The organism is Marinimicrobium sp. C2-29 (assembly GCF_038419845.1).
In the GTDB taxonomy this organism is placed as follows: domain Bacteria; phylum Pseudomonadota; class Gammaproteobacteria; order Pseudomonadales; family Cellvibrionaceae; genus Marinimicrobium.
This window is the reverse complement of sequence record NZ_JBCAQT010000017.1, coordinates 1-106405: the sequence shown is the minus strand read 5'-3', so window position 1 is coordinate 106405 and position 106405 is coordinate 1. Positions and strand designations below refer to the sequence as shown.

78 protein-coding genes and 1 pseudogene are annotated in these 106405 nt (G+C 59.8%); 33 read left to right on the top strand and 46 right to left on the bottom strand.

Annotated features, from left to right (window positions below):
- Positions 1–488: 488 nt before the first annotated feature.
- Genes AAE484_RS15780 through AAE484_RS15750 form a run of 7 tightly spaced genes read right to left on the bottom strand, consistent with a single transcriptional unit; the run spans position 489 to position 6876 of the window.
- Entirely contained in the window at positions 489–1040 is a 552-nt protein-coding gene (locus tag AAE484_RS15780; protein ID WP_341939391.1) for a GNAT family N-acetyltransferase, read from the bottom strand.
- Positions 1041–1080: 40 nt separating this feature from the next.
- On the bottom strand, positions 1081–1434 hold the full coding sequence (locus AAE484_RS15775) for a Na+/H+ antiporter subunit G (protein WP_341939390.1): 354 nt from the start codon (positions 1432–1434) through the stop codon (positions 1081–1083).
- A 9-nt stretch (positions 1435–1443) separates the two neighbouring features.
- On the bottom strand, positions 1444–1713 hold the full coding sequence (locus AAE484_RS15770) for a K+/H+ antiporter subunit F (protein WP_341939389.1): 270 nt from the start codon (positions 1711–1713) through the stop codon (positions 1444–1446).
- The gene (locus tag AAE484_RS15765; protein ID WP_341939388.1) at positions 1713–2225 is read right to left on the bottom strand and encodes a Na+/H+ antiporter subunit E; all 513 of its coding nucleotides are present in this window, start codon (positions 2223–2225) and stop codon (positions 1713–1715) included. Before AAE484_RS15765 ends, AAE484_RS15770 begins: the two co-directional genes overlap by 1 nt.
- A 4-nt stretch (positions 2226–2229) precedes the next feature.
- Complete coding sequence (locus tag AAE484_RS15760; RefSeq protein ID WP_341939387.1) at positions 2230–3744, bottom strand: monovalent cation/H+ antiporter subunit D; 1515 nt, start codon at positions 3742–3744, stop codon at positions 2230–2232.
- Complete coding sequence (locus AAE484_RS15755; RefSeq protein WP_445928864.1) at positions 3741–4079, bottom strand: Na+/H+ antiporter subunit C; 339 nt, start codon at positions 4077–4079, stop codon at positions 3741–3743. The genes AAE484_RS15760 and AAE484_RS15755 overlap by 4 nt, the downstream gene beginning before the upstream one ends.
- A gap of 1 nt (position 4080) precedes the next feature.
- Positions 4081–6876, bottom strand: coding sequence for a monovalent cation/H+ antiporter subunit A (locus tag AAE484_RS15750; RefSeq protein WP_341939385.1), 2796 nt, complete (start codon positions 6874–6876; stop codon positions 4081–4083).
- 188 nt (positions 6877–7064) lie between these two features.
- Between AAE484_RS15750 and AAE484_RS15745 the strand changes: the two genes are divergently transcribed.
- Positions 7065–7844, top strand: coding sequence for a DUF481 domain-containing protein (locus AAE484_RS15745; protein ID WP_341939384.1), 780 nt, complete (start codon positions 7065–7067; stop codon positions 7842–7844).
- 117 nt (positions 7845–7961) lie between these two features.
- Positions 7962–9626, top strand: coding sequence for an energy-dependent translational throttle protein EttA (gene ettA / locus AAE484_RS15740; protein WP_341939383.1), 1665 nt, complete (start codon positions 7962–7964; stop codon positions 9624–9626).
- A gap of 115 nt (positions 9627–9741) precedes the next feature.
- Here the strand turns inward: ettA and AAE484_RS15735 are convergent, their stop codons facing one another.
- Complete coding sequence (locus AAE484_RS15735; RefSeq protein ID WP_341939382.1) at positions 9742–10170, bottom strand: hypothetical protein; 429 nt, start codon at positions 10168–10170, stop codon at positions 9742–9744.
- A 270-nt stretch (positions 10171–10440) separates the two neighbouring features.
- Between AAE484_RS15735 and nhaD the strand changes: the two genes are divergently transcribed.
- Positions 10441–11892 (top strand): sodium:proton antiporter NhaD, encoded by a 1452-nt coding sequence (gene nhaD, locus AAE484_RS15730; protein WP_341939381.1) that lies wholly within the window; start codon positions 10441–10443, stop codon positions 11890–11892.
- 22 nt (positions 11893–11914) lie between these two features.
- On the opposite strand, the gene AAE484_RS15725 is transcribed toward nhaD, so the two are convergent.
- Positions 11915–14452: a glycoside hydrolase family 95 protein gene (locus AAE484_RS15725; protein ID WP_341939380.1), complete on the bottom strand. Its 2538-nt coding sequence runs from the start codon at positions 14450–14452 to the stop codon at positions 11915–11917.
- Positions 14453–14522: 70 nt separating this feature from the next.
- Complete coding sequence (locus AAE484_RS15720) at positions 14523–15434, bottom strand: ROK family protein (protein WP_341939379.1); 912 nt, start codon at positions 15432–15434, stop codon at positions 14523–14525.
- Positions 15435–15725: 291 nt separating this feature from the next.
- Between AAE484_RS15720 and AAE484_RS15715 the strand changes: the two genes are divergently transcribed.
- Positions 15726–16100, top strand: a complete 375-nt coding sequence (locus AAE484_RS15715) for a PilZ domain-containing protein (RefSeq protein WP_341939378.1) — start codon at positions 15726–15728, stop codon at positions 16098–16100.
- A 34-nt stretch (positions 16101–16134) separates the two neighbouring features.
- Positions 16135–16506 (top strand): PilZ domain-containing protein, encoded by a 372-nt coding sequence (locus AAE484_RS15710; RefSeq protein ID WP_341939377.1) that lies wholly within the window; start codon positions 16135–16137, stop codon positions 16504–16506.
- Here the strand turns inward: AAE484_RS15710 and AAE484_RS15705 are convergent.
- From AAE484_RS15705 to radA, 6 genes are all read right to left on the bottom strand, one after another.
- The gene (locus tag AAE484_RS15705) at positions 16451–17368 is read right to left on the bottom strand and encodes a DoxX family membrane protein (RefSeq protein WP_341939376.1); all 918 of its coding nucleotides are present in this window, start codon (positions 17366–17368) and stop codon (positions 16451–16453) included. The genes AAE484_RS15710 and AAE484_RS15705 overlap by 56 nt on opposite strands.
- Positions 17369–17723: 355 nt before the next feature.
- The gene (locus AAE484_RS15700) at positions 17724–18818 is read right to left on the bottom strand and encodes a porin (protein ID WP_341939375.1); all 1095 of its coding nucleotides are present in this window, start codon (positions 18816–18818) and stop codon (positions 17724–17726) included.
- A gap of 204 nt (positions 18819–19022) precedes the next feature.
- Positions 19023–19754, bottom strand: a complete 732-nt coding sequence (locus tag AAE484_RS15695) for a 3'-5' exonuclease (RefSeq protein ID WP_341939374.1) — start codon at positions 19752–19754, stop codon at positions 19023–19025.
- The gene (locus AAE484_RS15690; RefSeq protein ID WP_341939373.1) at positions 19751–21637 is read right to left on the bottom strand and encodes a DUF294 nucleotidyltransferase-like domain-containing protein; all 1887 of its coding nucleotides are present in this window, start codon (positions 21635–21637) and stop codon (positions 19751–19753) included. The genes AAE484_RS15695 and AAE484_RS15690 overlap by 4 nt, the downstream gene beginning before the upstream one ends.
- A 110-nt stretch (positions 21638–21747) precedes the next feature.
- Positions 21748–23361, bottom strand: coding sequence for a BCCT family transporter (locus AAE484_RS15685; protein ID WP_341939372.1), 1614 nt, complete (start codon positions 23359–23361; stop codon positions 21748–21750).
- A 161-nt stretch (positions 23362–23522) separates the two neighbouring features.
- Positions 23523–24899 carry a DNA repair protein RadA gene (gene radA, locus AAE484_RS15680; protein WP_341939371.1) on the bottom strand — a complete coding sequence of 459 codons (1377 nt, stop codon included), beginning with the start codon at positions 24897–24899 and terminating at the stop codon, positions 23523–23525.
- A 199-nt stretch (positions 24900–25098) separates the two neighbouring features.
- Between radA and AAE484_RS15675 the strand changes: the two genes are divergently transcribed.
- Both AAE484_RS15675 and AAE484_RS15670 read left to right on the top strand, forming a co-directional pair.
- The gene (locus tag AAE484_RS15675; protein WP_341939370.1) at positions 25099–26475 is read left to right on the top strand and encodes an MATE family efflux transporter; all 1377 of its coding nucleotides are present in this window, start codon (positions 25099–25101) and stop codon (positions 26473–26475) included.
- A gap of 161 nt (positions 26476–26636) precedes the next feature.
- Positions 26637–28232, top strand: coding sequence for a glycoside hydrolase family 28 protein (locus tag AAE484_RS15670; protein WP_341939369.1), 1596 nt, complete (start codon positions 26637–26639; stop codon positions 28230–28232).
- A gap of 96 nt (positions 28233–28328) precedes the next feature.
- On the opposite strand, the gene AAE484_RS15665 is transcribed toward AAE484_RS15670, so the two are convergent.
- A complete protein-coding gene (locus AAE484_RS15665; RefSeq protein WP_341939368.1) occupies positions 28329–29123 on the bottom strand; it encodes a TatD family hydrolase in 795 nt (264 codons plus the stop codon).
- A gap of 177 nt (positions 29124–29300) precedes the next feature.
- Between AAE484_RS15665 and AAE484_RS15660 the strand changes: the two genes are divergently transcribed.
- The gene (locus tag AAE484_RS15660; RefSeq protein WP_341939367.1) at positions 29301–32279 is read left to right on the top strand and encodes an EAL domain-containing protein; all 2979 of its coding nucleotides are present in this window, start codon (positions 29301–29303) and stop codon (positions 32277–32279) included.
- A gap of 15 nt (positions 32280–32294) precedes the next feature.
- Here AAE484_RS15660 and AAE484_RS15655 read toward each other — a convergent pair whose 3' ends face one another.
- The 3 genes from AAE484_RS15655 to AAE484_RS15645 form a co-directional block, all read right to left on the bottom strand.
- Positions 32295–35948 carry a translocation/assembly module TamB domain-containing protein gene (locus AAE484_RS15655; protein WP_341939366.1) on the bottom strand — a complete coding sequence of 1218 codons (3654 nt, stop codon included), beginning with the start codon at positions 35946–35948 and terminating at the stop codon, positions 32295–32297.
- Entirely contained in the window at positions 35945–37705 is a 1761-nt protein-coding gene (locus AAE484_RS15650) for an autotransporter assembly complex protein TamA (RefSeq protein WP_341939365.1), read from the bottom strand. Before AAE484_RS15650 ends, AAE484_RS15655 begins: the two co-directional genes overlap by 4 nt.
- 187 nt (positions 37706–37892) lie before the next feature.
- Positions 37893–40475, bottom strand: coding sequence for a glycoside hydrolase family 9 protein (locus AAE484_RS15645; RefSeq protein ID WP_341939364.1), 2583 nt, complete (start codon positions 40473–40475; stop codon positions 37893–37895).
- Between the two features lie 466 nt (positions 40476–40941).
- Between AAE484_RS15645 and AAE484_RS15640 the strand changes: the two genes are divergently transcribed.
- A complete protein-coding gene (locus AAE484_RS15640; protein ID WP_341939363.1) occupies positions 40942–42579 on the top strand; it encodes an MFS transporter in 1638 nt (545 codons plus the stop codon).
- A gap of 3 nt (positions 42580–42582) precedes the next feature.
- Here AAE484_RS15640 and AAE484_RS15635 read toward each other — a convergent pair whose 3' ends face one another.
- Genes AAE484_RS15635 through AAE484_RS15625 form a run of 3 tightly spaced genes read right to left on the bottom strand, consistent with a single transcriptional unit; the run spans position 42583 to position 45379 of the window.
- On the bottom strand, positions 42583–44088 hold the full coding sequence (locus tag AAE484_RS15635; RefSeq protein WP_341939362.1) for a tryptophan halogenase family protein: 1506 nt from the start codon (positions 44086–44088) through the stop codon (positions 42583–42585).
- Positions 44089–44117: 29 nt separating this feature from the next.
- Positions 44118–45077, bottom strand: coding sequence for a hydrogen peroxide-inducible genes activator (locus tag AAE484_RS15630; protein ID WP_341939361.1), 960 nt, complete (start codon positions 45075–45077; stop codon positions 44118–44120).
- Positions 45078–45127: 50 nt separating this feature from the next.
- Complete coding sequence (locus tag AAE484_RS15625) at positions 45128–45379, bottom strand: DUF1244 domain-containing protein (protein WP_341939360.1); 252 nt, start codon at positions 45377–45379, stop codon at positions 45128–45130.
- Between the two features lie 79 nt (positions 45380–45458).
- On the opposite strand from AAE484_RS15625, the gene AAE484_RS15620 reads away from it, so the two are divergent.
- The 3 genes from AAE484_RS15620 to AAE484_RS15610 all read left to right on the top strand — a co-directional run bounded on the left by AAE484_RS15620 (position 45459) and on the right by AAE484_RS15610 (position 48935).
- The gene (locus AAE484_RS15620) at positions 45459–46601 is read left to right on the top strand and encodes a hypothetical protein (RefSeq protein WP_341939359.1); all 1143 of its coding nucleotides are present in this window, start codon (positions 45459–45461) and stop codon (positions 46599–46601) included.
- A 340-nt stretch (positions 46602–46941) separates the two neighbouring features.
- A complete protein-coding gene (locus AAE484_RS15615) occupies positions 46942–47817 on the top strand; it encodes a fatty acid desaturase family protein (RefSeq protein WP_341939358.1) in 876 nt (291 codons plus the stop codon).
- Between the two features lie 23 nt (positions 47818–47840).
- On the top strand, positions 47841–48935 hold the full coding sequence (locus AAE484_RS15610; RefSeq protein ID WP_341939357.1) for a YheT family hydrolase: 1095 nt from the start codon (positions 47841–47843) through the stop codon (positions 48933–48935).
- Here AAE484_RS15610 and AAE484_RS15605 read toward each other — a convergent pair.
- Positions 48874–50778 (bottom strand): sigma 54-interacting transcriptional regulator, encoded by a 1905-nt coding sequence (locus AAE484_RS15605; protein ID WP_341939356.1) that lies wholly within the window; start codon positions 50776–50778, stop codon positions 48874–48876. The genes AAE484_RS15610 and AAE484_RS15605 overlap by 62 nt on opposite strands.
- 334 nt (positions 50779–51112) lie before the next feature.
- Here AAE484_RS15605 and cynS point away from each other — a divergent pair, with 334 nt between their 5' ends.
- Both cynS and AAE484_RS15595 read left to right on the top strand, forming a co-directional pair.
- A complete protein-coding gene (gene cynS / locus AAE484_RS15600; protein WP_341939355.1) occupies positions 51113–51553 on the top strand; it encodes a cyanase in 441 nt (146 codons plus the stop codon).
- 86 nt (positions 51554–51639) lie between these two features.
- Entirely contained in the window at positions 51640–52452 is an 813-nt protein-coding gene (locus AAE484_RS15595; RefSeq protein ID WP_341939354.1) for a formate/nitrite transporter family protein, read from the top strand.
- 118 nt (positions 52453–52570) lie between these two features.
- Here AAE484_RS15595 and AAE484_RS15590 read toward each other — a convergent pair whose 3' ends face one another.
- The gene (locus AAE484_RS15590) at positions 52571–54286 is read right to left on the bottom strand and encodes a protein kinase domain-containing protein (protein WP_341939353.1); all 1716 of its coding nucleotides are present in this window, start codon (positions 54284–54286) and stop codon (positions 52571–52573) included.
- 218 nt (positions 54287–54504) lie between these two features.
- Positions 54505–55482, bottom strand: a complete 978-nt coding sequence (locus AAE484_RS15585) for a GIY-YIG nuclease family protein (protein WP_341939352.1) — start codon at positions 55480–55482, stop codon at positions 54505–54507.
- A 517-nt stretch (positions 55483–55999) separates the two neighbouring features.
- Here AAE484_RS15585 and AAE484_RS15580 point away from each other — a divergent pair.
- The 3 genes and pseudogenes from AAE484_RS15580 to AAE484_RS15570 all read left to right on the top strand — a co-directional run.
- Positions 56000–57163 (top strand): annotated as a pseudogene (locus AAE484_RS15580) (glycoside hydrolase family 11 protein); the annotation flags it as partial.
- A 466-nt stretch (positions 57164–57629) separates the two neighbouring features.
- Complete coding sequence (locus tag AAE484_RS15575; RefSeq protein ID WP_341939351.1) at positions 57630–59516, top strand: cellulase family glycosylhydrolase; 1887 nt, start codon at positions 57630–57632, stop codon at positions 59514–59516.
- A 143-nt stretch (positions 59517–59659) separates the two neighbouring features.
- Entirely contained in the window at positions 59660–59860 is a 201-nt protein-coding gene (locus tag AAE484_RS15570; protein ID WP_341939350.1) for a DUF2905 domain-containing protein, read from the top strand.
- Here AAE484_RS15570 and AAE484_RS15565 read toward each other — a convergent pair.
- On the bottom strand, positions 59835–60572 hold the full coding sequence (locus AAE484_RS15565) for a hypothetical protein (protein ID WP_341939349.1): 738 nt from the start codon (positions 60570–60572) through the stop codon (positions 59835–59837). The genes AAE484_RS15570 and AAE484_RS15565 overlap by 26 nt on opposite strands.
- 285 nt (positions 60573–60857) lie before the next feature.
- Here AAE484_RS15565 and AAE484_RS15560 point away from each other — a divergent pair, with 285 nt between their 5' ends.
- Genes AAE484_RS15560 through AAE484_RS15545 form a run of 4 tightly spaced genes read left to right on the top strand, consistent with a single transcriptional unit; the run spans position 60858 to position 65152 of the window.
- The gene (locus tag AAE484_RS15560) at positions 60858–62891 is read left to right on the top strand and encodes a TonB-dependent receptor (protein WP_341939348.1); all 2034 of its coding nucleotides are present in this window, start codon (positions 60858–60860) and stop codon (positions 62889–62891) included.
- 16 nt (positions 62892–62907) lie between these two features.
- Positions 62908–63189 (top strand): DUF3649 domain-containing protein, encoded by a 282-nt coding sequence (locus AAE484_RS15555; RefSeq protein WP_341939347.1) that lies wholly within the window; start codon positions 62908–62910, stop codon positions 63187–63189.
- A complete protein-coding gene (locus tag AAE484_RS15550; protein WP_341939346.1) occupies positions 63186–64844 on the top strand; it encodes a PepSY-associated TM helix domain-containing protein in 1659 nt (552 codons plus the stop codon). Before AAE484_RS15555 ends, AAE484_RS15550 begins: the two co-directional genes overlap by 4 nt.
- On the top strand, positions 64838–65152 hold the full coding sequence (locus AAE484_RS15545; protein WP_341939345.1) for a DUF3325 family protein: 315 nt from the start codon (positions 64838–64840) through the stop codon (positions 65150–65152). The genes AAE484_RS15550 and AAE484_RS15545 overlap by 7 nt, the downstream gene beginning before the upstream one ends.
- Positions 65153–65174: 22 nt before the next feature.
- Here the strand turns inward: AAE484_RS15545 and AAE484_RS15540 are convergent, their stop codons facing one another.
- The 8 genes from AAE484_RS15540 to AAE484_RS15505 form a co-directional block, all read right to left on the bottom strand.
- Positions 65175–66008, bottom strand: coding sequence for a sugar phosphate isomerase/epimerase family protein (locus AAE484_RS15540; RefSeq protein ID WP_341939344.1), 834 nt, complete (start codon positions 66006–66008; stop codon positions 65175–65177).
- Positions 66005–67273, bottom strand: a complete 1269-nt coding sequence (locus tag AAE484_RS15535; protein ID WP_341939343.1) for a DUF6005 family protein — start codon at positions 67271–67273, stop codon at positions 66005–66007. Before AAE484_RS15535 ends, AAE484_RS15540 begins: the two co-directional genes overlap by 4 nt.
- Position 67274: 1 nt before the next feature.
- Entirely contained in the window at positions 67275–68555 is a 1281-nt protein-coding gene (locus AAE484_RS15530) for an AMP-binding protein (protein ID WP_341939342.1), read from the bottom strand.
- 48 nt (positions 68556–68603) lie between these two features.
- A complete protein-coding gene (locus tag AAE484_RS15525) occupies positions 68604–70427 on the bottom strand; it encodes an IucA/IucC family protein (RefSeq protein ID WP_341939341.1) in 1824 nt (607 codons plus the stop codon).
- Entirely contained in the window at positions 70420–72243 is a 1824-nt protein-coding gene (locus AAE484_RS15520; RefSeq protein ID WP_341939340.1) for an IucA/IucC family protein, read from the bottom strand. The genes AAE484_RS15525 and AAE484_RS15520 overlap by 8 nt, the downstream gene beginning before the upstream one ends.
- A gap of 66 nt (positions 72244–72309) precedes the next feature.
- Positions 72310–73752 carry an MATE family efflux transporter gene (locus AAE484_RS15515; protein ID WP_341939339.1) on the bottom strand — a complete coding sequence of 481 codons (1443 nt, stop codon included), beginning with the start codon at positions 73750–73752 and terminating at the stop codon, positions 72310–72312.
- On the bottom strand, positions 73749–74060 hold the full coding sequence (locus AAE484_RS15510) for a DUF2218 domain-containing protein (RefSeq protein ID WP_341939338.1): 312 nt from the start codon (positions 74058–74060) through the stop codon (positions 73749–73751). Before AAE484_RS15510 ends, AAE484_RS15515 begins: the two co-directional genes overlap by 4 nt.
- A 1-nt stretch (position 74061) precedes the next feature.
- The gene (locus tag AAE484_RS15505; protein WP_341939337.1) at positions 74062–74826 is read right to left on the bottom strand and encodes a response regulator transcription factor; all 765 of its coding nucleotides are present in this window, start codon (positions 74824–74826) and stop codon (positions 74062–74064) included.
- A 180-nt stretch (positions 74827–75006) separates the two neighbouring features.
- On the opposite strand from AAE484_RS15505, the gene AAE484_RS15500 reads away from it, so the two are divergent.
- From AAE484_RS15500 to ubiB, 6 genes are all read left to right on the top strand, one after another.
- Positions 75007–76920 carry a RecQ family ATP-dependent DNA helicase gene (locus AAE484_RS15500; RefSeq protein WP_341939336.1) on the top strand — a complete coding sequence of 638 codons (1914 nt, stop codon included), beginning with the start codon at positions 75007–75009 and terminating at the stop codon, positions 76918–76920.
- A 92-nt stretch (positions 76921–77012) separates the two neighbouring features.
- Positions 77013–78311 (top strand): retropepsin-like aspartic protease, encoded by a 1299-nt coding sequence (locus tag AAE484_RS15495; RefSeq protein WP_341939335.1) that lies wholly within the window; start codon positions 77013–77015, stop codon positions 78309–78311.
- 80 nt (positions 78312–78391) lie between these two features.
- The gene (locus AAE484_RS15490) at positions 78392–78673 is read left to right on the top strand and encodes a peptidylprolyl isomerase (protein ID WP_341939334.1); all 282 of its coding nucleotides are present in this window, start codon (positions 78392–78394) and stop codon (positions 78671–78673) included.
- 142 nt (positions 78674–78815) lie between these two features.
- Positions 78816–79565 carry a bifunctional demethylmenaquinone methyltransferase/2-methoxy-6-polyprenyl-1,4-benzoquinol methylase UbiE gene (gene ubiE / locus AAE484_RS15485; protein WP_341939333.1) on the top strand — a complete coding sequence of 250 codons (750 nt, stop codon included), beginning with the start codon at positions 78816–78818 and terminating at the stop codon, positions 79563–79565.
- A 2-nt stretch (positions 79566–79567) separates the two neighbouring features.
- Positions 79568–80182, top strand: a complete 615-nt coding sequence (locus AAE484_RS15480) for a ubiquinone biosynthesis accessory factor UbiJ (protein WP_341939332.1) — start codon at positions 79568–79570, stop codon at positions 80180–80182.
- Entirely contained in the window at positions 80182–81843 is a 1662-nt protein-coding gene (ubiB, locus tag AAE484_RS15475; protein WP_341939392.1) for a ubiquinone biosynthesis regulatory protein kinase UbiB, read from the top strand. Before AAE484_RS15480 ends, ubiB begins: the two co-directional genes overlap by 1 nt.
- Positions 81844–81867: 24 nt before the next feature.
- On the opposite strand, the gene dtd is transcribed toward ubiB, so the two are convergent.
- On the bottom strand, positions 81868–82305 hold the full coding sequence (gene dtd, locus AAE484_RS15470; RefSeq protein ID WP_341939331.1) for a D-aminoacyl-tRNA deacylase: 438 nt from the start codon (positions 82303–82305) through the stop codon (positions 81868–81870).
- Positions 82306–82316: 11 nt separating this feature from the next.
- Positions 82317–83288 carry a prolyl aminopeptidase gene (gene pip / locus AAE484_RS15465; RefSeq protein ID WP_341939330.1) on the bottom strand — a complete coding sequence of 324 codons (972 nt, stop codon included), beginning with the start codon at positions 83286–83288 and terminating at the stop codon, positions 82317–82319.
- Between the two features lie 255 nt (positions 83289–83543).
- On the opposite strand from pip, the gene AAE484_RS15460 reads away from it, so the two are divergent.
- The 3 genes from AAE484_RS15460 (at position 83544) to hemH (ending at position 87250) form a co-directional block, all read left to right on the top strand.
- Positions 83544–84686 (top strand): endo-1,4-beta-xylanase, encoded by a 1143-nt coding sequence (locus AAE484_RS15460; RefSeq protein WP_341939329.1) that lies wholly within the window; start codon positions 83544–83546, stop codon positions 84684–84686.
- A 182-nt stretch (positions 84687–84868) separates the two neighbouring features.
- A complete protein-coding gene (locus AAE484_RS15455) occupies positions 84869–86050 on the top strand; it encodes a PQQ-dependent sugar dehydrogenase (RefSeq protein ID WP_341939328.1) in 1182 nt (393 codons plus the stop codon).
- Between the two features lie 162 nt (positions 86051–86212).
- Positions 86213–87250, top strand: coding sequence for a ferrochelatase (gene hemH, locus AAE484_RS15450; RefSeq protein WP_341939327.1), 1038 nt, complete (start codon positions 86213–86215; stop codon positions 87248–87250).
- Positions 87251–87587: 337 nt separating this feature from the next.
- Here hemH and AAE484_RS15445 read toward each other — a convergent pair whose 3' ends face one another.
- The 7 genes from AAE484_RS15445 to AAE484_RS15415 all read right to left on the bottom strand — a co-directional run bounded on the left by AAE484_RS15445 (position 87588) and on the right by AAE484_RS15415 (position 101859).
- A complete protein-coding gene (locus tag AAE484_RS15445; RefSeq protein ID WP_341939326.1) occupies positions 87588–88562 on the bottom strand; it encodes a SusF/SusE family outer membrane protein in 975 nt (324 codons plus the stop codon).
- Between the two features lie 160 nt (positions 88563–88722).
- Positions 88723–91758, bottom strand: coding sequence for a TonB-dependent receptor (locus AAE484_RS15440; protein WP_341939325.1), 3036 nt, complete (start codon positions 91756–91758; stop codon positions 88723–88725).
- A gap of 177 nt (positions 91759–91935) precedes the next feature.
- Positions 91936–94689: a TonB-dependent receptor gene (locus AAE484_RS15435; RefSeq protein ID WP_341939324.1), complete on the bottom strand. Its 2754-nt coding sequence runs from the start codon at positions 94687–94689 to the stop codon at positions 91936–91938.
- 138 nt (positions 94690–94827) lie between these two features.
- Positions 94828–97416: an MGH1-like glycoside hydrolase domain-containing protein gene (locus AAE484_RS15430; protein WP_341939323.1), complete on the bottom strand. Its 2589-nt coding sequence runs from the start codon at positions 97414–97416 to the stop codon at positions 94828–94830.
- Between the two features lie 80 nt (positions 97417–97496).
- The gene (locus AAE484_RS15425; protein WP_341939322.1) at positions 97497–100007 is read right to left on the bottom strand and encodes a family 49 glycosyl hydrolase; all 2511 of its coding nucleotides are present in this window, start codon (positions 100005–100007) and stop codon (positions 97497–97499) included.
- A 291-nt stretch (positions 100008–100298) separates the two neighbouring features.
- Complete coding sequence (locus tag AAE484_RS15420) at positions 100299–101321, bottom strand: FecR family protein (RefSeq protein ID WP_341939321.1); 1023 nt, start codon at positions 101319–101321, stop codon at positions 100299–100301.
- A 1-nt stretch (position 101322) separates the two neighbouring features.
- Entirely contained in the window at positions 101323–101859 is a 537-nt protein-coding gene (locus AAE484_RS15415; protein ID WP_341939320.1) for an RNA polymerase sigma factor, read from the bottom strand.
- 365 nt (positions 101860–102224) lie between these two features.
- Here AAE484_RS15415 and AAE484_RS15410 point away from each other — a divergent pair, with 365 nt between their 5' ends.
- Genes AAE484_RS15410 through AAE484_RS15400 form a run of 3 tightly spaced genes read left to right on the top strand, consistent with a single transcriptional unit; the run spans position 102225 to position 104291 of the window.
- The gene (locus AAE484_RS15410) at positions 102225–102581 is read left to right on the top strand and encodes a PA2779 family protein (protein ID WP_341939319.1); all 357 of its coding nucleotides are present in this window, start codon (positions 102225–102227) and stop codon (positions 102579–102581) included.
- Positions 102581–103543 (top strand): PA2778 family cysteine peptidase, encoded by a 963-nt coding sequence (locus tag AAE484_RS15405; RefSeq protein WP_341939318.1) that lies wholly within the window; start codon positions 102581–102583, stop codon positions 103541–103543. The genes AAE484_RS15410 and AAE484_RS15405 overlap by 1 nt, the downstream gene beginning before the upstream one ends.
- 55 nt (positions 103544–103598) lie before the next feature.
- Positions 103599–104291, top strand: a complete 693-nt coding sequence (locus AAE484_RS15400) for a TrmH family RNA methyltransferase (RefSeq protein WP_341939317.1) — start codon at positions 103599–103601, stop codon at positions 104289–104291.
- Here AAE484_RS15400 and AAE484_RS15395 read toward each other — a convergent pair.
- Positions 104239–104991: a YciC family protein gene (locus AAE484_RS15395; protein ID WP_341939316.1), complete on the bottom strand. Its 753-nt coding sequence runs from the start codon at positions 104989–104991 to the stop codon at positions 104239–104241. The genes AAE484_RS15400 and AAE484_RS15395 overlap by 53 nt on opposite strands.
- Positions 104992–105006: 15 nt before the next feature.
- Positions 105007–106227: a glycoside hydrolase family 88/105 protein gene (locus AAE484_RS15390; protein ID WP_341939315.1), complete on the bottom strand. Its 1221-nt coding sequence runs from the start codon at positions 106225–106227 to the stop codon at positions 105007–105009.
- Positions 106228–106405 lie beyond the last annotated feature (178 nt).

Genomic DNA, 106405 nt, shown 5'->3' with positions numbered 1-106405 from the left:
ACACCTCTTCTAGGGTGGTAGAATACCACCTTAAATGGTGTCCGGAATCATTAGACCACTTCAAAAGCGACCAACATTAAGAGTAACTGGGTGGGGCTGGAAATCTTTGCCAGATACAGTTTCACGGAGTTTATAACTTCTTCTCTCTAATCGAACTTGTCCCCATAACATGCTTTTTATCTCGCAAGCACAAAGCATTCCTCGGAGACTGACTTAAGAAAAGCAGCTAACTCGATGATTTCTAATGCTTTTATGCCGCACTACTTCATTCATGTTGGATACAGACGCGCTTGCATGTTATCTGAACGAGGGCTGCGCGTGCAATTACTGGAAGTCACCGAAAACACACTACATAACTAGCTCAAAACTTAACCTAGGCAACTATGACCGCTCCTTTCCAACCGGCCCACTGCTTAGTCCCCGCCTTTTATCCCAGAGCACATGAGTAAAAGTCTAGCACGGCTCAATCAGTCATGCACCGGACTACCCTAGAATTCCTTTTCACTCTCCTCGGCCAACATCGAGTAAATCGCGTGATCGACGTAGTGCCCGTAGAGGTACTCGGCCTCAGGGCGTATCCATTCTTCACAGAAGCCGAGGCGCTCGGGGATGGCCCGGCTTTTGTGGTTGTCGACGGCGCAGCGGATTTCGATCTTTTTCAGGTCGAGGTCCTTGAAGCCGATGGCGACCAGTCGCTCCACGGCCCGGGTCATGATGCCCCGGCCGCTGCAGTCTTCGCTGAGCCAGTAGCCCAGAGTTCCTACGGCTTCGAGCCTGTCGATTTTGTGAAAGCCGCAGACGCCGCAGAGTCTGTTCTGGTAGAGCACGCCGTACTGGAGGCCCTCGCCGTTTTCGCGCTGCTCGATGGTGGATTGCAGGAAGGTTTCGATATCGGAGGGGGAGCGGTTGTAGTCCAGCCAGGGTAACCACTTTCTCAGGTAGGTGCGGTTGGCGTCTACCAGGGCGAAGAGTTCATCGCGGTCGGTCAGCTCCAGGTCCTTGAGCGCGATGTCTGGGGCCACTTTAATCGGCACTTTCACTCTCTCACTCCCTCCTTTTCTCTGGCGTGGTTGCCGCCGGTCAGTCCCTTTTTTCTTCTTCGCGCTCAATCGAGGGCTCGCCGCGAGTGCCCGGGGCCTGTTTGACCTTGAGCAGGATCGCGGCCTTGGCCAGCAGGTGGCCGGTGACCGGGGCGGTGATGAACAGGAACATGGAGATGATCAGCTCGTGGGGCGCGAGGGTGCCGCGACTGACACTGAAGTAGATCACCGAGCCGATGATTGTGCCGCCCACGCCCAGGGTGGTCCCCATGGTGGGCGCGTGCACGCGGGTGTAGAAGTCCGGCAGGCGCGCCAGGCCGATGGCACCGAGCAGGGCGAACAGGGCCCCGCCGATGAGGAAGAAGGAAATGGTCAGTTCAACCCAGACATTCATAAACGGCTCCTATTCGATGATGTTGCCGCGCAGCAGGTATTTACACACGGCCACGGTGCCGGCAAACCCCATCATGGCGATGAGCAGGGCCGCTTCAAAAAAGGCTGTGGTATCCAGGTAGACCCCGAAGACCACAATCAGGGCAATGGCGTTGATGTAGAGCGAGTCCAGGGTCAGGATCCGGTCCGGAAAGTCCGGCCCCAGGATCATCCGGTAGAAGGTCAACAGGGCCGAGAGGGCATAGATGCCCAATGACAGCACAATCGCAAAATCCAGCATCAGAAGATATCCTTTAACGGGGCTTCGTAGCGTTGTTTGATGTCGGCAATCGCCGCGTCTACATCCGGCACATGCAGGCCGTGAATCAGGATGTGCGAGCGATCGGCGGCGATATTGGCGCTCACCGTGCCCGGCGTCAGGGTGATGGTATTGGCCAGGACGGTAATGGCAATGGGGTCGGTCAGATCCAGCGGCAGTTCAAAAAAGGCCGGGCGCAGGTTTTTGACCGGACCCAACACCAACCGCGCGGCGGTCAGGTTACAGACGGTGATATTCCACAGCACCAGAAAGGCATAGCGCACCAGAGGCACCCAGCCGCGAATGCGTACGGGATAGACCCAGAACGTCTGGCATACCCAGGGCAGGAGCCAGGCGAGTACCAGCGCCAGCAGGATATGCCCCAGCGAGAGACTGCCGACCAGCAACAGCCACACCGCCGTGATCACCAGACTGAGCAGCGGGTGTGGCAGCCATCGACGTTTTTCGACTGATTTATGGATCGCTTCGCTCATAGTGCTACTCCATACCGCCCGTGTCACCCAGCACGGCCTGGATGTATCCGGCGCTGTTGGTCAACTGCTCGGCCGTCGCCCCGCAATACGCCAGCAGCGGGTCGGCCCATAGGCTCATCACCGGGCTCATGATCAACAGGAACAGGGCCGCCACCAGTTTACTTTTGTCCGCGCCGCGACCCTGGGGTGGCTCGGCGGTGCTGTTCCAGAAGAGGGTGCTGCCCGCCCGGCACATGCTGACCAGGGTCACCAGGCCGGCGAGCAGGATCACCGCCCAGAGCACGGGCGCATAGCCAGCGCCGGCGGAGGCGACAAACATGGCGGCCTTACTGACAAAGCCCGACAGGGGCGGCAGGCCGGTGACGCTGATGGCGCCAATAAAAAACACCGCGCCCAATAGTCGCGGTTGCACCAGTGGGCGTGAGGGCACCAGGTCGTCCGCGGTCTCGCCGCGCTGGGCGCTGATGATATCGGCCAGCAGAAACAGGGCGGCCGTAATGAATGTGGAGTGGATCAGATAATAAAGGCCTCCGGCGAGCAGATCGGCATCGTCGGTGGCGATCACCGCCAGGAGCGTGCCCACCGAGACAATCACCAGATAGGACACCACCCGCTTGAGCGTGCGCGCGCCCAGTACTCCGATGGCACCAAAGACCAGCGTGAGAATGGCCAGGGGCCAGAGCCATCGGTCGACAGCATCCTCCAGAGGGCCGGCCTGTTCACCGAACAGCAGCCCGTGCACCCGCAGAATGGAGTAGACCCCAAGCTTGGTCATGATGGCGAACAGCGAGGCCACCGAGGGGCTGGCGGAACTGTAGGCACTGGGCAGCCAGAAATACAGGGGCAGCATCGCAGCCTTGAGACCGAACACCGCCAGCAGAATCAGCCCGGCCGCGTGCACGATGGGGGCATCGCCCGCCGGCACGGCGGCAATGCGCACCGCCAGGTCGGCCATGTTGAGACTGCCCAGCACGCCGTAGAGGGTACCGACCCCGATCAGGAACAGCGCCGAGCCCACCAGGTTGAGAATCACATAGTGCAGGCTGGCGCGGGTGCGATCGGGCCCGGCGCCGTGCATCAGCAGACCGTAAGAGGCGATCAGGGTGATTTCGAAGAACACGAACAGATTGAACAGATCGCCGGTCAGAAACGCACCCTGCAGGCCCATCAACTGAAAGTGAAACAGGGGGTGGAAGTTGCGCCCGCCTTTGTCGTCGCTGCGAATACCGTAGAGCAGCGCCGGCAGTGCCAGGGTGGCCGAGAGCATCAACAACATCGCGGTCAGCCGATCGAGCACCAGCACGATACCGAAGGGCGGTTGCCAGTTGCCCAGGGCGTACACCTGATAGTCGCCGCCCATGGCCTGGGCCACCAGCACCCCCATGACCGGCAGGGAAACCAGGGTGGAGATAATGCTCACGGCGCGTTTGGCATCGAGCGAGGCGCGGGCCATGAAAATCAGTAGTACCCCGGTGGCGAGCGGGAGTAAAACCGGGAAGGTAATCCAGTGTGCCATCATCGACCGGGCTCCCGATCTTTGGTGCCATCGACGTGGTCATTGCCCAGCTCGCCGCGCGCGCGCAGTGCCAATACCGTGATGAACGAGGTCATGGCAAAACCGATCACAATGGCAGTGAGCACCAGCGCTTGAGGCAAGGGGTCGGTGTAGTCCACCCCTTCTTTGATAATGGCCGGCAGGCCGCTGTGCAGCCGCCCCATGGCCACCAGAAACAGGTTGACGCCGTAGGACAACAACATCAGACCCATTACCACGGGAAAGGTCCGCGCCCGGAGGATCAGATAAATACCGGTGCCGACCAATACGGCCACGGTGACCGAAAACAGTATTTCCACGTTAAGCACCTCCCTCGGTTTGCTCGCCCGTCAGGGGTTTGAGCTTGCCCAGGTTCTGCAGAATCAGAAGCGTTGCGCCCACCACGGTCAGGTAGACCCCCAGATCAAAGGCCATGGCACTGGCCAGCTCGATGTCGCCAATCAGCGGGATATGAAAATGATCGTGCGCACTGGTCAGCAGCGGTTTGCCAAAGAACCAGCTGGCCACGGCGGTGAGTCCGGCGATCAGAACACCGGCGGCCACCAGCGGGTGGAAGTTGTCGCTCAGGCGTTGATTGGTCCACTGCAGACCGTTGGTCAGATACTGCAGAATGAAGGCAATGGCGGTGATCAGGCCGGCGATGAAGCCACCGCCGGGCAGGTTGTGCCCGCGCATGAAGATGTACACCGAGATCAACAGGGCCAGGGGCAGCAGCGGCATGTTCAGGACCGACAAGAGCATGGAGTGTTTTTCCCGGGAGAAATTGCGCAGCAGGCGCCGCTTGGGATCGAACAGGCGCATGCCATCGAGGAGCCCGTAAATGCCGATGGCGGCAATCGCCAGCACCGTGATTTCACCAAAGGTATCGAAGCCCCGGAAGTCCACCAGCACCACGTTCACCACGTTGGTGCCGCCGCCCCCGCTGACGCTGTGCTCCAGAAAAAAGGAGGAGATGCTGTCAAACGGGCGGGTGAGCACGGCAAACGTCAGCAGCCCCAAGCCCACACCTCCGGCAGTTGCCACCGCAACGTGCCGGCCGATCCGAGCATAGCTGGAATCACGCGGGCTGTGCGCCGGGAGCAGGTAGAGAATCAGAATCAACAGAACGATACTGACCACCTCGACCGACAGCTGGGTGAGCACCAGATCGGGCGCGGAGAAGCGGGCGAACGCCAGGGCAACGCCCAGCCCCACCACACTCAAAAACAGGAGCGCGACCAGACGCTTGTGATGCAAGAGCACGGTGGCGAAGGCGGCACCGATAATGGTCAGGGCCACCGCGACGGTGGGAAAGTCCAGCGGCATCAGGGGGCGACTGCCCTGCAGGTTGGCGAGCGGCCAGAGCGCGATGCCGGCAAGCGAGATGGTGAAGACGAACAGCAGCAGCAGATAACTCTGCGGGCGGCCGTTTTCCAGTGTGCGGGTCACCCAGCGCGCCGAGCGGATTAGTTTGTGGTGCAGGGTGTTTTCAAACACTTCGGGCGCGCTCAGGGGCGGCAATTTGTTCCAGAGATCGAACATCACCTGGCGTTTGGCGTAGACGCCAACGCCCAGAATCAGCGCCGTGGCACTCATCAGCAGGGGCCGATTGAACCCGTGCCAGAGCGCGAGGGTGTACTCGGGCAGAGGCGCCAGCGTGGTGCTGGCCGAAGCCGCCGCCAACAGGGGCCCGACCACCAGGGCCGGCAGAACCCCCACGGCCAGACACAGCACCACCAGAATCACCACCGGCGCGCGCATGAAGAAAGGCGGCTCATGGGGCTTTTTAGGTAACTCTCCGGGCCTGGGGCCGAAAAAGACGCTGTGAATAAAACGCAGGGCATAGGCCACCGAAAACACCTTGGCGAACACGGCCACCACCGGAATGAGCCAGCTGGCATTGCCCAGCACATTCTGCTGCAGCGACTCGTTGAGAAACATCTCGGTACTGAGGAAGCCGTTCATCAATGGCACGCCCGCCATGGCCGCGGCGGCAATCAACCCCAGCGCGGCGGTCACCGGCATGTAATGGCGCAACCCCGAGAGCACGCGGATATCGCGCGTGCCGGTCTCGTGATCGACAATCCCCGCGGCCATGAACAGCGAGGCTTTGAAGGTAGCGTGGTTGACGATATGAAACAGCGCCGCTACCACGGCCAGGCGGGTATCCAGGCCGAACAACAGGGTGATCAACCCCAGATGACTGATGGTGGAGTAGGCCAGCAGGCCCTTGAGGTCGTGCTTGAACAGGGCGACCACCGCGCCCAGGGTCATGGTGGACAGGCCCACCACGGACACAATCACAAACCAAAGGTCAGTCCCGGACAGGGCCGGATAGAGCCGGGCCAGCAAAAACACGCCCGCCTTGACCATGGTGGCCGAGTGCAGGTAGGCCGAGACCGGGGTGGGCGCCGACATGGCGTGAGGCAGCCAGAAGTGAAACGGAAACTGGGCCGACTTGGTGAAAATACCGAGCAGCACCAGAACCAGTGCCACCGGGTAGAGTGCGTGGGCGCGAATCTGGTCGCCTGCCGCGAGCACCATGCTCAGATCGAAAGAGCCCACGATGTGCCCCAGAATCATCACGCCGGCCAGCAGCGCCAGGCCGCCCGCGCCGGTGACGGTCAGCGCCATGCGCGCGCCCTGGCGGGCATCGCTCCGGTGGCCCCAGAAGCCGATCAGCAGGAACGAGCTCAGGCTGGTCAACTCCCAGAACACCACCAGCAACAGCAGGTTGTTGGACATCACCACGCCCATCATGGCGCCCATGAAGAGCAACAGGAGGGAGAAGAAGCGCCCGTGCGAGTCTTTTCCCGACAGGTAGTAGCGCCCGTAGAGAATCACCAGCAGGCCGATGGCCAGCACCAGCAACGCAAACATAAAGGACAGGCCGTCGAGCCGGAAACTCAGGCTCAGCCCGAGCAACTCGATCCAGCGCCAGTGCACGGTGAGCAACTCACCGGCCAGAATGGCGGGCCCCTGGGACAAAAGGAGCACAAGGCCGACAGCGGGAGCGACGGCGGTAAGCCAGGTGCACACGGAGCGACTCTGGTGGGCGGACCAAAGCGATAGCAGGCTGCCCAGAAATGGCAGTAAGACTAAAAATAACAACAGCATGAGAGCACAGGTCCCGGAGAGGAGACGTGGAGTGTTTCCGCGCGAATTATAAACCACAGGTTACCGCTCTGCCATTTGATCGACATTTCGATGCCGAGTCACCCCCTGTGGATTCTGCTCCTACCCCTTCGGGAGTAGAAGCGCCCCCGACTTTGTTACAATGCCGGTTTTTCATCCAAGAGGTACCGATGTATAAAGTTCTGACCCTGGCGACTTTGTTGCTCGCCAACACCTCCGTCCATGCCATTTCCAATATCGAAAGTCAGCGCCCCGGACCACCGCCCGAGGGCTGGAGCGGCCACCTGGAGTTCAGCGCCAGCGGCAAGTCCGGTGATGTGGAAGAAGACCACTACGGCATCGGCGGCAAGGTGGTATTCAAAGCGGAAGAAAACACCGCCTTCATGATTCTGGAGAAAGCCCGGGGTGAGACCCAGGACATCAAGACCTCGGATGAGGCCTTCGCCCACCTCCGCGGTATTCACGAGCGCACCGACCGGTTCGCCGTGGAAGCGTTTCTGCAATGGCAGGAAAACGAGTTCTCCAACCTGCTGTCGCGCAATCTGCTCGGCGCCGGCGGGCGCTTCGGCATTCTGGCCGACCCGGATCAATATACCTTTGACCTGGGGCTGGGCGCCTTTCGCGAATGGGAGGAGACCGACCTGGGCACCTACGTGGACAACCAGACCAACTGGCGCATCAACACCTACTGGGCCTACCGCCACCGGCTGAACGAGCAGGTGAACTGGTACAACACCGTTTACTATCAGCCCAAGGCAGATGAATTCGACGACTACCGGATGCTGTTTGATGCCGGCCTGACCGTGCGCCTGACCGACGCGCTGCAACTGCAGATCAGCTACAACCTGCGCTACGACAGCCGCCCGCCACAGAACCTGGAAGTGGACCCGGTAATTGACCGCGCCCGCACCAACACCCAGTACTCCACCAGCTTTCTGTACGAGTTCTGATACCCCGGTCACCGAGGCGGCCCAATTGCACTCACGGGCCGCTTTCGGTACCTTGCACCTTTCTTTATAGTAGTCTTCTTTTCCCATTTTCCAGACTGTAACGAGGTTTCACGCCCCATGGCGCAATACGTCTATAGTATGAACCGGGTCGGCAAGGTGGTGCCGCCCAAAAAGGAAATCCTGAAGGACATCTCTTTGTCATTCTTCCCCGGCGCCAAGATCGGCGTGCTGGGCCTGAACGGCTCCGGTAAATCCACTCTGCTGCGGATCATGGCGGGCGAGGACCAGGATTTTCACGGCGAGGCTCGGCCCATGCCCGACATCTCGGTGGGCTATCTGCCCCAGGAGCCGGAGCTGGACCCGAACAAGGATGTACGCGGCAATGTGGAGGACGGCGTGCGCGCCGCGGTGGATGCCCTGGCCGAGCTGGACCAGCTGTACGCCGCCTACGCCGAGCCGGACGCCGACTTCGACGCCCTGGCCAAGCGCCAGGGCGAGCTGGAGGATGTGATCGAGGCCTGGGATGCGCACACCCTGGACCACCGCCTGGAAGTGGCAGCCAACGCCCTGCGCCTGCCGCCCTGGGATGCCGATGTCACCAAACTCTCGGGCGGTGAGCGCCGCCGGGTGGCGCTGTGCCGGTTGCTGCTGTCGCGCCCCGACATGCTACTTTTAGACGAGCCCACCAACCACCTGGATGCGGAGAGCGTGTTCTGGCTGGAGCAGTTCCTGCAGAACTTCTCCGGCACCGTGGTGGCGGTCACGCACGATCGCTACTTCCTGGACAACGCCGCCGGCTGGATCCTGGAGCTGGACCGGGGCCACGGCATTCCCTACGAGGGCAACTACACCAACTGGCTCGAGGCCAAAGAGAAACGCCTGGACCAGGAGGCCAAATCCGAGGCCGCCCACAAGAAGGCGATCAAATCCGAGCTGGAGTGGGTGCGCCAGAACCCCAAGGGCCGTCAGTCCAAGAACAAGGCGCGCCTTTCGCGCTTTGACGAGCTGCAGTCCCAGGAGTTTCAGGCCCGCAACGAGACCAACGAGATCTACATTCCACCGGGCGAGCGCCTGGGGGACAAGGTGATCGAGCTCGATCACGTGTCCAAGGGCTATGGCAATGAGCTGCTGATCGACGACCTGACCATGAGTGTGCCCAAGGGCGCCGTGGTGGGCGTGGTCGGCGGCAACGGTGCGGGTAAATCCACCCTCTTCCGCATGATCGCCGGCACCGAAGAGCCGGACAGCGGCACTATTACTCTGGGCGATACCGTCAAGATCGCCTATGTGGAGCAGAGCCGCGAAGCCCTGGACGACAACCAGACCGTGTGGGAAGCGATTTCCGACGGCCAGGATATTCTCCAGATCGGCAACTACGAAGTGAATTCCCGTTCCTACGTGGGCCGCTTCAACTTCAAGGGCTCGGATCAGCAAAAGCGCGTGGGCGAGCTGTCCGGTGGTGAGCGCGGCCGGTTGCACCTGGCCGACACCCTGAAGCAGGGCGCCAACGTGCTGCTATTGGACGAACCCTCAAACGACCTGGACATCGAAACCCTGCGCGCGCTGGAAGAGGCGGTGCTGGCCTTCCCCGGCTGCGTGATGGTGATTTCACACGATCGCTGGTTCCTGGACCGGATTGCGACCCATATCCTGGCGTATGAAGGCGATTCGGAAGTGGTGTTCTTTGAGGGTAACTACACGGAATACCACGAAGACTTTGTTCAGCGTAAAGGCGAGGATGCCCAGCCGCGGCGGGTGAAGTACAAGCCGCTGAAGCACTGATCGAGCTGGCTATTACGAGCAGGACATCGATTCATCGGGCCAGGGAGCGGCCCTTTCACCCCCTTCCACCCTACTCCACCCTTCTTATTCCACCCACATCCAATTACTCAGTCGCTCAGTGACGCTGACGACGCTCCTGTGGCACGAAGTGCCATTGCTCCAGGGATACCTGGATTTCCGGCTCGAGCTGTTTCAGCACAAACGCCGCCCATTGCACCCGACCGTTCACCGACAGCGCCATGGCCGCATTCAACAGGACCGTGCGGTGGGTACCCTGCGGACAACGATCAATGCTGACACGGTGCTCGCCCGACTGATCCCGGTATACCAACTCGAGCTGCAGCGGCTGCAGGGCGCCCGCCGGGGTCTTCAGCCAGACCGCCATATCGAACCACCCCATCCAGCTCCCCCGGGACAGGGAGGAGCGGTGACCGATGAACTGGCGCGGCGGAATCTCGGCCACCAGCCAGTCTCGCGCTTCATTGGCCGCATAGGGGGAGGAAGAGTGCGAATAATCGACATTGGACTTGGCGAGCAGTGCCATGGTGGCCTCCGGGTACATCACTGGTTTGAATAGAAAACCAGACTACACCCCTGAATGGCGCATTGCTGTGACCAATCTGGCACTTCAACCCTCGTCCAATTCGCAAAATGACAAGTTGACCCCATCGATCCGCTCAGCGGGCATGAAGCCTGCGCCAGCCCACTCAGGGCTCAAAAAAGGGTCGGCTTTTGCCTCCTCAATGTGGTAGTATCCGCCACGATTTTTCAGCACCCGGTAGCTGCTAGTCCGCCCCCACATACGGAATACTCCATGCAACAGAAACTCGCTCTCCCTTGTGTCGTCACGGGCGTTTTGCTCGCGCTGTTCAGCCCTCTCGCCCTGGCCGCTGTTGGCAGTATTGACCTGACCAACAGTACCGTCGGTTATATTGCCCTTGCCGTCTTTGTAGTGGCCTACCTACTGGTCATGGGTGAAGAAAAGCTGCACCTGCGCAAATCCAAACCGGTCCTGGTGGCGGCCGGCATCATCTGGATGATGATCGGCTGGGTGTACGTGCAGGGAGGCATGTCTTCTGAGTCCGAGTCGGCATTTCGTCATACGCTGCTGGAGTTCGCCGAGTTGATGCTGTTTCTGCTGGTGGCGATGACTTACATCAACGCACTGGAGGAGCGCCGGGTATTTGATGCATTGCGTTCATGGATGGTACAGAAAGGTTTCAACTACAGGACGCTGTTCTGGTTGACCGGCATCCTGTCATTCATGATCTCGCCCATCGCGGACAACCTGACCACCGCCCTGCTGATGTGCGCCGTTGTGATCAAGATGGCACCGGACGACAACCGCTTTATCAACCTGTGCTGTATCAATATCGTGATCGCTGCCAACGCCGGCGGCGCCTTCAGCCCCTTTGGCGACATCACCACGCTGATGGTCTGGCAAGCGGGCATCGTTAAGTTCCAGGAGTTCTTCTCGCTGTTTCTCCCCTCCCTGGTGAACTACGCCATACCGGCACTGGTCATGAGCTTTTTTGTGGAGAACCGCAAACCCTCCGCTGTGTACGAGGAGGTGGAGCTCAAGCGCGGGGCGATCCGCATTCTGTGCCTGTTCCTGTTTACCATCGCCACCGCCGTTGCCTGCCATACGTTCCTGCACTTACCGCCCGTCGCGGGCATGATGATGGGCCTGGGTTACCTGCAGTTTTTTGGTTACTTCCTCCGTCGCACCCTGCCCGGCTCCCTGGCGCGCAAGCGGGCCCTGGCCGAGCAGGCGGGCGACCAGGCCGCGCTTCGGCGCCTCGGCAGCGTCGTGCCCTTCGACGTCTTCAACCGGGTCGCCCGCGCCGAGTGGGATACTCTGCTGTTCTTCTACGGGGTGGTGATGTGTGTGGGCGGTCTGGGTTTTATGGGGTATCTGGCCCTCATGTCGGACATCCTCTACAACGGCTGGGGCCCGACCGTCGCCAATATCACACTGGGCGTGGCCTCTGCGCTAATCGACAACATTCCGGTCATGTTCGCTGTGTTGACGATGGAGCCGGAAATGTCCCACGGGCAGTGGCTGTTGATTACCCTGACCGCCGGCACCGGTGGCAGCATGTTGTCCATCGGCTCGGCCGCCGGCGTGGCGCTGATGGGGCAGGCCCGAGGGGCCTACACCTTTTTTGGCCACCTGAAGTGGGCACCGGTTATCGCCCTCGGCTACGCCGCCAGCATACTGGTCCATCTGTGGCTGAACGTTGAGAGCTTCAACCTGTTTGGCTAGAGAGCGCCTGGTTTGACACCCATTAGCGCCGAAACCGGTAGGTTTCGCCTTTTTCGGTGTCCAGCTGCAACAGCTGACTGGGCTCCAGACGCACAGGCGCCACCTTATCGGGCCGGTGGATGATCGGCGCCTTGATGGTGGGGGTCTGCATCAGTGGATTCCCGTTGTGCTCTCCCTCCGCAACATCCCTCAAAGTGACGCTGTTTACCGGCTCGAGATCGGAGTGTACCCGCAGCCGCAGCGGTCCCCCCAGACGGGAATGCACGCTGAGCTCGCTGGCTTCACCTTCTCTCCAGACCATGTCTATGACAAAGCCGCCCCGGGTGACCAGGCCTTTGACCTCACCGTCTGGCCAGGCATCCGGAAGAGCCGGCAACAGGTGAACGGCGCCGTCATGGCTCTGCACCAGCATTTCCGCGATACCCGCCGTCAGGCCGAAATTACCATCAATCTGGTAAGGCGGGTGGGCCGCAAACATATTGGCGTAGGTGCCGCCCGCCTCGAATTGGGCGTCGTCCTCGGTGACCAGTTTGATCTGGTCGGTGAGCAGCTTGTAGGCGCGGTTGCCATCCTGCAGACGGGCCCAGATACCCACTTTCCAGCCCATGGACCAACCGGTGGATTCGTCACCGCGCATCTCCATGCTGGTGCGCACCGCGCTGAACAGCTCGGGGGTCCGATAGGGAGAGATCTGGTTGCTCGGGTGCAGACCGTACAGGTGAGAAATGTGTCGATGCTTGTCTTCGGGGCTGTCCCAGTCCTGCAGCCACTCCTGCAATTGACCGTGCTGGCCGATCTGCATGGGCGGTAGCTGATCGCGTAAGGTTTCCAGTTCGGCTGCGAACTCCGGGTCACGGCCCAGCACTTCGGACGCTTCCATCACCAGCGAGAAGAGATCAAAGACCAACTGGTTGTCCATGGTGACGCCCGCGTCGACGGCCGCCTGCACGTCGTCATCCCGGTGCAGGTAGTCGTTCTCCGGGGAGTTACTGGGCACCAGCACCCACCAGCCGGTATCCGGGTCTTCCGTCAATCGACTGGCATAGAAGCGCGCGGCATCGCGCAGGATCGGGTAGTGCTCGGCGAGAAAGTCCCGATCGCCCGTATGGTGATAACGGTAGCCGATGTGTTGGCTGAGCCAGGCGGCACCGCCCAGCCACTGCCCCCACATATAGGCCCCATCCACCTGGCCGGTGATGCGCCAGATATCGGTGTTGTGGTGCACCATCCAGCCTTCGGCGTCATAGAGTTCCCGAGCGCTTTCCTGACCAGTAACCGAGAGATCCTTGAGCATGCCGAACAGCGGCTCATGCAGTTCGGACAGATTGGTGGACTCCGCCGGCCAGTAGTTCATTTCGGCGTTGATATTGAGGGTGTACTTGCTATCCCAGGGCGGCGTCAGCTGGTCGTTCCAGATGCCCTGAAGGTTGGCCGGCTGGGTGCCGGGCTGGGAGCTGCTGATCAGCAGGTAGCGACCGAACTGGAAGTAGAGCGCTGCCAGGTGTGAATCATTCTGCTCACGGAAATTCGCCAGGCGTTGATCGGTGGGCTGATCCTCCGCCGGTGCGGGTCCCAGGTCCAGGGAAACGCGATCAAACTGATCCCGATAGGCCGCGATATGGGCGGAGCGAATCTCCTCGTAGGAGCGGCGCAGGCCGTCCGCCAGCTGTTGCTGGGCACGGGCCGCCGGGTCAGCCGACACATCGTCATAGCGCACGAAGTTGCTGGCAATGGCGGTGTAGAGAGTCACGCTGTCGGCGCCGCGAATACGCAGCCCTTTATCGGTGCTCTCCAGCGTGCCGCCTTCCAGAACGGGATTGATCAGCGCGGTAAACCGGACCTGCCCCTCGACGCCCTCGTGGTCAGCCCCCTGCCCTTCCACTCGCAGGCGCTGCTTGTCCACCGAAACGCTGTGATCCATGGGGCTGTTGAAACCCAGATCCAGGTCCAATTGCCCGGCCTCGCTGGCGCTCAGGCGGGTCACGATCACGGGGGCCGACAGGGCGGCAAAGGTCTCCCGCTGGTAGATCACCCCATCGACTTGATAGCGCACCTGCGCGAGCGCCTGACCGATATCCAGTGTGCGACGGTAGTCGTCAGCCTGCGCCGGGTGTTGCGGATCGACCACCAGATTACCCACGGTCTGGTAGGGCATGCCGTCATGGTGGGACTTGATGTGCTCGTCTGCGTACGCCTGAGCCTCCTCATGACGATTGGCGAGCACCAGCTCCGAGATCTTTTCCAGATGGGGCCTGAGCGAGGGTTTGACGTTATTCTGCGGGCCGCCGGCCCAGACGGTGTCCTCATTCAGCTGCAACACCTCCCGATCCACCCCGCCAAAGACCATGGCGCCCAGGCGGCCGTTGCCCAGAGGCAGTGCTTCGGTCCAGACCTCGGCGGGCTGGTCGTACCAGAGCCTCAGTGGCTGAGCGCTCGCCGCCTCCGACTCTGCCGGAGCTGTATCGGTGGGCTGACAGGCCGTCAGTAATGACAAGGAGACGAGCCCCAACCATCGGGCCAGGACTGGATGGCGCAGGGCGGACAACAGACGATTGGACATGGCAAAACGACCCAGAAGTAATTTGTTATTGGTGGTTCGGGAAGACTACCACAACCCGCCATATGTCCCGTCAGTCCAGCGGATTGAGCCAGGCGGCGCCCCGCACCCCGCTGGAATCTCCGTGGCGGGCCTGAACAATGGGCGTGTCACACTCGCCCCCAAACACGAACTGGGGCAGCAGCGTGGGAACCCGCTCGTAGATGGCCGCCAGGTTGGACACGCCGCCACCGAGCACAATCACATCCGGATCCAGCAGATTGATCACCCCGGCGAGCCCCCGGGTGAGCTCCTCCAGATACTGCTCGCGCACCGTCACGGCCGCCCGCTCGCCCTCATCGGCCCGGCGGGCAATTTCCGCGCCCGAGAGCGCCTCCCCGGTCATGCGCTCGTAGGTGAGGCAGAGCCCCGTGCCCGACAGAAAGGTTTCCTGACAGCCCCGACGACCGCAATAGCAGGCACGCGCGTGCAGGTCGGACTCCGAGGTCCAGGGCAAGGGGTTGTGGCCCCACTCGCCGGCCACGCCATTGGGGCCCACCAGCGCCTGCCCGCGCCAGGCGAGGCCGGCGCCGCAGCCGGTCCCAAGAATACCGGCAAACACCAGCTCATAGCCGGCGCCGGCGCCATCAGTGGCCTCGGACACCGCCAGGCAGTTGGCATCGTTGGTCACTTTCACATCGCGATCCAGCCGCTGGCTCAGGTCCGCTTTGAGCGGCCGGTCATTCAGCCAGGTGGAGTTGGCGTTTTTCACCAACCCGGTTTTGCGCGACACCGAGCCGGGGATCCCGACGCCCACCGGCAGTGAGGAGGCATTGCCGGCGCGCTCCGCCTGCCCGACCAGCTCGGCGATGGCCTCCAGTGTGGCGCCATAGTCGTCCCGTACGGTCGGCACCCGTGTACGAAACAGAGTGCGACTTTGGTCGTCCAGCAGAATCACCTCGGTTTTGGTACCCCCGAGGTCCACCCCTATTCGCAATTGCGTCATAGCGTCCAGTTCCTATTGGCGTTTGAAACGATAGCGCCCGATTATAGGTGTCTAGAGGGCTGCGTGGCTAATTCGGTGACGCTCAGCCGTCGCACAAGCGGCGTGGGCGGGGCACAAACCACCGCTTGTGGTCCGGCCAAAAGGGACTAAACTGTTGAGAGGTCTAAAGGTCAGAGCTCAAAGGTCAGAGCTCAAAGGTCAGAGCTCAAAGGTGAGCGTTCAAGGTCAAAGCTCAGAGGCTGCCGTTCCACCAACATCGATTCAGTCCGCCGTTATCCAGAGAGGTCGTTCATGACAGAGTTCCGGGAGAAACGCCCGTTCAGTCGGGTTACATTCGACGCCCCGGCCACCCTCATCCAGGGTGGCAAGCGCTGGCCGTCGGAAGTGTTGGATATCTCTCTCAAAGGGGCGCTGGCCACTCTGCCCGAGCGCACGGAGCTGAACGAACAGCAGCCGGTCAACATTGAAATCCGGATCTCCGACCAGGTTGAAATTGACATGCACTGTCGCGTCGCGCATCGCGAGGCGGGGCACATCGGGCTGAGCTGCCTTACCATTGATCTGGACAGCATCCAGCATCTGCGCCGCCTGATCGAGCTGAACCTGGGCGACAGTGCCGCCATGGAGCGGGAACTGTCTGAATTGGTCGCGCAACGAATGTCCTGAAACACCCACCGGCATGAGCAGAGGATGACTCCCAATGCCTTCAACAGCCGCCCCCGATCGTAGAGAACACCCCCGCCATTTTGTGCGGGCCCGGGCCCGGCTCGCCGACAAGCGACGCGGTTGGGACGTGCGCTTGCTGGATATGTCGCACAACGGCGCATGCCTGGCCATTGAGGCGAGCCACCACAACTTGAGCGAAGGCGATGAAGTGCGCCTGACCGTTGAACTCGATGACGTGCCACTGCGCGACGCCATACCCGCCACCTGCACACCAGGATCCGAGACTCTGCATCTGCGGGGCACGCTGGTATACGCCACCCGGGAACGGCTGGCCGTGGAGTATTATCCGCTCAGCGCAGTCGACCAGGCGCTGCTGACATTGTTGCTCTCCCGCCCCGAGGATTGACCCCGGCACGGCCCAGAGCGACGGTCGGGTGATAGAAAAGCAGTAAAATACCGCAGGCAAAAATGGGCAGATGCCCGATAAACTCCACCAACGCCATCTGATACTCGCCCACCGCCAGAAAATACGCATTGGTGGCGAGCATGAAGGAAAACAGCGTCGCTACCGCGAGACGCGTCACCCAGCCGGTGAGCAACACCAACCCGAGCAGCAATTCCACCACACCCGCCGAATAGACAAACAGTGGATCGCTGTAATTGAACCCCAGAGACGCCATGAAATTGAAGTCGTGCCGCTCCAGCAGGGCCAAAGCCATCGCCGGATTGTTGAGCTTCTCGGTAAAGGCGAGCGTCACCAGCGATACCCCCATCAAGAGGCGTATCAGCCGCAGGGTTGGCACTGTGGGCTTGTCTTTGGCATAGAGTATGATCCAGGCCAGACCGAGCAGCAGCGGGTATTCCAGAATGAACGACGGGTCTGAGGCACTGGCGACGCCGAACAGCAACACAATCAGCGCCGCACAAATCACCCGACAACGATCGAGCAGCAAAAATGTGTAGATCAGCAGCTGCGCTGCCACGCCCCCGTAAAGGAGCGGCTCCGACACCCTGATGTGCGGCGTCAGAAACACACTGGACATGGCGGCGCCGAGAAAATACACCGCAATCAGGTAGTACACCAACCGCAATGGGCGGGTTGAGTGACTGAACAGCCGCTGCGGCGTGAGCGAGAACTGACACACCACCCGATCAACGAGCTTGGCCAACAGCACCCCGACCACCAAAAGCGTTCCCGCCAATGCCAGTGTTTCGACATCAAGCGCCGACAGATCCCGGGCCTGCTCTTTGGGCGCGAACCATTTCACATGCGCCTGCACAGCCCTACTGAACAGCAATAAGGCAAACCCACACAGAGCCGCTCCCGGCCATCGAGCCGGTGATGAAAAAGGGCCCAGAGTGGCCGAAACGAAACGTGCTGATGCCAACCGATGAAACGGTTTTTTGATTATTGTCATGACCGAATACCCACACCTTGCCGAGTGAATGGGTCGAATCATAGCGAGTTGCGTCGGGATGGCGAGTCAGGGGTGGGAATCCATGCCAGCGATGTATCACAGTGTGCAGCAGTTAACACAGGCCGCATAAAAAAAGGTCGGATTGTAGGACAATCCGACCCTTCGTTGCGTCAACCCACTTGACTCAAGCGAGTGTCACGCCCTGTTACAGGTAGAAATCCAGTGTGACATAGAGTGCGTCGAAATCGCCCTCACCCACCTGGCCGTTGGCATCGACAAAGCCATCCTGGGTCAGGTATTCCACATAGAACCAGCCGGGGCCATAGTTGTAGCGCACACCCGGCGCAATGGCATTGACCCGACCGGCGGTGGAGCCGGCGGTATCGGGCTCGGCCGAGGACAGGTCCACATAGTAGGACCAGGGCCCCTGATCATAGCCGAGCTCGAGCGCAAAGCGCTGGTTTTCGATGGTGCCGGGCAGACCGGCATCGTCCCGGTACAGTGAAGGCAGGTCGCGGTCCATGGTGATGTACGACGCTTTCGCGTAGAAATCATCCATGCGGCCCTGATAATGCAATACGGCGGCGCTGTGATCGCCGTCCACCTGATTGTCGCCCAATCCGGTCAGATCCTGCAGTTTACCGGTCTGCAGCGACACACCCAAGGCGTGGTTCTCCGCGACGTCATAGGAAACATTACCCACCCAGGTCTGTACCTTGCGGAAAGTGGTCGAGCTGCCCCAGTGGCCATTATCATCGACCGTGTCGGTGCTGGTGCCGCCCCAGTCGTCAGCCAGATAAAAAGCGGCGTCGTAGTTCCAACGATCCTGCTGACCCGTGAGTTTCACCCCCACGTCCATCTGATCGCCAAAACCGGCCAGCAGAATATCGCCGGGCCAGAAGTTATAGGTTTTCCAACCAAAGGGCACCTGACTCTTGCCGAACTTGACCACGTGGTTGTCGTCCAGCTCCCAACCGACCCAGGCTTTGTGCACCGTGAACTGATCGCCGGTGGAGTTGTTGGCCGGATCGGTAAAACTGCCCGGGCCCATGCGCAACTCGGCGGAGTAGAGCCAGTTGCCCTCACCTTCCGAGGCCGAGCCGTCGGCGTAGAATATGATCGCTTCGTCTTTGATCTGGCCGAAGGTTTCTTCACTGGCGTCATTATCGAACAGGTATTCATACGTGCCCCAGACACCAACGCCCAGGTTGCTGTCAGCGGCCGTAGCGCCGGAAGCCAGAAGCGTTAGGATAGAGGCCGCTGCAATTTTTGAAGTCACACCATGCTTGTAAAGTGCCACTGGAATCTCCTGATAGACAAAGTTTTCAATCAAGCGCCAGTTGCCCATTTAACCCCAAGTAATGACGAATGGTTGTTCGCAGAACACCCATGGCAACCGCGCGGCGGGAACAAAGTAGACGTTCACTCCTTAAAGAGAGCCCATACCTTGTCGCAAATCACGCCCAACTTCAAGTGCCTGAGCCGCTCTGTGACTGATCCCCGATCATTCCCAAAGCGCACTGACCGGGGTGTCGGGGCTGTACTCATAGCTCAATTGCGCCTGCAGCAACTCGGCGGTCGCCTGGGCATCCACCAGCGCGTGGTGGGCCTCGTACTGCGGCAGGTGATAGCGCAGTCGGCAGTCGTTGAGCCGAAGCGACGGGCGGCGCTGGCCCAGCCATTGGCGCCACCGGCGGTAGCGCTCCAGCTTTAAACGACTACGTTCAATGGCCATGGTATCGATCACCGGAAACAGCAATCGGTCACCAAAAACCTGTTTGGCAGCGGCGTTCAGAAAGTGTCGTTCAATCTGTTTGAAATGCACAACCACCAGCCGCCCGGCCAGGCACTGCATCAGCTCTTCAAACATTGCATTCAGCGCTGGCGCGTTGGCCACAACACTGTGAGTAATGCGGTGAAAGGTAATGGATTCGGTGGTCAGGGGTTTGTCCGGCCGCACCACCCAGTAGCGCGCCTTCGGGCTGTGAATTCGACTCAGGGTAAAGGGCACCAGGCCGATACTCACAATCACATCGCGCTGCGAATCTAGGCCCGTGGTCTCCAGATCCAGAGCCACCATGGGCACGTCACTGATGGGAGTATCCGGCTCTGGCCATTTGGCCTGGTAAAACCGTTTCAACCGCGGATCTGTGGACTCGCTGGCCCGCTCTTCAAGATAGGCCGCCCAATCAAAGGGATCGCTCTGAGCGGTTTTATGACTTTTGCGCCAGATCATTTCAGGCCGCCCTGGGTGGGTGTGGCCCGGTAGCGGAATTGCAGGAACCGCTGTGCGTTGCTCAGGGCCTGAAACGCCGCCTTCAAACTGTGCCGCTCATCGGCCGAGACGATGTCCGGACGAATACTGTTGTTGGGCTCCTCGCCCTGATCCAGGTTGTGAACCTGATGGCGGATACGCATCATGGCGATGAACTCGAGCGCATCCTTGAGCCGTTCACTGACACCTTCGGGCAGCAGGCGGGTTTCGCCGATGTCGTTGAGACGCTCGAAGGAGTTCTGCGCGCGCGAGCCCGCCGCCAGGGCGTGCACGCGAATCAGGTCAGTTAGCGGCGCCGTGCCACGCCGCTTGAGGTTGATGGTGTCCCGGTGACGACCATCGGGTTCCATGACGAAGTTGCGGAACAACCCCAGCGGCGGTGTGCGGTTGATGGCATTGCGTGCCAGGGCCGCCAGAAACTTCGGATGATTGGGTGCCATCTCGACCACCAGATCCTTGAGGCTTTCCACAAACTCCTCTTCGCCGTAGACACTGTCCAGATCGAAAAAGATGGACGAGTGCAGCAGTTTCTCCGCGTTGGGATTCATGATCCAGTCGGTAAACACCTCTCGCCAGACGCTCAATGGCTGACGCCACTTGTCATTGGTCGCCATCACATCGCCCGTGCAGTAGGGATAGCCACAGGCGTTCAGGCCATCGCTGACGCGCTTGGCCAGGGTAAGAAAATACTCACGATGTTGTTTGGGGTCATAGTCATCGCTCAACACCATGGCGTTGTCCTGGTCGGTCACAATGGTCTGCTCGTTGCGTGCCATCGACCCCAGCGCCATAAAGCAGTAGGGGACCGGGGGCGGCCCCAGCTCCTCCTCGGCCAACTCCAGCAGCCGGCGGGTAAAACTGCGGCCGATGGTGGACAGGGCGCTCCCCACCATGTCTGAATCCGCTCCCTCTTTCACCATACTGACAAACGTCCGGCGGGCGTCGTCGGCCAGCTGGCTCAAACCGGACAACCGGGTCTGATGATAAATACTGTTCACCAGATAGAGGCTGCTGTTGGTTTCATAACGGATGATATCCGACAGGTGCAGCATGCCCACCACCTCGCGCCGACGCAGCACCGGCAGATGGTGAACATTGTGGCGCAGCATGGTGAGCATGGCCTCGTACACCGACTCATCCGATTGAATGGTCACCGGATTCGGCGTCATCAGCTCACTGACTTGAGTCTCGGGAGTGCAACCTTCACTCAGTCCGCGAGCGACCAGGTCGTGTTCGGTCAACAACCCCTGCAAGCGGCGCAACTGGTCGCCCAGGCCTTGAGAAGCCAGCACCAACAGCGCCGACACATTGTTGTCGCGCATCTGGCGCGCAGCGGTCTGCACCGTCTCACTCATGCCAATGAATTCGGGGGCGTGCGTGAGTAGTTTGCGCACCCGGGTCATCACCAGGGTGTTGTCCCGACGCAGTTGCTCGACGGTGGCCTTGAGGCGTGGCCCCTCGGCCTCGACAAACTCGGCGAATTGCTCATTCTGGGCGCACATCCGCTCGAAGCTGTCGTAGGGCACCAGGTAAATGAGCGAATCTTCCAACGCCCGCGCGGGGAAGCGCACCTTGCGATTGCGCAACAGGCCAAAATGGCCAAAGATATCGCCTTCGCTCAGGCGGTTATAGAGCTCGCCACGCGGACGAAAAACTTCCACCGCGCCGCTGCGAATGTAGTAGAGGTCGGCAATGTCCTGGTGCAGCTCCAGTATCTGGGTGCCGGCGCGAAAATAGGTCACTTCCACCTGGCCCGCCAGTTCATCCAACTCGTCATCGGAGAGCATGTCGAAGGGGGGGTGCTGCCCCATATGATCGCGTATTTCGAGTACTTCGACTTCCACTATGCGCCCCCTGCCAGGAATTTGAACACACTCAGTATAGACCGGAGAGGGGCTGATGCAAAAAAGCCCGGCGGTGCCGGGCTTTGAATCACATCAAACAACCTTGGCCGCTATCGGCTTGGTTCAAGGTTGGCTCTCGCTAGAATCAGTCGTTGTTCGTGGTGCAGGCCTTTGTAAAGACTGATGCACATCAGCAACAGGATGATCGCAAACGGCAGACCGGTGGTCACGGCACCACTTTGCAGCGCCGACAAGGCATCGTCGCCGCCCACAAACAGCAGAACAGCCGCGATCACACCTTCCATGACCGCCCAGAAAATACGCTGGGTCACGGGCGCATCGATCTTACCGCCGGCGGTGATGCTGTCGATGACCAGTGAACCGGAATCCGAAGAGGTCACAAAGAACACCAGCACCAGCAAAATCGCCAGCAAGGAAGTGATTTCGGTCAACGGCAGATTCTGCAGCATCTGGAACAGGGCCAGGTCGGCACTGCTGAGCCCCTCGGCCAGCTCACCCACGCCATTGAGCGCCTGAGTCAAACCATTGCCACCGAAAACACCCATCCAGATGATCGTGATCACCGTGGGCACCAGCAGCACGGCGATCATGAACTCGCGCACGGTACGACCCTTGGAAACCCGGGCAATGAACATGCCGACGAAGGGCGACCAGGAAATCCACCAGGCCCAGTAAAAGACTGTCCAACCGTGGAACCAGGCCTCATCGTCCCGGCCGATCCAGTTACTCAGCGGCACCACGTCGCGCAGGTAGGCGCCGGTTGTAGTGGCAATCCAACCGAGCGAATTGAGAATACCACCGGCAAAGAAGACAAACGCCACCAGTATCAGGGCGATAATCATGTTGATGTTGGATAACAGTTTGACGCCGCCTTCAATCCCGCGAATAACCGAGAACACAGCGACGGCGGTCACGCCGGTGATGATGGCCACCTGGACGTTGATGCCTTTGCCGATATCAAACAGAAAATCCAGACCGGCGGCGGCCTGCTGCGCACCAAAGCCCAGAGACGTGGCCAGACCAAAGATGGTGGCTACCACCGCGACGGTATCGATGACATGACCGATCGGGCCCCAGACCCGATCACCCAGCAGAGGGTAAAAAGCCGAGCGAATAGTCAGGGGCATGCCCTTGTTGTAGGTGAAAAACCCGAGCGACAAGGCCACAATGCCGTAGATGGCCCAGGGGTGAATACCCCAGTGAAACATGGTGGCGCCCATGGCATTGCGGGCCGCCTCTTCCGTACCGGTCTCGCCACCAAAAGGCGCCCCGTACCAGGCGCCGTGAAAGTAGGCGGTGGGCTCGGCCACACTCCAGAACATCAGGCCGATGCCCATACCGGCCGCAAACAACATGGCGAACCATGAGAAGCGGGAAAACTCCGGCTTGGCGTCTTGCCCACCCAGGCGGATTTTGCTCACCGGCATGAAGATCAATGCCACACAGAAAAGGACGAATATGTTGGCACTGCCAATAAACACCCAGTCGAAATTGCCGATGGCCCAGTCGCGGGCACCGGTCAGCGCGGTATTGGCGGGACCGGGAAAGATGAGGGTGCCAATGACGAACACCAGCACCAGCAGAGCACTGACGAAAAACACCCGGTTGTGTAGATCCAGGCCCCATTTTTGAAAGTTATCCTGACCGACCTGGTAATCGGTCTGGTATTCGGCCTCAATTTTGGCCAACTCTTCCGACTTCATACGCTTATTCCTCTTTTTGCGTTAAAAACCCTGCCTCAGCTGGATTTTCCTTCGCGGCGACGACACGGGACGACAGATCAAGACGTTTAAGCCCAAACACTCTACAGGATAGCAGAGGGGGTTGAGAAGGCACCCAACTCCTCACACCTGATACATTCTCTCTATTCAATCGCATCCAGTGCTTCGGAAAGGTTGCGCACAGCGATCACTTCCAGCCCTTCTTTTTTCTCTCGCGGCGCATTCCCTTTGGGGACAATCGCCTTTCTGAAACCGTGCTTGGCCGCCTCGCGCAGACGCTCCTGGCCGCTCGGCACCGGCCGGATTTCGCCCGAGAGCCCCACCTCTCCGAACACCATCAGATCCTCGGGCAGGGGCCGGTCGCGAAAACTGGAGACGATGGCGAGCAGCAGCGCCAGGTCGGCGCTGGTTTCCATCACGCGCACGCCGCCCACCACATTCACGAACACATCCTGGTCCGCCATCATGATGCCGCCGTGGCGATGCAGTACCGCCAGCAACATGGCCAGGCGGTTCTGATCCAGCCCCACCGCCACCCGGCGCGGATTGCCAGTGTGGCTATCGTCCACCAGCGCCTGGATCTCCACCAACAGCGGGCGGGTGCCCTCCCACATGACCATGACCACCGAACCGGAGGAGATTTCGTCGGCCCGCTGCAGAAAAATGGCCGAAGGGTTATTCACCGCCTTCATGCCCTGTTCGGTCATGGCGAACACCCCCAGCTCGTTTACGGCACCAAAACGGTTTTTGGTGCCGCGCAGGGTGCGAAAGCGCGAGTCGTTGTCGCCCTCCAGCAGGATCGAGCAGTCAATCATGTGCTCCAGCACCTTGGGCCCGGCCAGGGAGCCGTCTTTGGTGACGTGCCCCACCAGAATCACCACCGTCCCGGTCTGCTTGGCAAAGCGGGTGAGGTAGGCGGCGCTCTCGCGCACCTGGGATACCGAGCCCGGGGCGGACTGGATATCGGCCATGTGCACCACCTGAATGGAGTCCACCACCATGACCTTGGGCGCGATTTTCTGCGCGGTGGCGCAGATGCTCTCCACATTGGTTTCGCTCAGCATCTGCAGCTTGTCGGTGGCCACGCCCAGACGCTGGGCGCGCATGGCCACCTGCTGCATGGATTCCTCACCAGTGACATAGAGCGCCGACATCTGGCCGGCCAGGTGGCACAGGGTCTGCAACAGGAGGGTACTTTTGCCCGCGCCGGGGTGACCGCCAATCAGCACCACCGAGCCGGCGACAAAGCCCCCGCCCAGCACCCGGTCAAATTCACCCGCGCCCGAACTCAGGCGGGGGACATCCTCCAGGCTGATTTCCGCCAGGGTCTGGACCTCGGCGCTGCGGCCACCGGCATAGCCCTCAAAACGGGCGGAGCGGTTGCTGGGCGTGGGGCCCAGGCGCACTTCCGAGAGGCTGTTCCAGGTGCCGCATTCGCTGCACTGGCCCTGCCATTTGGTGAAGTCAGCGCCGCATTCGTTACAGACGTAGGCGGTTTTGCTTTTGGATTTGGTGGCCAAGTTGGGCTCCGGATTTATGATGAATTTTTTTGGCGGATGCGCCTTAGGCTTATCCGCCCTACGATCGGCCGTGTAGAAAGTTGGGGTATATGGGGCGTTATTGTGGGGCCTTGGCTTTCGAGGTCAAGGGCTTTTCCCAAAGCCGGGCGCAAGTCGGTTATAGTGTCCCGCCCGAGACTGCCCCAGGAATGATGTCCCGATGGACGAGAGCCAACAGCCACTACCGACCCGCCCCTCCGGCGGTCGTTTTGCCCAGATTCTGGCCGAGTGGAAGACCCTGGGCCTGCTTGGCGGCCCCATTCTGGTGGCGCAGCTGGCGCAGATGGCCAATGGCGTCATCGATACCATCATGGCCGGCCACTACAGCGCCGAAGACCTGGCGGCCGTGGGCATCGGCAGTAGCCTCTGGATGCCGGTTTTATTGTTCTTTTTCGGCGTGCTGAGCGCCCTTCAGCCAACCATCTCCGGCTACCTGGGCTCGGGCGAACGCGAGCGGATCATGCCCATCACCTGGCAGGGCCTGTACATCGCCGCCGGCTCCGCGGTGCTGATGATCGCCCTGCTGCTCAGCGCCGGCCCCCTGCTGCCGCTACTGGGGCTGGAGGCGGCCACGGCGAACATCACCCGGGGCTACCTCGGTGCCTTTGTCTGGGGTGTGCCCGCCCTCTTGTTGATCACCGCCCTGAGGGGCCTGACCGACGGGCTGGGCCACACCCGGGTGATCATGGCGGTATCGCTGCTGGCGGCGCTGTTCAACCTTCCCCTGAACTACATCTTCATCTACGGCAAGCTGGGCCTGCCCGCTTTTGGCGGCGTGGGCTGTGGCTGGGCCACGGCTCTGTCCAATGGCCTGGCCGCGCTGATCATGCTCGCCTACCTCAACCGCAGCCGCCACTACCGCGCCTACCATCTGCTGGCCGACTGGGCCCGCCCCTCCTGGAGCCGTATCACCCAGCTGCTGCGCCTGGGACTGCCCATCGGGGCCAGTATGTTTGTGGAAGTGAGCATGTTTGCGGTGATCGCCCTGTTTCTGGCGCCGCTGGGGGCCACGGTGGTGGCCGGACACCAGATCGTGCTCAACATCATCTCGGTGGTGTTCATGCTGCCGCTGAGTCTGGGCATGGCACTGACCTTGAGGGTGAGTTTTCTGATGGGGGCCGGCACTCCGGCGGTGGCCCGCCTGCTGGCCCGCAGTACCCTGCTGCTGGCCCTGGGCATTGCCCTGATCTATATGCCCATGCTGCTGTTCGGACGCGAGTTGCTGGTCGCGCTCTATACCAGCGATGAGGAAGTCAGAGCCGTCGCCACCCGGCTGTTGCTCTTCGGCGCCATTTTCCAGATTGCCGACGTCCTGCAGGTGACCGCCATCAGCGCCCTGCGCGGTTACCGGGACACCCGCATTCCGCTGTTCATCATGCTGCTGTCCTTCTGGGGCCTGTGCCTGCCCCTGGGTTATGCCCTGACTTTTACCGACTGGCTGGTGCCCTCGCTCGGAGCCGATGGCTTCTGGCTGGCACTGATTGTCGGGCTGATCTGCGCCGGAATCCTGCTGATCAAGCGGCTCTGGCGATTTTGAGATCCCCCTCGCGCCCACCGCTGTGACCGGAGCGAACGAAAAGTGCTAATATTGACCCGTTGATCGGCCCGTTTCGGGCCGCAATCAATGCACATACCTATACTTATAAATGTCAATAAACTTATAAACGCCAATAAGCACTTTTGACCGGGAGTCATATTATGTTCGTATCAACTACCCACAGGCCCCTGAGCCGCGCCCGAGCGCTGCTCGCCGCGGGTCTGTTGGCCCTGGGGCTGCCCGCCTCGGCCCAGATGAGCGATGTGCCCAGTGACATCGCGCCCCTGGACCCGCCGTTCGACATGCCCCAGCTGGAGCGCCAGAGCTTTCCCGACCGGACCTTCAACATCCGGGATTTCGGCGCTCAGGAAATGAGCAACGATTCGCGCAACCTCATCACCGATGCGGTACACAAAGCCATCGATGAGGCCAACAAAGCCGGCGGCGGCCGCGTGCTCATCCCCGCGGGCCAATGGCTCAGCGGGCCGATCCACCTGAAGAGTCACGTCAACCTGCACCTGGCCGACGGCGCCGAGGTGCTGTTCAGCGAAAACAAGAACGACTACCTGCCCGTGGTCCCGCAGCGGCACGAAGGGGTGGAGGCCTACAACTACTCCCCCATGATTTACGCCGCGCACGTGAAGAACGTGGCCATCACCGGCAAGGGCCGCTTTGATGCCCAGGGCGATCACTGGTGGGAATGGTTTGAAGAACACGGCCCACCCCCGCGTGCGATTGCCACCCAGGTGCCGCTCTCGCGTCGCGATTTCGGTAAGGGTGCCGGAATGGAAGGCATGCGCCCGAGCTTTATCGTGTTCTGGAAGTCTGAAGACATTCTGGTGGAGGGCATCAGCCTGCTGGATTCGCCCATGTGGAATGTTCACCTGATTTACAGCGAGAACATCATCGTGCGCGACATCAGTGTGGACAGCCTACGGGCTCCCAACGGTGATGGTCTGGTGGTGGACTCGTCCAAAAACGTGTTGATTGAATACAACCACTTCCAGACCGGCGACGATGCCGTGGTGCTCAAATCCGGTCTGAACGAAGAGGCACTGGAGATCGACATCCCCACCGAAAATGTGGTCGTGCGCCATTTTGAAGCCAAAAACGTGCGCACCGGTAGCGGCGGCGTGGTGTTCGGCAGCGAGACTTCAGGCGGGCTGCGCAATGTGTACGTACACGACGCCCTGTTCGACGGCGCCGATCGGGGCATCCGCTTCAAAACCGAACGCGGTCGCGGCAACGTGATCGAGAACATCTTTGTGGAAGATGTCACCATGAAGAACATCACCTACGAGGCCATCAACTTCAACAGTTTCTACACCGGCCCCGAAGCCACCGGCGTGGCGCCCACCGTGCGCAACATCAACATCAGCGATGTCACCATCGACGGGGTGCCCACGGCCATCTCACTGATCGGCCTGCCCGAGAAGTGGCTGGAGGACATTACCCTGACCAACATCAGCGTGAAAAACGCCGAGATGGGCGCGCGCATCACCCGGGTGAAAAATATGGTGATGAACAACGTTACCATCGAGTCGGATTCGCTGGCGATGACGGTCAACGACTCCTATGAGGTGCACTTCAACGGCGTCAACCTGACGGACAATGTCAGCGGCGGCCCGCTGCGTCTGGAGGGTGGCTACACCGGCGCCATTTATCTGAACGACGGCCTGAGCGAGGAGGACGTGCAATTCGGCACTGGCGTGTCGACTGAGGTGATCAACCCCGAGACACCGCCTCAGGCCTGGTAAACCAACGTGGATTAGAGAATTCCTCTGATCAAAAAAACGCCGCTGAACGTGCAAACGTCAGCGGCGTTTTTTTGTGAGCACCATTAAGCGGCGCCCTTACGACAGATTGAAAAATCGGCGCGTGGTATCTGTCACCGCCCGAGCCAACATCTCCTGCTCTTCCCCCCGACACTCCGCCAGCGCTTGCAACACCCAGGGCAGCAGCGCCGGCTCATTGCGATTGCCTTTGGGCTTCTGGTCGAGATTGCGCGGGGTCAGATAGGGCGCATCGGTTTCGATCATCAGCCGCTCGGCGGGAATCCGGCTCACCAGTTCGCGCAGCTCGCCACCGCGACGCTCATCGCACAGCCAGCCGGTGATACCGATGTGACAATCCAGCGCCAGATAATCGTCCAGCTCCTCCCCACTGCCGGTAAAACAGTGGACAACGGCGCCGGGCAAGCGATCACGATAGCGTCGCAGAATGGGCATAAAGGCCTCGTGGGCATCGCGCTGGTGCAAGAACACCGGCTTGCCCAGTTCGGCGGCCAGCGACAGCTGGGCCTCAAAGCAGTGGAGCTGCGCATCGCGCGGGGAAAAGTCCCGGTTAAAGTCCAGCCCGCACTCACCCAGTGCCACCACTTCGGGCGACCGGGCCAGCCCGGCCAGAGCCTCCACCGCCGAGTCGTCCCAGGTTTTGGCGTCGTGCGGATGCACCCCCGCGGTGGCATATAAAAAACCGGGATAGTCCCGAGCCAACGCCAGGCCCTCCCGACTGCCCGACAGCGACGTGCCCGTGACCAGGATGGTGTCGACTCCCGCATCTTTCGCTCGCGTCAGTGCCGCATCGAGATCCTTGTGAAACCGCGGGCTGGTCAGGTTTGCACCAATATCAATCAAAGTTTCTGTCATCGAATGGCTCCTGCGTGGCCGGCAAAGAGGGACAATGGTACCAGAGCCGGGCACCGCCGGTTGTCCGCGCCCGGTTGTTGGTAAATCATCCGGGGAACCGGCTATACTCCGTGTTTAATGAGCCAGACGTTTTGAGCCCCCACGGCCTGGCGGACCAAAAGGTAAATGCGCCTGTTTATGACTAGCCCCCACTCCGATCAGCGACCCAGAATGACCTTCTGGCTCGCCGCCTTCGCCAGCTTTGCGTTGATCGCCCTGCTGGCCAGTGCATGGATCGTCGAGGAGCGGGAGTCGCGGGCGCAGGAGCAGCGGCTGCAGGCGGCCGCTCATGCGGCCAACCACGCCAGCATTCTTCAGACCCACCTTCGTTACTCTTTCTCATCGGTCATGGCCCTCGGCGCCTATGCCCGTATCAGCCCCGATGTGGGCCAGCACTTTGATCTCGTCGCCCGGGACCTCTTGTCGCTCTACCCGGAAGTTTCCTCCCTGTCACTCTCTCCCGATGGCGTCATTACCTGGATCGTGCCCATGCAGGGCAACGAGTCCGCCATCGGTTTCGACCAACTGGCGGATGAAACCCAGGGCCCCGAGAGCCGTAGGGCACGCGAGTCGGGGAAACTGACCGTTGCCGGCCCCTTAAGCCTTGTGCAGGGAGGCTCTGCTCTGGTCGGACGCTACCCGGTTTTTGTGACCGATGAGCAGGGCGGCCGGCATTTTTGGGGGTTTGCCAACGCCACCATGCCTCTGGCGTCGGTCTTGCAGGCCGGGCGACTGGCAGAGCTTGAGGCCATGGGCTACCAGTACCAACTCTGGCGCACACACCCCGTTTCCGGCGAGCGACAGATCATCGCCCGCAACGTGACCGGGCCGCAGAGAGAACCGGTCGAGCAGACCATCGCCATACCCAACGGCCGCTGGACGCTGTCCCTGTCACAGCCCCGGGGCTGGCATTCCGGCTCCTGGCTGATTGGCGCCATCGCCTTCGCGACTGTCTTTGCGTTGGTACTGGCCTACCTGGTCAAGGCCCTGCTGGAGCTGCGCTGGCATAAGCGCCACCTGGAGCGACAGGTGCAGGAGCGAACCGAGGCGGCCAACACCAACGTCGACCGCTACCGCACGCTGATCGCCGCCTCAAATACCGGCGCCTGGGAGTATTTTCACGAGCAGGATTTTCTCCAGTGCAGCCCGGAGTATTTCTCCATGCTCGGTCGCCAGCAAAGTGACTACCACATGTCCGGAACGGCCAACCTCAAAGAGACCTGGACCGACCTGATCCACCCCGACGACCGGGAACAGGCCGTCGACATCTTCGCCCGGTACCTGACCGACGGCGCCGAGGGCATGTACGAGAACCGCTTTCGCATGAGGCACAAGGACGGACACTGGGTGTGGATACTCTCCCGCGGGCAGTCGCTGTGGAATGAAGAGGGGCAGTTTCAGGGGGTCACGGTCGGCACCCACATCGACATCAGCCGGGAAGTGGAAACCGAAGAGAAGCTCGCCCTATCTGCCCAAGTGTTCGAGCGCGGCAGCGAAGGATTCATTGTCACCGACCCCGATCAGCGTATTCTCATGACCAACGCCGCGTTTACGCGCATTACCGGCTACTCCGAAGAAGAAGTGCTGGGAGAGAAGCCCAGCATCCTTGCCTCAGGCCGGCACGATGCGAACTTTTACAAAGGCATGTGGAAAGCCCTGAATCTCAAGGGGTTCTGGCAGGGGGAAGTCTGGAACAAGAGCAAGGATGGTCAGATCTATCCCCAGTGGCTGAGCATCAGCCAGATCAGGAATGACAAGGGCGAAGTGAGCCACTACATCGGCATCATCAGTGACATCAGCCAGCTCAAGGAAGACCAGAAGGAAATCCACCGCCTGGCCTACTATGACCCGCTCACCAACCTGCCCAACCGCTCGTTGCTGGAGGAGCGCGCCGCTTTCGCCCTGAAGCTGGCGCAGAGAGGCAGCAAAAACGCGGCACTGCTGTTCCTGGACCTGGACAACTTTAAAAACATCAACGATTCCCTGGGCCACAAAGCGGGCGATCGGCTGCTGTTGGCTTTCTCCCAGCGCGTGGGTGCCATGGTGCGCCAGGAAGATACCTTTGCCCGGCAGGGAGGGGATGAATTTATTCTGCTGCTGCCCGATACCGATGCCAGCGGCGCCGCGCATGCCGCGCAGAAAATACTCGACCTGTTGATCCGCCCATTCAAAGTGGATGGCTACGACCTGTCGGTCAGCAGCTCGGTGGGTATTGCCCTCTACCCCGATGACGGCGACTCGCTCAATGAGTTGTACACCAATGCCGACATCGCCATGTACCGCTCCAAGCAGAAGGGACGCAATACCTACAGCTTTTTCACGCCGGAGCTGCAGACGCATTACGTGCGCCTGATGCAATTGGAAAGCGCCATGCGCCAGGCCATAGCGGAGGATCAGTTTGAGCTGCACTATCAGCCCCAACAGGAACTGGACAGCGGCGCGACTGTGGGTGTTGAGGCGCTGCTGCGCTGGTATCACCCGACGCTGGGAACGATTTCACCCGCCGAGTTCATCCCCATAGCCGAAAGCAGCGGCCTGATTGTGCCCATTGGCGAATGGGTGCTGCGCGAGGCGGTCGCGCAATTGTGCCAGTGGATTGAGGTGGGCATTGCCCCGCCCAAAATGTCGATCAACCTCTCCGCCGCCCAATTCCGGCAACCGAGTCTGCCCGACCTGATTCTGAGCGTTCTGGAAGAGACCCGGCTGCCGGCCGAGTACCTGGAGCTGGAGCTGACCGAGAGCATGACCATGGACGACCCGGAACGGGCGGTGACCATGATCAACCGCCTGCATGCCGCCGGGGTCACCCTGTCGATTGATGACTTCGGCACCGGCTATTCGTCACTGAGCTATCTCAAGCGGTTCAAGATCAGCAAGCTGAAGATCGATAAATCCTTTGTCAGTGACCTGGACACCCACGGTGACGACCGGGTCATTGTCAGCACGATCGTGACACTGGCGCAGAGTCTGGGGCTGCGCAGTGTGGCCGAGGGGGTGGAAACACTCGAGCAGCGGGAGTTTTTGCGCACGCTCGGCTGCCACGATATTCAGGGCTATTACTTTTCCCGCCCGCTCAATGCCCGCGATACCGAGGCCTTTCTGCGTCGCTCCGAGTAACGAGCGACGCCGGGCTCAGCGCTCGAATTTATAAATCAGATCGACGCTCTGCTTTATGCCGGACTCGGCCTCCAGCCTGAGCTCCTCGGTGATTTCATAGCGCAGGCCGATGGTGGGAGCCTGACCAAACAACCCGACGACGTAGCGCACCAACAGTTTGGGCGTAATGTATTTGCCGATGAGCAAGGAGCTTTCGGTCACATCGTCTTCGGTCTGGATACGAAACTCATCCAGGCTGAAGGTATCGGCGATTTCAGCGGTGATAAAGCCACTGCGCTCCAGCCCCAGACCGCCGATGGCGTTCACCAGCATGGAGGCATCGGCCTGGGAGGATCCGGCGCCGAGCGGTTTGCCGGTAAACAGCACGGCCATGGCGTTACTGTCAGACAGGGACGGCTCGGAGAACACCCGACTGCGCGGGCGCTGCAGGGTGCCCTCGATCTCAAGGCCTGCGGTGTACTCATCGGTTTCGCGCACCGCGCGGATATCCAGCCCGGGGTTGTCATAGGGCCCCTGAAAAATCAGCCGGCCGCGCTCGATATCCAGATCCTGTCCATAGGCTTTGTAACGCCCCTCGGCGACCCCGACTTCACCGACCGTCAGCAGGCCCCGCTCGGGATTCTGGATGACCTGCAGTTGACCGGACAGGCGACTGGTCAGGCCAAAACCCTCAAAACGCACATCGTCGCCCAGCACCAGGGTCAAATCCATGCGCAGGGACCGCCCCATCGCATCGGCTTCGCGGCCGCCCTCGGGGTCCTTGATCACGACATCATCCGACACCTGAGTGGCCGACTCGGGCAGCTCTTTGAGCTTGGCGCGGGCTTTGGGAATGCGGGCTTCGCCCTCGAGCAGCACGCGTTCGCTATTGAGATCCAGCGTCATATCCGGGCTGACCAGTACCATTAGCTCGCGGGTATTGATCGCCTGGAAGTCGCTGCCGCCCAGGCTGGCACGCACTTGCCGGTTGGCGCTCCAGAAGTCGGTGATCTCTCCGGTCAGTTCCAGCCTTCCCTCGCCCGAGGTGACTTCACCACTCAAGTCCAGACGGTCCACCGTCGCCTCCGCCGTCAGGCTCAACTGCTCCAGGTGCAGCCCCAGTTCGGGCAGTTTTGCAGTGCCCTCACGCAAGGCGATGGTGCCGCGCAACTCCGGCTGCTGCAGACGGCCGGCCAGATTCAGATCCGCGTTCAATTTCCCACCGACTTCGTGAAGCCGCGGGATCAGGGCCTCCAGGGGATCGAGTCGGCCGAAGTTGGCCTGTATCCGGCCTTCCAGTTCGCCGCTCTGGGGCACCAGCCCGAAGGTGGCGCTGGCCTGGCCAAACTCGCCCCAGTTGGTGTTCATTTCACCGCTGATCTGGTCGGGCTGCCAGTTGGCCTCCAGGTGGGTGCTGTCCCAGGCGTAGCGCTCGGTGTCCTCTTCATCGAACTGGTATTCGACCGCGCCGTCGCGGGTATCCAGACGCAGGTGCGCCCGGGGGCCCTCCTGAGCGGTCTGGGTAAAGCTCGCTTCGCCTTCCAGTGTGCCTTTCAGATCCACATTCTGTTTCACCCAGCGCCGGGCCAGGCGCAGGGGCAGGCCCTTGATGCTCGCCTGGGCGCTGCTTCCCGCCTCGGCCTGCCACTGCCCCTGCAGGCAGATCAGCCCCTCGTTCATCCAGGCGACCTGCGCCAGCGCTTCCCGGGGATCCCAGCCGCCATCCTGGCGGTTCTGGCTCGGTTCGGCTTCTTTGGCAGCCTCGTCTCCACTCTGGCTCTCGTCCTCATCCCGCAGGTTCTGGATGCCCTGATAGGCCCAGCGGGACTGGGGGGTGAGGCATAGGGTCGCGAGGCTGATTTCATCGGCGCTCAGGGTCAGCGGTGCGCTGTTCTGCTGTTTCCACAGCAGAGGGTCGTTTGGCTGCAGGATCAGGTCGCTCAGCTCACCGCTCCAGACCGCGTCCACATAGCCGCCGCTCAGGGTCCAGCCCAAATCACCCCAGGCATCGGTGTTGATCTGCGCCGACAGCTCGTGCTGCTCCAGACTGCCGCTGGCGGAGATCAGGGCCTCGTCCAGGGTCTGGCCCGCCAGATCCCAGGGCCCGGAGGTCAGATCAAGACGATAGTCGTTGCTTTCGTCGCGCTCCAGATCCAGGGCAATCTGCCCCACACTGTAGTCCTGCCATTTCAGATCGCTGCCCTCCAGATGGACGCGGCCACGGGGCCTGGCGACACTGCCCTGCAGCTGCGCATCGAGGGTCAGCTCACCGGCCAGGGAGGGATCGAGCTGGTCGAGTATGGGCGCGCTCACGTAGGCGTTGATATCGAACTCTTCGGCCATGGACCCGCTCAGGATCACCTGGTTGGCCCCGAGCGCGAAGACCAGATTGCGCGACTCGATGCGCTCCTGGCTGTAGGTCAGATTTCCGCCGGCCGCGATGGCCATTTCACGCACCCGTCCCTCCAGCGCGATACCGTCGACCGAGGCGCGCAGACCGGCCGCCTCCAGTGCTCCCCGGGTGCTCAGTCGCCCATTGACGAAGCCCGGCCACTCGGCCAGCGCCGGGAGAGGAAGAGAGGCGGGGTTGAGCTCATCCAGTGCCAGTGACAGGTCCCACTGCACCGCCGGTGCCCACTGAACCTGCCCCCGGCTGGTCAGCGACCCCTCCGGCAGGTTCACCTCGAGAGACTCCAGATCCAGCTGCTCCAGGTTGCCCTGCCCTTTGAGGTCGAGGTCCAGGGGCGGCACACCCTCGGCCCTCACATTGCCGGATAGCTGAACCAGGTAGTCATCCAGCCAGCCCTCCAGCTGGATGCGCCCGCCGGTTTCGACCGTGGGCAGCGCCTCCGGAAACAGCGCGGGCGGCAGCAGCTGTTCGGGCCAGCTGCTATCCATGACCAGTTTGGGGCTTCCGTCCAGATCATTCAGGTTGGGCCAGAAGCGCAGCTCGCTTTCAATGGTGGCGGGCGCTCTGAGCCGGTGGGAGGCGGTGACGCTGGTCAAGTCGCCATTGACCTCGGCGTCGCCGCGGAAAGTCATCGGTTGCCCACCCATGTCCGGGAGGGTATAGCGCCAGCGCAGCCGCAGGTTGGCGCCGTAGGGGTAGCGCAGCCCGGCGCGGCCATTCAAGCCCAGCTCATAGTCCGGGCCCACCACGGCCAGGTCCCAGACTCGCAAACTGAAGGCCCCCAGGCTCAGGGTTCCGCTGATACCGTGCAGCCGGGTTTCCGTCTCTCCCTGATGAATGCGGATATCGCGCAGATCCACACCGCCCAGTTCGACTCGGACCGGTAGAGCCAGACTGGGCCATTGCGGGGGTTCCGGTTCAGCCGGCTCGGGCTCGTCGACCGGAGGGGGAAGCTTCAGAATCACTGAACTGGCGCTGAGCGACTGCACCGAGACGGTATTGTAGAGCAGCGCCAGGGGCTGCCAGCGAAAGGACAGATCCTCCACCCGGTAAGATTGCTCCTCGAGCTGATACTCGACGTGATCGACATCGAGCCCGGTGATCAGATTGCCGCGAACCTCACCCACCTCAACGGGCAATCGACTGGCCGCCTGCTGAACGGCGAAGCGGCTGCCCGGCTCGGTGGCCACAATGGCGGTGACGATCGCCAGAACCAGGATGATCACTGACAGTACGCTGTACAACGCCCAGCGCAGCCACTTGAGCACTCGACGCATCATAGATCCGGCCCCATGCTCAAGTGCAATTTCCAGCCTCTGTCACCATCGAGTGCTTTGGCCACATCGACCCGCACCGGACCGATGGGTGAGATCCAGCGAAGCCCCACGCCTACACTGCGCTTGAGGTCAAAGTCGGCATGATCAAAGGCGTTGCCCTGATCGTAGAAGGCCGCTACCGCCCAGCTGGGCAGAACGCGGTAGTCGTATTCGACACTGGTGGCCAGAAGGTTGTTACCGCCGACCACCACTGGCTCTCCGGTCTCGGGGCTGATCACCGTCGGGCCCAGCGACTTGTAATCGTAGCCACGCACGCTGGAGTCACCGCCGGCAAAGAAGCGCTGGGAAACCGGCAGGCGATTGAACTCGTCCACTTCGGTCACACCGCCCTCCAGGCGCAGCAGCACCCGCCCCGCGCCCAGCGCCTGGATATACTTGCCGCGGCCGTACAACTGCACAAAGCTGGTGTCGGACCCGAGGCTGGACGGAGAGCCGGAAATCCGCCCGAGCAGGCTCCAGCCGGAGAGCGGGTAGTTGCTGTTATCGGATTTGGTGCGCGAGAGATTGAATGCCGGGATCAGCAAGTCCGATCGCTGTTCGGGCTCATCACCCACGACGAAAAATTCCCGCTCGTAGTTGAGGGAGTATGTCTGCAGCCAGTCACTATCCTCCTCCGAGCGGGTGTAGCTGGTACCCAGTGTGGTCACGTCACTGCGGGTGTCGTCGGTGCGCTCCCGGTTGAAACCGGTGTACAGGCGCACATACTCGTGCGCGGGCCGGCTCATGGGGATGCGATAGGACGCCTCAACGTTGGTGCCCACTTCGGAAATCTCGGCATCGGCCTGAAACGAATGGCCGCGCCCGTTCAGGTAGCGGTTCTCATAGCCCAGCAGCAGGCGCGGCCCGGTGTCGGTGGCGTAACCCGCACCCACCGAATAACTGTGACGGTTGCGACCTTCGAGTTCAATGGTCACGGGCACCCGCTGGTCGTTGAGCTGCTGTAACCGCGGCGTCACACGCACGGAGCGAAAGTAGTCGCTGGCGTTGAAACGACTCTTGAGATCGAGCAGGCGGTCGGTGTCGTAGGGCTCACCCGGTTCGAAGTTCAGATAGCGGCGGATCAGCGACTCGTGCAGGATATCGTGCTTGAGGGTGATTTCGCCGAAGTGGTAGCGCGGACCTGTGTCGTAAATCACCTCCACATCGGCCGTGTTCTTTTCCCGGTCGACCACCACCCGCGAGCGCTCAAAGCGTCCCTCGAAATACCCGCGCGAGGACGCCAGCGGGCCAAAGCGGCTTTTGAAGGACTCGTACTGCCCGTGATCCAGGCGGTCACCCTGACGCATGCCCTGCTGGTTTTTCAGGCTCTCAAACCCCGAATCCCCGGCGCCTTCACCGCGAATGTCGATCCGCACCTGATCCAGACGCACCGGTTCGCCCGGCGTCAGGGAAATACTGAGCGACCAGCACTCCTCGGCGCGGCTCAGCTCCCGGGAGAATTCCAGGTGGTAGAAGCCCAGCGCCTCACCGGCCGACGTGATCTGCCGGTCCAGTTCACGCATGCGCGCCCGCAGGCGCCACAGGGGCGTCTCGCAGGGCTCGTCGGCCAGACCAATAAAGCTGCGGACATTGTCGCGCAAGCGATCACCACCGCCCTCAATTGTTATTTTGGGAGAGGCCGCCCCGGCCGAGGCGCCAAGCAACAAAGCCATCACACCCAGAAACAGCCGGGCGCGAAAGGAGGAGAAAAGGGTTAACAAAGCCAAGTTCCAGTCAATATTTACTATTCCAATGAGCCATTACTTTAACGGTTTGACCGCGAGACTCATAGAGCGTTGGCCGGGGCGGGGTAATTTTTTGTTAAAGCGTTGAGGCTTGCCCAGTAAAAAGCCGACGCCCGGGTCGGCCCCGGAGCGTCGGCTTTGGCGACATCGGTCGCTGGGAACATCAGTCGTTCAGCAGATCTCGGGCCGCATTGGCCAGGAACAGGTAACTGCCCCCGACGGTGATCACGTACTCGTTCTGGCCCCAGAAGAACGGCCAGTTGCTTTTGTTTTCGGGGTAATCGGGCGACAGTACCAGGATGCCCGGAATGATACCGCCGGGGATGAAGGCCAGGTCCGCCCGGTTCATTCCGTAGGCGTGGGTCTGGGATTTGGGACCCACACCGGAGACAAAGGAGTAGTTCGAATCCGGGTGGGTACCAAACATGAAGTTCAGGCTACGGAAGACCAGGTCCTCTTCGATGATCTCCGGAAAGGCTTTGTGCAGCCAGTAATTGGTGATGCCAAAGCCGATCACGGTGCCGCCCCCGGCCCAGCCGCCGCGGGTGATGGGCACGCCGTAGGGGTTTTCCGCCTCGTGCTCGCGAATCTGCTCGCGGTACTCGCGCGTCAGTGCTTCCAGGTCACTGGCATAGGCCTCATCCATATGGGGCAGCGCCAGCACCAGCATGAAAGCATTGGCACCGAAGCGCTCTTCCACCTGTGGCAGCAACTCGCGCACCGCCTCGGCGTACTTCGCCTCTTCGGTGGTGATCAGCAGCTCCACGGCCGTTTTCAACTGCTCTTCTTCCAGACGACCGCCGGTGGTGTTGCCCACACGGAACCGATTGGGTTCACGCCCCTGCTCGTACTCCCAGACGCTCTCGGCCGTTTCCAGACTTTCCTGGGCGAGTTCGTCGTTGTAGCCGCGCAGTGCCCGGCTGGCCGCCGCCAGAGCCGCCGCCGAGCCGTAGTTCAGGGCGGAGGTGTTGGTGGTGAAGGCCCAGCGGTCGTCAAACTTGCCACTGGTCACGGTATTGTCACTGGGCAGCACATCCTCGGTCGGAGTGGGGTCGACCGTGGAGGGCTCGTACATCTCGCCCACGCCGCGCTCGTCCGCATGCGGATCCTGCTCGGGGTTGTAAACCTTGCCGTCGGTTTTGGTGACGGCGTCGCCCAGGTGCGGGTACTGATACAGATGACCCGCGACGATGCCCGGAATGGCGTGACCGATGGCGCGGTGCTGGGCGATCAGACCGAGGGTGCCGTGTTCAATCTGCTGCAGCAGATCCGGCTTGCCGTCGGGGCGGTGGATTTCCGCATAGCGCTTCTCCTGACTGACCGTGGTGTTGTCCCGGTCAATCTGGAACTGCTCCCAGGTGTGCACCAGGTGCTGCACAGTGAAGTACTGGGACTGGGTGCGAATATCGTAGTCGCCGGCATCGTGCCAGCCGCCGTAGTTCAGGCCCGGAATGTGCTCAAAGGCCTCGAAGTCGGTGTCGGTCTCCTCGCCGTGGGCGAACAGATCAAAGTGCTCGTAGTTGGCGGGCGCCTGCAGGGCGTCGTCCAGGTGTCCCGCCCCGTGCCACACGCGGTAGGCCTCGCGCACTTTGGTGTGATCCATCTGCACCGGGAAGAACACATCCAGCGTCAGCTGCCAGGTATCCTCGTGCACCTCGGGATCGATACGGAACGCCTGAGTGCTCTGATCGTCGTACTCGAGCTGATAAAGGCCCGGCTCGGTCACCTCGGAAAAGTCGAAGGTCAGGTACTGGTAGCGCAGATACTCACCCCAGTGCTCCGGGCGACCACTCTGGACCGTCTCCCGATCACCGTCGGGCTTCACCCGCACCAGGCGCGCTTCGGACTCGGGGTTGGCGTTTTTGTCCAGCTCGATCACGGCGGTTTTATCCTGCCGGGGGTGGTAACCCACCTGGGAGTAGCCGATCACCGGCTCGCGCTGCCAGCCGGGAATCCCGTTGACCTCCAGGTCCCACTCGATCACGGTGCCGGAGGCGCCGGCGGGAATCATGCTGCGCACCACGTACCAGCCATTCTGGGCCTTGTTGCGGCCATCGAACAGCATCAGCTCGTTGTCACCGGTGGCTTCGCGGACGGTCACCTTGCGCTCCGGGTCCTCCGGAGCCAGTACCAGGGTGCTGCCCCGGGCAAAGGCCACGGGCTCGGTCAACCCCTCTTCTGTGGTCTCCATGGGACCACTGGGGTGGCGGGGAAAGTTGCCGCTGCGGCCATCCACCAAGTAGGACTTGCCAAAATACTCGGCCGGCAGAAATTCCATATTGAAGCCGGCCTCGCCCTCCAGTTCCTCGGGCAGCGGCTGGTCCAGATGGACGCTGAGCCGGACGGTATCGCCCTGGGCGGTGGCCTTAACCTGGTAGGTAAAATCGTGCTCGGGGTAGGCCAGCGTGGTGGTCACGCTCTGCGCGTCGGGATCGACGCTGCGATCGACGAACTCGCCCATGCCATCCCACTGTTCCGGGGTGTGCAGCAGGCGCACATCGCCGTTAGTGGCCGTGCGCTCACCGTGGTGGATGATCTCGATTCCACTGGTTTTGGAATCAAAGAACATTCCCCCGGGCGGGCTACTGAAGGCCAGGACATTCACGCCGGGGCGCTCAAAATACTCCCAATCGTTCAGCGCCAAAGGCGTCTCGCTGGACGGCTGGGTGGCGCAGGCGGTCACGATGGACGCCGCCGCCAGTGCACCGGCCAGTGGCCAGAACAGTGCGCTTGTTTTACTTATCATGGGTACCCCTTCTCAATAACAACCACTTGATGGCCAGGCCAGTAGCCTCAGCCTCTTATATTCATTGTGACATTATGTCGGGGTAACCATAGCTCATAATGCGCCGATTTGCGACCGCTAATCGGCAATTCGGAGTGGGACAGGGCGCCTCTGCTCATGACACTATAGATTGCTCAGGTTTTGACACCATAGATTGACCGAAACCCGGTGTAAGTGATCACATACCTTGCAGTGCCTATGCTGTATGGTCAGATCTCATCGACAGATATTCTGAAATGCCACTCTGCTTGGCATAAAGCTACCGAAGCAGCAATTTTGCATATAAAACCTCCTGTCACCCTTACTGACCTCAATCATCATAGCCAGCTTCAATGATGATTCAGTTGATGTAGGTCCACTGCTACCGTATAACAGCCACCCTTTAGCCTGTTGTATTGACCGATTAGATAAGAAAAGGTGGTAGTTCATGCGTCACGAGGGGTTAGGTTTCCCGCATCCGCTGGCCTTCTGGTCTGGCTGTCTGCTCATCATGATTGGCGTGGTAGCTCACGTGCCGATGTTCCTCCATTCAGCGGCGATGAACTACAAAATGGCCGGGATGGAAATGGACGCGACCATGTGGGTGGGGATGGGAGTCATTCCTCTCGGGGTGCTTTTGGCCTGGTTCGGGCTTATGCCGCGCCTGGAATTACTGCGGCAAGGCAGCCACGGCACCATTAATTTCCACGTCGCAGACAATAGCCCGCTGAACGTTGAGCACTGGAAGCTGGTTGCCGCCCTTTTGGTTGCCGTCACTGTCGATGTCATGAAGCCCGCGACCCTCGGTTTCGTCATGCCGGGAATGAAAGACGAGTACGGCATCAGCCAAAGCTCTTCGGGTACGCTGGCGCTTATCGCCCTCACCGGCACCGCGGTGGGGTCCATTTTGTGGGGCCGACTCGCCGATCTGATGGGGCGTCGCGCCGCCATCTTGCTTTCCGCACTCATGTTTATCGGCACCGCCATATGCGGCGCCATGCCGAGCTTTACCTGGAACCTTATCATGTGTTTTTTGATGGGGCTTTCCGCTGGGGGCTTGCTGCCGATTACCTTTACGCTGATGGCGGAGGTGATCCCGGCGGCTCATCGGGGTTGGCTACTGGTTGCTCTGGGTGGTATTGGCACGGCGGCCGGTTACCTGGTGGCCTCTGGCGCCGCTGCCGTTTTGGAGCCCCTGTTTTCGTGGCGCGCTCTGTGGTTTTTGGGCCTACCTACCGGCTTGATCATCATCTTCCTTGGTCGCTATATCCCCGAATCGCCGCGGTTCCTGGCCAATGTGGGACTAAAACGCCAGGCCCAGGCTGTTTTGAATCGCTATAACGGCGTGTTGGATCGGGACGAACCAGAGCACGTGGAAGTTGAGGAAGCCGCTTCCGAAGGTGACAAAGGTCTTAAGCAAATGCTGACGGGACCCTATGCCCCCATCAGCCTGGGCCTCGTTGGGGCAGGGCTGGCGTGGGGCCTGGTTAATTTTGGCTTTCTGCTTTGGTTGCCGACCAATTTGCGTGACATGGGCATGAGCCCGGAAGCGGCCAACGGGCTTTTGGCCAAATCGGGTTTTCTGGCGTTGCCGGGCATAGTGGCGGTGATGTGGTTGTACCATGCCTGGAGCAGCATCAAGACGCTCGTTACGTTTATCGCCCTGACAGCCCTGAGCCTTTTGGTATTTTTTGTCCTGGGGCTTTTATCTATCCAGTCCAGTCTCGCCATCACCTTTGCAACGGCAGGGCTGTTGATCAGCGCCAGCGGCGTTATCGCCATGCTGATCCCCTATGCAGCGGAAATTTACCCGGTTCATCTGCGCGGCACGGGGGCCGGTCTGGTAGCGGCCAGCTCCAAGGCGGGCGGAATACTGGGCGCTGTGTGCGGGGTCATAGGAGTGTTCAGTGATTTGGCTTTTTCGGCCTTGATCATCAGCGTGCCGCTCCTTATTTTCGGTGGGCTTTTGCTCAAGAATGGCATCGATACCCGGGGTCGACGGTTGGAGGAAATTCACGCCGCGGTCACCTTCAAGGCGGCCTCGCGTTTCTCTGCTGTGACGCCACAGGAAAGCGAAGCGACTTAGAACTTAGCGAGTTTGTGCCTTCGCCATTTCCCGCTGTAAAAACTCATCATGAGTCGGCAGGTTCGTGACCATGCCTGCTATGGCCCGCCGCGCTCGTATCAACGCTGCCTGAATGTCGCAGGCATCCAGGTTGTCCACCCGGGGGGAATAGGTTTGCGGGCGGATGCCCATGCCTTCGAATACGGACTGCCAACTGCTGGCGCGAAAAAGATCGTCCACACCTTCCCTGATGCCGCCATGCGCCTGGAACAGCTCGATCCTCTCTCTGAGCGAATCGGGTAACGTCATCTGCTGGCACCAGCGCCAAAAGGGCGAGTCCGTGCGCTCAGTCGCGCAGTAGTGCAGCATAATGAAATCTCGAACTTCTTCGTAGTCCGCTGTCATCCGGCGGTTGTATTCGCGGACCAGGGCGGGATGGCAGTGTGCGTCGGGGAAATGGCGCAAGAAAAATTCCATGCCCCGGGCAATGAGATGGATTGAAGTGGATTCCAGTGGTTCAACGAAACCTGAGGCCAAGCCCAGGGAAAGGCAGTTGTGCTTCCAAATGTCCCGTCGGTGGCCGGTTTTGAAGGGAATCAGGCGTGGCTCGCTCAGCGGCTCGCCGTTGATATTGGCCAGAAGAGTCGCGCGGGCTTCCGCGTCCGAACAGAACCGACTGGCGTACACATAGCCGTTGCCTGTGACGGTTTGCAGAGGGATTCGCCAGACCCACCCTGCTTTACCGGCTTTGGCCGAGGTAAAGGGAGGAATGGGGTGGTCTGTTGGCGTTTTTACCGCGATGGCCCGATCGCAGGGTAAGTAGTCCGACCAATCCACGAACTCAGACTTTAGGGTTTCGCCGATGAGTAGGCCCTTAAAGCCGGTACAGTCGATGAAAAAATCCCCGGTTATCTTCTGACCAGACTCCAGTACCACTGCTTCAATAAAGCCGTTATCTTCCTGGCAAACCTGGGTGACGTGGCCTTCCGTTCGTTGAACGCCCCGTTGCTCAGCGTAGTTGCGCAGATAACTGCCCACCCGAGCGGCATCCACGTGGAGCGCGTAATTGGCCCCTCCAACCGGGGTGTTGCGGGCTTGCTCCGGGTAAAAAAATCGCCCCTTTTGGGCCATGACACTGCTCGGCGAGAAGCTTTGCAGTGGCCAATTCGCACCCGACTCACGCGCCTTCAGCCAGCATTGATAAAAGTCCTGGCCGCCAATGGAGTGGCCCAGCACGCCGAACGGGTGAAAATAGTCTTCCTGGGTATGCCGCCAGCCCGAAAACTGGATACCCAGTTTGTAGGTGGCCTGGGTGACCTGAACAAACTCTTGCTCGTCGATGCCCAGTCGGCGAAGCAGCCCGGTAAACGGCGGGACGGTGGATTCGCCGATACCAATGGTGCCAAGCTCGCCGGATTCCACAAGGTGAATACGGTAAAGATCCCGCCGAAGCTGGTTTGCCAGTATGGCTGCGGCCATCCATCCGGAGGTCCCCCCTCCGGCGATGACAATATTCTGAATTGGGCGCATGCAAAAACCTTCAAGAGTGACACTCGATACTACCAGTTTTTGTTTTCAACCAGTAGGCTGCCGCCTGCTTCCTTGCCCGTTGCATAGCCCCAATAAGCCGCGCTGCTCGCCTGGATGGCCTGGCGTAGAACGTCCACAGCTTGATGGCGAGGGAAACTTGCCCGCCAGGACAGAGCGAGGGTGCGCACCGGAACAGGGTCTACAAAGGGTCGCGTCACGAGAATGTCCTGGGAGTAAAAGTGAGCCTGAGCAGCGGCCAGTGGCATTATTGTTATTCCAAGTCCCGAGGCCACCATATGTCTTAGCATTTCAAGCGTGGTTCCTTGCACGAGTGGTCTATCGGCTCTGTGCGTGCCCAGCTGAGGAAAGGCATTTAAGACTTGGTCGCGCCAAGGATCGCCTTCAGCCATCAAAAGGACCTCTTCCGGATCAAGCTTTTCCGGGTCCAGATGCCGATGTGCAGCCAGGGCATGGCCAGCGGGCAGAAGCGCCATCATGGGCTCGTCAAATAGCGGCTGGGTTACCACATCCGGGGCACTAAAAGGCAGAGTGGTTATGATCACATCCAGCTCCCCCGTACTCAGCTTATGAGCGAGCACACCGGCCGCGCTCTCCTGCAGTGAAAGGGGCATGCGTGTTGCGAGTCGCTGCAGCAGCGGGATGAATTGTGGCAGAAGATAGGGTCCTACGCTGGCTATGGTGCCGACAGCCAAGGGGCCAGATAACTGGTCGCGACCCGCCGAGACAAGATCATCCAGCTCCGCCGTTCGTGCGAGAATATCACGGGCTTTTGCTGCTATCTGTTGACCCAGCGGCGTTGGTCGGGCGCCCTTTTTTGTGCGCTCAAATAACGCGGTGCCCAGCGATTGCTCTAACTTTTTGACAGCGATGCTGAGCGTCGGCTGACTCACGTGACAAGCCTCGGCCGCACGGCCAAAGTGTCGCTCCTGATCCAGGGCGACGAGATAGCGTATTTCTGTCAATGTCATGGTTATTCGCACCAATGCAATAGAGTGGGCAAATTGAAAGGGCCGGGACACTAGCGGGGTGTCTGGTAGCGCTCCTTCCACTGCTCATAGGGCATTCCGTAGACCCGTTCGCGCGCCTGTTCCTTGCTCACTTCAACGCCTCGTTCCTGCGCTTCCTCCATATACCAGCGGCTCAGGCAGTTGCGGCAAAAGCCGGCCAAATCCATCAAGTCGAGGTTCTGCACATCCTTTCGACTGTCCAGGTGGCTGAGCAGGCGCCGGAAGGCCGCCGCTTCAATTTCGGTCTGTGTCTGATTATCCATAAAAACCCCTTCGGTAATTGGTAGGCGAAGTGGTAGCCTTGTACATTCACTGCAGGCTGTCAACAGGATCGAACACCTCATGCGCACCAAGCGGTCTCGCACAGGCCACTACACATCCGGGCTCCGGTTTGCCGCCCTGTTGACGGGATCGGTGCTGCTCATTCTGTGCACGCCCGGGTGGCCTGACGCGCCCGCTCCGCGCGACAGCTGGTTGGACATTGTGCGCGACACCCCCTACTGGGACACCCAGGGCACTGCCAACAATCTGGTCACCATCCGCCGCTGGGTACTGCTCTCCCAAAGCTACTGCAGCGAACCCGAGCGTCACCTGTTGTTCAATCATCGCGGTCGGTTTCTCGCCTATATTGATAATGCGGACACAGCCGAGGGCACCACCGAACGGCTCAACGACACTCGGCGGCGTCTGGCCGGGGAGAATCGGGTCGCCTCCTGGAGCCCCGGCACCCTGACCGAGCTCGGTTTTCCCTTTGCGCTCGCCTGCCATCAGCCCTTTGCCGACATGGGGGAGGCGATTGCCCGCCTCACCGGCGAGGGCGAGGACTACCGGGTGTGGGGCACCTGGGATGACATCAGCCTGGGCGCGCCCGACCAGACGGTCTCGCTGGTTGAGCTCTTTCGCACCGTGTACGAACACCGCAAGAAGCAGGAGCGGTTTTCCTTTCCCGACACGGTCATGCCGAACTTTCTGGGCAAAACCATCATTGAGAGCGGCGGCCAGAAAAACGCTCTGTCCCGACAGGCGGCCAAAGGCATCATGCAGTTGCGACCCGCCGTTCTGAATGACTGCGAGATTCCGGAACAACACCATCTGCACCGCATGGCTCAGGTCGATTGTGCTCTGCGCCTGGTGGAGCAAAACCACCGCAATCTGCAGGCGCCCTTCGAGCGGGTGTTTGGCCACTTACCCGCTGAAAAACGGGAGGCTCTCTACGCCCTGCTGCTGACTCAGGCCTATCAGATCGGTGTCGGTCGGACGACCGAACTGATTGAAGAAGAGACACTCGGAAAAGCCGCTCAATACTTTGCCGAACACCACGCCCGGTTCAGCGCCAGCGACATTCATATGGGCATGATCTATCACAACATGGGGCGGCGGGACATTGGCCTGCGCACGCTTTATTACGTCACCGATATCCGTATTGCCCGCGAAGCACTCTGCGCCGCCGACGCCATGGCGGATAACTCATGGTGCGACCTTTAAACGTCACCAATCTGCACTGCCACTCAGTGACTTCCGTCACATAAGTTCACATCAGTGTCGCCCAAATATTCATTAGGCGCCACAGTCCCTCCATTTTATTGAATTCGGCTTGTTTATTCCCTAGCATTCGCTCGTGGGCGGGAATTGCCCGCCACCGATTCGGCGCGCAAGCCATTGTCGCCAACGGATCAAGCCTCATGAGCGTATGCAACCGTCAGGGAGTGACAACACGAATGACCCTCCATTTTTTATTTCACCTCGCCACTTTTTCTCGGCTCTCCAGCGAACCCTCAGTTCCGGACTGTCGCCCTTCCCTGTCGGACACACGGGAGGCAAAGTGATGGTGGTTTTTCGATACCGCGAAGACATCGTTCCGGTAGCCATCATAAGCGCGTACTTTCTGCTGGATCTTTTGATTTATTTCACGGTTGAGAACCCGGTTTTTCTGGCCGCCTGGTTTGTGTTGGGCATTTTTCCCAAAACCAATGTCTGTGTCTGGAACCACAACCATCACCACTGCCGGACGTTCAATCGCCCGCTTCTGAACCGGCTGCTGGAAATCATGTATGGCTTCCAGACCGGGATGCTCGCCACCACCTGGGTTCTGCACCACGTCAACGGCCACCACGCCCACTACCTCGACCAGGAAAAGGATACCTCCCGTTGGCGCGCCCAGGGTAAAACCATCAGCGTCTGGCGCTACATTGCCGAGGGGATACTGCTGACCTACCCCAGAGCCATACAGGTGGGACACCGCAAACCCAAACTGCTGCGCCGCTACTACCTGGAGCTGAGCGTCAGCCTGGGATTGCTCGCGGCCCTCACGGCGTACCGCCCCTTGCCGGCGCTGTTCATTTTCTGGCTGCCCATGCTTGCCTCCCTGGTGGTCACCATGCGGGCCACCTACTACCACCATCTGGAGCTGTCCACCTCCGATGAAATGGCCGCGAGCCGAAATGTGGTGGATTCAAAATGGCTGAATATTCTCACCGGCAACATCGGCTACCATACGGCCCACCATTACCGGTGTGGCCTGCACTGGTCGCGGCTGCCCGAGCTGCATCGAAAGCTCGAACCTTATATTCCCGATGACTGCTACACCCGGACGGTACCCATTTACTACTGGATTGACGCGATTGATCTCAGGGTTCGAGGCTGGCTGTTTCACCAGAATCAGAGAAAAGCGTCCACTCTGGCCACCGAACATTCGGAATAAAAAATAACGGAAGGATTGACACCATGCCGGTCATTGATTCTGACTACCGATGCGGGCCTTTTTTTCGGAATGGACATATTCAGACCCTTTATCCGCCGCTGGTACGAAAACGTCCCGAGATCCGGCCGGAAACCATCACGCTCAACACACCCGATGGCGACCAGCTCGAGCTCTTTCTCAATTCCCGCCACGGCGCCCGGAGTCTGGTCATCATGACCCATGGACTGGAAAGCCACGGAAAAGAAGCAGGCCTTCTGTCGTTCGCGCAAAAACTGCACGCCCGGGGGTATGACACCCTGACCTGGAGCATGCGCTCCTGCAGCAAAAAGGTGAACCGCACGCCCTGGTTTTATATTGGTTGTGATTATCAGGACCTGAAACAGGTGATTGACACCCAAAGCCGGAATTACGCCGAGGTCATTCTCGTTGGTTTCAGCCTCGGGGGCACGATCACCGCCAACTATCTCGGCCGAGAGGCGACGCGCTGCAATCCGAAGATCAAAGGTTGCTTTCTGTTGTCCGCTCCACTGGAGCTGCACTCCTTTCACGAGTCCATGCGCTCGCGGTTGAACCACTTTCTCTACCAGCGACAGGTGGTGAACTCCCTGCTGAACAAGTTCATCAAGAAACTGGAGTTTGTCGCTTTCGGCAACAATGTTGACCCGGACCGAGTGAAAAACGCCAGGACCGTGGATGAAATAGAAGAGTTTCTGTTTGCGCCCATGCACGGCTATCAAAGCGCGGCGCACTATCGCGATTCGGCCTCCGCCGTACCCTATCTGAGCCAGATTCCGGTTCCGCTGTATATCCTGAGCGCCAAAGACGACCCTTTTATTGACCAGCGCAGCCTCCCCTACGACACCGCCCGAGAGCATGACCACATCTACCTGGAAGTCGCCCGGCACGGCGGCCATATGGGATTTATCAAGAAAAAACGTGAGTCCCATCACTGGTACGAGCGACGATTCTTCTGGTTTGCGAACCGCATTGGCGGTAAAAAAGGGGTGGCTTTAAAAAGCGTGGATTTTCTCGATCGGGATCGAGCCGTGGCCTTACCTAACACCGAAACCGACCCGGCTCGATCCCGTGACGCTTCAGTCGCGAAGCGAGGGTCGTAGGCTTCACACCCAGAAGCGCTGCCGCACCATCATCGCCGAAAACCTTACCTTTACACTGGCGCAGAGCAGACGCCATGTTCTCACGATCCTGCTGACGCTTTTCCACTTCCGTGAGCGGTTTCGCGGCCAGATCGCTTTGTCTTACCTCGCTCACGGCCCCTTTTTCTGTGTTATCCGAGGGTAAATCAAACCACAGCTTCCCGCCCTTACTCACTATCAGCTGTCTTTCGATGACATTTTCCAGCTCTCGTACATTACCCGGCCAACTATATTTTTGCAGGCTTTCCACGTTAGCCAGGTTTAGCTCCAGACCCGGGCGGTGAAACTTCTGACAGGCGTGCTGAAGGAAAAGCTGGGCCAGAGGCGCGATATCTTCGGTGCGCTCCCGCAAGGGAGCGGATTCAATTGGAAACACGTTCAGCCGAAAATAGAGATCCTCGCGAAAGCGGCCAGCCTTGACTTCGGCCCGCAGATCTCGATTCGTGGCCGCAATCACCCGCACGTCAACATGCCGGGTTTCGTTATCGCCAATACGTTCGAAGCTCTGTTCCTGGAGAACTCTCAGCAACTTTCCCTGAAGCGGCAACGGAATTTCACCGACTTCATCGAGAAAAAGTGTGCCTCCATGAGCCAACTCAAAGCGCCCGACACGATCATTCACTGCGCCCGTAAACGAGCCCCGGATATGGCCAAAGAACTCACTCTCAAACAGCTCCGCCGGGATTGCCGCGCAATTGACACGGATCATTGGCCGCTGGGAGCGCTCGCTGGTGTTGTGGATGGCGCGGGCAATCAATTCCTTGCCTGTGCCCGATTCTCCGGAGATCAGAACATTGGCATCAGTCGGGCCAACCAGTTCAATACGATGCACCAGCGATTTCACCGCCTCGCTTTTGCCGACTATCTCATGAGCATTCTGCTCAGCGTTCAACTCTTCCTGCAGGTAGGCGTTCTCCATTTCCAGACGGTGCTTGAGCGATTTTACTTCCGTTAGTGCCGCTTTCAGTTCCTCTTCGGCTTTCCGTCGCTGGCTGGTGTCCCGAAAAACCACAACGGCCCCCACCAGCTGCCCGTTATCCAGAATGGGGGTACTGGTGTACTCAACAGCAAAGCTGAAGCCATCGCGGTGCCAGAAGCAGCCGTCGCTGACACGGTGAACGGCTCCGTCTTTGAACGCTTTATAGATCGGGCAGTCCTCCAGCTTGTGGGACTCGCCATTGCTTTGGGTATGGTGAATGGTCGAATGCATCATCCGGCCCAGCATTTCCTCTTTGGGCCATCCCAGCATGCGCTCGGCGGCCGAATTGGTAAAGGTGACCCGCCCCTCTGCATCAAGGCCGTAAATCCCCTCTCCGACGGACTCCAGAATCATGTGGTTTTCACGCTCGATATCGCGGAACAGGGTCTCGATGCGCTTCCAGTGCAACAGCCCTCCCTGGTGGTAGGTATTGATCTCATGGCGTTCGCGGCGCTCACGCAATGCGTCCAGATCCCGCAGAAGCATGAGAATCCTGGGGGCTCCGCGGGCATCATCGGTCCAGGCCAGGGATAACTCAACCGGCACCTCTGTGCCGTCGTCCCGCGTCACCTTCAGGCTTCGGTTCCAGGCCTGACCGCAGCTCAGGGCCTCATCCGTAAGGACAATCAGTTGCGGCACCTGGCCACTGAACAACTCGGTTACGCGCCCGGTTTGAAGCGGATCGGGGGCCGACCCTCCCAGCAGCTGCTGCAGCCGTCCATTGCCCGCCAAAATCCGGTCCTGCACCGGATCCATCAGCAGCGCAGGTTCAGGCAGAGCCTCCAGCCAGTTGTCTGCATAAGGAAAATCAGGATTTGCGCTCATCGTCTCACTTACCAGGTTCTGCACATGTCCAGGGTGAGCAACAAGAATCATGCCAGCTACGTGATTTCGTAGCCCAAAACTACAAGATTTCGTGAATTACGATTTTTAGTCGTTCGAAGAGCATTAAAACAACCTCTAACAGCCTGTTTTTACAGCGTAACCGCCATTCGAGGTCGGCTGGCACGGTATCTGCTACAGCCTAACTGAAATCGACACAAGCGCAATGCAACCGCCCGTGGGCAAAGGCTTTCGTCTATCGCCCGCACCAAACAGGCACGCGCAAACAGATACACACGAACCAAAATGGTTCGAAATACTACTGAGGAGCCTCATTATGAATCACGAATTGATGACCGCCGCCATTCTGGAAGCAAAAAACGAAAAAGGAATGACCTGGGAGCAGATTGCCGAGGCGATCGGCATGTCCCCGGTGTGGACTACCTCCTGCTGCTTTGGCATGAACACCATGCTCGAGGATCAGGCCAAGGCTCTGTGCACTGCATTGGGTCTGGAGAAAGACATCGCGGACGCACTGCAGACCTGCCCTTCCAAGTACTGGGGCGACAGCGTCCCACAGGACCCGCTCATTTACCGCCTCTACGAAGCCACCATGATCTACGGTCCCAGCGTAAAGGCACTGATTCACGAAAAGTTTGGCGACGGCATCATGAGCGCTATCGACTACAAAATGTATGTGGAGAAAGTGGAGGACCCCAAGGGCGACCGCGTTGTGGTCACCATGGATGGCAAGTTCCTTCCTTACAAACGCTGGTAAGGGATGTCCGGTAGGCGCGCCTGAATAACACAGGCACCCGATCAACCCATTCACTTTTTATTTATACCTTTTAGGGGACCATCACTATGTCTTATCTTCAACCCAACGAGTTTGTGACCAAGCTTGTGGATGCCGGCGAAGCCAAGATCTACATGGGCACGAGAGACACGCTGATTCGTGCTTTCATGGCCGGCGCGACACTGGCGCTGGCGGTAATCTTCGCCGTCACCATCGCCGTTCAGACAGGCTCTTTCCTGTTAGGCTCACTGCTATTTCCGGTCGGCTTTTGTATGCTCTACCTGATGGGCTACGATCTGCTAACCGGGGTTTTCACCCTGGTACCTATGGCCTTGCTTGACAAGCGCCCGGGCGTCACTGTGCCCCGAATGCTTAAATGCTGGGGCCTGGTCGGACTCGGCAACCTCGGCGGTGCGCTTTTTATCGCTATTTTTGGTTATCTGAACTTTTCCATGGGCGGCTCCGAGGCAATCAATGAGGTTGGCCAGAAAATGATGGCTGTTGGTGAGAGCCGGACCGTGGGCTATCAGGAGGCCGGTGCGGCCGGTTGGTTGGTGCTTTTTCTGCGCGGCATGTTCTGTAACTGGATGGTCTCCATGGGCGTCGTTGGCGCCACAATTTCCACCCATGTTTCCGGAAAAATCATGGCGATGTGGATGCCGATCATCGTGTTTTTCTTTCTGGGCTTCGAGCACTCCGTGGTCAACATGTTCCTGTTCCCGATCGGACTGATGATGGGCGCCGAATTCACCTTGTATCAGTACGTGGTGTGGAACGAGATCCCGACCGTTCTGGGTAACCTGGTAGGCGGCCTGACCCTGGTTGGTTTGGTGCTGTATACCACACATGTCCGGACTCAGGCGAAGAAGACCTTTGCGTGAGACGTGGTCTGGAAAATGATCGAACAGTGACCTGAACAACGGACGAACAAACATTCACTGTTGGCTCAAACGCAATCGGATCGGCGCCGGGAAAAAATCACGGCGCCGATTTTTTTGCTCACCGATACGCCAGAACCAGTTGCACAATTAAGGCAACCGAAAGCAGGAGAGAGACACCTTTCCAGAAGACCTCCGGATCTCGTTCAATCAGGGGCGGCCTCACCGCATTCACAAACTCGCGCCTGGGGTGGTAAAGATCGTGGATAAACTCCGACACCTCGGCGTAACGCCGGTCGGGGTATGGGTGCAAAGCCTTGCGCAACACCCCGTCGATCCAGGCCGGACAGCTGCGATTGTAGTGATAAACCGGATCGTATTTAAGGCGATTGAGGTCGGCGCGGGTTTGAACCTGGGATGCTTCGGGGCCGTAAGGCAGGCAGCCGGTGAGCATCTGGTAGGTGATGACTCCCAGTGAGAAAATGTCCGAGCGGGCCGAGCCACCCTCGCCCATAAAATATTCTGGCGCCGAGTACTGCTGGGTGCCCAGAACGGGCTCCTCATCGGACCCGATGCTCTCGCTGATTCCCGCCACCCGGACTGCACCAAAGTCGATCAGTTTGGCGGTGCCAACACTGTCAATCATGATATTCTGGGGGCGCAAGTCCTGATGGATCATATCCTGCCGGTGTAACGCCCGCACCCCTTTGCCCATCTGTTCCACCAGCTTTCTGACCTCGGCGAATCGGGCGAGGGGGTTATCACGCATCCACTGGGTCAGGGTCCGGCCTTCGATATATTCGGTTACCACATACAGATAATTCTGGGGATGCGTGCGCTCACGGGCCTGCAACACATAGGGGCTGTCAACACGGCGCGCCACCCACTCTTCGGCCAGGAATTGCTCCAGGGCCACCGGGTCCTCTCGAACGTCAATGGCCGGCACCTTGAGCACCACTGGCTTACCTGTCTCGGTATCCAGGGCGAGGTAAATATAACTACGGCTGCTCATGTGCAGCTCGCGCACGACCTCGAAACCGTCAATCAGGCTGCGCGCACCCAGAGCGGGCGGAAAAAGCAGCTCCGCTGCGTGCTGATGGAGCTCATGAAGTTTGGGCTGAGGAGTCTGATCAACACGCAGGATCTGAACGGTCAGGTTGTCATCACTGCCTTGCTCATAGGCCGCCTTTACGATGCGGCGTGCCGCCGCATCCAGGTCACCCGCGTTATCGGCAATAGCCTCCGTTATCTGGGTGGAGCTCAGGGTTTCATAGATGCCATCTGTCACCAACACAAAGGTATCCCCAGCCGCCACAGCCAAGGTGTGATAGTCGATCTCAACCCGCTCATCCACACCCAGAGCCCGACCCAGGTAGCTTTTCTCAGGCGAGGTCCAGTGGCGGTGATCACGGGTCAGCTGCTCCAGGGAGCGTCCCTGCACCTGATACGCACGGGAATCGCCTATATGAAAAAAGTGCGCCCGGGTGGACTTGACCACCAGAGCGGTAAAGGTGCAAACGTAGCCACGGTCTTTATCGTAACGCGCCCAGCTGTTATTGGTGTGGGAATGCAGCCAGGCATTCGTTGCGTTAATCACCTGGTCGCCGGATTTCTTCACTGACCAGGCAGCCGATGTACAAAAATAGTCCTGAAGAAAGCTTTTAACGGCGGTCTCACTGGCAATGTGAGCCACGTTGCTGGAGCTGATGCCATCGGCAAGCGCCATGGCAATGCCCTTGGATTCCAGCTCCGCCCCCTCGGAAATATGCGCCCCGTGGAAATCCTGATTGCTTGGTTTGGCTCCTGCATCCGAATGTTGCCCAATCGATACTCGCAAATACCCCGCCATGGCGTTCTCTCAAAACCCGTGATCCACTGCCGCCCGCCGATGGAATTGAAGCGGCGACGCCTACCGGCCCTTAGCATAATGCCAAAGGCCTGAAGGCACTAGTGGTCCATGATAAACTGAACCTAATCGCGATGTCCTTCAGCGTACACCAGCCCAAAAAAGGTGTCGGGAGCACCAGCGGCGGTTAAGCCACCTGCAGCGACGCTTCAAGTTCGGCCCGACCCTTGCCCCGTCAAACACCGGCTGGGTGGCTCCGGAGGGCGACCGGCTGATCCCGACGTCGTCTTGGCGGCTTGTGACAGCGTCTCCCCCGGATAGATCCGGACGTTATCCGGCGGGCGGTTCACCGCCTTGAGCAGATAGCGGTAAATATCCCGGTCCAGAAACGCGCCGCTCCGGTCCGCCGCTGCGACCTGCTCCCAATCCGGCTCTCCCTGACCACTGATGGTTGCCAGAACACACCAGTTATCCAGAACAAATAGCGTATAGGCTGAACCAGCATCGCGGACATCCTCTCGTTCGAGCAGAGCAACGGGGCCGTCATAGGGCCAGGCCGCCAGCGCCATTGTTTCCAGCACGGTCATCAGGGTGACGTTGTGTTGCAGCACTGAGCTGTCCCCGGTACAGAGGCCATGGCAGCGTTTGAGCTGGCGGCTCATGCAGGCACCGGAGAAAGACGCGGGCGTCACCACCACGTGATCGCACAGGCCGGCGTCCTTACCGGCCGATATCAGCGCCGAGCGCGCCTTTTTCACCGATGGAAAGAGCCCGTACATGGGGCGCTGACGGCTGGCCTTGGGCACCTCGATGACCCCCGGGCGAAACAGCCCCCGGCCATCGTCCTTCAACTGCAGGGTGTAGAGTCTGCTCACCCGGCGCAGGCGCCGGTTGAACAATGGCTGACGGGTTTTAATCTCTTGCGCCTCCAGCAGCAGCGCGCTCAGCTCCCCAGTGGTGGAGCACACCTGTACATCCCGAACTTGCCGGTACAGCGCCCTCTTCCGTGCAGTGGCAACATCAGACCTACAGTGCGAGAGCACACGCTTGCGCACATCCACACTTTTGCCCACATAAAGCAGGTTGGCGTTTTCGCCGTAAAAGTAATACACACCCGGCCCGCTGGGTAACGCATCGAGCGTCGCCCGATCCAGGCCCGGCCTTTCTGGATTGAGTTGAGTCACCATTGCACACCTTTACTCTTGTCCTGCGCCGAGGGGAAGCGCATGCTCCGCACAGACACCGTCTTTTACATCCTCATACCATCAAGTACGAAAGCGCCGACGTTTTGGATTTGCAGAACGGAGGGTACCGTCTGCAGAAATTGTGACCCACATCTCGCTTTAAGGAACCTATCGCTATATGTAAAAACCTTCTTTATTGTTTTTATGACTATATGCATATAGTCTTGTTGACAATCTCCTTCTGTCGCTATACCGTCAGTCCCGTAGTGTCGGAACACGCAAGGGTTGCCATCCCAATGTCACAATAAAATCAACACGGTGGCACCGGCTCAATAACGCGTGTTCGCTACAGACAGGATCCGTCTTGCAAAGGCCACTTCCTCACGCTCGGTATCGATGGAGAAGCGCTGCCCGGAGATTCATAACAACTATTTTCCGCCTGACGCTCCTGTTGCCCAGAAGAATACGAGGTTCACGTTCTTCGTCCAAAAAACTCACTTCAACAGAAGGGTAAATCTTTATGAGTTTCTTAAGCCTTAAAACGATAAGCACAACCGGCAAAGGGCTGGCTGCCACGCTGGCATGCGTTGCAGCGCTTGGTACGACAACCGCACAGGCGCAGACTGAAACCCTGACAGAAAACGCTCAGGGCACGCACGACGGTTTCTTCTATTCATTCTGGAAAGACAACGGCGATGCCTCTTTCGGACTGGGAGAAGGCGGTCGCTACACTTCCCAGTGGTCCAACGCCACCAACAACTGGGTAGGCGGGAAAGGCTGGAATCCCGGCGGACGCCGAGTGGTCAACTACTCTGGCAGTTACAATGTAGATAACTCCCAGAACTCCTACCTGGCACTTTACGGCTGGACCCGCGATCCGCTGATCGAATATTACGTGATCGAAAGCTACGGCTCCTACAATCCATCCAGCTGCACCGAAGGTCGTCAAACCTATGGCACCTTCGAAAGCGACGGCGCCACCTACGAGATCGTTCGCTGTGAACGCATCCAGCAGCCTTCGATCGATGGCACCCAGACATTTTATCAGTACTTCAGTGTTCGTCAGCCCAAGAAAGGCTTCGGGCAGATCAGCGGCACCATCACCGTGGGCAACCACTTTGATGCCTGGGCCGCCGCCGGTCTGAACCTGGGGAATCATGACTATCAGGTCCTGGCAACCGAGGGCTACCAGAGCACCGGCAGCTCAGACATCACGGTCAGCGAAGGCAGTGGCGGAGACACCGGCGGTGGCGATACCGGAGGTGACACCGGCGGCTCCGACGGCGGCACCACCGGCTCTGGCGATAACACGCTGGTCGTTCGCGCGGTAGGTACGTCGGGCAGCGAGCAGCTGCGCGTGAACGTGGGTGGCAGCACCATCGAGACCCTGAGCCTGTCCACCAGCTGGCAGGACTTTACCGTCAACACCGATGCCACCGGCGACGTCAACGTCGAGCTGTTCGACGATCAGGGCGAAGGCTACGAGATCCGCGTGGACTATGTTCAGATCAATGGCGACACCCGGTACGCCGAAGACCAGAGCTACAACACCAGCGCCTATGAAGGCGAATGCGGCGGCGGCTCCAACACCCAGTGGATGCACTGTGATGGCGTAATCGGCTTCGGCGACATGTCTGGCGGCACCACCAGTGGCGGCGGCAGCACCGATGGCACCACGACCAGCGGCGACTGTTACTGTGACTGGTACGGCAGCGACATAGCCAGCTGCGAAAACCAGGACAGCGGCTGGGGCTGGGAAAACAACCAGAGCTGCATCGGGAACAATACCTGCAACGACCAGGGCGGTGGTGGCGGCGTCGTGTGTAACTAAACGAACCCGCACCCCATATCCCACGCGCATCCCGGCTTAAATGAGCCGGGATTGCGACGGGAACCCTAAAGGGCGGATCTTTCCGCCCTTTTTTTGTACCAAAAACCAGCAAATAATACCGTTTCGAAATTAACAGGAAGGACATGAATTATGATTCGAAATACGTAGAGTGAATTACTTTGCAGAAACGTCATTTTTCTGCACACACCATATTTCGTTTGCTAGCCTATCTCCTGTCGACACGCTTTCTCTGCGCCAATGCGCGCTTGGTCGTCATTTTGAAAAATCCATTCGGCAATTCAAACCAAGAGAGCTTAAAATGATAATGAATAGTCTCAACAAGCCATCCCCAACGTTCACTCAATGGTTCTTCTCAAAGCGCTTGCTTCAATGCGTCTCTGTTGCAGTGGGTCTTTGCATCAGCGCGCTGTGCGCGGCGGTTCCTCCGCTATCAGTAGAAGGTAATACAATTGTCAGTAACGGTGAACCCGTCAGCCTCGCCGGCAACAGTCTGTTCTGGAGTAACAATGGCTGGGGCGGAGAGAAATTCTATACAGCGGGTACCGTGCAATGGCTGAAGGAGGACTGGAACAGTAGGCTCGTTCGCGCCGCCATGGGCGTCGAGGACGAGGGCGGTTACCTGGACGACCCCCAGGGTAATAAAGCCAAGGTGACCACCGTGGTGGATGCCGCCATCGCCAATGATCTCTACGTGATCATTGATTGGCACTCCCACCACGCCGAGCAGAACCAGAGCGAAGCCGTCGCCTTTTTCGAGGAAATGGCACAGACTTACGGCCACCACGATAATGTCATTTACGAAATCTACAATGAACCCCTGCAGGTGTCCTGGAGCGGAACCATCAAGCCCTATGCCGAAGCCGTGATCAGCGCTATTCGAGCCATTGATCAGGACAACCTGATTGTGGTGGGCACACCCACCTGGTCCCAGGATGTGGATGCGGCCGCCCAGGATCCCATTACCGGTTACGACAATATTGCCTACGCCTTGCACTTTTACGCCGGCACCCACGGTCAGTCTCTGCGTGACAAGGCCAGCTCGGCCATGAACAGCGGCATCGCCCTGTTTGTGACCGAATGGGGCACGGTCAACGCCGATGGCGACGGCGGTGTAGCCAGTGCCGCAACAGACACCTGGATGAACTTCCTGGAAGCCAACGACATCAGTCACGCCAACTGGTCCATCAACGACAAGGAAGAAGGGGCGTCGGCTCTGGTTCCCGGCGCTAGCACCACCGGCGGCTGGAGCGGGTCGGACCTGACCGCCTCGGGTAATTATGTCCACAACCTGATCCAGAACTGGACCGGCGATGATGCCATTGGATCGGGCTCAGGCAGTTCAAGCAGCTCATCGAGTTCCTCCAGCAGCTCGTCCAGCAGCGGCGCGAACCTGCCGGCCCGGATCGAAGCCGAGCATTACGACGGCGCACCGGTGGAAACCACACCGGGCAACAGCGGCTCGCCCACCGCCTGCGAATACCGGGGTCTGGATGTGGATGTGGAAGATTCCAGTGAGAGCGGATGCAATGTGGGCTGGACAGAGCCCGGAGAGCAGTTGACCTACGACATTGCTGACGCCGACGAAACCTATGACGTCACCTTTCGGCTAGCTTCCATGGACGCCGGACAACGCGTTTCGCTCTATGTGAACGACACCCTGACCGATACCATCAGCAGTGATGGCGGCGGCTGGCAGACCTGGACCGACAAGGAGATTGCCGGTGTCTATATCCCTTCCAATGCCGTCATTACCGTGGAGTTCTACGATGGCGCCACTAATCTGAACTATATGGACTTTTCCATCAGCGACGGCGGCACCAGCGAACCACCGGCCGAGGAACCACCAGAAGAAGAGGAACCGCCCACAGAAGAGCCTCCGGCCGATGGCGATTTCCCCTGTGATGACAGCAACGCTGCACGCGTAACCAATGGCGGCACCACCAGCGTTTCCCAGGGCCATTGCCTGGTCTACAACCACGGCAGCGGCAGCATCCGTCTGGGCACCTGGAGCGCCAGCGGAACCAATGTCTATGACATACGCAATTGCAACGGCATCGTCATCGCCAATGTTGAACAGGTATTGAACGACTTCAGTGTTGTGGATACCGGAACCAACAACTGCGATCACTATATCCATGTGAAGCAGACCTCGGGAAGCTACAACCTGCAGCTTGGCAGCTGGTAGAAGCCGGCCCAATGGCGGAACCCCAAAGCCCCTCCGGTCGGCCGGAGGGGCTTCTCATGTATGAGGGCCGGGACATGATCCACCATAAGCACTTCTCGGGACATTCCCGACCTTCCACGTTACAATCTCCTGCGGGAGGTTTTATGCAACGTACGTTATTGATCATCGGCATACTATTGATTCTGACCGCTCTGGCCTGGCCCTGGTTGAAACACCTTCCACTGGGTCGACTGCCGGGCGATATTGTGATTGAGCGCCCCGGCTATACCTTCTTTTTCCCCATTACCACGATGATACTGGTGAGCGTAGTGCTATCGCTCATCGCGATGTTTTTCCGGCGCTGATCAGGCAGGTATCACGGGTAAAGGGAACGGCTTCGAACAAATCGCTCGAGACGCTCAGCGTGTTGCCCCGCTTGCGAGGATCTCCCAGAACAAAAGTCGTTTTCCCGGCACGACTCATTGCCTCCGCGACGCTTTTGCTGCCAACTTTGTTGACATACATCTCCTCGCTGTATTGATCAACACCCAACCAGGCGGCATCCATTGAGGAAGCCAGTTCCGGGACCTGGCTGTCCTCAACCAGGTGCGCCGCCACACCCAGCTCCTGTAGCTCCCGGTACTGGGCCACACCTTCGCCGCCGGGTTCCGAGCGTGTCTGCCAGACGTTGACCCCTTCGTAATCTTCGGTGACACGCCTGATGGCCTCCAGCAGCATCCCGCTGCGGCTATGGGTAAGAACGTTGCGGTTACTCCAGTCTCGCAACTCACTCAACCGGGTGGCGACCCGACGGGGGAGGTCGCCCCACTCTCGCTCATATTGGCGGAGTGAATCGAAGAACGTGGGACCAATGGCAGGCTCCAGGGTATCAAGCAGGTGATGGACCACTACCATCGAGCCATCAATGTGCCGGAGCCGCCCAAAGGCCCACCGCAACTGCCGCTCGTCCGGGTGGTTGTTTTCAACGCAATGAAACGCCCTCTGGATGCGATCCACCAGTTGGGAAGAGCCGCTATCCCGGTCGGCCAGGATGTCAATGATCTGCCGCTCAAACATAAGGCACACTCTATTCAATCGAGCTGAACTGGACCTTCGACCGCAATCGTGAAAGCCCCGTGATTTTATAGCAGCCCTGGCACTCTCCGTCGAGTGCAGCACTCAACATGGGCTCCACTCGGAGCTGTTGCGCCACGCCCCCGGGTTTAGGGCGCCCAGTTGTTGAGCAAGGCAACAGCCAAGGCCACTTCCGCAAATGTAACAACTGTAAAAGTCATTTACAGAGAATATATCGCAAATGATAATAATTACCTTTTAGGCAACCCTTAAAAGGATCTGATTTCCATGCGACACAGCTCTCGTCTGTCAGCCCCCCGTTTCACACTTCCCCTGACCTGTCTGAGCCACCTGACGCTCTGCGCCGCCCTTGCAAGCCCGGGTATGGCCTTGGCCCAGGAGGACTCCTCCGCCGGAACCGACGAATCGGACAACCCGAGCGAGCGCAAAGCTCAGGTGCGCACGCCGGCCACTGAAGAGCTGGTGATTGTGGGCCAGCCGCTGGACAGCCTGCTCGACAGCGAGGATCTGGCGCGCAAACAGGCCAACGACCTGGACGATGTGTTCTCCGGCATCTCCTCGGTGCTGGTGGGCGGCTCGGTCGGCGCCGCGCAGAAAATCTATGTACGCAACCTGGGGGAAGACACACTCAATATCACGGTCGACGGCGCCACCCAGTCGGGTGTGACCTATCACCACACCGGCCGCATATCCATTGAGCCGGAACTGCTCAAGCAGGTGGGCGTTCAGGTGGGCGCCGGTGAGGCCACCAATGGACCCGGCGCCCTGGGCGGCGCCATCCGGTTTGAAACCAAGGACCCGGAGGATCTGTTGAGCAGCTCCCAAAAAATCGGCGGCATGCTCAAAACCGGTTATTTTTCCAATACCGACGGACACAAGCACAGCGCGACTGTCTATGGCCGGCTCAGTGACCGGTTCAGTGTGATGGGCAGTTTTGTCACCGCCGACCAGGGCAACATGGAAGACGCCGACGGCAACGAACTGACCGGCACCAACTCCGAGCAGGACCTGGGTTTTGTGAAAATGGTCAGCGACCTGGGCGCAGGGCACCGGCTCAGCCTGAGCCACGAACACCTCTCCGAAGAAGGCGACAAACTCACCCGACCCGAGTGGGCCGAGGGACCGAGAAACCCGCTGCGACACCTGGAGTTTGAACGGGAAACCAGCACCCTGAACTATCAATGGGATGTGCCCACCCGCGAGGCGGTCAACCTTGAGGCCAACCTCTACAACACCGTCTTTGAGATCTACCGCCCCTGGGACGATTACACCAGCGCGGTGGACAGCCAGGGGCTGACCCTGAAAAACACCAGCCAACTGGCCGACCACAAGCTGATTTACGGCGTGGACTACCGGGACGATGAAGTCACCGCCGGAGAGGCTTCTTCCGACGACGAATTCAAGGAAACCAGCGAGGTACTGGGCCTGTTTATTCAGGACCGCTACCAGGCCACCGAGGCGTTGTTGTTGAGCTTTGGTACTCGCTATGATGAATTCACGGCGACGGATAAAGAGCGCAACGAGTTTACCTCCGAAGGCTTCAGCCCCAACCTTGGGTTTTCCTATGAGGCGACCTCGCGCCTGACGCTCAGTGGCGGCTATGCCGAAGCACTGCGTGGTGTGGAAACCAACGATGGCTTCAAACTCTTTGGCACCACCAATGATCCGGACCTGGAGGCCGAAGAAGCCAAAAACCTGGAGCTGGGGCTGGACTATGAACTGGCCCGTTTTACCTTCTCGGCCGGGGTTCACGATGTCACCATCGAAAACGCCATCGGCAATGCCGTGCCCTGGTCTCGCCACTACGAAAATCTGGGCGATCTGGAATCGGAAGGTTACACCCTGGCACTGAGTTACAGCGGCCGGAAACTGTTCAGCAAAGTCAGCTTTCTGGACACCACCGCCGAATTGGATGGGGAGCCGGTGACTCGCTATTCCTACGGTTATCTGGGCACCTCCACCGGCGACACCCTGATCATCGACACCTCCTACCAACTCACGCCCGCCATCGATATCGGCTGGATCGGTACTCTGGTGGATGACCTGAACGATATTTATGTGGAAGCGGCCGAGGCGAGCATCGACAAACCGGGCTATGGCGTCCACGACCTGTATCTGCACTGGGCGCCATCGTCGACGGATAATCTAACCCTGACGCTGACCGTGAAAAACGCCTTCAATGAACAGTATCTGGACCACGGCAGCATCGAGGATTTTCGTCATGTGCCCGACTACGAAGCCATCGTCGGCTACCCGGCGCCCGGGCGAGATGTGAGAGTGAGCCTGGCGCTGCGCTTCTGATGCCCTTGAGGTTGTGATGCTGTTGGATGTCATCTCCCGATGTATGGCGGCTTTGCTGGGCGGCTACGCCCTCAGCATTGCCTTCTCGCTGCTGGTTGGCGTCCTCCTGCCGGTGGATCGGGCCCAAGCCACGGTGACCGCCCTGTTGCTGAGCTTTGTTGTGTATACTGGTGCCTTTTTATGGGCGTTTGGGGTGCGCAGCCATTGGCGGGCCTGGACCGGTTTGCTGATTCCCGCCGTGATATCGGCAGGCATCAGTTTTGCTCTGCTCGGTCATCAAGGTGGGGCTCTGCCATGAAGTCGGCGTTTCGCACCTCCATGACCTGGCTGCACCGCTGGGCCGGCATTGTGTTCAGTGCCTTGATGTTTTTTATCTTCGTGACCGGCACCCTGGGGTATTTTCATTTCGAGCTGGACCGCTGGCTGAAACCGGAGCGGCCTCTGGCCATGAGTCTGCCCACAACCTTTACGCCCTCCCCCGAGCTCAGCGTGTTCCGCATCCCCACGGACCGCGCCCCCACAGACAAGGGACCGCGCACCATCTCCACCGCCGAACTGATCCGGCTGGGTGTGCAGCGCCTGAAAGAACAGGCACCTGACGATGCGATCTGGTGGGGCATCATTTTACCGACCGAGCGCAACGGCAACTTCTGGGTTGAGTGGCAGCCCCCGCGCGGAGAGGACGGCCAGAGGCCGGAGCGCGAGGCTCAGTATCTGGATCTGAGCCGGGAAGAACCGCTCTGGGTTCAACCCCGTCAGACCGGCGGTGGCGAAGCCTTGTACCGGTTGCACTGGCGCCTGCATTACCTGCCTGACATCGCCGCCTACTGGATTGTCGGGCTCTGCTCGCTGTTGATGCTGGTGGGGTTGGTGACCGGAGTGATCATTCATCGGCGTATTTTTCGGGAGTTTTTTACGCTCCGGTTATATCGGGGCGCCCGCTCCTGGCTGGACTTTCACAATTTAAGCAGCGTACTGGCTCTGCCATTTCAGATCATGATTGTCTACAGCGGCCTCTTGTTTTTTGCGCTGACGTTTATGGAGCCGATTGTCAGTGCACGCTACGGTGACGAGGGCGTTCGGGTATTTCAGCACGAAGCGTTTCCCGACGATGAGCCCGAACCGCGTGCGGGCGAGCCCGCCGAGTCCGTCCCCATTCTGCCTCTGTTAACGCTCGCCCAGCGCGAGTCAGGCCAGCGCATCGTGCAGATCTACATACTGTACCCCGGCGACATCAGTGCCCGCCTTTCATTTTATCTGCCGGAGCCCTCGCCCGCCGAATATCAGGGCAAGCCCCATCGGATCATGTACCGGGCCAGCACCGGTGAGCGCCTTGAAGGCGGCACCCAACAATACGGCGGCGCCGCCTCGGTAGAAAAAACATTGATCGCATTGCATGAGGGGTTGTTCGCCGATTGGCCATTGCGCTGGCTGTACATTCTCTGCAGTCTTCTGGGCATCCTGATGATTGCCACCGGCATTCTGTTCTGGCTGAAAAAACGGCGGAGTCGGGACCCCACTGCCTATGCGACAGTGGAGCGGTTTTATGCCGCCGTGCTCGTCGGTCTACCCACCGCAATTGCCCTGTATTTTCTGGCCAATCGCTTATTGCCCGCCCATTGGCCCGCCCGGGCCGACTGGGAAATGCACAGTCTTTTTCTCGGCTGGCTGGCACTCGGCTTGTATGCCAGTTGGTGCCCGCTCCACGCTGTGTGGAAAACACAACTCACCTTCGCAGCTCTGGCCTGGGGCTCGGTTCCCGTGGTTAATGCTCTGACCAGCGACCGCCACCTCGGGGTGAGCCTCGCGGCGGGCGACTGGGTGTTGGCGGGGGTCGATCTGAGCGCGCTGGTAATGGCCCTGAGCTTCGGACTCATGGCGCGCCATGGCAGCCGCCGTTCAGTCATGGCAACCGAATCTCGTCGGCAAAACCTTGAGGAGGTCTCATGTTAACGGTCCCAGCGGTGCTTCTGGTGTCCGTGGGCTTGCTCGCGTTGTCTTTGCCCCACCACTTTCGCACCCTCAACCCCGCCATCGCCCGCCGCCCGGATCAATTTCGTCCCATCGCACTCGGGCTTCGGCTGTGTGGCTACACCCTGATGCTGGTATCGATCGCGCTGTCGGCGCGCCAGTCAGGCTGGGCTCTCGGGCTGACGTATTGGTGTGGGTGGCTGGCGCTAACCAGTCTGCTCGTGGCGCTCGGTCTCAGCATTCGGGGGCTTGTCACTCGAAGCCAAAAACATCGCTCCCTCACCCGTTAATCGAGCGCCAGTAACAATTCCCCTATGCCCGGCATTGATAGCCCGTCTCCCACCGACGCAATTGCTGACAGTCTGAGCGAATCACCGTATGCGGGTCCGGGCCGAACCACTCGAGGGAGGCACTGTGCACCCGGTCGGCGGGCAGTGCGTCAATAAACCGCAACAGGTCGCAGGCACCATCAAACAACGGCACCATGCCTTCGCGATCACCCGAGGCGGAATAGACATTGGTCGGAGCGAACACCGGCAGCTGCTCAGCGGCGCGGATGTTTTTCAGATGCAGATGCCGGACATGAGGCACGAGTCGATGCCAGGCGCTCACCGGATCCTCGTGCGCTTCCCACAAATGCAACACATCCATGTTGACTTTGAGCGCCGGGTGATCCACATCGGCCAGCAGCGCCAGGGTAGCATCGGTGGTGTCCGCCTGGGTGTTGGGGTGGGTTTCCATCAACAAAGTCATACCGGCGTCGTCGGCCTGCCGACAATAGTCCCGAAGCTGTGCCACCAGGGAGCGTCGCTCACTTTCCGTGGTAGCGGCGCTGGCTTTGTGCCCGGCAAACACCCGTATTTGTCGGGTGTTCCAATGCTCGGCGAGCTCACACAGCTGCGCCAGTTTTTCTTCGCCGTGTTCCGCCGGCCCCGTAAACGGCAGGTAATCACTCAGCATGGAAACCCTAAGGTTCATGCCATTGAGCCAGTCGCCGTTCAGATGCGGTTGATGGCTCAAGCCGCGGGCGTGGGCACCCCACAATTCAATACCATCAAGCCCCGCCCGAACCGCGAAGGTTGCCAACTCGGGCAGCGACACCAGATGATGACGAAAGCTGATGGTGCAAAGTGACAGATGCATCATGACAATACCTCCTTCGCGGTTTCCAAGCTGGAGGAAAACATCGGCGCTCGCCAGGCTTGATAGGCTTCATTGAGCGCCTGTTTGATCCGGCATTCCCGGGCGTTTTGCGTGGCTATTTCGGCCCAGAGGGCATTGAACCCATCCGAGCATGGCGCCTCGGAAAATTGACTGGCGACAAACAGCAAACGGTCGTAGCCATTGGCCAACTTTTCGATGGATTCGCACCAGTGTTCAAATTCCGGCTCCGGGCGTTCGAGCGCGCGCCAGAAATAGGCAAAGCCATGCTCGTAGGCGTATTTGCGAATGCCCAGAACCGGCAACTCGGACAGCGCCGCGCCCAGATCGCGGGGATGCAAGGAGGCGTCAGAGGTATACGCCGAAACCACTTGCTGCACGGCGTCGGTCAGCCCGTTGCGGCGAGACTGAAAACAGGCATCGAAATAGGCCGCCACATCCGCCGGGCGAGGCGTGCGAAGCGTTGAGACATCCAGACGATAACCTCCCGCTACCGCGGGCGACTCAACCGCGTGCAAAACCCGCCGTCGATCGAGCGCGCCCTCCCAGCGAAAATCCGGGTCCCACATCCAGAGCCGATCCACACCGTCGGTTTCTTCCAGCAATACATAGTGGGGGAAGGGATTGATCCTGAAACGGTTTTCCCGCTCCGGCAATCGGTACAGATCCAGCATCACCATCAGGTGCTCCGATGAACGCCCTTCGGCCAGAAGACTTTCCAGCCGTTCGACGTTTTTTCTCTTGCTGACATGAGGGTCGTACCAGGAATGGACCTGAGCGCCATATAGCCGGGAGAACCAGGCGAAGAAGTCGTCATGGTTGACGTCCGCCGTGTGGTAGCGAAGCCGGTGCTGATCGTCGATGAACACGGGCGCATCCCACACGCCAAAATACATGGGCCGATGATCAATGGCGGCTTCTTTGACCGGATGACACAGGCAGCTCACCACACAATGCACTTTTACATCCAGCTCCGGCTCACCCACAGTGGGCGCCGTCTCGCCGGTGACCATACGTTGAAGATCGGCCACCGTATCGAGTGCTTGTCCGCTCAGCGCGCTGTCGGGAATGCTGTAGTGATATTCTTTTTCCAGCAGCACCAACACCTGCATCAGCTCAACCGAGTCCAATCCCAGGTCAAACAATAGATGGGTCTCAAGGCTGATCGCCCGGGAAGCCAGCCTGGGAAAATGCTCCCGAACCAACCGTTGCAATGAGTGGACAAAACTGGATTCTATCGGCGACGTCATATCAGGCCGCCCCCTGTCCTTGAACCGCTTCGCCGCCCTGGCCATATTGCCGGCTCAGTTGGCGCCGACTGATTTTGCCATTGGGTAGACGCGGCAGCTCCTCGCGGTAGCGCACCCAACTGGGCCATTGATGTCTGGCCAGGCGCCCGGCACACCAGCGGCGTACTTCGGTTTCACTGAGATTGGCATCCCCGGTATAGAATACGCCGATGCGCTCCCCGGCCAATGCATCCTGTACTTTGAAGGCTACGGCATCGTGAATCCCTTCGTGGTCCGTCAGTGCATCTTCCACTTCCCGGGGATAGACGTTCAAACCGGACACGACAATGGTGTCATCCAGCCGACCGCAAAAATGCAGCTGGCCCTGTCGATCCAGATAGCCTGAATCGCGTGTGTGAATATGGCGCTCGCCCTGCAAAACCACCACTTCACCCGGCTGCTCGGAAGAGGTGCCCGCAACAATACCGCAATGGCCCAGCGGCTGGCCCACGATGCCGGATTCGGCGGGATCGCGGGCCACCGCGACGCAACCGGCTTCGGAACAGCCGTACTGTTGCCAGAGCTGGGCCGTCATCTGGGACAGCGCCCGAAACCAACGGGTGGGCATAGCGCTGCCCGATGTCATCACCCCGTACAGCGGTCTGTCCGCCGGCCAAAGATCGATCAACGCTTTGATAAAAGTGGGTGAACTGTAGAGCACCGGCTTGCGGTAGCCGCTCAGAATCCGAATCAGATATTTGGGGTTCCAACCGCTGACAATATGCGGCGTCTGCCCGCGCGCCAGCGTCGCCATCACACCGCAAATTAACCCGTAGGAGTGAGTCACCGGACAGGCCACTACCGGCACCACATCATCTTCAAAGTCCAGAGCGCGGTTGTAATGCTCAATCTCCGTGGCGATCTCGGACCAGCGCCGCTCCACTCGCTTGGGCGCGCCGGTGGTACCCGAGCTGAACTGAATCAGGGTACCACTCGCCCGATCGTCAGCGGCCTGCTTGTCGAGGGTAAGCCGCTGAATATTCTCGGCCAGCTGCCACACCAAACCGTCGCATTGCAGTTGCCGGGCCTTTTCCAGAGCACCCGCTTTGGGCGTGTCCGGGTGAATCGGGGCGACGGACCGACCGCGGCGCTGACAGAACAGTGCGACAGCCAGCCATTCGAACAGATCCTCTGTGACCACGGCGAGCCGGCGGCATTCATTGAAGCCGTCGTTGTCGGCCAGCTGACGCCAGCGATTTTCCAGGTCCTGTTCACTGTAAAACTGATCGTTGATATAAAACATGATTCGCTCCCGACGTCATTGGCCCATAAACGATTACCCTGTGAACAGTTAATCCCCAGACAACTGATCGACAAATAAAGGGTTGCGTACCTCGTGGTGATACTCGTTTTCATGGGGACAGAGTTTTTTGCGCAACAGCGACTCCACCCGAATCGACCGGGCGTCATGACCAATGGCCGCCCGTCGCTCGGCGTCGGCGTAGCCGCTCTCGTGGTAAACCGACAGGCAGTTTTGAAGCAGTGTCCAGAAATCGGATTCCGGCAATTGATAGAAGCGCTCGCACAATGCGGCCAGTTCGCTCAGGTGAAATACAAAGAGAGTGTCCATGTAGAGTTCGCGCAACGCCTCCACCGAGTCCATCCAGTAATAGTCATTGGGGGTGGCCTCAGCGTAGTGGGGCTGTGTTTTAAAATCCGGCGCCCGCTCCGGCTGGGCCAGAAAGGTTTCCACATACTCCAGACTTTCGTGGAAATCACGCAGGGCCAAACGCGCCGGCCAACCGTCGGTGTGAATCAGAATGCTGTTCTGGGCGTGAGCCTCCAGCGCCACACCGTGCTCCACCAAAAGGTGCCAGACCGGGAGCACCAGGGTGTCGAACAGCTGCGCCAGCCAGGGCGTGACGCCATAACGTGTCACCCAGGGTTCGATAAACGGTCTGCCATCGGCTTCCACCGCCGCCAAAGCGGTCATGGGCACCGCCGCCTCTTCAGACTGAAGTCGCGCTTCCACACTCTCACGCCAGATCACCCCGAACTGACAGAACGCCGGATCAGCCGCTTCAAACACATTGGCTTCCAACACTCGCGCACTGGCGAATTCTTCCAATATCACCAGCGGATGGCGCTGGAAGAAATCATCGTCGGCCACCAGTCCGGCAAGCCAGCGGGACACAGCCGGCGCCGAGTCCACCCCGTGACTCAACAGCGGACGGCGGGCCGAGGTACTGACAATATCGAGGGGCAGCTTGACGTTGGCCCGGGTCGGATCGCTGTTATTGAGCAGCGTGCGGATCGACTGGCTGGCCCGATAGCCGTCTCCGGGCTGTCCCAACTCGAGAATCGAGCGATTGGCCAGGCGCAGCTTCGGTGCCAAGCGGTTGTGCCATTGCCAGGGGTGCACCGGGAGGAATTGGTATTGATCCGGGTCGCCACCCCGGGATCGGCAGCGGGCTCTCAATGACTGCCACAAAGGCCAACCCAGCTCCCGGCACCAGAAGTCGTCGGTTCGGGCAGCGCCACTGAGCACCACCATGGATTTGGGAACCGCGAGCCACTGCAGCCGGATGGCTTGCGCCGCTTCCGGACTGTAATTCTGATGGTCGGACAGAGTGAAACCGGTGCGCGCCTTGAAGCAGGGATGATAAAGGTGGCCCTCGGTCAGGGCGCTCTCCAGGTCGGCAAAGTTCAAGTGTCGCCGATCCGTTTTGGGCTCAAGATTACGGTCGTTCCACTCCGACCACTCAATCGTCTGTTGCAGCTCATTCCAGAAGCGTCGTTTGGGCCCGGGCTCACCCGGTAGTGCATCCACCAGTTCGCGCAGAAACTCCACGAGATTCACCGGTCGTGTCTGCAATCCCAACCGCCGGAGGCTGTCGATATTCAACCGGACCCGATCGAAGCCACCGCGTTTGCCACGACAGCTGTACCCCCGTCCTCCCAGGCCAAAGTACACCGTTCCCCAACCAGGCTTGTCCCGTTTGCGTTTGAGACTCGGTGCAATCACACAATCCACCAGGCCTTCATATAAAACCGCTTCCAGTGTCTGGCGCACCACTCGCTGCCAGGCCGGACTCAAACCCGGGTTTTGCCCGGATTCGGAAATGACGGATTCCTCAGCGTCCAACCTCGGCGATGACGAAGAAACATCAAGCATATTCCACCTCCCTGCCGCACTCGTAGTGACGGTTTTCGATTTTTAATGGATTGTTAATGGACCCGTAACTGGCCAACTCCAGTTCAGCCTCAAGCTCGTCAATATCTTCCACACGGGTCAGTAAATTGGCTTTGGCTGGCAGGCTGGGAGCACTCAGCAGGCGCTCAACCAACAGACGCCCATTGCCCGAGAGCGTCATCGCCAACACGTCCAGCTTTGCCTGCGCGATCGCCAACAACCGGGCTTCGTCCACCAGTTGATCGGCGCCCATTCGATGAATCACGGAGAACAGCTGATTGACGATCAGGTAGTAACCAAACCGATCCGCAATCATCTCCGGCGGATAGAACAATTCGCGGTTGCCATGCAGCTCGGGTTGCCACTGCAGCAGCTGGGATCGCTCGTTGTCGGCCAGGTAAAAACCCTGGTTGTCGCGATAGAAGTAGGCAGTGGGATAACCGTCTTCGAGCTGCAACAGACTGTTTTGCTGGTGTGCTTCCAGGGCGATGCCATGCCAGTCAAACAACAAAATGCAGGGCTCAATGGCGCAGTGCCAATAGGCTTCAAACCAGTCCAGCGCCACCTGGTCCGGCGCCCGCTGCTCTTTTGTCGCCTGGGTAAGCACAATTTGTTTGAGCGCGGAGGCGGGCTGGTCCGGGTGCCAGGCATCTTGTACCAGGGCCGCGAGGCAGGCGATCGGCTCGCTTGGGTCAACTGCGAAAGGGTTGTCCCGGATGATGGTTTCAAACCCGCTCTCCTCGCCCCCCGGAGTTTTCACCGTCAAGTAGGCAGGATCCAGAATGATCTGGAACTGCGGGAAGCGGGCGGAGAAGGCGAGCTTTTTCAGCAACCCCGCCATCAATACACCGGCGCGCAATTCGTGATTTTTATTCTGGCGCAGAGAGTTGGTGATCTTTACCGGTAAAGACAGTTTGAACATCCAGGGCTGGTCGGGCGCGTACAGGGTCCGTACCGATGAAGTGGCGCGGTAGTGCGGACCCAACGGGCCCAGGTCACGCACCCGTCCCTCGAGCAACCATTCCCGCACCTGGGGCCGGGACATAAGCCATTGGGCCTGGAGCGGATGGGTAGGTACCGGCACTTCTTGGCCGGCCAGGGCGTCCGCCTCTTCCCCCAGCGTTTGACGTGTCAGCCCTTCAACCGACTCCGGCAAGACCGATTGCTGCTCCACCAGATCCCGATGTACGGCAAAGTAATGCAGCTGAAATTCTCCCTGAAGCTCGGGCGTCAGCAGTTCGTGCTGCCATTCCAGAATGCCCTGACGACTTTTGGGCGTCGGGTGTAGCCAGTGTCCGAAGATCAGGCTCTGCTCCGCCGGACAGAACGTCAGCGGCGGAGTAAACGGCTGTTGCCAGCGCTGCTCCAGATAGCGCGTCATGTTCTGCAGACTGTCGGTGAGCCGGTGGGTCAACTCCAACTGCCGATGTTTGAGCCGGCCGCTGACGGCGCTGCCTTTGATGGAAACGGCGCGGTTGTGAAAGAGCTCCTTCACCAGCAGCAGAATCACGCTCCAATAGCCTTCGGGTTTCAGTTCGTCGTTTTGCCGCACAAAGGCCGAAACAATCTGGTGCCGCCCCACTTCCGAGCGGTAAAGAACGTCGAACAGCAGCACCGTCTGTTGGCCCGGCAGACGCAAACGCAACAGCTGCTTCCCCTCCAGGCTCAACGACGCGGAGGGAAACTGTCGGCGAAACGAGCGAGCAGACACCCATCGCCCGGCATCCACTTCCCGCAGGTAGCAATTCACAAAGGCCTGGAATGAGGCCTGTTCGGCAATGTCTCGGGCTTCGGCCATAGGTCGTTCCTCCTGGCTTCCTGTGAAAGGTGACTGAACCCGAGTATATTAGAACGATTCTCATTGTCATTTAATTTTACGCTTGTTACACAGTGTGGCGCGCAAAGCGGAATTAGGGCGAGGCGACAAGGAGGCATTATTGAGGGACAGAAAGGCGAGCGCGAGCAGCAGGGTGAAGGCTTCGGCCAGCGGCAACGACCATAGAAAATGCACAGAAAGGCCCGCACTGACAATGACAAAGAGGAAGGCCAGAGGCAGCACCAGACTACGAGAGAGGGAGATCAAGGCAGAACACAGGGGCCGCTGCAGCCCGGTAAACCAGGCGGAAAACACCAGATTGGCGCCGGTCAACAAAAACACCGGGGCCACGACGGGCCAGAAAGTCCGGGCGGCCTCAGCCGCCCCCCGGCTGTCCTCGGCAAAAAACCACCGGCTGACCGGCTCGGCGCCCAGATGAACCAGGCCATAAAGGGCCGCGCCGCCGAGCACCACGGTCCAGAGACCGCAGCGGCGAAAGGCCAGGGCCCGGCCCGAAAGCCCGGCCCCCCGGTTATGGCTCACCAGCACATGCACCACCTCGGCCACCGCGCAGCCCAGCATGACATTCACCAGCAGGCTGTAATTGATCAGGGCAAAACCGGCAACGCCGTGTACCCCGTCCGCCCGAGTCAGTAGCCAGTGAATGGCCAGCAGTACCAAGCCGGCGGAAATCTCGTTCACAAACTCGGAAAAACCGTTGAGGCTGTTATTCAACAGGCGCTTCCACTTGAGTCCGCGCAGGCGCCAGGTCAAGGCCCGCTGTGCTCGGCAGAAGCCGAAAAGAAGCAGAGCAAACTGGATCACTTGGGCGAGCAGTGTGGCCCAGGCTGCCGCCCGCAGATCCAGCTTGAATCCCACCAGCAATACTACATCGAGGACGATATTGACCGCCGCACCCGCCAGTAGTGCTCGACTGGCCGATGCGGGGTGACCGCTCATACGCAGAAAATAGTAAAGCACCACCGCCACCAACTGCGGCGGTACGCCAAGCAACAGGATATAGAAGTAAGGCGCCACCAGCGGGCGCAACGCCTCGGGTACCGCCAACCAATCGAGCAAGGTGTGGGTAAACGCAAACCCCACCCCCACGATCAGAGCGGCGAATACCAGCACGGCACCGAGGCTACGAACAAAAGCGGCGCTGGCCAGATCGGCACGCCCCGCTCCCAGTTGATGGCCTGCTTCGACGCTCCCGCCAATGGCCAGCATCAGGGCCACACCAAACAAGAAAGTGAAAAACGGAATCAGCAAATTGACCGCGGCCAAGGCCTCGGGGCCGAGCATCTTGCCCACCACTACCCCGTCGACTATGGCGGCACTGGAGAGCGCCAGCAAGCCCACGACCGAAGCTCCCACAAACCGAAGAAAGGTAGGCAGCACCGGACCCGTCGTCATCGGGGAGGTACCGGCCCAATTCGCCGACGGCTCCTCGGCGCGGTATTGAGCCACATCCGTTGCGGAGGAGTTCATTCAGAAACCGGGCGCTCCCAAACCAGCACGATCTCGTCGTCCGGCAATCCGCTCATGGGACCCAGATGACGCTCCAGAGTCTGTTCCACCTCGGCCAGTTCGGTGCGACTTCCCGCTTCACATTCCAGGCAAAGGGCGTGCGGCGTCGCTCGCAGAATGGCCGTGCCGACCGCGAAGTCGACGAAACCCTGAGCCGGTTCCCATTGGGCTTTCACTTTGTGGCTAAAGTGTTTGCACAGCCGGTGCAGGACACGCCCGGGATCGGACAAGGGCACCTGGGCGCTGGAGGTGTAATAACCGGTCGTCATTTCAAACGTTCTCCCTGAATTCGTGACTGGAGTTGAGATCGTGGTTGGGCGTGAGGTCGTGATCGGGCACCAGGGCCAGGCGATAGCCCCGCCCCCGGATTGTCTGTAGCGCGTCGGGCGGCATGCCCGCCCCCAGCAGCTTTTTGCGGACGCGACTCAAGTGCATGTCGATGCTGCGGTCATCCCGGCAATAGGACTTATCGAGCACCCGCTCATGCAAATAAGCCTTGCTCAACACCTGGTTGTGGCAAAGCCCCAGGCGCCAGAGGAGTTTGAATTGCACCGCCGTCAAAGTCAGCGTCTGACCGTTGTACAGCGCCGAGCGGTCCGCCCGGCAGAGCACCAGGGGGCCCACCACCAGATCATCGGTGACCGCCTCCGGCGCCGGACGTCGGCTCACCCGCCGCAACAGAGCGTCGCAGCGCAGCGCCAGCTCGAGGGAATCGCAGGGTTTGAGGACAAAGTCATCCGCGCCGCGACGAAACGCGTCGATACAGCAGGCGCGGTACTCAGACAAGAAGATGACGGGCAACCCGCCGCCCTGGCGCAACTCCGCCAGCAGCGGCCAACCCCCTTCCGGCGGCAGATCACCAGAGAGCAGAATCAGGTCGATGGCGGACTCGCCCAGCCGTTGCCGTACGCTCTGGCCATCCACGCAGGGTTCGACGCCATAGCCCTGCCCGCGCAGGGTGTCGATCAGACTCTGTCGGAAGGCCCCATCGCTGTCGGCAATCAGAATCTTTGCCCTGGGGGGCGGGCTGGGCATGGGCTCCATTGTGCCTCCGGTCGCTCTATCCATCAATAATGATAATCATACTCATTATCATGAACAATGCAATGCGCCACTTCACATTTGAGTAGAACGCCGGCTTTACCGGCGACGGGATCCCGGTTATCGTTGGTCGCTAATTCCATACCCACCCCATTAAAAAAGGAGCCATACGCCATGGATCGCGCGCAGGAGCTGTTGCAACAGACCTTCGGATTGAAAACCTTTCGCCCCGGCCAGCGGGAGGTCATTGACGTTCTGCAAGAGGGGCGCTCGGCCCTGGCCATCTTCCCCACCGGCGGTGGCAAGAGCCTCTGCTACCAGTTGCCGGCACTGCAGTTCGACGGGCTGACCCTGGTGGTCTCGCCCCTGATTGCCCTGATGAAAGATCAGGTGGATGCGCTCAACCAGTTGGGCGTGCCGGCCGCGCGCCTGGACTCCAGCCGCACCGGCGATGAGGTGAAGGCCATCTACCGCGGACTGGACCGGGGTGAACTCAAGCTGCTGTACGTGGCGCCGGAGCGGCTGGCCAATGAGCGTTTTCTCGCCCGCCTGGCGCGACTGAACATCAGCCTGATGGCGGTGGATGAAGCCCACTGCGTGTCCGAGTGGGGCCACAACTTCCGCCCCGATTACCTGAAACTGGCGCAGCTGGCCCGCACCCTGAACGTCGGGCGAGTACTGGCGCTGACCGCGACCGCCACCCCCAAAGTGGCCGAGCAGATCTGCCGCAACTTCGACATTGCCCCCCAGGACCATATTCAGACCGGCTTCTACCGGCCCAACCTGCACATCGGCGTGAGCCCCTGCACCAGCCGCGAGCGCAATCAACGGTTACTCGAGCTGTTGAACCAGCGGCCGGCCGAGCCGGCCATTGTCTATGTGACACTGCAGAAAACGGCCCTGGCCGTGGCCGAGTTTTTAAGCCAGCAGGGTTATGCGGCCCGCCCCTATCACGCCGGTCTGAAAGACGAGGAACGCAGCGCCACCCAGGAAGCCTTCATGACCGGCGAAACGCCAATCGTGGTGGCTACCATCGCCTTCGGGATGGGCATCGACAAGTCGGACATCCGGGCGATTTACCACTACAACCTGCCCAAGTCACTGGAAAACTACATGCAGGAGATCGGCCGCGCCGGTCGGGATGGCGGTGATGCCCGCTGCGAGCTGCTGGCCTGCCGGGACGACCTGACCGTGTTGGAGAATTTCACCTACGGCGACACCCCGGACCCGAGCGCCCTGGCGGAGCTGGTGCACTGGCTGTGCACCCGGCCGGACGAGTTCGATCTGTCCACCTACGAGCTTTCGCAGCAGTTCGATGTGCGACCGCTGGTGCTCAACACCCTGCTGACCTATCTGGAGCTGGAGGGCGTGATCAGTGCCACCGCACCCTTTTACACCGAATACAAAATCGCCTTCAGCCAACCGCAAGCGGACATACTGGCCCGCTTTGACGCCGACCGCGCCGGGTTTCTGCAACAGGTGTTTGCCACCGGCAAGGCCGGTCGCACCTGGCTGACCCTTAAGCCCGCCGAGGCGGCGCAGGCGCTGGGCGAAGACTCGATGCGAATTGTCAAAGCCCTCAATTATCTTGAGCAACAGGCACTGATTGAACTCAAGGTCGCGGGGCTGCGCCAGGGCTATCGCATGCAGCAGCGCCCGGAAGACATCGAGGCGCTCAACGAGCGCATGGCCCGTCTGTTTCAACAGCGGGAGGAGCGGGATATTGATCGACTGCACCGGGTGTGCGACTGGGCGGAGAGCCCGGGATGCCTGCAGCAGCCGCTGATGGCCTACTTCGGGGAGACGCTGGAACAGCCCTGCGGCCGCTGCAGTGGATGTCGCGGCGAGCACCGAGCCCTTCCGCCACGCCATACCCGGCCAGTGGATGAACGCATCCTCAAAGCCGTCATTGATGAACAGCACGCGGCCCTCGCTCAGCCCCGGCCTCTGGCGCGCTTTTTATGCGGCATCGGCAGCCCCAGAGCGAGCCGCGCCAAGCTGGGCCGGCACCCCCGGTTCGGCGCCCTTGTGGACACTCCGTTTACCGAGGTGCTGCACGCCTGCCAGCAATGGCTCGACAGGGGATAATGTAGTGGGCCGCGCGGCCCACCAGGGAACCTCCCGGCCAACCCGGGGCTCCAACCTTCACAACCAACAGAATGACACGCACCGGACATCCCATGCGATTTGGCACTGGCTCACGACTGCTATACACCCTCACGATTCTGGGCCTGGGCCTCGGAGCGGGCTGGTGGTTGCGCGGGGAGCTGGCGCCCACCGCCGCCCCGTTCGTGGCGAAGACGATTGAGCCGCGCCAACGGACCGACACAGCCGAGCCGACCGAGTCGCCCGACTGGAGCCCGATGGCACAACGCCCTTCCGCCTCGCCCCCCGGTCCACAGACCGACACCCGGCCCCAGGCACAGCGAGCGGCCGCCGAGCCTGAGCCGGCCGGGGAAGACCTGAGAATCCGGTTCCGCCAGCGGCTGGACGAGCAATCGTTTTACGCCGCCATGGATATTTATCAGGAAGCCGCGCGCCGCGGCGGTGATCAGGCGAGCGAGTTCAAAAGACTGACCATGGAATATCTGGAGAGCTATTTGCGCACGGGCGATGACGCCTCGCTCACCAGCCTGGTCGACGCCTTTCTCTCGGTCTACTACGACGATATCGACGTGTTGCTGGTGCTGGCCCGCTACCAACAGCAGTCGGACTATCTCGCCGAGGCCGTGCGTACCTTTCAGCTGGCCTTCTCCTACAGCGCGACCCAAAGTGGAGGGCTGCAACAGGTCAATCGGGCCTTTCATGAGTTTGTCGCCGAAGTGGATCAAAGCCTGGCCTCGAACGGACGCTGGCAGGACCTCACCCGCTTCTATGAAACCCTGCAGCAGCTGGACCTGACTCAGCCGCGCTACCGCTTGCGCCAGGCCGAGCTGTATCTGCAACAGGGCGACTCCTACTACGGTCATGAGCTACTGGAGCAGCTGGCCAGCGACCCGGCCGTGGGGGCCCAGGCTACCGCCATGCTGGAGGGCGGAGCCGCACCCGCCGCCCCACGGGAGCCCGAGCCACGACAGGCCTCGGCCGATCGCATTGACCTGGAAGCCATCGGCAGCCACTTTCACCTGCCGTTGCGTCTGAACAACCGCCTGGATGTCCGCCTGGTGATCGACACCGGCGCCAGCGTCACCACCCTGTCACGGGAGCGGTTCGAGCGGGTGCGCAACGCCATCCGTTTTACCGAGCTGGGCCCTCAGGTGTTCAACACCGCCGGCGGCACTTCCAAGGGCACCATCTACCGGGTCGAGTCACTCCAGCTGGGCCAGCACATTCTCAACAATGTGCATATCGCCGTGTTGGACTTCAGTATGCCCGAGGGCGTGGATGGCCTGCTGGGAATGAACGTCCTGCAACAGTTCCGCTTCGAAGTCGATCAGGACAACCAGCAACTGCTGGTGCAGCCCCGGCCCGGAAGCTGATCGACACCGAACAACGTCCGGTTGGTTTTGGTGAGGAGCGTTGCTATCATTGAATTCCATTAACGCAAGAGAGAATCACTATGGCCCAAGCAGCAGCCCGCCACATTCTGGTCGAAAGCGAAGACACCTGTAACGAACTGAAAGCCAAAATCGAAGGTGGCGAAGATTTCGCCAAGATCGCACAGGAACACTCCAAGTGCCCCTCGGGCCGCAACGGCGGTGACCTCGGCACTTTCGGTCCGGGGCAAATGGTGCCGGAATTCGACAAGGTCGTGTTCAGCGCTCCGGTCAACGAAGTCCAGGGTCCGGTCAAAACCCAGTTTGGCTACCACCTGCTGGAAGTGACCCAGCGCCAGGACTGATCACGCCCGCCGCCTCTGCCAGAACACCACCGGCAGGGGCGTCCCCCCCTCCCCGCATCTGCTCCCTGTACCGTCTCCCACGGCCGACCTTAGCGTGTACAATAAGGCTCCCTGTAATTCAGCCTGAATGTGGACTCTGCCCATGACCGAGAAGAAAACCACCGACTTTGGCTACCAGCAAGTGGCCGTGGAAGAAAAAGCCAGCCGGGTCGCGGATGTATTTCACTCGGTGGCAGCCCGCTACGATTTGATGAACGATTTGATGTCCGGCGGCGTACACCGACTCTGGAAGCGCTTTACCATTGAGCTGGCCGGCGTCCGGCCGGGCCAGAAGGTGCTGGACATTGCCGGCGGCACCGGCGACCTGAGCCATGCCTTCGCCCGACGAGTCGGCCCGGAGGGGCTGGTGGTGTTGGCCGATATCAACGAGTCCATGCTCAATGTCGGCCGCGACCGGCTGACCGACCGGGGCGTGGCGGGCAACCTGCAGTACGCCCAGGCCGATGCCCAGTACCTGCCCTTCCCGGACAATACCTTTGACTGTATTACCATTGCCTTTGGCCTGCGCAATGTGACTGACAAGGACCTGGCCCTGGCCTCCATGCTGAGGGTACTCAAGCCCGGCGGCCGGCTGCTGGTGCTGGAGTTCTCCAAGCCGGGCAACCCGCTGCTGGAGAAGGCCTACGATGCCTATTCGTTCAAACTGCTGCCCTTCATGGGGAAGGTGGTGGCCAACGATGCCGACAGCTACCGCTACCTGGCCGAGTCCATCCGCATGCACCCGGACCAGGAGACGCTCAAGGGGATGATGGACCGGGCCGGCTTTGTGAGAACCGAATACCACAACATGACTGGAGGCGTGGTCGCCCTGCACAAAGGTGTGAAACCCTGATTATGGATGCAACCCTCTCAACCGCCGCCCTCGCGGGGGCGGAAGCCACAATTCAGCGCGCCCTGCGCTACGATCCGGCCAGCCGCCAGGCGCTGGGTCGGCTCCAGGGGCAGGTGCTGGCGCTGGAGTTCACCCAACCTGAATTTACCGTCTATGTTCTGCCGGACGAGCAGGGCCTGACGCTCTCGGGCCACTGGGAGGGCGAAGTGGATACTCGCCTGACCGGTCGGCTGTGGGATTTTGTGCGCATGGCACGGGGCGACCGGACCAGCCTGGCGGGCTCGGGCGTTCATATGGAGGGCCGCACTGGCCTGGTCCAGGAGCTGCAGCGCATTGCCCGCCAACTGGACATCGACTGGGAGGAGGCGCTGAGCGAGGTGACCGGCGATGTCGCCGGGCATCAGGGCGCCGAATGGCTGCGCACCGGCGGCGACTGGCTGCAGGCACGCGAAGCGCAGGCCCGGCGCCTGTTCAGTGAATTCCTGACTCAGGAGGCGGGGCTGCTGCCCAGCCGGCCCGAGCTGGAGAACTTCTACAACGAAGTGGATCAGTTGGCCCAGGCCGTGGACCGCGCCGAGGCCCGCCTGCGGCATTTACAGAATGAGGATTCCGAGTGATCGTAGTACTGCTGCGCCTGATAACCATCTCCCGCGTGTTCTGGCGCTACCGGTTGGACCAGCTGATTCCCCCCGGCCAGCTGCCCTGGACCGCCCGACTGCTTCTTCTGCCCTGCAAGCTGCGCCCCGCGCCCAGAATGTCCCGGGGCGAGCGCCTGCGCCGGGCGCTGGAGGATCTGGGCCCGATTTTCATCAAGTTCGGGCAACTGCTCTCCACCCGCCCGGATCTGGTACCGGCCGACATGGTGGAGGACCTCAACCGCCTGCAGGATAAAGTCCCACCCTTTGACAAGGACCACTTCCGCCGCCTGGTGGAAACCGGCCTGGGCGAGAGCGTGGATACCGTATTCGCCAGCTACGAAAAAGAGCCCCTGGCCTCCGCCTCGGTGGCCCAGGTGCACGGGGCGGTGCTGCACAATGGCCAGCGGGTGGTCATCAAAATTGTACGGCCGGGCATTGAGCGGGTGATCGAGCAGGACGTGCGCCTGCTGATGCTGCTCGCCCGGACCATTGAGCACTACAGTGTCGATGGCAAACGCCTGCATCCGGTCGATGTGGTGAAGGATTACCGCAACACCATTTTTGATGAACTGGACCTGCAACGTGAAGCGGCCAATGCCTCCCAGCTGCGGCGCAATTTCCAGGATTCAGCGCTGCTGTATGTGCCGGAAATCTACTGGGACTACACCCGCAACAATGTCCTGGTCATGGAGCGCATTCACGGGATTCCGGTCACCCACATCGATGAGCTGCAGGCCCAGGGCACCGACATGAAGGCGCTGGCCGAGCGCGGCGTAGAGATCTTTTTCAAACAGGTCTTTGAGCACAACTTCTTTCACGCCGACATGCATCCGGGCAACATCTTTGTCGCCACCGAAAACCCCGAGTACCCCAAATACATTGCCGTGGACATGGCCATTGTCGGCTCGCTCACCCGGGAGGATCAGTATTACCTGGCGCGCAACCTGATCGCCATGTTCCGGCGCGACTACCGCCAAGTGGCCGAGCTGCACGTGCAGAGCGGCTGGGTGCCCGAGGGCACCCGGGTGGAGGAGCTGGAGGCGGCCGTGCGCACCGTGTGCGAGCCGATTTTTGAAAAGCCGCTGAAGGAAATTTCCTTCGGACACCTGTTGATGAGCCTGTTCCGTACCGCCCGCCGGTTTGATATGGAAGTACAGCCGCAACTGGTACTGCTGCAGAAAACCCTGCTCAACATCGAAGGGCTGGGCCGCCAACTCTACCCGGATCTGGACCTGTGGGTGACCGCTCACCCGTTTCTGGAACGCTGGCTGAAAAACCGCTTCAGCCCCAAGGCACTCTGGGCCCAGACCCAGCGCTACGCGCCCGAATGGCTGGAGAAATTCCCGCAGGTGCCGGAGCTGATTTTCGGTGGGCTGCAGCAACTGCAGAATATGGGGGAGCTGGCGCCGCAGCTGCGCGCCGCCAATGAAGAGTTCAACCGCCAGCGCATTGCCCGGCGGCGCAACCGGCGCCGCACGGTAATCGGTATTCTCGCCATTGTCGGGGCGGCGGCCACGGCCTGGCCGTCCATCGGCGATCAGATTTCCAGCTGGACGCACCAAGTGGACTGGACCGACCTGCCGGCCCAGAGCTGGGGGCTGCTCGTGCTGGGACTGGGCGCGCTGTTGCTGCGCAAATAGCCGGATCCGTTCGCGGGCAAGCGGTCAGCTTTCCAGCATGAAGGTCACCGGGCCATCGTTGATCAGGCTGACCTGCATATCGGCGGCGAATTCACCCGTGGCGGCGGGACTGTGATGTTTGTGCAACTGTTCCACAAAATAGTCGTAAAGTTCCTCGGCCAGTGACGGAGGCGCCGCGCTGGAAAAGCTGGGGCGCAGGCCCTTGCGGGTATCGGCGGCCAGGGTGAACTGCGAGACCACCAGCACCCCGCCGCCCGCCTGCTGTACATTGAGGTTCATCTTGCCCTGCTCGTCGGCAAAAATCCGGTAAGCCAGCACTTTCTTCAGCAGGGCATCGGCACTGGCCCGGGTATCGTGCTTCTGCACCCCCAACAGCAGCAGAATGCCCCCATCGATGGCGCCCACTGTCTGATCCTCCACCTCGACACTCGCGCGCCGCACTCTCTGTATCAATCCCAACATCCGTGTGATCCCTAAGCCAGATTGTCTTCTTCGTGCAACAGGGTGCGGGCCATCTCTTCGGTGGCGCGCACCAGGGCGTCAACCGTGCCCGGCTCGGACGAGGAGTGACCGGCCTCGCGAATGATCTGCAGCTCCGCGTCCGGCCAGGCCTTCTGCAGCTCGAAGGCGTTATCGAGCGGGCACACCATATCGTAGCGCCCGTGGATGATGACGCCGGGAATGCCCGACAGCTGCTGGGCGTCGCGTACGATCTGGTTCGGCTCCAAAAAGGCGTCGTTGACAAAGTAATGCGCCTCAATACAGGCCAGTGCCAGCGCCTTGTAGGGCTTGGAGAAAGATTCTGCCACTTCGTGGCTCGGGCGCAGGGTGGAGCAGCGCCCCTCCCACATGGACCAGGCCTTGGCCGCGCCCATTTTCAGCAGATCGTTATCGCCCGTGAGTATCTTGTAGTAGGCCTTGACCAACTCGTCCCGGTCGGCTTCGGCAATGGGATGCAGGAAATCCTGCCAGTAATCGGGAAACACCTGGGCCGCCCCGCCCTGATAGAACCAGGTGATATCCTTGGGCCGGCACAGAAAGATGCCGCGCAGAATCAGGCCCATGACCCGGTCCGGGTGCGTTTCGGCATACACCAGGCTCAGGGTCGAGCCCCAGGAGCCGCCAAAGAGGACCCAGCGCTCTACCCCCAGCCGTTTGCGGATAACCTCCATATCCGCCACCAGCTGTTGCGTGCTGTTACCCTCAAGGCTGGCATGCGGGGTGGAGCGACCGGCCCCGCGCTGATCAAACAGGATGATCCGGTAGATGTCCGGATCGAAAAAGCGCCGGTCGTACTTGCCGCAGCCCCCGCCGGGGCCGCCGTGCACAAACAGGACGGGAATACCCTCCGGATTACCCGACTCGTCCACGTACAGTTCGTGGGGCGGCTCCACGGCAACCTGGTGACGCCGATAGGGTTTAATTTCGGGGTAATAACTGAGCATAGTGATCCTTGCGCAGAAAAGCGTACGGTTGATTGATGGTTATAACGCAGTGTAGTGGAGTTGAGACTCTAACGCACCTGAGAGAATAACGGCGGGACGCCGCGCCAGCACAGAGTGTGAACCCTGCCACGCCCAGCCAGCCTGCTGGCCCCGTAGCGGTCGCTGAAGTCTTCCCCGGGAGCGGGATACATGATTTAATAGTCACACTGAATATAAGATTACCGTTACCCGATCCATGATAAAGGCCGCTTGATTATGAACAACCTCTCCCGCCGCAAGTTCCTCATGGGCAGCGCCGCTCTGGCCGCCTTTGCCAACCTCAAAGCCTGCGCCATTCACAAGGCGGCCGACAAAACCGGCCTGAAAGACCTGTATAAAGACGATTTTCTGGTCGGGACGGCCATCAGCAATGACACCCTGGCGAACGACAACCAACGGTTGAAAACCCTGATCGCACGCGAATTCAACAGCATCACCGCCGAAAACTGCATGAAGTCAGCCCTGGTTCAGCCCTCCCAGGGCCAGTGGGAGTGGGAACTGGCCGATCGCTTTGTGGCGTTTGGCGTAGAGAACGATATGGACATTGTCGGCCACGCCCTGGTCTGGCACTCGCAGGTGCCCAGTGACTTCTTTTTCCACGACGACGCCTCCCCGATCGACCGCGAGGAGCTGATGCGGCGCATGGAAACCCATATCCGTACCGTCGTCGACCGCTACAGGGATCAGGTCAAAATCTGGGATGTGGTCAATGAAGCCATCGACGAGGACAAGGGCTGGCGCAAGAGCGACTGGTACAACTTCACGGGCTCGGCGGACTATGTGGAAAAGGCCTTCCAACTGGCACACGACGCCGCCCCGGACGCTCACCTGATTTACAACGACTACAACATGCACAACCCGGGCAAACGCGACTTCCTGGTCGAGGTCCTTCGGGACTACAAAAAGCGCGGTATCCCGATCCACGGCGTGGGTATGCAGAGCCACGTAGGCCTGGACTATCCGGATCTGAAAGAATTTGAAAAGAGCATCGAAGCCTACGCCGCCGAGGGCATGCGCATTCACTGCACCGAGCTGGAAGTGGATGTCCTGCCGGTGGCCTGGGAGCACACCGGCGCCGAGATTTCCGACAGCTTTGAGTACTCCGACGAACTGAATCCCTACCCCGACGGCCTGCCCGCCGACATGCAGCAGCGCCTGACCGACCGCTATGTGGAAATGTTCGAGTTGTTCCTCAAGCATCGGGACAAAATCGACCGGATCACTCTCTGGGGCACACACGATGGGGAGTCCTGGAAAAACAACTTCCCGGTGGGCGGTCGCACCAACTATCCGCTGCTGTTCGACCGGAACATGGAGCCCAAACCCGCCTACTTCGCCGTGGCGGACTTGAAACGCTAACCTCCGAGCCCCACCCATAGAGCGGGAGCCGGAAGCTCCCGCTTAACTTTTCTTCACACAGCCTGTGTTAATCTTGTCGCCAGAACACCGCGAATCCGTTTCGTCCGACGTGGTCGTTGACACGCTACCGGCCCATGAGGCGGGCGGACGGAATCTTGTTTATCTCCCAAAGGAGGCCTGACATGGCTCTATTGTTGCGTAAATTGCGGCAGAAAAAGCTCTCCCCCGTCCTGGCTCTGGCCACCCTGAGTCTGATGGCGTGTGGTCTTAACGCCGATGACCAGGCGGTTGAAGTCGAAACCGAGAAAGTGAAAGTCCGGGTCACCACCGTGACCGATGGCCTGAAGAACCCCTGGGGTCTGGCCTTTATGCCCGGCGGTGACATGCTGGTCACCGAACGCTCGGGCGATATGCGCATTGTCACCGCCGATGGCACCAAAGGGCCGGCGCTGGACGGGCTGCCGGAGATCGAAAGTCGCGGTCAGGGCGGCCTGCTCGACGTGGCTCTGGACCCCGACTTTGTCACCAACCGCTGGGTCTATTTCAGCTTCTCCGAACCCGGCAAGGGCGGCACCAGCACGGCGGTGGCGCGGGGCAAGCTGCGCGCGGACGCCATTGATGAGTTGACCCAAGTCGAGGTGATCTTCAGTCAGGAGCCCAAAGTAAGAAGCAACGGACACTTCGGTTCACGCCTGGTCTTTCGCGATGATGGCACCCTGTTCGTGACCATGGGCGACCGTCAGCAGGACTTTGACGATGCCTACCCGCAGAAACTCAACAGCCATATCGGTACCGTAGCGCGTATCAACCCGGACGGCAGCGTACCGGACGACAACCCCTTTCTGGATGACAAGGACGCGCAGCCGGAAATCTGGTCCTACGGTCACCGGAACATCCAGGGCGCCGATCTGCACCCGGAAACCCGTGAACTCTGGACCGGGGAACACGGCCCCCAGGGCGGCGATGAAATCAACCTGACCGAAGCGGGCAAGAACTACGGCTGGCCGGTGATCACCTACGGTGAGCAGTATGGCGGTGGCAAGATTGGTGAGGGCACCGAGAAGGAGGGGATGGAGCAGCCCCTGCACTACTGGGACCCGTCCATTGCCAATGCCGGCATGACGTTCTACACCGGTGACAAGTTCCCCGAGTGGAAAGGTGACCTGCTGGTCACGGCGCTCAAGTTTCAGCTGCTCGCGCGCCTGGAGCTGGACGGCACCGAGGTCACCCACGAGGAACGCATGTTCTCCGAATCCATCGGCAAGCGCCTGCGCGATGTGGTACAGGGCCCCGATGGCTACCTCTATCTGCTGACCGATGACAGCAACGGTGCCATCCTGAAGGTCGAGCCGGCCGACGACTAGCCGACAACGCTGGTAAACGAAAAAAAGGCGGCGCTCCCAACGAACGCCGCCTTTTTTTGTGCGCGTATTGGGCACCCCGCTGCGACTGTAAAGCACACACACCGGGAATACTGGATTTATCCCACGCCAGCCGTTATGTTGGGCCCAACTTTAGGAGGAATCATGAGCAACCGCTACCGCGCCATCACCGATCGGGTGGAAGAGCGCTTTCACCACCCCGACCCCGAGACCCGGGCCCTGCAACAAAAGACCGGGGTACTGCTGACCAACCTGGGCACTCCGGATGCGCCGGAGGCTCCGGCCTTACGGCGCTATCTGGCCGAGTTTCTCTCGGATCCGCGGGTCATCGAGGTCCCCCGGCTGTTGTGGAAAACCATTCTGCACGGGGTGATTCTGCGCGTGCGCCCGAAAAAATCCGCGGCCGCCTATGCCAAAATCTGGACCGAGGAAGGCTCTCCTCTACTGGCCATCAGCCAGCGCCAGAGCGAGGCAGTGCAACAGGCTCTGGGCGAGCAGGTGGTGGTCAAGCTGGCGATGCGCTACGGCAACCCGTCCATTCCCAAGGCAATGCGGGAATTTCAGGAGCTGGGTATCCGGCGCATTGTGGTGCTGCCGCTCTACCCCCAGTACGCAGCGCCCACCACGGCCTCGACCTTCGATGCGGTGTCGGATGAACTGAAGACCTGGCGCTGGGTTCCGTCCATCAGTTTCATCAGCGGCTATGTGGACAACCCCCTGTACCTGAGCGCCCTGGCCCAGAGCGTGCAGGACCATATCAACGAGCACGGGTTGCCAGACAGGATCCTGTTTTCCTACCACGGCATGCCCAAGCGCTATCTGGACAATGGCGATCCCTACCACTGCCTGTGCTGCAAGACCACGCGTCTGGTCCAGGAGAAGCTTGGTCTGGAGAAAGAGCGCTGCATGACCACTTTCCAGTCCCGCTTCGGCCGGGAGGAGTGGCTCAAGCCCTATACCGATGAGACCCTGGAGCAGTTGCCCAAAGAAGGGGTAAAACACATCGCGATTCTGTCCCCGGCATTCAGCGTCGATTGCCTGGAGACGCTGGAGGAGCTCGAAATGGAAAACCGGGATTACTTCATGGAAGCCGGCGGGGAGACCTATCACTATATTCCCGCACTGAATGATCGGGAGGATCATATTGCGGCGATTGTGGATGTGTTGCGTCGGGAGCTTTAGCGAAAGCGTAATACGGCGGGAGGGACTTCGAATGTAGTCCTCCGGCCAGGGTATACCCTAAAATATCTATTAGTTTTGGTGGTGAGGTCACGACCGGCCCGCTCAGGGGTAGGGTCTGCCCGGACACGGCGTAAACCCGTCCTTGGGGCCTCTCCACCGACATCCTGTCGGTGACGGTCCGGGAAGACCCTACCCCAGATCGGTCCTCCGTACTTCGTAGAGCCCACTGTGCGATTCTGTAGGGCAGGTAAGCGAAAGCGCCACCTGCCACAGGGAATATCACGTCCCAACAATACCTTGAAAGACCGGCCCTAAGACGTGCAGAGGACTGGCTCGTCTACTGCTTGTCAATCAGGATGGTTTCCGCTTCCAGGTCGACTGCGATATCGTAAGTACCCGCCTGATCTTCCGATACCTGCCACTGGTAATCTTCGCCTTCCCCTGCGGTCACGATGGAGTAGGCCGTTTCCGCCAATGGTTGGCCATCAGTATTGGGGTGAATCCAATCGTTGCCCGCATCAAATGACAACTCTGAAGCCGATTCCGCCATGGCAATTTTGAAGTTTCCGCTGATGAGCTCAAGGGTCACCGTGTACTGCTGGGTGTCATCCGTTGCGCGATCCATCATGGTTGCATCGTCCAGGCTCCAGCCACCGGGTGTGGCACCGCCCACCAGAAACAGGTGTATGCCGCTGTCCGCCGGCTCTTCGGTCGTATTATCCGTTTCCTCGAGCGAGAAGTAGACACGCTCTTCGTCGGTATTGACCCGAACCTCGTAAACACCGGCGGTATCCACTGTCCACTTCCAATCGGACGCTCCAGTCTCATCGGGGCAGTCTTCCGTCCAGGTGTAGGCATTGCCACTGCCATCCAGGTTGACCGGTTCGGCCTCACTGCTCGCCAGCAGCCAGGGGCCTCCACAGAAGTCTGTCGCCTCGTAGTTGGCGAACTTGATCTCGCCAGTAGCCAGCTCGCCCTGCCAATGGTAGACGGCGGTATTATCGCTCAGCGGTTGTAGCGCTTCTTTACTGTCCAGCGACCATCCGCCGGGTGTCGCGCTGCCGACCATGTACAGAGGATCGACGTCAGTATCCGCCGTATCTTCGTCGTTTGTCTGGTCACCGCCTGTCTCGTCATCGGATGTCTGGTCACCGTCTTGCTCTTCCTGCTCCTGCTCGGGCAAGGGGGGCAAGTCGGGGCCGGTCTGGGTATCGCCTCCGCAGGCGGTCATGGTCAGTGGAAGCCCGGCCAGAGTCAACGCGAGAAGCCAGGTGCGAAAGGTGCTTGCATTCAGGAATTGATAAAGATTCATAGTCGCTCTCTTTCATTATTAGATGGGAATACAGGACGACAACGACCCGCGGACGGAAGCGACCGTCGGTTCGTTTCTTCTGTATCAATAGGACGGGCAGGGACCGGTGTTCCGCTCCCCCAAAATCACGGAACTTTTCGGTGTCGGGGGAGAAACGGCCTCAGAAAGAGAAGCGAATACCCAGCTCGAAGCGGCGACTGTAGGCCTCGTAGCTGTTGGTGACGCGGCGGTCCACGCTGTAGGTATGGTGGTCTGCCCGGAGAAGATTCTGGCCTTCGGCATACACGGAAAGACGATTACTCAGATCATAGCCCAGGCTGAAATCCAGCGAGCCGAATGCCGTGGTGGTCGTGGGTACACCGCCCGGGCCACAGGTATTGCAGGCGATGAACTCACCCCGATAATTCCAGGCCAGACGGCCACTGAAAGCCTGTCGCTCATAGAGCCCGACCAGGTTGTAGGTAAACTCCGACACACCGCTCAGCTCGGCCTGGCTTTGGGCTTCTTCGCTGGTAAAGGTCGCATCACTGTCGACCCAGGTCATATTGGCAATCACACCAAAACCATTGTCAAACAGATACTGGTAGGCAAGCTCGGCGCCCTGCACCCTCGCATCAGTCCCATTCACCGGTGCGTCGACATCAAACGTCAGCGTCTCTTCCTCCTGCGACCCATCGACACCCACAACCCGCACGGATAGATCACTTTCGAAGACATCACTGGTAATCAGACCACCAATATCCTTGTAGAACAGTGCAGCAGCAATCGAACTGCCGCCCCGCCCGTACCACTCCAGTGACAGGTCCACCGAGTCGGCAATAAAAGGCTCCAGCCCCGGGTTGCCATTACGCTCGACCCGGGGCGGTGGACTGTTCACTTCCCACATCACATCTGGTCCAAGCTGCGAGAGGGTCGGGCGGGTCATGCTCCGGGAGACCCCTAAGCGCCCCTGAAAGGATTCGGTGAACTCGTAAGTCAGATTGAGAGATGGAAGGAAGTTCCGGTATTGGTGACTCTCCCTTACCGGGACAACGTCGCTGAACACCGGATTCCAGTTGGTGCTGCCAGCAATTTCACCCAGTTCGAGTAACTGCTGGCTGTGTCCGCGCGACAGGGTGTCCGTGATCACCCATCGGCCGCCGACGTTGGCAAACCACTGGGCACCCGACAGGTTAAACTGAACAAAAGCGCCACTGACCTCTTCGTTGATTACCGACGAGGCCCGCAGCCGGGGCTCCGCCTGTATGTTGCGCTCAAAAAATTCATCGCCACGGTGGGCCCTCGCCGCTGCAAACAACGCCAACGGGTCCAGGGCTGGCCAGCGGTCAAAACCCGACGCATAGTCGTACCGCCCCGGGAAGGGCACCCTTGCCGTTACTCCCACCTCCCCGAGCGTCTCCTGAAAGCCGCAAAAGGCGCAGGGGTTCGAGGGCCCCCAGTCCACCTTCTCCTTGCGCCGCCGACTGTGAATCAAGCCGAATTCCAGGTCATCCAGGTGGGCCAATTCGTCGGCTACCCATTGCCCGTCCAGGCGCGAGGAAAGTGCCTGATCATTGACGTTTTCACCCTTGGGCTCCAGAAAGTGCAGGGCCACCGAGTCATTGTTCACCTCCAGGCACGGATCGCCGTTGTCGAAGGTGCAGTTCACTCGAGGCACGGGATTCTGTGCTTCAAACCGGTAGTGGCCCCCATTGACGCCAGCCACGGTAAAATACTCACGACCATTGATGGGCCGGTCCGCCTCGGAAAATGCCAGGTCGAGCGTCAGTGTCAGGTCGTCGTTCGCACGCCATCGGGTGTTCCACCCCACCATGGCCGTGGTCGCCTCCCGAGCTTTGGTATCGTTCCCGATCTCCACAGGGATATTGTCCAGTTGGAAATCCGTGATCAGCCAGCGATCCGGTCCCGCGCCCTCAAACGGCTCGAGTCGGGCATCGGAAAACCGGTCGGCGCCCTCGTTACTGAAGAAGTTGACGTTGTACGAATAAGCCGACTCGGGCGTTTTATACCGGGAGTAGAAGGCATCCAGTGCCATCTCGAAATCGTCATCGGGCTGATACTGCAGTGCGCCCGTAATCCCGAGCCGCTCTCGCTGTCCGAATTTTTTCTGGAAGGAGATGATACCCGGATAGACACCGCGTCCGTCCACCACCTCATCGCGCATCCCATCACCGTTGGCATCCACCGGCTCTGTTCCGGAGACGAAACTGTCATAGGTATCCGCCTGCCAGTCCCGCCGATAGAAAGAGCCTCCGATAGAAAATCCCAGAGTGTCATCCCGGTAGCTGTTCTGCACCCGGCCGGAGTACTGCTCTGTCCATCGCTGCGTGGCGCCATCATAGAAACCACCGACCGACCCATGCCCCCGGAATCCGGGGTCATCCAACGGGCGAGCCGTTTGCAGGTCAACCAGTCCGCCGATGCTTCCCTCTGGCAACGACGCCATGGCGCTTTTGTACACGCGGGCACTGGCGATGGTCTCGGAAGGCATGACGTCAAAGCTGAAATCCCGGCCCGCATTATCGGTCGCGAGGGTACGCCCATTGAGCGTGGTCATGTTGTACTGACTGCTCAACCCCCGTACCGAAACCCAGCGCCCCTCGCCTCCACGATCCCGGCTGATCTGGACGCCGGTCACACGCTGAAGGGCCTCGGCGACATTCGGGTCCGGAAATTTACCGGCGTCTTCCGCCGTTATGGTATCGACAATCACCGGGGACAATCGCTTGAAAGCGGCTGAGGTGCGCAGGCTTTGCCGAATACCGGTCACCAGAATATCGTAGGTCGGAGACTCCTCCACAACAGCCGGCGCTTCACTCTCAATCGGTGCAGGCTCGGGTGGCGGCGTCTGGATGACCACCGATCCGGATTCAAGAATATCGTAGGACAGCGGAACGTCCGCCAACATTCGCCTGAGGGCCTGATCGAGGCTCATCCGCCCCTCTACCGGGGCGGACTCCAACCCTTCCAGCGCACGAGACAGCCCCAGGATATTGATCCGCGCCTGACTGGATAATTCCAGCAACGCCTGATCCAGAGGCTGAGCGGAGACCGAAAAGCGGCGCTGTGAATCATCGGCCTGCGCGAAGGGAAGCAGCAGCGACCAACATAGCAAAACACTGCCGATTCCGGCCCGAAAGATCAAGCAGGCGGCGAGACGACTGACGTTGTGTATGGTCGGCTTTTTCAGCGACATGAAACCAAACCGTTGAAGTCTTAGCGACTATCATTATTGTTTCGTTCAGGTTTCACTATAACGCAAATCCACAGTGAGAGCGATTGGCTACCCCCTCTGACAACGGGCTGGGTGCAACGACAAAACCCGGACTCCCGCATCGGGAGGCCGGGCCCTGTCGCTCAACCAGGTCTAACTCTAGAAGCTGGCCCGGACGCCGAGTTCGAAGCGACGACTGTACGCCTCGTAGTACTGGGTAATGCGCACGTCCTGGCTGTAGGTGTGGTTATCCTCCTCCAGCAGGTTCTGCCCTTCCAGATATACCGATAGGTTGTCGGTAATCTCGTAGCTGGCGCTGAAGTCCAACGAGCCGAACTCCTTGGTTGTCGTCGGGCGGCCACCCGGCGCGCAGGTGTTACAGGCGGTGAACGCGTCCCGGTAGCTCCAGGCCAGACGGCTACTGATCGGACCACGCTCATAGATACCAGCGAGGTTGTAGGTGTATTCCGAGACGCCACTGAGCTCGGTATCGATCTTCTCACCATCTACCGTCAGCTCTGCCTCACTATCCACCCAGGTAAAGTTCGCCATGACCCCGAAGCCGTTATCGAACAGGTACTGGTAGGCCAGTTCTGAGCCGAAGACCCTGGCGCTGTCACCGTTCACCGGTGCCGTGACCTCGAAGTCCAGATCTTCATCCGATGCATTGCCGTCTTCATCAACCACGCGCACCTGGAACTCATCGCCAAATTGTTCGCTGGTGATCAGACCACCGATATCCTTGTAGAAAAGGGCAACCGCCGCCGAGCTGCCACCGCCACCGTACCACTCCAGCGACAGGTCAAGTGAGTCGGCCACAAAGGGCTCGAGCTCGGGGTTGCCGTTGCGATTGACCCGGGGCGGTGGGCTGTTCACTTCCCAATTGACATCGGGCCCCAGCTGCGAAATGGTTGGCCGGGTAATGGAACGGGACGCGGCGGCCCGTATCAGATACTCTTCGCTCAAGTCGTAGGTGAAGTTGGCGGAAGGCAGAAAGTTATCGTAAGAATTCGACTCGCTCACCGGTACCACTTCGGTGAATTCCGCGTTCCAGTTGGTGCTGTCCGGAATTTCCTGAAGCTCCAACAGCTGCTGGGAGTGCCCCATGGACAGGGTCTCCGTGTGCACCCAGCGACCACCGACATTACCGGACCAGCGGTCACCGGCGAAGTTGGCCTGGACATAGCCTCCACTGACGTCCTCTTCAATCACAGATGAGGAACGAAGCTCCGGCTGGGCGAGAATATTGGAACGGAAAAACTCGTCTCCGCGATGCAGCCTCGCCGCCTGGAACAACTGGATCGGATCCAGCGCGGGCCAGGAGTCAAAACCACTGTCGTATTCGTATTCACCCGGGAAGGGAACCACGGCATCGACACCGACCTCTCCCAGGGTATCGCCGAAGCCACAATAAGCGCAGGCATTGTCCGGACGCCAGTTCACCTTGTCTTTTTCACGGCCGGAGTAGGTCAGACCAAATTCAATCGACTCGACGAAGTCCACACTGTCGAGACGGTAGTCACCGTCAAAACGGACCGACAAGGCTTTATCGTTGACACTCTCGCCCTTCGGCTCCATGAAGTGCAGGCCGATTTCATCGTTGGTCACATCCAAACAATTCCGACCATCGTCCAGAACGCAGGTGACGGTCGGGACTTCAGGCGTTGCCTCAAAGCTGAAATTGCCACCGTTCACCCCGGCTACCGTGTAGTATTCGGTACCATTGATGGGACGATCGGCTTCCGAATAGGCGATATCGAAGGTCAACTCCAGGTCGTCGCGAACATTCCAGATGGAGTTCCAGCCGACCATGTAGGTTTCCGCTTCGCGTGCCTTGGTGTCGGTGCCGATTTCCAGCGGTATGTTGGTGAGATCAAACGAGCTGATCAGCCACCGGTCCACTTCGTCGCCATTGTAGGGTTCCAACTCGTAGTTCTCAAAACGATCCCAGCCGTCGTTGCTGTAGAAGTTGACGTTATACGAGTAAGAAGACTCCGGTGTTTTGTAGTTGGAGTAAAAGGCATCCAGCGTTGTTTCGAAATTATCACTGGGACGGAACTGCAGGGCGCCGGTAAACCCGAGGCGCTCACGCTCGCCGAACTTTTTCTGGTAGGAGATGATGCCCGGAAAAATGCCTCGACCATCGACGGCTTCTTCTTTGAGACCATCGCCATTGGCATCGACCGCCTCAGTGCTGGACGTAAAGCTCTCGAAGGTATCGGCCTGCCAGTTTCGTTTGTAATAGGAGACGCCAACGGATGCACCCACTGTGTCATCCAGAAAGGTATTGCTGAGCACGCCGGAGTACTGGCCGGTCCAGTCTTCAGTTGCACCATCGTAAAAGGCCCCGGCGGACCCTGAAGCGCGCAGGCCGGGATTATCGAGGGGCTTGGCCGTGGTCAGGTTGACCAGACCTCCGATACTGCCTTCCGGCAAGGACGCCATGCTGGTTTTGTACACTTCAGCCCCGGAAATGGCTTCCGAAGGCATGACATCGAAGCTGAAATCGCGGCCCGCGTTGTCGGTTGCCAGTGTCCGACCGTTGAGCAACGTCATGTTGTACTGGCTGCTCAATCCGCGAATGGATACCCAACGACCTTCGCCACCCCGGTCCCGGCTGATCTGTACGCCGGTCACACGCTGCAGCGCTTCAGCCACGTTGGGATCGGGAAATTTGCCCACGTCCTCGGCGGTAATGGCATCGACCACCGTTGATGCGTTGCGCTTTAACTCCGACGCGGATTCCATACTGGCGCGAATGCCTTTGACAACGACTTCCTCCAGCATGGGCTCTTCATCGGCTGCCATTTGCGCCTGGGAAGACAGGGCGCCCAAACTGAACAGCATGGTGGCACTCAAGGCTTTCAATTTGAATCCCGGAAATGAACGACGGGTGTAATAGGTTGCAGTCACAATACCTCTCCTGATTTATTATTTAGCCTGACGCTCCGCTTAAACGCAGAACCAGGCGGGGTAGGCTCGGGAAGTGATTTTCCCGATGCTGTAGTTGAGACGCACAGCCCCGTGAAAACCACTCCCCCTCCGTTAATTTCACTCTTCCCTCTCGCCGAGATAGATCAGCTCAAAGGCGGCGATGCTGGCGCGGTTGACGGGACCGTCCTGACCGCCGCTGGCGCCGTAGGTGCGGTTGGAGGAGAGATAGCTCATATTGAAGTAGTCTTCCAACTGAAGCTGGTATTCGCCCGGCTGCAGTGACACCTCCACTTCCGTTGAGCGGCGCAAAGGATACCGGCCGTCGCGATCTTCCACATTGGGCATCTGGACAATACGCCGCGCGACTTCCTCACCCTCAGCGTCGCGAATGACTACCTGTTTGATGGCATTGGTGACGCCGGAGTCGATGGTGTGCTGGCGGTTGTTGTAGCGCAGACGCACGACATAATGTCCGGCACGCTCAACAGCCAGTCCGCTGACCGACAAGGAGTCACCTTCTTTGCCCCATTCGCTCAATGTCGGAGCGCCCAGTTTCGCCGAGGCCGAAGTGACCGACCGGTTGGACTCGACACGCTCATCCTGCACGGAAATCTCTTGAGCCCCCTTACCGTTATGACACACCGGTTCGGACAGGTGAGAGCGGTGGCCGCTTTCACCATAGACGGCTTCGACGGCATAGCACTGGCGGCGCTCCAGCACCCGGTCAGATCGGTCGATCCACTGGAGCTGCTCCAGTTCGCTGGCCACTTGTTGGTCATTGCGATACAGGTTGTAGTGGATTGAGGCATCAACACCGATATTGGCCTCATCCGATATGCGCACCACCAGCGACTGTCCTTCGACTTCAACAGCCTCAAGGGTCGGAGTTTCGGGTGAGAACACCGCGGGCTCGATATGACTGAGAGGGTCCACTGTCGGAACTGTCGTCAGACGACTGTCGTTCTTGGCCCGGCCCGCGAATCTCACCTGAATGTGATTATCCTCTGCGAGCATCTCCTCTGTGATGCTTCCGTCGGTGGGATCGCCATTGAGCCGGACGCTGTCCACCGGAAAATACCCATCGCCGTCGACGTTGTCGGGCAGCAACAACTCAATGGCAATAGATTTACCGCGGTAGTCCACCGAGCGCAGCCAGGCCGAAGATTGGTCCCCCAGTCGGCGCCGGGTTTCCACCGTCAGAAATGGTGCAACCCGTATACCATCGGCCTCTACCTGATAGCCGAATACGGTTTCCATTACCATCGCGAGGTAACCGGCCACGGACCAGAGCTGCCGACGGGAATTGATCACGGGTCCATCGTCATACCAGGGTTTGGCGGTCAACCATTCCAGGTTCTCCATATTGGAAACGTTCAGCGCCGCCCCCCGCATCAAAGAGTTCACCGCATTGTCGACGACCTTGTAGTTGTTCACCGACGCACCGGCCTTGAGTCCATAGGCGGTGACGAACGGCCAGATGCCACGGTTGTGATACACGCGCTGGTTGGGTTGCTGGGGGTAATACACCGGAACACCGAAAGGCGCATGCGGGTAGTGGTTCATGGCCGCCGTCGCCTGCGCCTCGTCGGCAACGCCATACAGGATGGCCAGAGCGGTGCCCAGCATGTCGTATTTGCGAGTAACCACCGGCACCTCATTGGGCCCGGTCAAGCTGGCATACAGCCCTTCCTCTTCCAGCCAGAAACGCTGATTGATCCGCTGCTTCAGGTCCGAGGCCCACTGGTGATAGCGGTCGGCCAGTGCGCTCTCGCCTCGTTTTTCGGAAAGCGTCGCCGCCAGCAGAATTGCCCGGTAGTGCATGACGTTGGTCGACAGCGCTTTGCTCTCGGCCATCCGGCTCAGGTTGTTGGTGATCCAGGGCGCATAGGTCTGCACCCGCCAGTCCAGGTAGGACTGCTCACCGCCATAGAGCCCATCCTGCGGGTCGAAAGCCACGCGACGGTCGGCTTCAATGGTTCCGCGCAAGCTGGCATAGGTCTCACGCTCAAACGCCCTACTCTCATCCCCCGACAACTGGTGCATGACCCGATCGGCCGCCAGCGCCCAGGACACCCGGTCGGTACTCACCGCCCAGCTGCCACCGGAGCCGGTATCCTGAATGATCTGACGGCTGTCTTTGGGAAGATGTTCCGGCACGGTCGCTTCAGGGCGGAAGTTGCTGGTTTTGAAGCGCAACGAATTGATCGTCCGTTGCGGATCGATCATGGCCAGGGACAGATCCGCGGCATACGCCAGGTCGCGGGTCCAGACGTAGTGCCATTTCTCCCCGGTCTGGAAGCACTGGCAGTCGATTTCGTTACCCTGGTTGTATTGAGCGTCGCGAATGGCATCGACACTGAGCAGTTTCAGATCGTCCATCGCCATGGCAAACAGGCCATCGAACAGCACGCTTCCCGTTTCGACATGCAACGCGCCGACGGACTCTGAAAAAGTTCGCTCGCGAGGCATATCGTCACGCTGAAACTGGGTGGACTCTAGGGTAAAGCGGCGCTCCCCCGAATGGTCATCCGTCGATTCAATCGTGACGGTTTCAGTGCGCCCTTCAGGATCCAGTGAATAGGGCTGGTAGTGTATTTCAGCCGAGCGCCCGGTCGAGCCGGTATCGTCGACTCTCTCGCTGGTTCCCTGGGTAAAGCACGCCGACAGTGACAGGGCACAGCCCGCCACAAAAAGGGATTTCAACACGAATCCTCCAACAGGAATATCAGTTAAGTAATGAAGTCAGTCAGCGGCTGCGCTCCGCGTGCGGAGCACAGCGAGGCGGTTCAGTCCACCAGAGTGATGGCGTAATCCAGGCTGTAGGGGTCAAACCGGATCTCGTAGGTACCCCCGGTCTCAAGGGTAAAAGTGATATTCGCGCCCACGCCGGTGGTGAGTGTGGCGGTACCGGTCAGACCAGTGCTGTCGGCCCAGTCGTCTCCCGACCAGTCTTCGGTATCGGTAAACTTGAGGGCGTGATCTCCGGCCTCCAGGGTCACGGTGACGACATACTCGGAGTCGCCGTCCCACTCCATCGGCAGGTTACCCGGAGACCAGCCTTCCCAGGAGGCCCCCACCCAGCGCGGACCCGGCGCGACGCCGTCGGCGCCGGTTACCGACACTTCCGCTGTGGTTCGGACCGAACAGTAAGTCCCGTCACCGTCCTGCACGGCGGCTACAGTCAGGGCAATGGATTGGTGTCCCGCGGTCAAGGTCGTACCCTCGATTTCACCATCGCCCCCGATCAGGTATAGCCGCACCGGCAGGCCCGAGCTGGCACCGACCATCAGCTCGGTGCTCTGGCCCGACTCCAATGATTGGGGCACATCCAGCTCAATGGTCTGAGCGGTGCACTGGGCTTCGCGATCGGACGTGGCACTCCAGGACTCCGACAGTTCGCTGCTGAAATTCAGACGGCCCAACTGATCGGCACGCCAGTTGTCTGCGCCACGGGTGACGGGCTGACGGTCCACAATGTAGTTGGTCAAACGAAGGCCGTTGTCGCCTTCACCTACGGTAACGGATTCAGAACGAGTCTCGTTCCACAGAGTTTCAAACTGACTCTCTTGAGCACTGATCGGCAGGTCGTTCCAGGCGTCAATCTCCAGTCCGTCAATATGAATCGAATTCCAGTCGGATTGTGCATAGAGGCGCATGGCGCAAAGATTCATGCCCTCGGAACGGATGTTTTCCAGATGAATATTGGCGATGGTCATCTCTGGATCAGCCGTGTTGTCGGCGCCGGTATCCCACCAGGCCCGAGCGGAGTTGATCAGGCAGGTATTGTGCTTCTGATCTTTCCAGTACAGACGATTGTGAATAATGTCGATATTGCGGACATGGATGTTTTCGATATTCCTGGGTTGCCAGCCCCATTGAAAAACGGGGCCGTTCTCGGATTTCCAGACCACCACATCATCGATCATCAGGTTGCTGTGATACAGCTTGAACACATCGTCGTTGGCGTGAAAGAAGCTGTGACTGAGCCGACCGTTGTCGTACAGCTCAATACCATCGGTCTGCCAATACCAGGCACCCATTTGTTTGTAGCCGGACACCCGCGTCTGAAAGCTGTCTGTGTCACCGTAGATCACAAAGGAGTGATACGGCGGCTCGTTGATGGTCACCCCCTGAATGGTCAGAGTCTGATTGCCGCTACCTGATAAGAACTGAAGCATTTTCACACAACTGCCATGGCAATCGCTCTGGGAGTCAGAGCGATGGGTGTAGGCCTCGTGGCCACCGGCCGTATTGGTGTCGGCTTCATACACATATTTCTCGCCCGATAACACCCCGTGACCAGTTACTTTGTATTCGGATCGAGAGCCGGAAAATTCCAATGCCCCTTTGACGTAGGCCCCGGGGGCCAGATATACCCAGCGCACCCGACCGGGAAGCTCGGCATGGTAATTCCAGGGAAAATAGTAAGTACCGGGTTTGAAATAAATAATGTCGGCATCGACAGAATTCAGGTTATCCACCTCTCCTGCTTCGGGATAATAGATCTCTCCATCGTCGGCATCGGGGATCCAATCGTGCTGCTGCGCGTCAGACAAAGTAGGCTCGGCAAAAACCAGCAACGCATTGCGCGGCTCGGTGTGAACCCGTGCGCCCTCGGGGCCCTCCGTCAAGTTACCGGTGTCGCCCTGGAGATTGTTGTAACTGGTCATAAGATCCGGTTCAAACTCCACGGAGAAGCGCCGTCCCTCGGGGTCGTAGGGCACCCGGACCCGGATGCGATCCTCGGCCAACCGCTCCATCTCCAGATCCAGGGTGGTGGGCCGGATGGTTACCTGGTCGATCGACTCAATCGTCTGGCCATTCAACAGCTCCAGCTCAATCCAGGCATCGTCGTTGTACAGAAAGCTGGTCCAACTCATGGTCAGGTTCGCGCTGTCGGCAAACTCGGCGCCATCCTCATGGTCGTAACCCTCTTTGGCGCGACCACCACGCGGAACTGTCATATAGACGAAAGAGTCCAGTTGCCGGTCTGGCTCGGAGGCTGACTCTACCCGGGCACTGTAGTGGGTCGAGGCGCGCACCTGGTCATCGCCAACGGCACTGTCGCCGTTCGCGTCCGCATTGCTATGACTCCAGGCGTAAAGGTCAGTCTCATGGGGAGCAAAACGGTTCTCGGGGGGAGAACCCGTGGCCGGCGGTTTATTGTCTCCAGTGTCACTGTCATCGTCGCTGGTATCGCCCCCACCGCACGAGGCGAGAGGCACCACCAGCAGCAACTGCCAGAAGAATGCTTTTAACGACTGGCTCGAAACGAGCTGAACGGATTGAGTTTGCACGTCGGTAACCCTCTTGCTGTTATCTTTTTAGTAAAAACCGGTCTGTTACCGGCCTGTTAGAGGTAAGACGTATCAACCCTTGCTTTCCGATCCTCTGAGACAAAAAAACCCTGACCCGAAGGGTCAGGGAAAACTTAAAGGGAGAGTTTCAGGCCGTTGGGGAAACAACCCGGTTCAACGATGCAATCGGCACCGGTCTGTGCCGATCACACTCATGAGACGTCTGCTAAAGGGAATTCCACTCCCCTTTTAACCTACAGGCGCCCCGCTCTTTTCAAAGGTGTGGGAATATTAACGGGAAAAGACAATGTAGTGCCCGTCAGATTCCTTCTGTACATGTACCGGTAAGGTTTTCGAAAGCAATTCCGGCAAGGCGTCAAGCTGGTCTGTCTGAAAGGAAGCCGTCAGCTCGATTTGTTCGAGATCCGGGGAAGCCAGCGTAAAACGATCTTTCGAATAGCGGTTGAGCTCATCCACCACATCTCCCAGAGACGTTCGATGATAGACGAGCCGACCCTCGCGCCAGGCGCTGACGTCCTCCTCCGGCAGGGTTTCTATCTCCGAGAATGATTCATGGCGCACCTTGGTCACCTGATGCCCCGCCTTCAGGGTTACTGACGGTTGTTCTTCTGCCGCCCGACCAGGATTGGCCTCAAGGACATCAACAATGCCCTCCCGGACACTGACCGTCACCCGCCGCTCCGTGCGCCGGACATCAAACTGGGTGCCGACGACTTCGACCTTCGCATCATGAGCGTAAACGTAAAACGGCCGTTCCGGATCGCTGACAACATCAAAGTACCCCCGCCCGGCCTGAATATCGACCCGGCGGAGTGAGTCGTCCAGGGTCACTCGAACCCGGGAGCGGGCGCTGAGGGTCAGCTCACTGCCATCGTCCAGTTGATAAGTGGCCACTTCCCCAACACCAGTCTCGAATCTGAGGGCTTCGGGCCCGGCCGATTGGCCGCTCCACAACAACACGCCGAACACCAGAGCGGTAATCGTCGCCATGGCAAGGCCGGGCGCCTTCCAACCGGAAAAACCGCCACTCAAACGGCTCCCGGCCGCGTTCAGGAATCTTTGCCAGAGTGAGTCGCCGGACTGTACGGGCTGGCCAACAGGCGCTTCCGCCGCGTCCAGGCGCCCCAACTGCTCCCACACCGCTTCACAGCGCTGGTAGGCCTCGACATTGTCGGGGCTGGCGCACAGCCAATCGGCTAGCGCTTCCTGTTGCTGGTCGGAGAGTTCTCCCGACTGGACTCGCATAAACCATTCACGAGCCTGAACCTCTGGGTTTTCCACGCGTTGCACCATTTCAGTTGGATTTGAATCGATTTTGTAAGGCTTTCTGGCAGTCTGCCAGCGCCTTGAAAATATGTTTGCGAACGACGGTTTCAGACAATTGCTCCCGGCGGGCGATCTCGGCATAGGTCAGACCATCCAACCGGTTCATCAGCAACAGTCGTCGACGCTTTTCGGGCATGGTCTTCAATGCTTCCGAGACAAACCGGAGCTGCTGATCCGCCTCCGCTTCACGAGCGGGGTCGGCATAGTCGAGTTCCCGCTCCTCGTCGCTTTCTATCACCAGGGTCTGATAGTTGGTACGGACCTTGTCCCGCCGTTTGTGATCAATGCAGGTATTGGCCGCCATCTTGTACAAAAACGCCCTGGGGTTATCCAGAGTCAAAACAATATTTGTCTCAGCCACCCGGGCAAACACCGCCTGCACCACATCTTCAGCTTCCGCCGGATCAAGCGCGTACTGCCGGGCGAGATAGTGACAAAGCTCATCGCGGTAAAGGCTGTACACCTCCCGAATGCGCAGTTCTTTCTCTTCTGTGCCGTTACTCACTGATTCAACCTGGCTCCGCCTGGAGGAGAATGGGACGATATCGGCACCCGATGCCGCTCCCGGCATTCTATACCAAGTCTCAGAGCCCGCCCATTCGGCAGAAGGGGGCGGGCGAGACGCTGCAATCTTGGCTGTTATTGAGTTCGGCATGACTATAAGACGTCTTCCCACCGGGATTCCACTCCCCCTGGTATGACAATTAATCGAATGCGGCCGACCATCAGCCCCTGGGAAGCCACTAAAAGCCACAGCGTTGGCATTTCAGAAAAGGAAGGCACGCGCGCAGCTCAAGGGCGTGCTAAGCTCAAGGGTGAATCACCGGTGTGTGCGCACCGGACCTGCAACGCTTTTGCAAGGAGTTACCCATGGATACCACCCTTTCCCCTCTCAGAATCCTGATCGCTTCCCTGTTCGTACTGGTCCTGGCCGCAGTGACACCGCTGCACGCCCAGGCAGGCATCGTCACTACCGACGAGGTTGTCACCGAACAGACCCAGGCGGTGGAGCGCGAGCAACTGCTCGAGAAGCTCGACCGGGATGACGTCAAAGCTCAGTTGAAACACTACGGCGTGGACGCCGAGCAGGCCCAGGAGCGGGTCGCGGCCATGACCGACGCCGAAGTTCTGGAGCTGCAGGCCGGTCTGGACCAGGCCATTGCCGGTGGTGACGCCGGTCTGGCCACTCTGCTGCTGGTGGTGATCCTCGTTCTGCTGCTGACCTGATGCCGGCCAGCTTTACCCGCTGGCTCTGGGCCCTGGCGCTTCCGCTGGTATTGGCCACCGGTTGCGCCACGGCTCCCCTGCAACACCCGAATCTGGCCCCAGCCTCCGACGGCGAAGCGCGCCAGGTCGAGCTGTCTGCTACCCCTTTCTATTCGCAAACCGCCTACCAGTGCGGCCCTTCGGCCCTGGCCACCCTGCTTCAGACGAGCGGCGTGGACCGCGCCACTCCCGACACCCTGGCCGAACAGGTCTACCTGCCCGGTCGCCGGGGCAGCCTGCAGACCGAGCTCATCGCCGCCACGCGCCGTGCGGGCCGGATTCCCTACCGACTGGAGCCCAGATTCGAGCATCTGCTGGATGAGTTGCGCGCCGGCCACCCGGTACTGGTGCTGCAGAACCTTAAGCTGCCGCGCTGGCCCCAATGGCACTATGCCGTAGTCGTGGGGTTCGATCTGGACGAGGAGCAGGTAATCCTTCGCTCCGGGACGGAGCGACGCCAGGCACTGTCATTCGAGCGCTTTGAGCGCACCTGGCAGATGGGCGACTACTGGGCGCTGGTGGTCACACCGCCCGGGCAAACGCCGGCCACCGCGAGCGCCACCCGCTATCTGCAGGCCGTGGTGCCCATGGAGCAGCAACAGCGCTGGGAGGCCGCCATCGCGGGCTACCGGGCAGCGGCCCAGCGCTGGCCCGACAACCCGGCCAGTCACATGGGCCTGGGCAACATCGCCTTTCAGACCGGGCGCTACACCGAGGCCCAGGGGCATTTTGAACAGGCAGTGGCGATCGACCCGGAGCTGCCCTCGGCCCACTACAACCTGGCCTGGGCGCTTCTGTACCAGGGCGAGAGGTCCCAGGCTCGGCAGGCGGCGGAGCGGGCCCGGGCACTGGCGCCCGAGCACCCCCGTTTCGGTCGGGCCGTATCGGCCCTTGAAGCGGAGGCGAGCGAGCGCAGCCGATAAATCACCTCCGGAAAGAGCTGGTATAATGCCGGGCTTTTAACCGGCACCGGCCCCTATGTCTCGCTCCCGCTACGAAAAATTCAAACAGGTACTGCGCCAGCGCCAACCGGACATGACGCTGCTCACCGATCAGGTGCACAAGGCACAGAATATCTCTGCCATGCTGCGCACCGCCGATGCGGTGGGTATTCCCGAAATTCACATGGTCCAGCCCACGCGAGGCCGACTGGTGTACCACCATACGGCCGGTGGCAGCGGACGCTTTACCGGGGTGGCGACCCATCCCGACATCCAGACCGGTATGACCCAGTTACGCGAACGCGGCTTCAGGCTGTTTGCGGCCCACTGGTCGGACCGGGCGATTCACTACCGGGACGCGGACTTTACCCGGCCCTTTGCCCTGGTGATGGGCGCCGAGAAGGTCGGCCTGAGTGACTACGCCGCCGTGCACGCCGACGAGCACCTGAGCATTCCCATTATCGGCATGGTCGAGAGCTACAACGTCAGCGTGGCGGCCGCCATCATTCTGCAGGAGGCAATGCACCAGCGCCAGCAGGCGGGCCAGTATGACCGCGAGCTGGACGAAGAGGACCCGAGCGTGAAAGACACGCTCTTTCGCTGGATGCACCCCAAGCTGGTGCGTTACTGCGAACGGCACAAACTGCCGTTCCCCGAGCTCGATGAAGACGGCGATATCATTCCGCCCCGGGACCCTTCGTATCGGAGTCCGCGTCAGCATCGAGGTTGAGATCAGCTTCCTGCTGTTGTTCGACCTCTTCCCGCTGTTGCGCGAGCGTCAGGTCATAAACGCGAAAGGCAAAGATGGTGTAAAAGAGATTGCACACCGTGGTCACGGTGGCTGTGGTGGCGTACACCGTCCAGTGGGTCACGTTGAAACCACCGAGCAGCGCCTCGATCACAAACAGGGGCACATAGATGACCAGAGTGATGATGAGGTAACCACCAAAGAGCGTGCCTTTGCGGTTTCTGGTCAACTGCCAGCTGGTTTTACAGGCGTCAACGGGGTTCGAGCCATTGAGCAGCAGATCAAACTCGGCAAATGCCAGCTTGATCGCCAGTAGAACGCCGGGAATGATGAACAGCATAAAACCGGCGAACACGGCAAACGCCACCATAAGCACCAACAGCAGGAGGGGGCCCCAGAACCGCAGGCCCAGTCGGTACAGCTCGCCGGTGCTGCGTTTTTCTCCGGACGTGACCGACGCAATGTAGAAAATTACCGCGCCGATATAGAAAGCGTACACCGCCAGGCCGAGCGCGGAGGTCACGAAAATTCCGCTGACCGATCCTTCCTGCTCCACACTGTTGGCGCCATACAGCGCCATGATCACCTGCAATGGAATGACGACCGGCAGAACGATCGCCATCAGGGCGCCCAGGTGCCGTTTAAAAAATCCCCAACTATCGGTTAACGCCTGATCCAGCATAAGCTTCCTCTCTATTTATTGATCCCGATTCTCATAAAGTACCGACGTCATTATAAAGGGTCCCACCGCTTTGGGGTCGTCGGCCCGGCGCGGCTCGTTGATATAGTACTCGTAGGTCCCATCCCGGTAGGGGTTACCGCCCAGGCCCGCCACAGCGCAGACGCTGGTGATACTCAGAGTGCCATCCTCGTTCTCGCGGACGAACTCCTCCACCACCGCCTCGTAGGCACTGAGCCCCAGCTCGCGATAGCGGGCGTCAATGTACCCCCGCTCGCTGGCTTTCAGCAGGAAGTAGGCGAACATGGTAGATGAGGAGGACTCGAGGTAGTTGCCTTCGCGGCCGCCCATGTTTACCACCTGCCACCAGACCCCGGAGTCAGCATCCCGATGAGTCTCAATGGCTTCGGCCATTTTGGCGGCGATATCGAGCATGACCTGACGCTCGGGGTGATCACTGGGCAGATCATCCAGGACATCGACAATGGCCATGGACAGCCAGCCCATGGCCCGGCCCCAGGCGTGCGGTGAACGACCGGTGGTCTTGTTCGCCCAGCGCTGCTCGCGACTTTCGTCCCAGCCGTGGTGGAATATCTTCTGCCCGGAATTCCAGGTGTGGCGTTCAATCAACCGGAACTGCTGGATGATGTCGTCGTACAGGCCGGGCTCGTCGTAGGTCGAGGCGTAGCGGGACAGGAAGGGCGACCCCATATAGAGCCCATCGAGCCACATCTGATGGGGGTAGACTTTTTTGTGCCAGAAGCCGCCTTCACTGGTGCGCGGGTGAGCGCGCATCTGGTCGCGCAGCTGCTCGATGGCGAGCCAGTATTTCTCCTCGCCCGTTTCCTGGTGCAGCCCGATCAGAAATTTGCCCGGATTGACCCGGTCGATGTTGTACAGGCTCTGGTCGTAGGTCTTGATGGTGCCTTCATCGTCGATCATGAAATCGGCGAAGTCTTTCATGTAATCGAAATACCGCTCCTCCCCGGTCGCGCGCCACACTTTTTCATGGGCACTCATCATCAGGCCGTGGGTGTATTCCCATTTGGGGGTTTCACGAAAATCGATCATCCAGCCTTCGGGGTTGCGCTCGATGTCGGAATCGGCCATCCAGGTGGATAAGGGCTTTTCAGCGGACAGGCTGGGGGCGGTTCTGATGTAGGTGTTGGTACAGGCGTAGAGGGCAGCGACGGACAAGAAGGTAACAGTGGCCAGGCGCCAGAGGGGTTGATGGTTCATTTTGCTCTCCCGATTTTGCGTTTTTGTATCGGGACTATAGCGGGTGTGGCTGGGTATGCAAAGGGAAGGCGGATGCGCTTACAGCTTATCCGCCCTACAAATGGCACAAAGGTCGCGTAGGGCGATGAGATGGTCTCCTCCCCTCCTAATCGGCGTCGCGATGCGCCAAGATAGGGGA

Coding starts and splice junctions, on each gene's coding strand:
- AAE484_RS15500 (WP_341939336.1), top strand. CDS start 75,007: ATGGATCGCGCGCAGGAGCTGTTGCAACAGACCTTCGGATTGAAAACC.
- AAE484_RS15665 (WP_341939368.1), bottom strand. CDS start 29,123: ATGACAGAAACTTTGATTGATATTGGTGCAAACCTGACCAGCCCGCGG.
- AAE484_RS15520 (WP_341939340.1), bottom strand. CDS start 72,243: ATGGCCGAAGCCCGAGACATTGCCGAACAGGCCTCATTCCAGGCCTTT.
- AAE484_RS15510 (WP_341939338.1), bottom strand. CDS start 74,060: ATGACGACCGGTTATTACACCTCCAGCGCCCAGGTGCCCTTGTCCGAT.
- AAE484_RS15540 (WP_341939344.1), bottom strand. CDS start 66,008: ATGATGCATCTGTCACTTTGCACCATCAGCTTTCGTCATCATCTGGTG.
- AAE484_RS15770 (WP_341939389.1), bottom strand. CDS start 1,713: ATGCTGGATTTTGCGATTGTGCTGTCATTGGGCATCTATGCCCTCTCG.
- AAE484_RS15400 (WP_341939317.1), top strand. CDS start 103,599: ATGTCTCGCTCCCGCTACGAAAAATTCAAACAGGTACTGCGCCAGCGC.
- AAE484_RS15660 (WP_341939367.1), top strand. CDS start 29,301: ATGACTAGCCCCCACTCCGATCAGCGACCCAGAATGACCTTCTGGCTC.
- AAE484_RS15715 (WP_341939378.1), top strand. CDS start 15,726: ATGACAGAGTTCCGGGAGAAACGCCCGTTCAGTCGGGTTACATTCGAC.
- AAE484_RS15405 (WP_341939318.1), top strand. CDS start 102,581: ATGCCGGCCAGCTTTACCCGCTGGCTCTGGGCCCTGGCGCTTCCGCTG.
- AAE484_RS15455 (WP_341939328.1), top strand. CDS start 84,869: ATGGCTCTATTGTTGCGTAAATTGCGGCAGAAAAAGCTCTCCCCCGTC.
- AAE484_RS15505 (WP_341939337.1), bottom strand. CDS start 74,826: ATGCCCAGCCCGCCCCCCAGGGCAAAGATTCTGATTGCCGACAGCGAT.
- AAE484_RS15605 (WP_341939356.1), bottom strand. CDS start 50,778: ATGAGCGCAAATCCTGATTTTCCTTATGCAGACAACTGGCTGGAGGCT.
- AAE484_RS15560 (WP_341939348.1), top strand. CDS start 60,858: ATGCGACACAGCTCTCGTCTGTCAGCCCCCCGTTTCACACTTCCCCTG.
- AAE484_RS15640 (WP_341939363.1), top strand. CDS start 40,942: ATGCGTCACGAGGGGTTAGGTTTCCCGCATCCGCTGGCCTTCTGGTCT.
- AAE484_RS15525 (WP_341939341.1), bottom strand. CDS start 70,427: ATGCTTGATGTTTCTTCGTCATCGCCGAGGTTGGACGCTGAGGAATCC.
- ettA (WP_341939383.1), top strand. CDS start 7,962: ATGGCGCAATACGTCTATAGTATGAACCGGGTCGGCAAGGTGGTGCCG.
- AAE484_RS15480 (WP_341939332.1), top strand. CDS start 79,568: ATGGATGCAACCCTCTCAACCGCCGCCCTCGCGGGGGCGGAAGCCACA.
- AAE484_RS15390 (WP_341939315.1), bottom strand. CDS start 106,227: ATGAACCATCAACCCCTCTGGCGCCTGGCCACTGTTACCTTCTTGTCC.
- AAE484_RS15725 (WP_341939380.1), bottom strand. CDS start 14,452: ATGTCCAATCGTCTGTTGTCCGCCCTGCGCCATCCAGTCCTGGCCCGA.
- AAE484_RS15620 (WP_341939359.1), top strand. CDS start 45,459: ATGCGCACCAAGCGGTCTCGCACAGGCCACTACACATCCGGGCTCCGG.
- AAE484_RS15670 (WP_341939369.1), top strand. CDS start 26,637: ATGTTCGTATCAACTACCCACAGGCCCCTGAGCCGCGCCCGAGCGCTG.
- AAE484_RS15535 (WP_341939343.1), bottom strand. CDS start 67,273: ATGACGTCGCCGATAGAATCCAGTTTTGTCCACTCATTGCAACGGTTG.
- AAE484_RS15595 (WP_341939354.1), top strand. CDS start 51,640: ATGTCTTATCTTCAACCCAACGAGTTTGTGACCAAGCTTGTGGATGCC.
- AAE484_RS15655 (WP_341939366.1), bottom strand. CDS start 35,948: ATGATGCGTCGAGTGCTCAAGTGGCTGCGCTGGGCGTTGTACAGCGTA.
- AAE484_RS15495 (WP_341939335.1), top strand. CDS start 77,013: ATGCGATTTGGCACTGGCTCACGACTGCTATACACCCTCACGATTCTG.
- AAE484_RS15570 (WP_341939350.1), top strand. CDS start 59,660: ATGCAACGTACGTTATTGATCATCGGCATACTATTGATTCTGACCGCT.
- hemH (WP_341939327.1), top strand. CDS start 86,213: ATGAGCAACCGCTACCGCGCCATCACCGATCGGGTGGAAGAGCGCTTT.
- AAE484_RS15765 (WP_341939388.1), bottom strand. CDS start 2,225: ATGAGCGAAGCGATCCATAAATCAGTCGAAAAACGTCGATGGCTGCCA.
- AAE484_RS15710 (WP_341939377.1), top strand. CDS start 16,135: ATGCCTTCAACAGCCGCCCCCGATCGTAGAGAACACCCCCGCCATTTT.
- AAE484_RS15410 (WP_341939319.1), top strand. CDS start 102,225: ATGGATACCACCCTTTCCCCTCTCAGAATCCTGATCGCTTCCCTGTTC.
- pip (WP_341939330.1), bottom strand. CDS start 83,288: ATGCTCAGTTATTACCCCGAAATTAAACCCTATCGGCGTCACCAGGTT.
- AAE484_RS15445 (WP_341939326.1), bottom strand. CDS start 88,562: ATGAATCTTTATCAATTCCTGAATGCAAGCACCTTTCGCACCTGGCTT.
- AAE484_RS15745 (WP_341939384.1), top strand. CDS start 7,065: ATGTATAAAGTTCTGACCCTGGCGACTTTGTTGCTCGCCAACACCTCC.
- AAE484_RS15685 (WP_341939372.1), bottom strand. CDS start 23,361: ATGAAGTCGGAAGAGTTGGCCAAAATTGAGGCCGAATACCAGACCGAT.
- AAE484_RS15610 (WP_341939357.1), top strand. CDS start 47,841: ATGCCGGTCATTGATTCTGACTACCGATGCGGGCCTTTTTTTCGGAAT.
- AAE484_RS15775 (WP_341939390.1), bottom strand. CDS start 1,434: ATGAATGTCTGGGTTGAACTGACCATTTCCTTCTTCCTCATCGGCGGG.
- cynS (WP_341939355.1), top strand. CDS start 51,113: ATGAATCACGAATTGATGACCGCCGCCATTCTGGAAGCAAAAAACGAA.
- AAE484_RS15490 (WP_341939334.1), top strand. CDS start 78,392: ATGGCCCAAGCAGCAGCCCGCCACATTCTGGTCGAAAGCGAAGACACC.
- AAE484_RS15515 (WP_341939339.1), bottom strand. CDS start 73,752: ATGAACTCCTCCGCAACGGATGTGGCTCAATACCGCGCCGAGGAGCCG.
- AAE484_RS15675 (WP_341939370.1), top strand. CDS start 25,099: ATGGACGAGAGCCAACAGCCACTACCGACCCGCCCCTCCGGCGGTCGT.
- AAE484_RS15635 (WP_341939362.1), bottom strand. CDS start 44,088: ATGCGCCCAATTCAGAATATTGTCATCGCCGGAGGGGGGACCTCCGGA.
- AAE484_RS15545 (WP_341939345.1), top strand. CDS start 64,838: ATGTTAACGGTCCCAGCGGTGCTTCTGGTGTCCGTGGGCTTGCTCGCG.
- AAE484_RS15460 (WP_341939329.1), top strand. CDS start 83,544: ATGAACAACCTCTCCCGCCGCAAGTTCCTCATGGGCAGCGCCGCTCTG.
- AAE484_RS15735 (WP_341939382.1), bottom strand. CDS start 10,170: ATGGCACTGCTCGCCAAGTCCAATGTCGATTATTCGCACTCTTCCTCC.
- AAE484_RS15750 (WP_341939385.1), bottom strand. CDS start 6,876: ATGCTGTTGTTATTTTTAGTCTTACTGCCATTTCTGGGCAGCCTGCTA.
- AAE484_RS15760 (WP_341939387.1), bottom strand. CDS start 3,744: ATGATGGCACACTGGATTACCTTCCCGGTTTTACTCCCGCTCGCCACC.
- AAE484_RS15585 (WP_341939352.1), bottom strand. CDS start 55,482: ATGGTGACTCAACTCAATCCAGAAAGGCCGGGCCTGGATCGGGCGACG.
- AAE484_RS15615 (WP_341939358.1), top strand. CDS start 46,942: ATGGTGGTTTTTCGATACCGCGAAGACATCGTTCCGGTAGCCATCATA.
- AAE484_RS15440 (WP_341939325.1), bottom strand. CDS start 91,758: ATGTCGCTGAAAAAGCCGACCATACACAACGTCAGTCGTCTCGCCGCC.
- AAE484_RS15565 (WP_341939349.1), bottom strand. CDS start 60,572: ATGTTTGAGCGGCAGATCATTGACATCCTGGCCGACCGGGATAGCGGC.
- AAE484_RS15550 (WP_341939346.1), top strand. CDS start 63,186: ATGAAGTCGGCGTTTCGCACCTCCATGACCTGGCTGCACCGCTGGGCC.
- AAE484_RS15720 (WP_341939379.1), bottom strand. CDS start 15,434: ATGACGCAATTGCGAATAGGGGTGGACCTCGGGGGTACCAAAACCGAG.
- AAE484_RS15645 (WP_341939364.1), bottom strand. CDS start 40,475: ATGATAAGTAAAACAAGCGCACTGTTCTGGCCACTGGCCGGTGCACTG.
- AAE484_RS15695 (WP_341939374.1), bottom strand. CDS start 19,754: ATGATCTGGCGCAAAAGTCATAAAACCGCTCAGAGCGATCCCTTTGAT.
- ubiE (WP_341939333.1), top strand. CDS start 78,816: ATGACCGAGAAGAAAACCACCGACTTTGGCTACCAGCAAGTGGCCGTG.
- dtd (WP_341939331.1), bottom strand. CDS start 82,305: ATGTTGGGATTGATACAGAGAGTGCGGCGCGCGAGTGTCGAGGTGGAG.
- AAE484_RS15555 (WP_341939347.1), top strand. CDS start 62,908: ATGCTGTTGGATGTCATCTCCCGATGTATGGCGGCTTTGCTGGGCGGC.
- AAE484_RS15420 (WP_341939321.1), bottom strand. CDS start 101,321: ATGGTGCAACGCGTGGAAAACCCAGAGGTTCAGGCTCGTGAATGGTTT.
- AAE484_RS15625 (WP_341939360.1), bottom strand. CDS start 45,379: ATGGATAATCAGACACAGACCGAAATTGAAGCGGCGGCCTTCCGGCGC.
- nhaD (WP_341939381.1), top strand. CDS start 10,441: ATGCAACAGAAACTCGCTCTCCCTTGTGTCGTCACGGGCGTTTTGCTC.
- AAE484_RS15630 (WP_341939361.1), bottom strand. CDS start 45,077: ATGACATTGACAGAAATACGCTATCTCGTCGCCCTGGATCAGGAGCGA.
- AAE484_RS15395 (WP_341939316.1), bottom strand. CDS start 104,991: ATGCTGGATCAGGCGTTAACCGATAGTTGGGGATTTTTTAAACGGCAC.
- AAE484_RS15575 (WP_341939351.1), top strand. CDS start 57,630: ATGATAATGAATAGTCTCAACAAGCCATCCCCAACGTTCACTCAATGG.
- AAE484_RS15530 (WP_341939342.1), bottom strand. CDS start 68,555: ATGTTTTATATCAACGATCAGTTTTACAGTGAACAGGACCTGGAAAAT.